This is a genomic window from Acinetobacter amyesii (genome assembly GCF_002018365.1).
Classification (GTDB): Bacteria; Pseudomonadota; Gammaproteobacteria; order Pseudomonadales; family Moraxellaceae; genus Acinetobacter; species Acinetobacter amyesii.
Genome location: NZ_MVKX01000003.1, coordinates 57672 through 173014, shown reverse-complemented (window position 1 = coordinate 173014; position 115343 = coordinate 57672). Strand labels below are relative to the sequence as shown.

At 41.0% G+C, this 115343-nt stretch carries 102 protein-coding genes (2 of these 102 cut by a window edge); 54 read left to right on the top strand and 48 right to left on the bottom strand.

Annotated features, from left to right (window positions below):
- Positions 1 to 578 carry the 5' portion of a S41 family peptidase gene (locus B1202_RS06150; protein WP_078189699.1) on the bottom strand. It extends 550 nt beyond the left edge of the window, so 578 of the gene's 1128 nt are visible here — the first part of the coding sequence; the start codon lies at positions 576 to 578; its stop codon lies off the left edge, out of view.
- Between the two features lie 284 nt (positions 579 to 862).
- On the opposite strand from B1202_RS06150, the gene B1202_RS06145 reads away from it, so the two are divergent.
- From B1202_RS06145 to B1202_RS06125, 5 genes are all read left to right on the top strand, one after another.
- Positions 863 to 2851, top strand: a complete 1989-nt coding sequence (locus B1202_RS06145; protein WP_078189698.1) for an ATP-dependent helicase — start codon at positions 863 to 865, stop codon at positions 2849 to 2851.
- A gap of 86 nt (positions 2852 to 2937) precedes the next feature.
- On the top strand, positions 2938 to 3189 hold the full coding sequence (locus B1202_RS06140) for an RNA recognition motif domain-containing protein (protein ID WP_078189697.1): 252 nt from the start codon (positions 2938 to 2940) through the stop codon (positions 3187 to 3189).
- 42 nt (positions 3190 to 3231) lie between these two features.
- The gene (locus B1202_RS06135) at positions 3232 to 3594 is read left to right on the top strand and encodes an ASCH domain-containing protein (RefSeq protein ID WP_078189696.1); all 363 of its coding nucleotides are present in this window, start codon (positions 3232 to 3234) and stop codon (positions 3592 to 3594) included.
- A gap of 75 nt (positions 3595 to 3669) precedes the next feature.
- The gene (locus tag B1202_RS06130) at positions 3670 to 4173 is read left to right on the top strand and encodes a DUF6586 family protein (protein ID WP_078189695.1); all 504 of its coding nucleotides are present in this window, start codon (positions 3670 to 3672) and stop codon (positions 4171 to 4173) included.
- A gap of 105 nt (positions 4174 to 4278) precedes the next feature.
- Positions 4279 to 4557: a hypothetical protein gene (locus B1202_RS06125; protein WP_078189694.1), complete on the top strand. Its 279-nt coding sequence runs from the start codon at positions 4279 to 4281 to the stop codon at positions 4555 to 4557.
- Between the two features lie 79 nt (positions 4558 to 4636).
- Here B1202_RS06125 and B1202_RS06120 read toward each other — a convergent pair whose 3' ends face one another.
- The 5 genes from B1202_RS06120 to B1202_RS06100 all read right to left on the bottom strand — a co-directional run bounded on the left by B1202_RS06120 (position 4637) and on the right by B1202_RS06100 (position 8940).
- Positions 4637 to 4879 carry a hypothetical protein gene (locus B1202_RS06120; RefSeq protein WP_078189693.1) on the bottom strand — a complete coding sequence of 81 codons (243 nt, stop codon included), beginning with the start codon at positions 4877 to 4879 and terminating at the stop codon, positions 4637 to 4639.
- A gap of 184 nt (positions 4880 to 5063) precedes the next feature.
- Entirely contained in the window at positions 5064 to 6782 is a 1719-nt protein-coding gene (locus tag B1202_RS06115) for a cation:proton antiporter (protein WP_078189692.1), read from the bottom strand.
- Between the two features lie 142 nt (positions 6783 to 6924).
- Complete coding sequence (rpmG, locus tag B1202_RS06110; protein ID WP_001205031.1) at positions 6925 to 7080, bottom strand: 50S ribosomal protein L33; 156 nt, start codon at positions 7078 to 7080, stop codon at positions 6925 to 6927.
- A gap of 12 nt (positions 7081 to 7092) precedes the next feature.
- Positions 7093 to 7329: a 50S ribosomal protein L28 gene (gene rpmB, locus B1202_RS06105; protein WP_000048256.1), complete on the bottom strand. Its 237-nt coding sequence runs from the start codon at positions 7327 to 7329 to the stop codon at positions 7093 to 7095.
- A gap of 162 nt (positions 7330 to 7491) precedes the next feature.
- Entirely contained in the window at positions 7492 to 8940 is a 1449-nt protein-coding gene (locus B1202_RS06100; protein ID WP_078189691.1) for a coniferyl aldehyde dehydrogenase, read from the bottom strand.
- Positions 8941 to 9056: 116 nt separating this feature from the next.
- Between B1202_RS06100 and B1202_RS06095 the strand changes: the two genes are divergently transcribed.
- The 5 genes from B1202_RS06095 (at position 9057) to B1202_RS06075 (ending at position 12737) form a co-directional block, all read left to right on the top strand.
- A complete protein-coding gene (locus B1202_RS06095; protein ID WP_078189690.1) occupies positions 9057 to 9758 on the top strand; it encodes a TetR/AcrR family transcriptional regulator in 702 nt (233 codons plus the stop codon).
- Between the two features lie 79 nt (positions 9759 to 9837).
- Positions 9838 to 10704, top strand: coding sequence for a formyltetrahydrofolate deformylase (gene purU, locus B1202_RS06090; protein WP_078189689.1), 867 nt, complete (start codon positions 9838 to 9840; stop codon positions 10702 to 10704).
- Between the two features lie 210 nt (positions 10705 to 10914).
- Positions 10915 to 11679: a TonB family protein gene (locus tag B1202_RS06085; protein ID WP_078189688.1), complete on the top strand. Its 765-nt coding sequence runs from the start codon at positions 10915 to 10917 to the stop codon at positions 11677 to 11679.
- A gap of 30 nt (positions 11680 to 11709) precedes the next feature.
- Complete coding sequence (locus B1202_RS06080; protein ID WP_078189687.1) at positions 11710 to 12333, top strand: MotA/TolQ/ExbB proton channel family protein; 624 nt, start codon at positions 11710 to 11712, stop codon at positions 12331 to 12333.
- Positions 12333 to 12737, top strand: coding sequence for an ExbD/TolR family protein (locus B1202_RS06075; protein ID WP_078189686.1), 405 nt, complete (start codon positions 12333 to 12335; stop codon positions 12735 to 12737). The genes B1202_RS06080 and B1202_RS06075 overlap by 1 nt, the downstream gene beginning before the upstream one ends.
- 88 nt (positions 12738 to 12825) lie before the next feature.
- Here the strand turns inward: B1202_RS06075 and msrA are convergent, their stop codons facing one another.
- The 5 genes from msrA to thyA form a co-directional block, all read right to left on the bottom strand.
- On the bottom strand, positions 12826 to 13350 hold the full coding sequence (gene msrA / locus B1202_RS06070) for a peptide-methionine (S)-S-oxide reductase MsrA (RefSeq protein WP_078189685.1): 525 nt from the start codon (positions 13348 to 13350) through the stop codon (positions 12826 to 12828).
- Positions 13351 to 13510: 160 nt separating this feature from the next.
- Positions 13511 to 13969: an META domain-containing protein gene (locus B1202_RS06065; protein ID WP_078189684.1), complete on the bottom strand. Its 459-nt coding sequence runs from the start codon at positions 13967 to 13969 to the stop codon at positions 13511 to 13513.
- Positions 13970 to 14053: 84 nt separating this feature from the next.
- Positions 14054 to 15124 carry a DUF4105 domain-containing protein gene (locus B1202_RS06060; protein WP_078189683.1) on the bottom strand — a complete coding sequence of 357 codons (1071 nt, stop codon included), beginning with the start codon at positions 15122 to 15124 and terminating at the stop codon, positions 14054 to 14056.
- Positions 15125 to 15151: 27 nt separating this feature from the next.
- Positions 15152 to 15664, bottom strand: coding sequence for a dihydrofolate reductase (locus tag B1202_RS06055; RefSeq protein ID WP_078189682.1), 513 nt, complete (start codon positions 15662 to 15664; stop codon positions 15152 to 15154).
- Between the two features lie 167 nt (positions 15665 to 15831).
- Positions 15832 to 16674 carry a thymidylate synthase gene (gene thyA / locus B1202_RS06050; RefSeq protein WP_078189681.1) on the bottom strand — a complete coding sequence of 281 codons (843 nt, stop codon included), beginning with the start codon at positions 16672 to 16674 and terminating at the stop codon, positions 15832 to 15834.
- Between the two features lie 560 nt (positions 16675 to 17234).
- On the opposite strand from thyA, the gene B1202_RS06045 reads away from it, so the two are divergent.
- Positions 17235 to 17747, top strand: coding sequence for a peptidoglycan amidohydrolase family protein (locus B1202_RS06045; RefSeq protein ID WP_078189680.1), 513 nt, complete (start codon positions 17235 to 17237; stop codon positions 17745 to 17747).
- A 22-nt stretch (positions 17748 to 17769) separates the two neighbouring features.
- Here the strand turns inward: B1202_RS06045 and B1202_RS06040 are convergent, their stop codons facing one another.
- The 3 genes from B1202_RS06040 to lgt all read right to left on the bottom strand — a co-directional run bounded on the left by B1202_RS06040 (position 17770) and on the right by lgt (position 19500).
- Positions 17770 to 18138, bottom strand: a complete 369-nt coding sequence (locus B1202_RS06040; RefSeq protein ID WP_078189679.1) for a hypothetical protein — start codon at positions 18136 to 18138, stop codon at positions 17770 to 17772.
- Complete coding sequence (locus tag B1202_RS06035; protein ID WP_078189678.1) at positions 18139 to 18531, bottom strand: hypothetical protein; 393 nt, start codon at positions 18529 to 18531, stop codon at positions 18139 to 18141.
- Between the two features lie 156 nt (positions 18532 to 18687).
- On the bottom strand, positions 18688 to 19500 hold the full coding sequence (gene lgt, locus B1202_RS06030) for a prolipoprotein diacylglyceryl transferase (protein ID WP_078189677.1): 813 nt from the start codon (positions 19498 to 19500) through the stop codon (positions 18688 to 18690).
- Between the two features lie 93 nt (positions 19501 to 19593).
- Between lgt and B1202_RS06025 the strand changes: the two genes are divergently transcribed.
- Positions 19594 to 20373, top strand: a complete 780-nt coding sequence (locus tag B1202_RS06025; protein WP_078189676.1) for an NRDE family protein — start codon at positions 19594 to 19596, stop codon at positions 20371 to 20373.
- 40 nt (positions 20374 to 20413) lie between these two features.
- On the opposite strand, the gene B1202_RS06020 is transcribed toward B1202_RS06025, so the two are convergent.
- The 4 genes from B1202_RS06020 to tatA all read right to left on the bottom strand — a co-directional run bounded on the left by B1202_RS06020 (position 20414) and on the right by tatA (position 24328).
- Positions 20414 to 22630, bottom strand: a complete 2217-nt coding sequence (locus B1202_RS06020) for a PhoX family protein (protein WP_078189839.1) — start codon at positions 22628 to 22630, stop codon at positions 20414 to 20416.
- A gap of 220 nt (positions 22631 to 22850) precedes the next feature.
- The gene (gene tatC / locus B1202_RS06015) at positions 22851 to 23621 is read right to left on the bottom strand and encodes a twin-arginine translocase subunit TatC (protein WP_078189675.1); all 771 of its coding nucleotides are present in this window, start codon (positions 23619 to 23621) and stop codon (positions 22851 to 22853) included.
- The gene (gene tatB / locus B1202_RS06010) at positions 23618 to 24094 is read right to left on the bottom strand and encodes a Sec-independent protein translocase protein TatB (RefSeq protein ID WP_078189674.1); all 477 of its coding nucleotides are present in this window, start codon (positions 24092 to 24094) and stop codon (positions 23618 to 23620) included. The genes tatC and tatB overlap by 4 nt, the downstream gene beginning before the upstream one ends.
- A 12-nt stretch (positions 24095 to 24106) precedes the next feature.
- Positions 24107 to 24328, bottom strand: coding sequence for a Sec-independent protein translocase subunit TatA (gene tatA, locus B1202_RS06005; protein ID WP_078189673.1), 222 nt, complete (start codon positions 24326 to 24328; stop codon positions 24107 to 24109).
- 141 nt (positions 24329 to 24469) lie between these two features.
- Here tatA and B1202_RS06000 point away from each other — a divergent pair, with 141 nt between their 5' ends.
- Positions 24470 to 25351: a permease gene (locus B1202_RS06000; RefSeq protein ID WP_143221585.1), complete on the top strand. Its 882-nt coding sequence runs from the start codon at positions 24470 to 24472 to the stop codon at positions 25349 to 25351.
- 35 nt (positions 25352 to 25386) lie between these two features.
- Here B1202_RS06000 and B1202_RS05995 read toward each other — a convergent pair whose 3' ends face one another.
- The 10 genes from B1202_RS05995 to B1202_RS05950 form a co-directional block, all read right to left on the bottom strand.
- Positions 25387 to 25680, bottom strand: a complete 294-nt coding sequence (locus B1202_RS05995; protein WP_078189671.1) for a hypothetical protein — start codon at positions 25678 to 25680, stop codon at positions 25387 to 25389.
- A 65-nt stretch (positions 25681 to 25745) separates the two neighbouring features.
- Entirely contained in the window at positions 25746 to 26369 is a 624-nt protein-coding gene (gene rdgB, locus B1202_RS05990) for an RdgB/HAM1 family non-canonical purine NTP pyrophosphatase (RefSeq protein ID WP_078189670.1), read from the bottom strand.
- A gap of 103 nt (positions 26370 to 26472) precedes the next feature.
- A complete protein-coding gene (locus tag B1202_RS05985; RefSeq protein ID WP_078189669.1) occupies positions 26473 to 27063 on the bottom strand; it encodes a tetratricopeptide repeat protein in 591 nt (196 codons plus the stop codon).
- Positions 27060 to 27653 carry a methionine biosynthesis protein MetW gene (gene metW, locus B1202_RS05980; protein WP_067763682.1) on the bottom strand — a complete coding sequence of 198 codons (594 nt, stop codon included), beginning with the start codon at positions 27651 to 27653 and terminating at the stop codon, positions 27060 to 27062. Before metW ends, B1202_RS05985 begins: the two co-directional genes overlap by 4 nt.
- The gene (metX, locus tag B1202_RS05975; protein WP_078189668.1) at positions 27653 to 28813 is read right to left on the bottom strand and encodes a homoserine O-succinyltransferase MetX; all 1161 of its coding nucleotides are present in this window, start codon (positions 28811 to 28813) and stop codon (positions 27653 to 27655) included. Before metX ends, metW begins: the two co-directional genes overlap by 1 nt.
- A gap of 104 nt (positions 28814 to 28917) precedes the next feature.
- Positions 28918 to 30615 (bottom strand): 2-isopropylmalate synthase, encoded by a 1698-nt coding sequence (gene leuA, locus B1202_RS05970; protein ID WP_078189667.1) that lies wholly within the window; start codon positions 30613 to 30615, stop codon positions 28918 to 28920.
- 263 nt (positions 30616 to 30878) lie between these two features.
- A complete protein-coding gene (locus B1202_RS05965) occupies positions 30879 to 31985 on the bottom strand; it encodes an alpha-hydroxy acid oxidase (protein WP_078189666.1) in 1107 nt (368 codons plus the stop codon).
- A gap of 33 nt (positions 31986 to 32018) precedes the next feature.
- Complete coding sequence (locus B1202_RS05960) at positions 32019 to 32702, bottom strand: Fe2+-dependent dioxygenase (protein WP_078189665.1); 684 nt, start codon at positions 32700 to 32702, stop codon at positions 32019 to 32021.
- Between the two features lie 110 nt (positions 32703 to 32812).
- On the bottom strand, positions 32813 to 35059 hold the full coding sequence (locus B1202_RS05955; protein ID WP_078189838.1) for a TonB-dependent receptor: 2247 nt from the start codon (positions 35057 to 35059) through the stop codon (positions 32813 to 32815).
- A gap of 297 nt (positions 35060 to 35356) precedes the next feature.
- Positions 35357 to 37678 carry a TonB-dependent receptor domain-containing protein gene (locus B1202_RS05950; RefSeq protein WP_078189664.1) on the bottom strand — a complete coding sequence of 774 codons (2322 nt, stop codon included), beginning with the start codon at positions 37676 to 37678 and terminating at the stop codon, positions 35357 to 35359.
- A 273-nt stretch (positions 37679 to 37951) separates the two neighbouring features.
- Here B1202_RS05950 and tig point away from each other — a divergent pair, with 273 nt between their 5' ends.
- The 4 genes from tig (at position 37952) to B1202_RS05930 (ending at position 42300) form a co-directional block, all read left to right on the top strand.
- Positions 37952 to 39283 (top strand): trigger factor, encoded by a 1332-nt coding sequence (gene tig, locus B1202_RS05945; protein ID WP_078189663.1) that lies wholly within the window; start codon positions 37952 to 37954, stop codon positions 39281 to 39283.
- A gap of 194 nt (positions 39284 to 39477) precedes the next feature.
- Complete coding sequence (gene clpP / locus B1202_RS05940) at positions 39478 to 40083, top strand: ATP-dependent Clp endopeptidase proteolytic subunit ClpP (protein WP_078189662.1); 606 nt, start codon at positions 39478 to 39480, stop codon at positions 40081 to 40083.
- 29 nt (positions 40084 to 40112) lie between these two features.
- Positions 40113 to 41423 (top strand): ATP-dependent protease ATP-binding subunit ClpX, encoded by a 1311-nt coding sequence (gene clpX / locus B1202_RS05935; protein ID WP_078189661.1) that lies wholly within the window; start codon positions 40113 to 40115, stop codon positions 41421 to 41423.
- 163 nt (positions 41424 to 41586) lie between these two features.
- A complete protein-coding gene (locus B1202_RS05930) occupies positions 41587 to 42300 on the top strand; it encodes a DUF2846 domain-containing protein (protein ID WP_078189660.1) in 714 nt (237 codons plus the stop codon).
- A 67-nt stretch (positions 42301 to 42367) separates the two neighbouring features.
- Here the strand turns inward: B1202_RS05930 and B1202_RS05925 are convergent, their stop codons facing one another.
- The gene (locus B1202_RS05925) at positions 42368 to 43894 is read right to left on the bottom strand and encodes a fumarate hydratase (RefSeq protein ID WP_078189659.1); all 1527 of its coding nucleotides are present in this window, start codon (positions 43892 to 43894) and stop codon (positions 42368 to 42370) included.
- A gap of 718 nt (positions 43895 to 44612) precedes the next feature.
- Between B1202_RS05925 and B1202_RS05920 the strand changes: the two genes are divergently transcribed.
- The 3 genes from B1202_RS05920 to B1202_RS05910 all read left to right on the top strand — a co-directional run bounded on the left by B1202_RS05920 (position 44613) and on the right by B1202_RS05910 (position 48253).
- The gene (locus tag B1202_RS05920) at positions 44613 to 45095 is read left to right on the top strand and encodes a GNAT family N-acetyltransferase (protein ID WP_078189658.1); all 483 of its coding nucleotides are present in this window, start codon (positions 44613 to 44615) and stop codon (positions 45093 to 45095) included.
- Positions 45096 to 45366: 271 nt separating this feature from the next.
- Positions 45367 to 46587 (top strand): OprD family outer membrane porin, encoded by a 1221-nt coding sequence (locus tag B1202_RS05915; protein ID WP_171262603.1) that lies wholly within the window; start codon positions 45367 to 45369, stop codon positions 46585 to 46587.
- 49 nt (positions 46588 to 46636) lie between these two features.
- On the top strand, positions 46637 to 48253 hold the full coding sequence (locus B1202_RS05910) for an alkaline phosphatase D family protein (RefSeq protein WP_078189656.1): 1617 nt from the start codon (positions 46637 to 46639) through the stop codon (positions 48251 to 48253).
- 149 nt (positions 48254 to 48402) lie between these two features.
- Here B1202_RS05910 and B1202_RS05905 read toward each other — a convergent pair whose 3' ends face one another.
- From B1202_RS05905 to B1202_RS05890, 4 genes are all read right to left on the bottom strand, one after another.
- Positions 48403 to 49065 carry an acid phosphatase gene (locus tag B1202_RS05905; protein WP_171262602.1) on the bottom strand — a complete coding sequence of 221 codons (663 nt, stop codon included), beginning with the start codon at positions 49063 to 49065 and terminating at the stop codon, positions 48403 to 48405.
- Between the two features lie 256 nt (positions 49066 to 49321).
- Positions 49322 to 51463 (bottom strand): phosphate acetyltransferase, encoded by a 2142-nt coding sequence (gene pta, locus B1202_RS05900; protein ID WP_078189654.1) that lies wholly within the window; start codon positions 51461 to 51463, stop codon positions 49322 to 49324.
- Positions 51464 to 51522: 59 nt separating this feature from the next.
- Complete coding sequence (locus B1202_RS05895) at positions 51523 to 52740, bottom strand: acetate/propionate family kinase (RefSeq protein ID WP_078189653.1); 1218 nt, start codon at positions 52738 to 52740, stop codon at positions 51523 to 51525.
- 493 nt (positions 52741 to 53233) lie between these two features.
- Positions 53234 to 54499, bottom strand: coding sequence for a glutamate-5-semialdehyde dehydrogenase (locus tag B1202_RS05890; protein WP_078189652.1), 1266 nt, complete (start codon positions 54497 to 54499; stop codon positions 53234 to 53236).
- A gap of 303 nt (positions 54500 to 54802) precedes the next feature.
- Between B1202_RS05890 and B1202_RS05885 the strand changes: the two genes are divergently transcribed.
- Entirely contained in the window at positions 54803 to 56131 is a 1329-nt protein-coding gene (locus B1202_RS05885; protein ID WP_078189651.1) for an alpha/beta fold hydrolase, read from the top strand.
- Positions 56132 to 56159: 28 nt separating this feature from the next.
- On the opposite strand, the gene B1202_RS05880 is transcribed toward B1202_RS05885, so the two are convergent.
- Positions 56160 to 57029, bottom strand: a complete 870-nt coding sequence (locus B1202_RS05880) for a class I SAM-dependent methyltransferase (RefSeq protein WP_078189650.1) — start codon at positions 57027 to 57029, stop codon at positions 56160 to 56162.
- A gap of 128 nt (positions 57030 to 57157) precedes the next feature.
- On the bottom strand, positions 57158 to 58180 hold the full coding sequence (nagZ, locus tag B1202_RS05875; protein WP_078189649.1) for a beta-N-acetylhexosaminidase: 1023 nt from the start codon (positions 58178 to 58180) through the stop codon (positions 57158 to 57160).
- Between the two features lie 200 nt (positions 58181 to 58380).
- Here nagZ and B1202_RS05870 point away from each other — a divergent pair, with 200 nt between their 5' ends.
- The 7 genes from B1202_RS05870 (at position 58381) to B1202_RS05840 (ending at position 68676) form a co-directional block, all read left to right on the top strand.
- Positions 58381 to 60591, top strand: coding sequence for a carboxy terminal-processing peptidase (locus B1202_RS05870; RefSeq protein ID WP_078189648.1), 2211 nt, complete (start codon positions 58381 to 58383; stop codon positions 60589 to 60591).
- A gap of 433 nt (positions 60592 to 61024) precedes the next feature.
- A complete protein-coding gene (locus B1202_RS05865; protein ID WP_078189647.1) occupies positions 61025 to 63091 on the top strand; it encodes an EAL domain-containing protein in 2067 nt (688 codons plus the stop codon).
- 239 nt (positions 63092 to 63330) lie between these two features.
- On the top strand, positions 63331 to 64923 hold the full coding sequence (locus tag B1202_RS05860) for a peptide chain release factor 3 (protein WP_078189646.1): 1593 nt from the start codon (positions 63331 to 63333) through the stop codon (positions 64921 to 64923).
- A 106-nt stretch (positions 64924 to 65029) separates the two neighbouring features.
- The gene (locus B1202_RS05855; RefSeq protein ID WP_078189645.1) at positions 65030 to 65857 is read left to right on the top strand and encodes a hypothetical protein; all 828 of its coding nucleotides are present in this window, start codon (positions 65030 to 65032) and stop codon (positions 65855 to 65857) included.
- Positions 65858 to 65931: 74 nt separating this feature from the next.
- Entirely contained in the window at positions 65932 to 66888 is a 957-nt protein-coding gene (locus B1202_RS05850) for an RsiV family protein (protein WP_078189644.1), read from the top strand.
- Positions 66889 to 66896: 8 nt separating this feature from the next.
- The gene (locus tag B1202_RS05845) at positions 66897 to 67718 is read left to right on the top strand and encodes a TatD family hydrolase (protein ID WP_078189643.1); all 822 of its coding nucleotides are present in this window, start codon (positions 66897 to 66899) and stop codon (positions 67716 to 67718) included.
- 151 nt (positions 67719 to 67869) lie between these two features.
- Positions 67870 to 68676, top strand: a complete 807-nt coding sequence (locus B1202_RS05840; RefSeq protein ID WP_078189642.1) for an enoyl-ACP reductase FabI — start codon at positions 67870 to 67872, stop codon at positions 68674 to 68676.
- A gap of 162 nt (positions 68677 to 68838) precedes the next feature.
- Here B1202_RS05840 and secB read toward each other — a convergent pair whose 3' ends face one another.
- From secB to rsgA, 4 genes are all read right to left on the bottom strand, one after another.
- The gene (gene secB, locus B1202_RS05835) at positions 68839 to 69294 is read right to left on the bottom strand and encodes a protein-export chaperone SecB (protein ID WP_078189641.1); all 456 of its coding nucleotides are present in this window, start codon (positions 69292 to 69294) and stop codon (positions 68839 to 68841) included.
- A 40-nt stretch (positions 69295 to 69334) separates the two neighbouring features.
- Positions 69335 to 69589 (bottom strand): glutaredoxin 3, encoded by a 255-nt coding sequence (gene grxC / locus B1202_RS05830; protein WP_078189640.1) that lies wholly within the window; start codon positions 69587 to 69589, stop codon positions 69335 to 69337.
- 20 nt (positions 69590 to 69609) lie between these two features.
- A complete protein-coding gene (locus B1202_RS05825) occupies positions 69610 to 70017 on the bottom strand; it encodes a rhodanese-like domain-containing protein (RefSeq protein ID WP_078189639.1) in 408 nt (135 codons plus the stop codon).
- A gap of 93 nt (positions 70018 to 70110) precedes the next feature.
- Entirely contained in the window at positions 70111 to 71169 is a 1059-nt protein-coding gene (gene rsgA, locus B1202_RS05820) for a ribosome small subunit-dependent GTPase A (protein ID WP_078189638.1), read from the bottom strand.
- Between the two features lie 125 nt (positions 71170 to 71294).
- On the opposite strand from rsgA, the gene orn reads away from it, so the two are divergent.
- On the top strand, positions 71295 to 71852 hold the full coding sequence (gene orn / locus B1202_RS05815) for an oligoribonuclease (RefSeq protein WP_067763591.1): 558 nt from the start codon (positions 71295 to 71297) through the stop codon (positions 71850 to 71852).
- Positions 71853 to 71907: 55 nt separating this feature from the next.
- Here the strand turns inward: orn and B1202_RS05810 are convergent, their stop codons facing one another.
- Positions 71908 to 72348 (bottom strand): GNAT family N-acetyltransferase, encoded by a 441-nt coding sequence (locus tag B1202_RS05810; protein WP_078189637.1) that lies wholly within the window; start codon positions 72346 to 72348, stop codon positions 71908 to 71910.
- A 198-nt stretch (positions 72349 to 72546) separates the two neighbouring features.
- On the opposite strand from B1202_RS05810, the gene B1202_RS05805 reads away from it, so the two are divergent.
- The 4 genes from B1202_RS05805 to B1202_RS05790 all read left to right on the top strand — a co-directional run bounded on the left by B1202_RS05805 (position 72547) and on the right by B1202_RS05790 (position 81193).
- Positions 72547 to 73317 carry a ThiF family adenylyltransferase gene (locus B1202_RS05805; RefSeq protein ID WP_078189636.1) on the top strand — a complete coding sequence of 257 codons (771 nt, stop codon included), beginning with the start codon at positions 72547 to 72549 and terminating at the stop codon, positions 73315 to 73317.
- A gap of 115 nt (positions 73318 to 73432) precedes the next feature.
- Positions 73433 to 75247 carry a tetratricopeptide repeat protein gene (locus tag B1202_RS05800; protein WP_078189635.1) on the top strand — a complete coding sequence of 605 codons (1815 nt, stop codon included), beginning with the start codon at positions 73433 to 73435 and terminating at the stop codon, positions 75245 to 75247.
- Positions 75248 to 75482: 235 nt separating this feature from the next.
- A complete protein-coding gene (locus B1202_RS05795) occupies positions 75483 to 78263 on the top strand; it encodes a type VI secretion system Vgr family protein (protein ID WP_078189634.1) in 2781 nt (926 codons plus the stop codon).
- Positions 78260 to 81193: an ATPase gene (locus B1202_RS05790; RefSeq protein WP_078189633.1), complete on the top strand. Its 2934-nt coding sequence runs from the start codon at positions 78260 to 78262 to the stop codon at positions 81191 to 81193. The genes B1202_RS05795 and B1202_RS05790 overlap by 4 nt, the downstream gene beginning before the upstream one ends.
- A 4-nt stretch (positions 81194 to 81197) precedes the next feature.
- On the opposite strand, the gene B1202_RS05785 is transcribed toward B1202_RS05790, so the two are convergent.
- From B1202_RS05785 to B1202_RS05750, 8 genes are all read right to left on the bottom strand, one after another.
- Positions 81198 to 82208, bottom strand: a complete 1011-nt coding sequence (locus tag B1202_RS05785) for a formylglycine-generating enzyme family protein (protein WP_078189632.1) — start codon at positions 82206 to 82208, stop codon at positions 81198 to 81200.
- Positions 82209 to 82341: 133 nt separating this feature from the next.
- The gene (locus B1202_RS05780; RefSeq protein ID WP_078189631.1) at positions 82342 to 83745 is read right to left on the bottom strand and encodes an efflux transporter outer membrane subunit; all 1404 of its coding nucleotides are present in this window, start codon (positions 83743 to 83745) and stop codon (positions 82342 to 82344) included.
- Between the two features lie 10 nt (positions 83746 to 83755).
- Positions 83756 to 85735, bottom strand: coding sequence for a MacB family efflux pump subunit (locus tag B1202_RS05775; RefSeq protein ID WP_078189837.1), 1980 nt, complete (start codon positions 85733 to 85735; stop codon positions 83756 to 83758).
- Between the two features lie 2 nt (positions 85736 to 85737).
- Complete coding sequence (locus B1202_RS05770; RefSeq protein ID WP_078189630.1) at positions 85738 to 87090, bottom strand: MacA family efflux pump subunit; 1353 nt, start codon at positions 87088 to 87090, stop codon at positions 85738 to 85740.
- 144 nt (positions 87091 to 87234) lie between these two features.
- Positions 87235 to 88221 (bottom strand): DNA polymerase III subunit delta, encoded by a 987-nt coding sequence (holA, locus tag B1202_RS05765; RefSeq protein WP_078189629.1) that lies wholly within the window; start codon positions 88219 to 88221, stop codon positions 87235 to 87237.
- A 9-nt stretch (positions 88222 to 88230) separates the two neighbouring features.
- Positions 88231 to 88764, bottom strand: a complete 534-nt coding sequence (gene lptE, locus B1202_RS05760; RefSeq protein WP_078189628.1) for an LPS assembly lipoprotein LptE — start codon at positions 88762 to 88764, stop codon at positions 88231 to 88233.
- Positions 88765 to 88983: 219 nt separating this feature from the next.
- Positions 88984 to 91605, bottom strand: coding sequence for a leucine--tRNA ligase (leuS, locus tag B1202_RS05755; RefSeq protein ID WP_078189627.1), 2622 nt, complete (start codon positions 91603 to 91605; stop codon positions 88984 to 88986).
- Positions 91606 to 91733: 128 nt separating this feature from the next.
- Complete coding sequence (locus B1202_RS05750) at positions 91734 to 92075, bottom strand: DUF4124 domain-containing protein (RefSeq protein WP_228145135.1); 342 nt, start codon at positions 92073 to 92075, stop codon at positions 91734 to 91736.
- Between the two features lie 699 nt (positions 92076 to 92774).
- Between B1202_RS05750 and B1202_RS05745 the strand changes: the two genes are divergently transcribed.
- The 21 genes from B1202_RS05745 to der all read left to right on the top strand — a co-directional run.
- Complete coding sequence (locus B1202_RS05745; RefSeq protein ID WP_078189626.1) at positions 92775 to 94502, top strand: acetolactate synthase 3 large subunit; 1728 nt, start codon at positions 92775 to 92777, stop codon at positions 94500 to 94502.
- On the top strand, positions 94499 to 94990 hold the full coding sequence (ilvN, locus tag B1202_RS05740; protein ID WP_078189625.1) for an acetolactate synthase small subunit: 492 nt from the start codon (positions 94499 to 94501) through the stop codon (positions 94988 to 94990). Before B1202_RS05745 ends, ilvN begins: the two co-directional genes overlap by 4 nt.
- 109 nt (positions 94991 to 95099) lie before the next feature.
- Positions 95100 to 96116 carry a ketol-acid reductoisomerase gene (ilvC, locus tag B1202_RS05735; protein ID WP_078189624.1) on the top strand — a complete coding sequence of 339 codons (1017 nt, stop codon included), beginning with the start codon at positions 95100 to 95102 and terminating at the stop codon, positions 96114 to 96116.
- A 561-nt stretch (positions 96117 to 96677) separates the two neighbouring features.
- On the top strand, positions 96678 to 97502 hold the full coding sequence (locus B1202_RS05730; protein ID WP_078189623.1) for an XAC2610-related protein: 825 nt from the start codon (positions 96678 to 96680) through the stop codon (positions 97500 to 97502).
- Positions 97503 to 98338: 836 nt separating this feature from the next.
- Positions 98339 to 98839 carry a hypothetical protein gene (locus B1202_RS05725; RefSeq protein WP_078189622.1) on the top strand — a complete coding sequence of 167 codons (501 nt, stop codon included), beginning with the start codon at positions 98339 to 98341 and terminating at the stop codon, positions 98837 to 98839.
- Positions 98840 to 98931: 92 nt separating this feature from the next.
- Positions 98932 to 99660, top strand: a complete 729-nt coding sequence (locus B1202_RS05720; protein WP_078189621.1) for a molecular chaperone — start codon at positions 98932 to 98934, stop codon at positions 99658 to 99660.
- A gap of 5 nt (positions 99661 to 99665) precedes the next feature.
- Complete coding sequence (locus B1202_RS05715; protein WP_078189620.1) at positions 99666 to 101975, top strand: fimbria/pilus outer membrane usher protein; 2310 nt, start codon at positions 99666 to 99668, stop codon at positions 101973 to 101975.
- Between the two features lie 13 nt (positions 101976 to 101988).
- Positions 101989 to 102399, top strand: coding sequence for a hypothetical protein (locus B1202_RS05710; protein ID WP_078189619.1), 411 nt, complete (start codon positions 101989 to 101991; stop codon positions 102397 to 102399).
- Between the two features lie 470 nt (positions 102400 to 102869).
- Positions 102870 to 104684, top strand: coding sequence for an ATP-binding protein (locus B1202_RS05705; RefSeq protein ID WP_171262601.1), 1815 nt, complete (start codon positions 102870 to 102872; stop codon positions 104682 to 104684).
- Positions 104685 to 104803: 119 nt separating this feature from the next.
- Positions 104804 to 106081 (top strand): glycosyltransferase family 4 protein, encoded by a 1278-nt coding sequence (locus B1202_RS05700; protein ID WP_416202511.1) that lies wholly within the window; start codon positions 104804 to 104806, stop codon positions 106079 to 106081.
- Between the two features lie 192 nt (positions 106082 to 106273).
- Positions 106274 to 106825: a phosphatase PAP2 family protein gene (locus B1202_RS05695; protein ID WP_078189616.1), complete on the top strand. Its 552-nt coding sequence runs from the start codon at positions 106274 to 106276 to the stop codon at positions 106823 to 106825.
- A gap of 121 nt (positions 106826 to 106946) precedes the next feature.
- Positions 106947 to 107147 carry a Fe-S cluster assembly protein IscX gene (gene iscX, locus B1202_RS05690; RefSeq protein WP_078189615.1) on the top strand — a complete coding sequence of 67 codons (201 nt, stop codon included), beginning with the start codon at positions 106947 to 106949 and terminating at the stop codon, positions 107145 to 107147.
- Between the two features lie 109 nt (positions 107148 to 107256).
- Positions 107257 to 107688, top strand: a complete 432-nt coding sequence (gene ndk / locus B1202_RS05685) for a nucleoside-diphosphate kinase (RefSeq protein WP_078189614.1) — start codon at positions 107257 to 107259, stop codon at positions 107686 to 107688.
- Positions 107689 to 107811: 123 nt separating this feature from the next.
- Positions 107812 to 109047, top strand: a complete 1236-nt coding sequence (gene rlmN / locus B1202_RS05680) for a 23S rRNA (adenine(2503)-C(2))-methyltransferase RlmN (RefSeq protein WP_078189613.1) — start codon at positions 107812 to 107814, stop codon at positions 109045 to 109047.
- A gap of 15 nt (positions 109048 to 109062) precedes the next feature.
- Positions 109063 to 109866: a type IV pilus biogenesis/stability protein PilW gene (gene pilW, locus B1202_RS05675; RefSeq protein WP_078189612.1), complete on the top strand. Its 804-nt coding sequence runs from the start codon at positions 109063 to 109065 to the stop codon at positions 109864 to 109866.
- Complete coding sequence (locus B1202_RS05670) at positions 109857 to 110651, top strand: helix-turn-helix domain-containing protein (RefSeq protein WP_078189611.1); 795 nt, start codon at positions 109857 to 109859, stop codon at positions 110649 to 110651. Before pilW ends, B1202_RS05670 begins: the two co-directional genes overlap by 10 nt.
- Positions 110652 to 110674: 23 nt before the next feature.
- Positions 110675 to 111796 (top strand): flavodoxin-dependent (E)-4-hydroxy-3-methylbut-2-enyl-diphosphate synthase, encoded by a 1122-nt coding sequence (ispG, locus tag B1202_RS05665; protein ID WP_078189610.1) that lies wholly within the window; start codon positions 110675 to 110677, stop codon positions 111794 to 111796.
- 3 nt (positions 111797 to 111799) lie between these two features.
- The gene (gene hisS, locus B1202_RS05660) at positions 111800 to 113095 is read left to right on the top strand and encodes a histidine--tRNA ligase (RefSeq protein ID WP_078189609.1); all 1296 of its coding nucleotides are present in this window, start codon (positions 111800 to 111802) and stop codon (positions 113093 to 113095) included.
- Positions 113096 to 113125: 30 nt separating this feature from the next.
- Positions 113126 to 113824, top strand: coding sequence for a YfgM family protein (locus B1202_RS05655; RefSeq protein WP_078189608.1), 699 nt, complete (start codon positions 113126 to 113128; stop codon positions 113822 to 113824).
- Entirely contained in the window at positions 113821 to 114966 is a 1146-nt protein-coding gene (gene bamB / locus B1202_RS05650; protein WP_078189607.1) for an outer membrane protein assembly factor BamB, read from the top strand. Before B1202_RS05655 ends, bamB begins: the two co-directional genes overlap by 4 nt.
- A gap of 174 nt (positions 114967 to 115140) precedes the next feature.
- Positions 115141 to 115343, top strand: the 5' portion of a protein-coding gene (gene der, locus B1202_RS05645; protein WP_078189606.1) for a ribosome biogenesis GTPase Der. The gene runs 1207 nt beyond the window's last position; only the first 203 of its 1410 coding nucleotides appear in the window; the start codon lies at positions 115141 to 115143; the stop codon falls past the right edge of the window.

The window sequence follows — 115343 nt, the reverse complement described above, 5'->3', positions numbered from 1 at the left end:
CCGAGTAATTTAAATAAAGGTTCTGCTGAGTGGTCAACACCACCTGCATTTTTACGTAAATCTAAAATCAAGTATTGCGCATTTAAAATACCATCTTGATTATTTTTGATGATTCTTTCGAGTTGATCTTTAATTGAAATCCCAAAAGATGGAATAAGGATATAACTTGTTAAATTCGATAATTTTTTTGTAATAACTAAATCATCTTTTTGTTGGGTAGAGATTTTTTGAACATAGTCAGACATGGATATGGCATTCAACTCAATATGACCTTTTCTAATTGCTTTTAGGAAAGGCTTGGTAATGTCAATACACTCTTTCACATTGGTTACTGAATTAGCTTTCAGTTTTTGTTCATCTAAAGTTTTTTGAATATTTTTAGGATAGTCCGTCCAATTCTTTGCACGAATCCCAGCATCATTCTCCAGTAAAAATTTGGCAGTAAAGTTGATGTCTTGTAAGCATTCTGTACTGGTCATTGGAGGTAATATTTTCTCTTCTTCTGCATGATTGATTTGGGTAAAGAATAGTGAACAGGATAGGAGTAAGAGTGTTTCTGGTTTTAAGCGAAATAGCATGAATCAATCCCTTTATTTTTGATGCTTTCGTTATGCAAAAAGTGTGCAGATTTTTTATTCAGTCTTTTTATTCAATATTTTTAATGAATGATCAAATGTACCTAGAAGAATACATGTTTACAAGTAGATTAAGAGTGAGTAAGTTATTAAATAAAAATGTTTTTTTTATTTATTTGATGGTGTTTAAAAATGTAACGTCAAACGTTGTCACTTTGTAGTCGTCTACGCTGTGAATTTAGGGTAGCTCTGTTAAACTACCAATTCACATAGCACGATGAGACACCATGAGTTTAGCCAACCTGATTGATGAATTAAATCCTCAACAAAAACAAGCCGCAACAACAGAAGCACAGCATAGCTTGGTTTTGGCAGGAGCAGGTTGTGGTAAAACCAAAACCATCGTAGCGCGTGCAGCTTATTTAATTGATCAAGGCGTGCCTGCCAATCAAATTCAAATTTTGACTTTTACTCGCCGTGCGGCCAGTGAAATTGTCGCTCGTGTGGAGCTGGCTCTAGGTGAGCAAGCCAAAGGGTTACGCGCATCAACCTTTCATACCTTTTGCATGTTCCTATTGCGGCGTATTCCAAAAGCGTTTGGTCTAGAACAGTTTTCGATTATTGATCGTGATGATCAACTCATGATGTTCCGCCTGATTCGTGGTCGTGATGATAAGAAAAACCCCAACCACTTGCCCAAGCCGAAAGAACTCTGTGATCTGTATTCCTTTGCGCGGAATACGCGTCAAAAACTCAGCATTGCCATGGAAAAGCAAATGCCTGAGTACTTTGCGTTGAAAGATCAAATCGCGGATATCATGAAAGAATACGAAGCTCGTAAACGTGCGCGTAGTTTTTTAGATTATGACGATATCTTGGCGATTGTGGCAAAAGCCTTAGCGGAATCAGATGGATTGGTCGATTATGTTGCTTCGATTTGTCGCCACATGTTGGTTGATGAAATGCAGGATACCAATCCGCTGCAATGGGCGTTACTTGAGCCACTAAAGGAACGTGTCAGCTTGTTCTGTGTCGGCGATGATGCACAGTCCATTTACGGTTTCCGTGGTGCAGACTTTGAAAATATTCATCATTTCAAAGAGCGGGTACCCGACGCACAAATTTTCAAACTCGAAAAAAATTATCGTTCAACCCAAGAAATTTTAGACCTGTCGAATTGGTTGTTGGATGAAAGCGAAATTAAATATGACAAACGCCTAGATGCCTATCGTGGGGAAGGGATTAAGCCGAAAATGCATATTTTCCCGAATGAGTTTGATGAAGCGAAATGGATTGCCATCGACATCAAAGAGCGTCATTACCTCGAAGGCAGCAAATGGTCGGATCATATGGTGCTTGTACGTTCAAGCTTTGCTGCTCGTCATATTGAAGCAGCCTGTATTGCCGCAAACGTGCCGTATCGCTTTATCGGCGGAATGAAATTACTTGAAACAGCCCATGTAAAAGACTTGCTCAGTGTGCTGCGTGTAGTGGCCAATCCTTTAGATGATATCGCGTGGATGCGCTTTTTAACCTTGTGGAATGGTGTGGGTGATGTCGGTGCGAGTAAGTTATCGCAGCAGATTTTACTTGAGCCAGAAATGCAAGCCATTGCAACCAAGTTGGAAAAATTTGGCAAAGTACCTGACCAAGCGATTCTGATGATGAAGCAAATGTCAGTGCTGAAAGATCAGGTCAAAGAATGTGTAAGTTTGGCTGTTCAAGCGATTTCTGAGCAGCTGGAAGAAAACTATAAAAAAGATTGGAACCGCCGTGTCGGTGATTTCGATCTGGTGAAACAACTGGCATCTAAACATACGCAGTTGAGTGAATTCTTAGAAGAATATGTCCTTGATCCAGTTTCCATTTCTGAAATTGAACGCCAATCTGACAGTGATGTCGTGACGTTAATTACCATTCATTCGGCAAAAGGAACGGAGCAAAAAGTCTGTTATGTGGCGAATGTCACACCAGGGCAATATCCACATGCACGTGCTCAGGGTAATTTCGATGAAGTGGAAGAAGAACGTCGCGTGTTATATGTGGCGCTGACACGTGCGCAAAATGAACTAATTTTGACTAAGCAAAACTTGAACCACTGGGCACGTGAAACTGTCGATGAGCAAGGGCGTAAAGTAGAAAGTTACTTTATGAATGATTTAACTCGAAATTTATGTAGTTTGGAAACACACTATAAAACCCGTCAGCAAACCGTAAAAAGTGCCTTAATCGAAAGAAAATCGATTAATTTAGATTTTGGTATCGATCTCGATTAAAATAGATTTTTGACGTGATTTACACGCAAGTTAAAAAGCAAAATAGACAAATGCTTTTTGATGATGCTGTCTATTTGGAAGATTGAATGAAAATTTTAGTACGTAACTTAGAGCGTTCAGTTACTGAAGCAGAATTGGTTGAACTGTTTAAACCATTTGGCGCAGTAGAGTCTGCTGTTGTTGTTATGGATGCAAGCACAGGTAAATCGAAAGGGTTTGGTTTTGTTGAAATGCCAAATGGTCGTGAAGCTGTAAAAGCGATTAAAGGCCTGAATACTTTGAAAGTCAAAGGTGCGGGTATTCGCGTAAAAGCGGCTGAAGATAAGCCTAAAGCATAAATTCAAAAAGGAGCGTAACGCTCCTTTTTTTATCGGTGATCTATGAAAAAACGCTACTCGGCTTTGTCGATTGTTGCGCCATCTGGTTCGAACATTGCGTGTGGGCTTAAAACGCTTGAAGTTCGCTCATGGCAGCCCGAACATTTGCCTTTAAAAGATTTAGTGATCGTGGAAAATCAACGCTACTTACATGAAAGCGGAGATGAAGATATTGGACGTGCAGTGGCGATGGTCGATGTATATGACGTTCATGCATGGACTGAAACAGAGGTAGAGCAAGCGCAGGCGACCTATTGGGCAGCAGGGTACTGGGCTTGGCGTCTGGAAAATATCAGGATGATCCATTGGGATATGCCTGTTCCCGCAAAGCGTGACATTTATTTAATTGAAATCGATCATCCATAATATTTATTGTGAATTTCCTAAAAATCCGTTTAAGCTTATTCATGTAGAAAAACGCCAAAATTTAGGGAATTGTTCATGTCTCGTGTTGCTCGCTTTCATGCTGATCGTACCAATCAAAAATTATATTTTACCCGTCTTGCATGTCAGCAAGCCGAGCAGACCGATCATGTTCAACAAGCTCAGGCTTATCGCGAAGCAGCGGTTTTTCATTTACATGGTGCAGTACTTGCGTTTTTACAAGAGTTGGTGCGTTACTATCGTTTAAATGATCCTGCACCCACGTTAAAGTCGATTGAAACACTGATGGCTGAAAAAGGTCAGGTATCACCTGAAGTGACTGTTATGCAGCAATTAGCCAAGCAGGGTTTTATTGCAGAGCTGAAACGCGCACATCGTATGTGTCAGTATGCACCTGAACCGTCTGCACCAGAGCCAGAAGATGAAACGTCTTCAAATTTAATTATTAAAGTCACTCAAACACCACAAGCATGGTTGCCTGATACCGCTATTTTGCGTGAATGGCATCGTGATCTAACTCAATTGATTGATGGATTTCGTAACGAGATGGTGGAGTTCTAATCGGACTATTGGTACTTGAAATAAATTCATTTAACCCGATATAAGATTATCTAAGTAATACAAAGTGCAGATGCCTTTGTCACCATGTTGCGCATGGAGGGATATATGTCTATAGAACAGTTGAAAGAACTCTTTGGGAACCAGGAAGCGATTTTAGAGCTGGTTCAATTGGAAGGTGGTGAGTTGGCATTGCGTAATGCAGGCTCAGAAAAAGAACCTTTGGTGACTATCCAATTCAATGAAGAATTGCGCAATATTTTGGGCGATCAAATGAATGTGATCGCTCAGCAAATGATTCAGGCTGCACTGTTTGGTTTGTTAGAAAAACAAGTGGATGAATGGCATGCTGAAGTGGTCGATGAAAAGCCTAAATATATGAGCTAATCATATAGCTGCTGACTTTGCGGATCATGATGAGGAAAACGCACCTTTCGGTGCGTTTTTTTTATACCCAAAATGGCACTTAGATTTTGCCCAGTTCAGCAGGTGAGATCAGCATCGAACCTAAAAATACAATGAACACCCCGATGAGCTGTAAGAAAAATGGATTTTTGGCATTTTGCCAATACAAAATCAGAAAGACGATGGAAATGGGATAAAACAATAGACAGCCTAGACCCCACAAAATACTGGTTTTAAATGCAGCGATGAGAAAGCCCAGACCGCCAATTAAAATAATGGCAAAGCCTAAATAGAGAATGAACATGTTTATCTCGTATCTTGTTTGAAGTTTTTAAAATGATGCTTTGTTTGGTGCTAATTTTAGCAATATATTTTTTAAATTCAATTATTTGTAATTTTAAAAATACTGAATTTTATTAGTTTAAAAAAAGGCTATGCTTAAATGCATCGCCTTTTTTGTATCGCCCATAATCGCTTAATTAGACATCTTAGTGTGTCGGTGTTTGGTGGTGGGCAATTTGAATTTGATTTAAAATATGATTGCTCATATTTTTCGCCATTTCCTCTTTGGCATAATAAACCTCACCGACATTGTCACGACGAATGACTTCAGCTTCTTCTTTGCTTTCTGCACAAACCAATACTTGGATAGACGGATTCAGCATTTTGGCAATGTCGACAATTTTATGAATATCTAAAATATCCATAGGTGAAATGACCAAAAGGCGTGCGTGTTGAATATGGGCTTGAATTAAAACGCCGGGTTCTGTTGCTACACCAGATACCGCAGCGATGCCTTTTTCCCGTAAGTTTTCCACGATTTCACGGTTTTCTTCAGCAATAACCACTTTAATGTTTTCATTCATTAATTCACGGGTAATGCGACGACCGACTTCACCATGACCAATCAGTACCACCTGATCACGTAGATAATCCTGTGAGACCTCATCCGGCAACATGGCCAATGGGTCACTACTACGTTCCAGTAAACGAGCCAAATTCGAGCGCTCACGGATGAGTCGCTGCATAGGCTCGATGGCTGAAAATACAAATGAGTTGAGCGTAATCGAGATTAAAGCACCTGCCAGTATCAGGTTTTGTCCTTCCATAGAAAGGAGGTTTAGAGATACACCTAAAGTCGCCAAAATAAATGAGAACTCACCAATTTGCGCCAAACTTGCCCCAACGGTTAATGCGGTATTGATGGGGTAGCGGAAGAACAACACCAATGCCATTGCAGCTATGGTCTTACCAATCATGATAATACCGACCACAGCTAAGACGTGAAGCGGTTGTTCAATCAAGATCCGTGGATCAAACAGCATGCCGACGGAGACGAAGAACAGGATCGAAAAAATTTCACGAAGCGGAAGCGTTTCTTCTTCTGCACGGTGGCTAAAGTCAGATTCTTTGACTACCATGCCGGCAAAAAATGCGCCCAGTGCCATGGATACACCAAATACCTTGTAGGCACCAAAGGCAATAGACACGGCTGCTGCAACCACAGTGAGCGTGAATAATTCACGTGAGCCTAAGCGTGCAACCACTTGCATAATCATTGGCACTAAGCGTTTACCAATGATCAGCATGAAGGCAATAAAGCCAGCAACTTTGAGTAAAGTTAGACCTAAGGTCAGCCAAATATTTTCATCGGCACTGCCTGCTGTGAGCGGTTGACCGCCAAGCAGTACAGCAGTAGCAGGCAGAAGGACGAGGACCAAAACCATCACCAAGTCTTCAACCAAGAGCCAACCCACGGCAATTTTACCATTGACGGAGTTGAGTAAGCCGCGATCACCTAAGGCTTTGAGTAGAACGACAGTACTTGCACACGACAAACTTAAGCCAAACACTAAGGCTGAGCCCATGCTCCAGCCCCAAAGCATGGAAATTCCCATACCGAGTAAGGTCGCCACTGCAATTTGTAAAATGGCACCGGGAAGGGCAATACGACGGACTTGCATCAAATCATTGAGTGAAAAGTGCATACCCACGCCAAACATCAGGAACATGACACCGAGTTCGGCCAATTGGTTAGCGAGATGAATGTCGCCAACTACCCCAGGTGTGTTTGGGCTAATAATGATACCGGCAATCAGATAGCCGATGAGGGGAGGAAGTCGCAGGCGTGCAGCAATATAGCCAAAAATTAAGGCAAAACCAAAGCCAACAGCAAGTAATATTATGAGTTCTACATCATGAGGCACTAAAAACTCCTTAAGCCTAAGTTAAGGGTAAAAAAGACAAGCACAAAAAGTGCCAAAAAGCATTTTGAAAGTTTAGCAATTCGAATAAAAAAAATGCAAAAAAAAACGACCTAAGCAGGTCGTTTTTTTCAAAAAACTAAAATTATTTGATTTTAGCTTCTTTGAAGATTACGTGTTGACGGATTTTTGGATCAAATTTTTTGATTTCCATTTTTTCCGGCATAGTACGTTTGTTCTTAGTGGTAGTGTAGAAATAACCTGTACCAGCAGAAGAAACTAGGCGAATTTTATCACGCATGTTCGTAGCTCCTTAGATCTTTTGACCTTGAGCACGTAGGTCAGCAACAACCTTTTCGATGCCCAATTTGTCGATAATACGCATACCTTTAGTAGTTAGACGAAGACGTACGAAACGTTTTTCGCTTTCTAACCAAAAACGGTGGTGATGCAGGTTCGGCTCGAACCGGCGTTTAGTTTTGTTGTTGGCGTGTGAGACGTTGTTACCAACGACTGGACGCTTGCCGGTAACTTGGCAAACCTTAGACATGGTGTAACTCCATTGATTTAGCCAACAGCAAATCTGTATGGCCAGTCAAAAAAAACATTGAATTCATTCAAGGGGCGTTTTATATCAAAAATGCGCTTAAAAGACAAGCGATTTTGCATAAAACGAACGATCACCTAGTGTGATCGTTCATGCCTTGATCGTTTATCGAAGAAGTGTCTTCGAAATCAGTTTGTGGATCGGCTTATTGAACGGTGGAAGAATGAATTTCAAACTATAGAGTTTTGGATTCGACATCACCGAGCGTTCATGCGACAAACTGAAGAAACCTTCTGGACCATGATATTTCCCCATACCCGAAGCCCCCACACCGCCAAACGGCAGGTCATCTTGAGCAACATGGGTTAATACCGTGTTTTGTCCGAAATGTCCTGAATGGGTACGTGTTGCGACATAGTCGGCACGTGCCTGATCAAAGTCGAAATAGTATAAAGCAAGTGGACGAGGACGGCTATTAATAAAAGCAATAACCTCGTCAATTTGATCATATTCCATGATCGGAAGGATCGGACCGAAGATTTCATGCTGCATAATTTGCATGTCTGGAGTGACACCCGTTAAAACAGTCGGTGCAATTTTACGTACAGCGTCCACATCTTCATTTTGTGGGTTAAAACTGATGATTTGTGCGCCTTGATCACGCGCATCTTCTAAATAACCTTGTAGGCGGTTGTACTGCTTGTCATTAATAATCGAGGTGTAGTCCTGATTATGGGCAATACTTGGGTACATGGCTTCAACGCACACTTTATAGTGATCTAAAAATTCAGCCGTTTTACCACGAGGCAAGAACACATAGTCAGGTGCAACACAAGTTTGACCTGCATTCCAAAGTTTACCAACAGCAAGACGCTGTGCGACATCTGCAAGGTCAATAGACGGATGAACCAATACAGGTGACTTTCCGCCTAATTCTAAAATCACAGGAACTAAGTTTTCAGACGCTGCCGCCATGACAGTTTTACCGACATTGGTCGAGCCAGTAAAAATCATTTTGTCGAAGGCAAGGTGACTAAACGCATCTGAAATTGGGCCACCACCGTTGACGACTGCGACCAATTCTTGAGGAAATGCTTCTGCGAGAGCTTTTTCTAGCACATCACCGAATGCCGCAGAGGCACTCGAAATTTTGATCATGGCATGGTTGCCCGCAGCCAAAGCACAAATCAGTGGGCCTATAGAAAGAAGCAGAGGGTAGTTCCATGGCGTAATAATGCCGACGACACCAAGCGGTTGATATTGCACCCATGCTTTTGCAGGTTGGTGAATAATTCCGACATGGCGTTTGGATGGTTTCATCCAGTCTGTCAAATGCTTGCTATAATATTTGATGTGTTCCAGACATGTAAGTAACTCACCAATCTTGGTTTCACCAATAGAACGGTTACCATAGTCTTGATTAATTGCATCAGCAAATTGATCTTGATACTTAACTAAGATACGCTTAAGCCGAGCCAAACGGTCAATACGTTCCTTCGCTGTAGGCAATGGGTAACGTAAATACGCTTGTTTCTGCTGTTCCAACATATTGTTGAGATGCTGGTGATCAAAAGAATGTGGTGTCATTGAAGTTGTTTTTGTCTGACTATTCATGTCGCACGACCATATCCAAATTAGCGATTAATTAATTTTTAGAGCAAATACTCTAAATAGTCAAGTTACTTTATGTGTTAGTGTTCTAATGCTTTGAAATAAATGGTTGTTTTAGGATGTCTCACACCAAAACCTTAAAAACGAAAGAACGTATTTTGCAGCTGAGTTTGCAGTTGTTTAATGAGCGTGGCGAGCGTTCAGTGACAACCAATCATATTGCTGCTGAACTGGGAATGAGCCCAGGTAACTTGTATTACCATTTCCGAAATAAAAGTGAAATTATTAAGGAGTTAATGGAGCAATATCAGCATGAAACGCTAGAAATGTTAGCGCTTCCTGATGATCGTCAGCTTGATGCCAATGATAAAATTCGCTATTTCCAAGTGCTAAGTAGTCAATTATGGGCTTATCGCTTTTTACATCGTGATGTTTATCACTTGGTCGAAAATAATGAAGATTTCCGCAAAATGTATCCACGTTTTGCTGGTCAAGTCATGCAACAAGGGCAGAAAATTTATCGTGCCTTTGTTGATGCAGGCTTAATGCAGATGACTGATTCTGAAATTGAGGCCTTAACCATTAACTTGTGGATCGTGCTGACCAACTGGACCAACTTCCTTTATATGTCGGGCCATATTACTGACTCCAACACTTTGGAAGAAAAGTGGGTGTGGCAAGCACTGCGACAAATGGTGTTCTTAGAAGGCGCATATCTACGTGGTGAAAGCCGTGAAACCTATGAGCGACTGCTCGAAACTTTAGGGCCGTCGGACTTATTTGCAAGTCTTTCAAACGCAAAGCATCAGGTTACTGAATAAGACTATTTAGTCTGGCTTTAAAAAGCGTTAGAATACTCGGCTCTTTTTTCAATTTAACTGATTAGTGATATAAACCAACATGAATATGTCGACCGCTAACACAGCACGCTTACTCATTACCTGTGAAGATAAACCAGGGATTGTGCAAGCTGTATCGAGCTTTTTGTATCATCAGGGAGCAAATATTACCGCACTTGATCAATACGCGACTGAAGCTCAAGGGGGGCGATACTTCATGCGTGTTGAGTTCGAATTGGACAATCTACAAAGCCGTAAAGAAAGTCTAACTCAAACATTTGCGAGCAATGTTGCTGAGCGTTACAACATGCACTGGCGTTTAGCTTTAGTCAGTGATGTGAAGAAAGTCGGTATCTTGGTGTCTAAAGTTGACCATGCTTTGCTTGAACTGTTATGGCGTCATGCACGTGGTGGTTTGCCATGTGAAATCACCAAAGTCGTGTCTAATCACGAGGCTTTACGTGAATCTGTAGAAAATTTCGGTATTCCGTTTGAAGTTGTTCCTGTGAACAAAGAAAACAAACGTGAAGCTTATGAGCAAATTGATCAATTGATGCAAGGCAATGATTTATTGGTTCTTGCTCGTTATATGCAAATTTTAGACGAAGAATTTGTTCAAAAATGGGAAATGAAAGTGATCAACATTCACCATTCATTCCTCCCAGCCTTTGTTGGTGCGAACCCATATAAACAAGCGCATGAAAAAGGTGTGAAGTTGATTGGTGCGACAGCGCACTATGTGACTGCTGATCTTGACCAAGGGCCGATTATTGAGCAAGACGTAGAGCGTGTAAGCCACGACTTTACTGTTGAACAATTGCGTGAGTTAGGTCAGGACGTAGAACGTAATGTGCTCGCACGTGCAGTCAAATGGCATCTTGAAGATCGTATTATTGTCGATGGTAATAAAACTGTTGTATTTCAATAAAACGAGATGAATTTTTGAATAAAAGGGCATACTTTAGGTATGCCTTTTTTATATTATGATTAAAAAAAGTCATTAAAACTGACGAATTAATAGTTGCAAATGAAAACACTTCTCATTTATTATTGCCGTACTTTAATTGTGCTAACCGATGAGCATGATTGTATTTTTGACAAAATAAATGCAATCGCTTCTTCAAGGTAACTGAGTTTAATGAGTCAATCTCCCGCTCCAATGATGCAATCACCTAACCCGATGAAAAAGAAAATCATTACTGCGCTTCTTGCTGTTGTGGTAGGGCATATGGGGGTATTGTGGGCGGTCAGCAATATGAAAGCACCAGAACTTAAACCGATCGAAAAAGATCCGATTAAAGTTCGTTTTGTGAAGATTGTTGAAGAGAAGAAACCTGAACCTCCGAAGCCAAAACCAGAACCGAAGAAAGAGCCACCAAAGCCAAAAGAAGTTAAAATTGTAGATAAGCCGTTACCACCACCACCGAAGAAAGTGGAAAAAGTGGAACAGGTGAAAAAGAAAGATGCGCCGAAACCAACTGTTGAAGCGGTCAAAAACGTACCACCAACACCTGTTGTTTCAACTGTGGTGTCTGAAACGAAAGTCGTTCGTGTTGAACCAACACCTCCGGCACCTGTTGCACCACCACCTGCGCCTCCAGCACCACCTGCGCCACCGACACCTAAAACAGTCAGCATTGGTAATGGTGTCAGTTGGATTAAGAAACCGAATGTTCAATTTGAAGATGGTGAATTAAAAGCGTCGTGTACAGTTGAAGTTGCGATTGCAGCAAGTGCTGAAGGTAAAATCGAATCAGCAACGATTAAAAACTCGACTTGTGGCGCTGCTGTGAACCGTAAAGTGACTGCAGCAGTGAAGCGTGCGCGTTTATCCAAATATATTGATAATGGTGTGGCAACTCCGACGCGAGTTGATCAACCATTTAACTTTAAACTTAATTAAGATTCCGGCTAACCCATTAGGAGTTCGAATATGAACTTTTCAGTTTATTGGCAACATGCAGATGCAGTCAGCAAAACACTGTATTTCGTGTTACTTGCAATGTCGATTGCGACTTGGACGATCTTCGTTCTTCGTATTATGGGCACACGTCAGCTCAAGCAAGTGGCGTATAACCACCTTGCAGATGCACTAAGCAAACTGAAAGCGAAATTTGCTCCTTTGGCTTTTGAACAACGTAAGGCTGTGGCTGAACAAGCATTACTACGTCAAATTTCGGTAGAAAAATCCAATGCTGAAAAAGGCGTATCTGTATTGGGTACGATTGCTTCAATTGCACCGTTCGTAGGTTTGTTCGGTACAGTATGGGGTATTTTCCATGCCCTTGTAGCAGTGGGTAAAAGCGGTCAAGCGGGTTTAGCGCAAGTGGCAACTCCAGTCGGTGAAGCTTTGATCATGACCGGTCTTGGTTTGGCTGTGGCGATTCCTGCGGTATTGGCTTATAACATCTGTGTTCGTTTTAACCGTACACTGTCGAATGAATTGCAAGATCAAGCACATGGTTTATTGATTGACACGATGTTGCAACAAGATTCTGCTGCGAAGAAAGAAGACGTGAAAACTGCACAGCAAAGTTTAGCTGGAGGTCAAGCTTAATGGCTTTTCAATTGGGTGAAGACAACGATGCTGGCATGAATGAGATGAACCTCATTCCGCTCATCGATATTATGTTGGTATTGATGATCATCTTCTTGGTGACTGCGACTGTTGCCAACCCATCAATTCCATTAACCTTGCCACAAACGACTGCAGAAGTGATTGATCTGCCGCCTGAAAGCGTAACCATCAGCATTAACTCAGCGGGTGATATCGCTTGGAATGGTGATATTGTCACGCTCGAAGATTTAGAAAGTCGTCTAAATACAGCTGGTCAGCAAGAGCGTAAACCTGCATTGGTATTAAAAGCCGATAAAGAATCACGTTATGACACAGTTGCGCAAGTGATGTCGCGTGCGAGTGGAGCCGGACTCAGCGATATCGCCTTTGCCAGTGATAACTAAGCACTGAGTAAAGATAGCTAAAAAAAAGCGACTGAAATGTCGCTTTTTTTTATGTCTCTATTTTGAAAATAGATGCTGTTTAATTAGATCACTCAGATTTGAGTAGCTCTTGAAATTTGCTACGTAATTTCATGAGTTTAGGTGGTATTGAAAAATTACAGTAGCCTTGGTTTGGGTTACGTGCAAAGAAGTTCTGATGATATTCTTCGGCAGGGTAGAAGGTCGGCATTGGACTGAGTTCAGTCACGATATTGATGCCTTCTGCTTTTAACTCTTCAATACGTTGTTCAGCGATTTGCTTTTGTGAGTCGTCCTGATAGAAAATCACTGAGCGATACTGTGTACCGACATCATTGCCTTGACGGTTCAGCGTAGTGGGATCGTGAGTTGCGAAAAATACATCTAGCAATTGGCTAAAACTGATTTGGCTGTCATCAAAATTGATCTGAATGACTTCTGCATGTTGGGTATTTCCCTCACAGATTTGCTCATAGCTTGGATGCTGAGTAATTCCCCCTGCATAACCACTGACAACTGTTTGCACGCCCTGAAGTTGTAGAAAAACTGCTTCTACACACCAAAAGCATCCACCACCAAATACCGCTTGTTGCATAGTGAAATCCTATCTTGTTCCCTGATGTTTAATATGGGGTTATAGCTAAAAACTGCAATGTACGTCTGTATACTAATCACAAGTTTATGTGCATTAAATGTCTCTGGCATGACTGAACAGTGAATAAAAAAGTCTGCCGAAGCAGACTTTTTAAAATGATTTAACGCGGTTGAACGGCGCTTTCATATTGAATTAATAAATTGCCATGATGGTCTAGCAATTTCAAGGTTTTTCCAAAAACTTGATAATGCGTTACTTTTTCGAGTGCTGCATGGTACTGTCGGTCTAGCCCATTGTTATTAAGACAAGCCATCTGTGTCGCTGCAATCGGGCCAAACGTTATGGTATCTTTGCCAGCATTATAGCCGCCCATGATACGATTACAGCCATCTGCACCTGAGACACGTTTTGAAGCCGCATCGAATTGAATGCTTGGAATATTATGCGCATTGGGTGCTGTTTTGATTGGGGTGTTGCCAATCTGAGTGGCAATCCAAGTACGGTTTTGTAATAGGTTTAAATTTTCAGTTATGGTGTTGTCTTGTGCAGGCATGCTTTCACAGCCTGTCACCACTAAAGTTGAAACCAAAGTTGCAGCAACAAATATTTGTTTTAGCATCGGAATTTCCCCGTGGAAGCATTTCAACTATCTAAGCAAATATCGCACAGATAAGCTAGCCATATTTGTATCAATATTTAAGAATTACAATTGATTGGCGCTTGGATTGGACTGTGAATGCGGCAAACCTTGTCGAATTAACTTCGAATATTGCTCACTGCTCAGTTGCTTAATTTGAGAGACACGGGGGTTAACATGGGCTTTTTGATACCATGTTTTCATATCCCAATTTTGGTCTATGGCATGAAGGTCATGCAAATAATTCGGCAAATAACCCGATGCGAATAAGCGGTAATCGGTTGGAAGCTGATGTTTGGAAACCGCTTGAATCATGTCAAACACCAGTGTTGTACAATTACTGGTGAGCGTGTTGTACCATTTAGGTTGAGTCTGCAGTTCATCGGCTTTATGTAAATATTCAATAAACAGCGCCTGCATTTCAGATTTTGGCATGTTTACGGGGAAGAAATAGACCTGTTCTCCGCGTGTATTGCTGCGGGTATAGATGATATCTTTTTCATCTGATGCAATGAGGCTCAGTTCATATTTACGGAAAAAACCACCAATCGCAGAGAATTCTTCATTTTTCTCTTTGCGAATTTCAATCGAAAACGTCAGCGGTGGTCGGTCAGCAAAATCAAAACTGACCAAGGTATGGGCGATTTGCGGCCCCATCCAATACGAGGTAATAATGTTGACGCCATTGATTTGACTCAAGTCATATTGGCGGGTTTCCCAACGCGGGGTATAGCTGCCATCGGCATGCCAGTCGAAATTACGCACATTGTGCAAGGTGACGAGATTGCCTTGCTTTTCATAATGTAGAATTTCTGCCACTTCAGGATTCCATTCACGATCTTGGCGCGCTTCCATGCCAAAATACCAAAATAGACCACAGATAAAGCCCACTATATAAATCAAGACATCTTTACGACGGCTAAAAAAGTGTTGGGTAATATAGATGCCTAAAATGCTCAGGGCAAAAGCAATCCAGATCCCAATGATAATGCGGCTGCCTAACCAGCCTGCCGGTTGCTGTATCCACAGGGCGGCACAAAGCCAAATCGAAGAACAGAGGACAAACACACTAAATAGGGCATGAAGAATACTTCGCCCTATTTTTTTGAACATTGCTCGTTGGTCACTCTGTTGCATATTTTTCTTTTAGCTTAAGATTTTTCTTTATTTTCGGTAAGTTGCGAACTCAAAAGCAATCCCAGTTTTGTCGTCGATATGTTGTTCTGACGCCACTTTTTGAAAGTCCGCAGGAATTTCAGGATAGAAAATGTCTCCATCAACATTTAAATCGATGTGTGTTAATTCTAGACGATCGGTGATACTAATGGTTTGTTGAAAAATTTCTCCACCGCCAATAATAAAAATAGTATTTGGCTTTTCTGAAGATTTAACATCGTCCATAGAGTTTTTTAAGGCTTCTTCAATTGAATGAGCTACTTTAACACCTTCAAAAGACCAATCGAGATTACGAGTTACAACCCAATTTACACGCTTAGGAAGTGGGCGACCAATTGAGTCAAAATTCTTACGACCTAATATAATCACTCCACCTTGAGTGATTTCTTTAAAGTGCTTTAAATCGGCAGAAATATGCCAAGGAAGATCGTTATCTTTCCCAATACAACGTTGGTTATCCATTGCAACAACATGCACAACCTCTAAATTTTGGAAAGTCATAACGTTAAAATCCAAACCATAAAAAAAGCAATATCCAAATTCGGCTTATTAAAAAGCTGAATTTGGATATTGTAACTATAAAATCTTAAATTAAATAGCTTCTGTCTTTTTTAAGGTAAAATCAATTGTTAATATTGATTTTAACTATTTGAAATTTAATATAAAAATTAAACCGCAACAGGGGCTTTAATCGCAGGATGTGATTCATAACCTACGATTTCAATATCTTCAAATTTAAAATCGAAAAGATCGGTAATTTCAGGATTGAGTTTTAATTGGCACAGACCCATTGGTTCACGTGTCAGTTGCAACTGCGCTTGTTCGAAATGGTTGGCATATAAATGTGTATCCCCACCGGTCCAAACGAAGTCGCCTACACCAAGACCACAAACTTGCGCAATCATGTGTGTTAACAGGGCATAGCTGGCAATGTTAAACGGCACACCAAGGAAAACGTCAGCACTGCGTTGATATAATTGGCAGGATAATTTTCCGTTTTGGACAAAAAATTGGAACAAGGTATGGCATGGTGGCAATGCAACATTACCTGCCTCATTTGGGTTCCAACCAGATACGATTAGACGACGAGAGTTAGGATTGGTTTTGATTTCATTGACCAACCATTTGATTTGGTCAAAACCATCTTGTTCATATAGGCCATCGGCTTTTTTGGTTGCACCGAAATTACGCCATTGATGACCGTAAACAGGACCTAATTCACCGGCAGGACGACCAAAACGCGCAGTTTGTTCTGCTGTAGACCATTCATCCCAAATGGAAACTTTATTGTCTTGCAAATATTGAACATTGGTATCGCCTTTAAGGAACCACAGTAGTTCAATCACGATAGAGCGGAAATGAACTTTTTTGGTGGTGAGTAAAGGGAAACCTTGAGAAAGATCGAAGCGCATTTGATGACCAAATACAGAACGTGTTCCCGTACCCGTACGGTCGCCCTTGTCGCCGCCGTTGTCGAGAATGTGTTGTAAAAGGTCTAAATACTGGCGCATGTCTCTCTCATAATTTGCTAAATTTCTTGTGGCACATATTAGCTTGTTTTGCGTGAGGAAGGAACTGCGATGGGTGCTTGAATATGGTCAGGTTTAAAAAATCAAAAACATACGGTGTTTATTGGGTGATGACCAAATTTTGCAGGCAACAAGCGCTGAATTGTCTGAGTTGAAGACGTCTATTAATAACAATTACATCAAGTGTTAACGAGACAATATGTCTGTTCAATCAAGCATGAGCTTAGAAGACATAAGCTCTATTGTTTATATGTTGAGCTATGTTACATTCGCAGCGTTGAAAAAAACACAGATAAGTTTGATTAAAAAATACACGTGATTTTTCTCATTATGAAGAGGTGATTTTGAACTACTATTTTTGATTAAGAGTTTGATATAAAAAATAAATCTATTTGAATTAAAAATAGACGGTCGTATTTAAATGTGAAGATTTGTTTAAGAAATCTTACATTTTTTACATGAAAAAACATGATTTACGCGGTACTATCACCCTCGTTAAAATTTTTGAATGCCTAAATACAGGCGGGAGTGTGGGTTAAAGAATGGCTTATGATCACAATGTAAACTTGAGTGAAGTGCATGCTCCAGTTCAGGCAAATATCATAATTCGTTCTCAGGCGAGTAAAAATACGGGCAAGTCCAATACCACTCAAAAAGCAGCGACTAAAAATGTGGTATCCCGAAATGGTCAGCGTATCGATATCGATCGTTTGACTGGATTTTTACAAGGCATTACCCGCCAAAGCAGTACTCAGAAATGTGCCCGCAGTGTTCGTCTAGCACTTGAGTCCGCTGGGGCACGTTTTAACGGTCACCCCGTTGCCGCAGCAGATTGGGGCAGCACATTACAAAAAATTGGTTATCAAAAAATTAATTTAGCGTTTGATCGACCTAAGAAAGGCGATATTTATATTATCGACCGCAATCAAAGTAGTCGTTATGGTCATATCGCAGCATATTCAGGTAAGGATTGGGTGTCTGATTATCGTCAAGCGGGTTATGCGGTCTATCGAACTCCAAATGTGAAGTATAGCTATTATCGCTTAGCAGATTAGCAGCCCGTGGCTGCAAAAAAGGTTAGTCTTCAAACCTTTTTGCACGTTGACTGTAGATCGAGACGATAAATAATCCAATTGCAGTAAAGCCCACACATTGCAGTGCTAAAATCCAGCGCTGCTCATTGGGTAGAAAATAAATTAAGCACACTAAACATAAAATTGGCAAAGTAGCCAAACCGCATTTTAATGACGGAGACAGTGTTTTTAGTTTGTCTTGTCTGAGCTTATAAAGCAGATCAATCATCATACCAATGGCTAAACTGAAGCCCGCAAAGCGGGGATCTAGTTGTTTTTGTTCAGCGCATAGAAAAATAAGCACACAGGTACTGATACAAATGATGAGCTTGATTTGTCGGTTACAGCGCTCAGAGTACCAAAAAGTCAGCATTTAAACTTTACCTTGGGGCGAAGTGTTCTCGTTTTTATTCAGCAGTGAAATCGGGGAGAGCAGGCAGATTGCCAAAGCCATAAAGCCAATGCCTTGAGCACCTGGAATCAGAATTTCACCCTTATTCATGTTGATAAAAACCAATGCCAACAGCAGTGCAATCGGAATCCACGTCAATAAACGATAGAGCAAACCTGTTGGGTTTTTTGCTGCAAAATGAATCTTGCAATAACGACAAATCAGGAAAATCACGCCTGTACCCATGAACATCAGAATGGCTTGAAGTGTTAGGGGTTCCATCCAATACAAAACACCCGTCAGTACGGCCATCGCAATAAAAAACAGGATTTTTTTAAGTACAGAAACGCTGGGGTTAAACCAAAATTCAAGCATGGATCGATAGTTTAAAAATAAGCTGAATAAACTTTAGCACAGATCAGTTGTCTAGTTCAGTCACTTCATGTGCAGTAAATGCGTATGAAGGAATAAATTTCAGCGCATAAAAAAGCGAGGCTTAAACCTCGCTTGCTTAAAGACATTTAGAAAAAATTAATGATTTTTTTGTGGACCCCAGTCATAGATTTTTTTCTGGTAGGCATACCACATCATCCATAGGCCAATCAGAATCATCGGAACTGTCAGGAACTGACCTTTACTCATCCATCCAATGAACAGTTGACCATTGTCCGGCTCACGGAAGAATTCAACAGTGAAGCGTGCGATACCATATCCGATGAGAAACAATGCTGAAACGGCATAACGTGGACGAGGTTTTGAACTAAACCACCACAGCACAATAAACAGAATCAAACCTTCACAGAGGGCTTGATAAAGCTGCGACGGATGGCGCACCAACTGAAGTGGATCGGTTGGGAAGATCATACCGAAAGCAAAATTAGGGTCAGTCACTGCACGGCCATACAGTTCGCCACCAATAAAGTTACCAATACGACCAAACATCAAGCCTGTCGGAACGCAGGGTGCAATAAAGTCGAGGGTTTGAAACCAGGTCATTTTATATTTTTTGCACCACAGTAACATGGCAATCATGACACCAAGGAAACCTCCATGGAAGCTCATGCCGCCTGTCCAAACTTGGAACAGCCACAGTGGGTTGGCAAGGAACTGATCGAAACCATAAAAGAAGACATAGCCAAAGCGTCCACCAATCACGACACCCAATGCACCGTAGAAAATCAGGTCAGAGACCATTTCTGCGTTCCAGCCGTCACGTTGTTTTGCACGGTAGGTTGCCAAGCCCCATGCAAATAAAAAGGCCAATAAATACATCAGACCATACCAGTGAACTTGTAGTGGCCCCAGTGATATCGCCACAGGGTCGATATTTGGATATGTCAGCATTGCTGTTCCTTGTCATTATGTTTTGCACAGATTTTAGCTGAATGTGCTGAAAAATGTTGTACATTCAATGTGTAAAGATATTGAGAGTTGAATATGTGCATTGTGGCTTTTGCTTGGCAGGTCTTGGATGACATGCCACTCTGCCTGATTTCGAATCGTGATGAGTTTTATCATCGACCGACGGCAGGCCTAAAACAATGGGTGGATAGTCCAATTATTGCAGGGCAGGACTTACAGTCTGGTGGAACATGGATGGGGATTACCGCTCAAGGGCGTTGGGCGATTGTGACCAATTTTCGTGATGGTCGTGATCAGACCACATATCCCACTTCACGTGGCGCTTTGATTCAGCAATTTTTAGAATCTGAGCAAACGCCCATTCGTTTTGCGCAAGTACTTGAACAAATCCAATGTAATTATGCCGGCTTTAATTTATTCGTTGGCGACGCTACTCAAGCCGTTTATATGAGTAATCGCGGCGAAGCACCACAAGTCTTAGCCAAAGGGGTGTATGTCACATCCAATGGTTTAATGTCTGAACATTGGGAAAAGACCCGACATTTACGCAAACGTTTCACGCAAGAATTTTTACCGATGCTACAAAGCCAGCAACCACAGGCGGACATAGAAGCTGCTGCGTGGGATATTTTGGAAGATGAACGTAAAATCATTCCAGCATTGTTACCCAATACTGGGATTCAGACAGAAATGGAACATTTGCTGTCTTCAACCTTTATTCAAAGTCCGGTGTATGGCACACGTTGTTCAAATTTATTGTGTATGCGGGATTCGCAGTGGCATTGGCAGGAAAAACAGCAGCAGGGTGAGCAACAAGGACAGATCACCCAGATTGAATTGCATTTAAAGCCATAAAAAAAGCCGACTCATCGTCGGCTTATTTTTGAGAGGTGTTTTATGCGGTTTTTTGTGTTGGCTGAGCTTGTTCTACCGCTTCGCCAGCAATCACACCACCATCTTTACGGGTGATGACAACGGTCGCTGAGCGAGGGCGAGAAGTCGCTGCTGCATTGGTTTGTGATGCAGGCCAGTGGCTAGTCGGCTCAGCATAGGATGCTGAATCTTCACCGGGATGTTGCACATTGATAAAAATCGCTTTGTAGTCAGGTGTCATCGTCACACCTGTGATTTCACATTCTTTAGGTCCAGTCAGGAAGCGACGTAAGTTTTCATCATTCAGTTTTGCACCCACAATGGTTTCTTGACCCGATGAAGTCGTGGCTTTTGTACCGTCACCGACTTGACCCGGAAGCGCAGCAAGCATCATACAGTTGGTGGTATCGGTATAAGCACCGTCATCGGTTTGAATCCATAACACACCACGTGGGTCGAACCACATCCCATCGGGTGAAGACAAGTCGTTGTTGTCATTTAAACCGGATAAATTAATGTTGCTCGCCATTTTTGCTTCAGCACCAAACAGGTAAATATCCCAAGTAAAGCTGAGCGCTGTGGTTGTATCACCGTCTTCACGGAAACGGATAATATGACCGTTGACGTTGCCTTTACCACCTTCAGGGTCGGTGTAGTTACGTGGGTTGGCTGCATCAAGTGCATGCGTCGTACCACGGTTCGAGTTATTGGTGAGGGTCACATAGACTTCACCATTGTCTGGATGCACAGCGACCCATTCAGGACGGTCCATTTTGGTAGCACCGACAGCATCTGCGGCAAGACGTGCGAAGGTCAGAACATCTGCTTGTGAACTAAACGGATACACGCTGTTGCTTTGGTTTAAACCATTGACGTTATAGCTCAATTCAATCCATTGACCTTTGCCGTCATTGTTAAATTTGGCAACGTATAACTTACCGTTGTTCATGTATTTGTCACCTGCAGCATAGCCACCGTTGACATCTTTTTTATTCCATTTTTGGTCGGATACAAATTTATAGATGTATTCGCCGCGTGAGTCATCACCCATGTAAAATGCGAGGTTGTCATCTTCACGTAAGCGACTTGCACGGCAGTCTTCATGTGCAAAGCGACCCAGTGCTGTACGTTTTACGGGGTTTTCACGACGGTCAAATGGATCGATTTCGACAATCCAACCAAAGGTGTTTGGACCATTACGATAATCTTCTGCTGCCTGAGTACCGGTAACATTCGCTGACCAACGGTCATATAAATCTTGTGACTCATTACTTCCAATCGCCGTTTCCCAACCATAGCGTGAGTTTGCACCCGCTTTTAGGCCATAACGGTTGAGTGCCACAATTTCAGCAGGACTACGTTTGGCATCATCTTCTTTTGCACGAGCGAAGTAACCGATGAAGTTTTCTTCTGTCGTCAGGTACGTGCCCCAAGGGGTATAGCCATTACCGCAGTTGTTGTGTGTACCACGGGTTTGTTGGCTATTGGCTGAAAACTTCGTGCTGACTAAGCTTGAGCCTGCAACAGGGCCTTTAAAGTCCATTACGGTCGATGCTGTGATACGACGGTTAAATGGAGAGTTTTGTACCAGTTTGACGGCTTGAGTCTTGCTGTCTTTTTCAATTTGAATGATAGAAACACCGTGTGCATTGACTTCACGGATGACTTCATCTTCAGGGCGACGGCCTTCTACTTTGGTTGGGCCTTGTGGGTGCAAGAAGGTTGGATTGATGTATTCATGGTTCATCACCAACAAACCTTGGTCTGACTGCTTGGCATCATAACGTCCAGAGGTGGTATTTAAACCAAAGAAGCTCATACCGTCATGGCAGTCACCAGAGCGGAATTGGAAGCTCGGGCCAGAAGGAACATTGTTATCATCCCACGCTGGGTATGCAGGGTTAATCGAGTCACCCATCGCATATAGTACATGCGCTTGATAGCCTTCAGGAACAGTCACAATATCGTCTAAATTCTTTTTCACTGGTGTGAAATTGAACTTGGTCGGTTTTTGATTTGGATCGGTAACTGGTGGTTTGGTATTGCTATTTGAATCTGAGTCATTGTCATCATTACACCCCGTTAATGAAGATGCCAATGCAAGTGCGACTGCACCACTCGCAGTCTTGGTAATCAAGCTACGACGGCTGATGCGCTGTTCTAAAATGTCACGAAAATGAAGGTTATCCGAAGTGTTGTTATCAAGTTCTTGATCTTCGTTATATGGCATGTTTGTCATGAATTTAAATCCTGGCAAAGGTGTGCTGGGTAAAAGTTGATCACATAAAACTATCGATAAAATATGACAATGCTTTGAAGCTAATGTTGCAAACTGATGAAATAGGCGTTTAGATTTCGCTGCATGAAAATTGCAAAACATTAAATGGACGCATAAAAAAAGAGGCTATCTCAGCCTCTTAGGTGTAAAACTCACCAAAATTGTCGAAACATCAGTCTATTTAAGTTGTAGATGCACGTCGTTTTTCAATCAGCTTGCCAAAGAATAAACCCAGCTCGAACAGCATCCACATAGGAATGGCCAACATGACCATCGAAAGTGCATCGGGTGGAGTGGCAAACATGGCGACAAAAAAACAGCCAACGATAATAAAACGACGCTTCTCCACCAAGGTTTGAGTAGACACCACCCCGATCAAAATCAAAATTAACGTGATGATTGGAATTTCAAAGGTCAGTCCAAACACCAAAAAAAGCTTTAAGCAGAAACTTAAATAACTATTGATGTCCGTCATTGGGGCGACCGTTTCAGGGGAAACACTCATAAAAAAATGCAGGATGGATGGCAGGGCAACCCAATAGGCAAAGGCAATTCCGGCATAGAAGAGGACGATACTGCCGAATAATAAGGGCATCGCCAAATGCCGCTCTTTTTCATACAGTGCAGGTTTGATGAAGGCCCAAAGTTGATAAATCACGAAGGGCATCGCGAGCATAAGCGCGACAAAGAAATTCAACTTGAACGGCGCCATAAAAGTGGCGGTCACATCCGTTGCGATCATGGATGAGGTCATCGGCAACTGCGCACGCAGTGGCTCTGACATCAGTTGATAGCTTTGATTGGCAAAGGGCAATAAACAAAAGAACAGAATCAAAATAAGTCCTGTAATTTTGATCAAATGCCGACGCAAAATCACCAAATGTTTGGTGATCGGCATTTCTTCCAAATCAGGCACAGTGTTCTGTGAATTATTTAATGAAAGATCTGTCATACGGCCACCTGATATTCTGCTAATGCATCGGTCGAACTTAATGTAGGAGCTTGGTCTGTTTTAATCTCGTGCTTTTTTTTCATTTGGGGTGTAGCCACGGCAAAGATCGTGCTCTGACCACGTTCGATGTACTGATAACGTGGGGATAAATTTTTATTGTCAGGTAGGACGGCTTCTTGTTGTTTTTGCGCGGTCTGTTCTATGGGGTGTTGCGTTTGTTGCAATTCATTCATCTGCGCCTGCATACGAGCTTCGAGCTGTTGAATACGTTGCATTTCTTTTTGCATTTCTTCACGAAGTTCGGACATGCGAAGCTCACGATCAATATCTGTTTGAACGTTACTGATCAGTCGTTTAACTTTCCCGTACCATTTACCTGCAAAGCGGATACCTTCAGGCAGTTTTTCTGGGCCGAGTACGATCAGCGCAATAATGCTGAACACCAGTAATTCGCTAATACCAATATTAAGCATTATGATAACTCCTTAGCTTTGAACTGAGGAATTGGTTTTATTTTGAGCTTCATGCTCTAGTGTGCGAGGCTCATTAAGCTGTGTGTTTGCTGCGTCTTCATCACGCATCGATTTTTTGAAATCTTTGACCGCGCCGCCGACATCTTTGCCCAAGTTTTTTAGTTTTGATGTACCAAAGAGTAAAATCACCACAATTGCAAAAATCAGTACATGCCAAATCGATAGTCCAGCCATCTTGTTATCCTCTTGTTGGTCTGCACAACATTTCAGCAGTTGTAGATGACAGTGAAGTGACCAAGATGTTGCAGTTTAAAGACAGCCGCGAAGCTTATGTTCAGTGTTACTATGCATGGATTGAGCTGTGAGGGTGGTGTAGTGGCGTTTCTTCTTCCGATATTGGGTTTTTTAAGTGGCCTCGGATTGGCATCATTATCAGGAACCGCATCGCTCAAATCGATTTTCTCTAGCTTACTTGCACGCTGTTTTATTCCAGCGGTGATCATCTACAACATGGTGTTCTATCAAACAGGCAGTTTAGCGCTCATGCTGTTTAGCTTTAGTGTTGCCGTGCTGATGTTTTATTTATTTCGCTGGCTGTTAAAAGATAGTTTACGCGCCTTGTGTGTCAGTTATTTGAACTTGGCTTGGCTGGGTTTTCCTTTTGCCTTAGCTCTGTTTGGCCCTGAAATTAGTGCAGCGATGGTGGCTCTGTATGTCGGTGGCTCTATCTTTGGCAATATGTGGGCCGTGACAGCCGTCAGTTCAGCCCAACTCCCATGGTCGAGCGTGATTCAAAAAGTAGCGATGTCACCGCCTGTATTTGCCTTGATGATTGCAGGTGTCTGTCGAATAGTTGGACTGCAGCATTTAGAAGAACATCAGATCTTAGATTGGCTCTATCAGGCTGCAAAAGTTGGAATGAGTTTTACAGGGATGTGTGTCTTAGGCATGTGGCTGCGCCAAACTAAGGTACAGTGGCGTGATTTGATTAATAGTAGTCGTATTTATGCGATGAAACTCACCGTCGGTGCGGTGATCTGTAGTTTGAGTTATGCCTTTCTACCGATTCCTCAGATCGAGAAATATATTGGGGTGATGTTCATGCTGTTCTGCTTACCCCCTGCAGCCAATATTGTGGCTTTAGAAACGCATTATCAAGGAACAGGCACTTCGGCGCGTTATATTGCTTCAGGCACGATTATGAGCTGCATCGTCGTCAGTTTTTATGGGTTAATTTTGCATCTTTTTTCGCTTTAAAATGAAAAGTTAATTATAAATGCCCAAAACAGTGATTACTTCAGCTGTTTGCGAATCTGCCAATCACGCACGAGGGCATATATCATCGCGATACCTATCAGGCCTGGAAATCCAATCTGACCTTGTGACAGATTAAGCATGATCGACAGTATGATCAACACTGCAAAAATAGCGTAAGTGGCACGAAAGCCCGAGGTAAGCGGGTAGGTCAGTTGCGCATGGCAATGAGGGCAGCTTATTTTTTGAAAACCAAGAAAAGAGCGTGTCGGGATTTCAGTTGAAGTGTGATGGCATGCGTTGCATATGATCTGTATCGGTTGAAGTGCCATAATTATTCTATTTTTATTCAGGGATTGGAGTTAATCTTTGGCATTAAGATTAACTCCAATTTAACTTATTTCAAACTTGCTTTAAATAATTTCATCGCTTGACCACGATGGCTGATTTTATTTTTTTCTTCTTTTGATAATTCAGCACTAGAAACGTTCAGTTCTGGTAGCCAAAACAGTGGGTCATAGCCAAAGCCATTTTCACCACGTGCTGCTTCCATCACTTCACCCCTCCAAACCCCTTGGAAAATTTGTGGGAGTGGGTCTTCTGCATGTTGGACCAAAGCCAAGACACATACAAACATCCCTTCAATGGCATCACCCTCTTTACGGAGCGGTTTGAGGTCAGCAAGCAACTTGGTATTGTTAGCGGCATCATTGCCATGTTCACCTGCATAGCGCGCAGAGTAAATCCCCGGTGCGCCACCAAGCACAGGTACGCAAATGCCAGAATCATCTGCAATGGCTGGCTTGCCTGAAATTTTCGACGCATGACGCGCTTTGATAATGGCATTTTCAACAAAGCTTAGGCCGTCTTCGATGGCATCTTCTATGTTCAATTGACCTTGAGGAATCACTTCAACAGGAAGATTAAGCTCGGCAAACATTTTTTCAAATTCTGCAATTTTGCCTTTGTTATTACTTGCAAGCACCAAAGTACCTTGAGATAACCAATCAGTTGAAGCCATGTGAATATTCACCATAAAACAAGATTTGAGGCTATTTTAACAAGATGCTGTGGCTGACAGGCAATAAAAAAGCACCCGAAGGTGCTTTTTAAGATTCAAAAACTTATTGTGCTTGAATCCATTTGTCTGCACGGTCACGTGCTTGACGAATTTGGTCTTGGCTTAAGTTGGCTGCCAATGCCGTTTTCTTACCTTCAGACAAGCTAATCACTTTGTTGTCGAGCATGCCATCACGGGTAGAAAGCTCATACCATTGGTATGCACCCATGTAGTTTTTCTTTTGCTCTTCCATCATGGCTAAGTTAAAGCTTGCGCGGTTATCACCACGGCTGGCTGCTTTTTCGAAATATTGACGAGCAAGCGCTTCATCTTTTTTAGTCCCAATGCCATCAGCGAGCATACGCCCCACATTGAGCTGAGCCGCAGATAAACCTTGATCGGCAGCAGCTTTGTACCATGCAAAAGCTTGACGTTCATCTTTGGCAACGTCTTTACCTTGTTGATATTTAGTGCCTAAGTAAAACTGAGCACCGGGCTGACCTGCTTTAGCAGCTTTACTTAAGCTGTGAATATCCATAATTGAATATTGTGCAGCTTGGCTAGAAACTGAAGATGATGGAGCAACATAATCCGCATGGGCTTGTATGCTAAAAAGTCCAATCAGTAGCGTCGTGCTTAATAATAATTTTTTCATAGAGCGCTCACTCGATAAATTGCGACTTCACCAAATAGATTTGGGAGACGTTTACTCAGTAAACTGTCTTGTTGATCCCCATTCACGGCAAGTCGGTTAATAATCCGGATGTTATTTTCAGCACACAGCGCTTCAAAATCACGGAAAGTACATAAATGAATATTGGGCGTGTTATACCACATATAGGGTAACGCGTCTGAAACAGGCATCATTCCTTTTAACGCAAGAAAAGAACGAGTCTTCCAATGTGCAAAGTTTGGAAAGGTGATAATGGCCTGTTTCCCCACACGCACCATGTCTCTTAAGAGAACGTCTGGTGCATCTACAGCTTGCAAGGCTTGTGCCATAACCACATAGTCAAAAGACTGGTCGGCAAAGCGACTTAAACCTAAGTTCAAGTCCTGTTGGATGATATTTAACCCGCGACTGACTGCAATTGCAATCTTTTCTTGATCAATTTCTAAGCCATATGCACGAATATTGTGCTTTTTGCTCATATGTGCAAGCAGTTCACCGTCACCACACCCTAAATCGAGGACGCTTGAATCTGGTTTAATCCAACGTTCAGCCAGTTGATGATCAATACGCATTAGTTGGTCTCCTTCGGTGTTTCTTGCAGGTGTTTTACACCGCCTAGGAATGCACGTAAGCTTTTCACATATAACGGAATCGGGAACAAGAAAGAGTCATGACCTTGTTCAGCATCAATATCCACATAGCTCACAGGCTTATGATTGCTAATTAATGCATCTACAATTTCTTGCGAACGAGCAGGGGTAAAACGCCAGTCCGTTGTAAATGAAACAACTAAAAATTGACACTTGGTTTTAGACATCGCGGTTTTTAATGATTGCTCATATTCACGTGATGGATCGAAATAATCTAAAGCCTTAGTCATGATCAAATAGGTATTGGCATCAAAGTTACGGCTGAATTGCTCACCTTGATAACGCAAATAACTTTCGACTTGGAATTCAACGTCAAAGCCATACATAAATTTACCAGACTTTAAGTCACGGCCAAATTTTTGTTTCATGGCTTCTTCAGAGAGGTAAGTGATATGACCGACCATACGGGCCAAGATCAAACCACGCTTAGGATAACTGTCATTTTCTAAATAACGACCATCATGGAAGTCTGGGTCAGACAAAATCGACTGACGCGCCACTTCGTTAAAGGCAATGTTTTGCGCAGACAGTTTTGGTGTGCTGGCAATAATCACGCATTTTTGCAAACGATCTGGATAGTCCACAGACCATTGTAGAGCTTGCATACCGCCTAAAGAGCCGCCAATCACCGCATACCACTGCTGAATCTCTAAACGGTCAGACAACATGGCTTGGGTTTTGACCCAGTCACGGACAGTCACTAATGGGAAATCAGGACCATAAGGGCGATTGTCATTTTCAGGATTTGGAGAGGTCGGTCCAGTAGAACCGCTACAGCCGCCAATATTATTTAGTGCTACGACAAAGAATTTTGACGTATCAATGGCTTTGCCTGGTCCAATACATGCGTCCCACCAACCCGGTTTACGGTCATCTTCATGATGATAACCTGCTGCATGGTGATGGCCTGACAGTGCATGACAAATCAAAATTGCATTGGATTTGTCTGCATTCAGTTCGCCATAAGTTTCAACGATGAGCTCAAAACGTGGGAGTATGCGATCGCATTCGAGCTCTAACGGCTCTTCAAAAATAAACTTTTGTGGGGTAACTAAGCCCACTGAGTCAGCTGGAAAAGACACAGGAATAATTCGCCTTAAATCTTTAGTATGAATAATAAAAGGATACCACTTGAGGGTATCCTTCTAAAGTCATTTTATTGCTATTTGATATTTATAGCATTGAATTAGACTGCAGCAGCAATCACTTGTTCAGTACTCAAAACACCTTGTTCAATTAAACGGTTAGTGCTGGCAATAATCGCTTCGATGGATGCAGTCACGATGTTGTCATGTACACCTGCACCGAATGCAGACTTACCTGTACCTTTCACTTGAAGCTCAATTAAAGCCAATGCTTTGGCATGCGCACCGGAACTGATGCTACGTTCTTCATAGTTCAAGACATCAATCGGCAACTGCAATGCATTTAAGATAGCTGAGATTGGACCGTTGCCTTCTCCGCGCAATTGCTGGATCTCACCGTTCACTTCGACATCAAGCTCAATGACTTGTTTGCCATTTTCATCATGTAAGCGGTAGTTTTTCGCCGCATAATGCGTATCTTTGGCAGATACATACGTGTCTTTAAACAATGACCAGATTGCTTGTGCAGAAATCTCGGTGCCGTCTTCATCTGTTTTTTGCTGTACGATTTGCGAGAACTCAATTTGAATACGACGAGGCAACACCACGTTGTAATTTGATTCTAACAAGTACGCAATACCGCCTTTACCAGACTGTGAGTTGACGCGAATCACGGCATCATAGTCGCGGCCCAAGTCTTTAGGGTCGATTGGCAAATAAGGCATATCCCACATTTCTTCGTTCTTTTGGAACTCGAAACCTTTTTTAATCGCATCTTGGTGTGAACCAGAGAACGCGGTGAAGACCAAATCACCAGCATACGGATGACGAGGGTGTACCGGTAAGCCTGTACATTCTTCAATGGTTGAAATGATTTCGTTAATGTTTGAGAAATCTAAGTTTGGTGCAACACCTTGGGTATACATGTTCAATGCAATGGCTGCAACGTCCACGTTACCTGTACGTTCACCGTTACCAAACACACAACCTTCGACGCGGTCAGCACCGGCCATAATCGCCAACTCTGAAGCGGCAATACCACAGCCACGGTCGTTATGACAGTGTACAGAAATGATCACACCGTCACGGCGCTGAATATTACGGTGCATCCATTCCACTTGGTCTGCATAGACGTTTGGACCAGAAACTTCAACCGTTGCAGGCAAGTTTAAAATCACTTTGTTCTCTGGAGATGCTTCCCAAATTTCAGTGACAGCATCACAGACATCTTTAGCGACTTCTAATTCTGTTGCAGTAAAACACTCTGGACTGTATTGGAATACAAATTCAGTTTCAGGCTGTTTTGCAGCGTATTCTTTGACTTTCGTTGCAGCATTAATCGCTAATTGTTTTGCACCAGCAACGTCAACATTCAACACTTTATTGCGGAAGGTTGGAGAATTTGAGTTGTAGATATGCACGATGGCACGTTTAGCACCTTGTAATGATTCAAATGTACGTTGAATCAAATGATCACGTGCTTGAACCAAAACTTCGATGTACACATCATCAGGAATATGACCGCCTTCGATCAACAAACGCGTGAAATCAAAGTCGATTTGTGATGCAGAAGGGAAGCCGATTTCAATGTGTTTGAAACCAATTTTCACAAGCATTTGGAACATTTTGAACTTTTGTTCAATGTTCATTGGCTCGAAGATCGCTTGGTTACCGTCACGAAGGTCGGTACTCATCCAGATCGGCGCTTTATTGATTTCGTTATTTGGCCATTGACGGTCTGGTAAGTCTACACGTTGGTACATGCGACGGTATTTTTTGCTTGGATCTGCCAACATCATGTGAAAACTCCTTATAGCACCGTGGATAAATGTCGTGGATAAACGGCAAGGTACTACTTATATAGATTGTGTCTATTCTAGCAATTTACAAGTTTAATTTCGGAGTCTTTAGTCGAAAGTCGAAATAAATCCGTAAAGATTCACATGACTTAGCTTTACCGTAAGCTCGTAAATGTATAACTAAATATTAGTCCATATATTCCGGAAATAATTTCCTATTTTTGCGTCAAGATGCCATTTCTGGAAAATATTTTTCTATAAAATTAGCTTTTTTGAAAAATATAATCTTTATTAATCTCATCGACGGTGGCTGTTCCCATCAATGCCATCGTAATCTCAAATTCTTCTTTCAGTATTTTGAGTACATGGGCAACGCCTAAAGCGCCCGCTGTCGCTAAACCATAAATGCAGGGACGTCCAACTAATACGGCAGACGCACCCAAGGCTATCGCTTTAAACACATCTGAACCACGACGAATACCACCATCATATAAAACTGGGAAATCCGTAGGCACAACGTTTTTAATCAGTTCTAAGGCGGTGAGAGGGGAAATGCAACCATCCAGTACGCGCCCTCCATGATTCGACACAATAATGCCTTGTACACCGTGTTGCAGGGCAAGTTCAGCATCATGTGGACTGACAATGCCCTTTAAAATAATCGGTAAAGATGTGTTTTGACTGAGCCAAAGGATATCCGCCCATGTCGGTGCGATTTTCATCAGACCGTTAAATACGGGATGATCGCTATCGTTGAGCTCAGGCAATGGGATATGTGCAGGGGTATGTGGATGCTGCATGCCTTCAGGCAAATGAAAAAACACTCGACGTTCACGGTCACGAATCCCTGTATGCGGGGAATCAATGGTTACTACAATTGCTGTATAAGCATGTTCTTCTGCCATCTTGACCAGCGATAAAGACTTTTCGCGCTCACCTTGCCAATACAATTGGAACCATTTGAATGGATTGTCCTGCTTTAACTCACGCATATCTGTATTGGTAAACGTGCTGAGGATCATATTGCTGCCAAGGACTTCGGCGGCGAGGGCTGTTGCAGCTTCGGCATCAGGATGAAATTGTTGTTGATGACCTATCGGGGCAACAAAGATAGGATGCGGGAAACGTTGCCCTAAGATTTCGATTTGCGTATGACCTTGAGTTAGATCTTTCAGCATACGTGGTAGCAGTTGTATCTGTTCAAACTGAGACAAATTGCCACGGACACTGTGTTCATCCATAGAACCACCTTGAAGGTATTGCCACACCATCTGAGAAAGGTGCAGTTCAGCCTGTTTTTCGTAATCTGCAATGGTTTGTAAATGAGCTGGAATCTGAGTGAGTGGCGCTAAAATGTTGTGATCAGTCATTGTCTATTTGTCCATGTTTAATGGCCTTGAGCTTTAAATTTCGGCCCATTTGCGGATGAGGTTGTGATACAGACTAGTCAACTTGACGACTTCACTATGTGCATCACCCAATTGCATACGCAAATTTTGAATGCTTTGATCGAGATTAAATAACATGTGACGCTCAGCATCTTCACGGATCATGCTTTGCAACCAAAAAAATGACGCAATACGACAGCCTGAAGTCACAGGAGTAACTTCATGCACACTGGTAGATGGATACAAAATCAAATCTCCGGCAGGGAGTTTCACTTCGTGGTAGCCATAGGTGTCTTCTACCACAAGTTCACCACCTTCATATTCTTCGGGTTCACTTAGAAAAATCGTGCAGGACAAATCGGTCCGAATTTTTTGATTGCTGTCGGGCATCCAGCGAATGGCATTGTCGACATGGAAACCAAACGTTTCACCATTTTCATAGCGGTTAAAATAGGGCGGCAAGATATTGAGGGGTAGGGCTGCCGATGTAAAAAGTGCGTGTTGTGACAATTCATGCAGAATAATGTCACCTAAATGCTGTGTTAATGGATGGTCTATATCTAGCTGTTGGTTATTTTTAACATTTTTAGACAGTGAGCCCGTAGTTTTTTGACCATTAATCCATTCTACTTTTTGCATTTCTGTGCGGAAGTAGTTGACCTGTTCTTTACTCAATACATTTGGAATATGGTGAATCACGGTCTGACCTTTTGAAATGTAATGTTTGTGTTTCGATCATATACAAAAATAGCCTCGAAGCGAGGCTATTTGAGTCAATACCATAAATTATTTATGGTATTTATTTTTTCTTAGTATTTGAAGTTTACAGACAGAACTGCGCTGCGGCCTTCTGCTTCAGTTGCATAGTGTGAAGCATACGCTTTAGTGAAATAACGTTCATCAGAAAGATTGTTTACGTTTAATTGTAAATCAACATTTTTGTTTACGTTATAACGTGCCATCGCGTCGTAGCGTACATAACCTGGAACAAATTTAGTATTTGCAGCATCGCCATAGACTTTATCCATAGCAATTGCACCAGCACCTAAAGTTAGCTGTGGTAAAACTTGGTAAGTCGTCCAAAGTGTTGCAGAGTTTTTAGCTACGTTTTGAACTTGATTACCATTATTTGCGCTTGGAGAATATGAACCATCAGTATTTTTGGTAAATCCTGCGTCAACAAGTTCGCTGTCTAAATAAGTGTAACCTAGAGATACAGCCCATTTATCAGTAATGTTACCGTTCGCACCAAGCTCGATACCATCTACACGAGTTTCACCAATGTTTTGAGTATTACCTGAACTGTCAGTTGCTCGAGTATTGGTTTTTTCTGTGCGGAAAACTGCAGCTGTTAAGTTGATTTTCTTATCCAATAGGTCCCATTTTGTACCTAATTCATAAGTCTTAACTTCTTCAGGATCTAAGTTGTTAAGTGTAGCGCTAATTGCTTCCGATCCATCACCTAAGTCAACGCCCACAGGGTTGGTTGATGTAGCATAGCTTGCGTAGATCGCGCCATTTTCAGTTGGTTTATACGTAACACCAGCTTGATAGTTAAAGAAGTCATTATCACCGTCATTTTTCACTTTCACGTTTGTCGCGTGAGTCAGCATTTCGGTTTCAAACTTGTCCCAACGAATACCTAAATCAATTAACCATTTTGGTGTAATTTCAATATTGTCTAAGAAATACACAGAAGTGTTTTCAGATTCAGTCGTTGTTGTCTTTTTATTTGCTGTGGTTGTACCAAGCCAAGGATCTTTGGAATTAGGATTAAACGCAGAAGTACACCAGTACTCACTTGAAACAGCTGTTTGGCCATTACAACCGCCACTTGAACCAACACCGCCACCTGTTTGACCTTTTGAGTTGGCTACAGTGTAATTGCCTTTATCTGACTCAGTTTTACTGTACTCTGCACCCGTGTTGAAACTATGAATTAGAGAACCAGTATTAAATTTACCAAACATAGATAACTGATTGGTAAATGTATCTGTATCCGAAATACGTGAGTTTACACGACGCCATACTTGGTCTGTTGCAAGGTTCTTTTTAGAGTCGTCTGGCTGAGTCCAAAGGTAGTCATTTTTAGAATTTGAATAAACCGCAGTATTACTAATAGTAATATTGTCAGTTAAATCATGTTCTAATTTCAGCGTACCGCTTTGGTTTTCTTGTTTTTGGAAGTCACGATCTAACCAACCGTAGTAAATGCCTTGTTTTGCATTTAATGGCTTGCCAGTAGCTGTTTTATCTGCTGCATTCCAGTATGGTACGCCTGAATCTGGAGTATCGTCAGATTTTAAGTAGTAATAGCTTAAAGTTGCACGAGTAGGGGTGTCTAAACCAAAAGTAATACTTGGTGCAATACCGACACGTGCATATTCAGCACCGTCAGATTGACCCGCTTTTTCATTATGGTGACCCATTACTGCAACACGTGCCGCAATGCCGTTACCAAAGTCTTTGTTACCGTCTAAAGTAATACGTTGGTAATTATCTGTTCCCGCAGCAACTGAACCTTCTAACGAGTCACCTTTTTTAGCGACTTTAGAAACCATGTTAATGCTACCACCAGAAGTACCTGCACCACCCATAGCTGAAGCAGAACCTTTAGTGACTTCAACTTGTTCGATAGCAAACATTTCGCGGTTTTGTGAAGATGAGTTACGCACACCATCTACATACATTGAACTTTCAGAGTTATAACCACGAATAAATGGACGGTCACCATTTGGGTTACCACCTTCACCAGCACCGAGGGTAATACCAGGTACTGTACGTAAAGCATCGCTTAAAGTTGTGACTTGCGTGTCTTCAATCAGTTGCTTAGAAATCACTGATACTGATTTTGGTGTATCAAGAAGGGGAGCAACAAATTTAGCATTCGCAGATTTATCAACTTTTAAGCTTGGTGCTTTTTCAGCAACAACTTCTTGGTTAATCGTTGGAAGTTGAGTAACTTGCTCTTGCGCGATTGCATTAACAGCAATAACAGAAAGAGAAGAAGCAATTGCTGAAGAAACAATTTTCTTACGTGTTTTAATGAAGGCCATTTCGAACCCGATTTGGAATAGTGAATTTGTATGCGAATAATAATGATTCTTATTTGTTCTTACATCTTTATGTAATTGTAAATCACGATAAATAATCATAATGTGATAGTCCTATTTAATGTAATGATATAACAAGTATTCATTAAGGCTATGTTTTTATTAAATATTGATAAAATATATTATTATTTTGTATTTGATTGGGAATATAAATATAGTCATAATTGTGAATGAAATAAGCACACATCGTAATTATTGATGTAAAAAACCTGCAGATGCAGGTTTTTTACTTAATGAAAATTAAAACTTCGTGTTAATACTTAACCAGTAGCTGCGTGATTTGTACTTATTATTGTAGTCATCACGATAGCTAGGGGTGTAATCACCATTGGCATCCGCAGTAAATGTAGTTTTATATGTGGTGAAGTCTTCATCGAATAAGTTGTTTACACGAGCATTTACAGTAAACATATCATTGATTTTATATGAACCGCCTAAATGGAAAACTGTAGAATCTTTGAAATATAAAGCTTCATTTGTGTCTGCATTTACTTGGTCAAAACGGTCTGCACGGTATTCAGAGGTTAAGAATAGATTGAATGAATCTGTTGCTTTCCAATCGAGTGTTGCATTAACCATATGCTTGGCAGTATTGCCAAGAGGTAGGCCTTTTTCAGCACCACTTTTCTGTTCGCTATCTGTATAAGTGTAGTTTGCACGTAAAGAAATTTGATCAAGCAGCTGTAATTTTCCAGCCAGCTCTAGTCCTTGAATAACAACCTCATCAATATTGACAGTACGCGTAGTAGATGAATAGCCAAGATCTTGATATTCACCTGTATTTGCGCAGATTAAACCTGTCGTGCCGCCGCATGCCTGAGAGTCAATTTTATCTTCAAATTTATTATGGAAGACAGTCGCATTAAAGTTATGGCCTGCAGGATGTTGCCAATATGCGGCTAGCTCAGAGCTAATGCTTGTTTCAGGCTCTAAATCAGGGTTACCAAATTGTGGAGAGGTTCCTTGACCGCCAAAACCGACAATGCCGTCATAAAGTTGAGTCGTTTTAGGTGTTTTATAACCTGTACTTACACCGCCTTTAACAGTAAATGCATCGTTAAAGTTATATACGCCGTATAAACGAGGACTGAATTGGTCACCAAAAATTTCATGATTGTCATAACGTAAACCAGTTGTTAGAGCAAAAGGCTGTATGATTTGCCAGGTGTCTTCAGCAAATAATGACCACATATTATGATCTTGGACTTGTGCTGGCGTACCAGACTCCATACCAAAAACACCATCGGTTAATTCACCACGGATAATTTGAGTACCAACAATCACATTATGTTCACCAGCTAGTTCAAATGGCATAGCTAAATTTGCATCTAATGTATATTGGGCACTTTCTAAAGTACGTGATGGACGGGGTAAGAAAGTTTCTTCTGCAATCTTTTTACGTTCCGCTTCTGATAGCCCTGCATAATTGCCTGTGCCATTCAGCATTTCAAGCAGCTGTTTTCGCTCTGAAACTGTAAATGGCAATGTACGACCTTTGTTATTGGTTTCTACGTGTGCCAAAGAAACAAAGCTTTTACCGAAATTCCATTCGCCTTCATGGGTTAAAGACCAAGTGTCACGCGTAAACTTTTGCTCTTTATCATAGCCTGCTCGAGGGTCAGCACGGGTGCAAGGCTTGGCTATTGTACAATTTTGACGCCAAATAGAATCAATACTATCGACAGTACCTAACTGGCCTTCTGAGTTATCATATTCTTGACGTGAGGTATCAATATCAGCCCAGATTGTTTGATTGTCTGAAATATTCCAAGATAATCGGGCACCTAATGACATATTTTCATTATTTACAGTACGTCCACCACCGCCAAAACCTAATGTACGGTCATGCACGACACCGTTTGGATCTGTAGCAGGTGCATAAGTAGGATTAGATTCGTCCCGCTCATATAAGCTGCCACGTACAGTTAATCCTAATTTATCTTTAATCAGTGGTCCCATAAGATTGAAATCAATGGTGCTGTCTGAACCAAAATCATCATTTTCTTCAAAAGTACGGCTATGAGTAACAGACCCTGACCAACTATCTGATACTTTTTTTGTAATGATATTGATGACACCGCCCATTGCATCTGCACCGTAAAGAGTAGAGGCAGGCCCACGAATAACTTCAATACGTTCAATTGAATCTAAAGGTGGGATATGGTTGAACTGGTTGCCACCAAAACTGTTTGGATAAATGTCGCCATGGTTATTTTGGCGCTTACCATCAATGAGAATAAGTGTGTAATCACCACCCATACCACGCATAGAAATAGAGCCTTGCCCTGTTTTATCGTTGGTCTCGCCAATATCTACACCTTCAAGCTCGCGTACGGCATCCAGTAATGTCATGTATGGTTTTTTTTCTAATTCAGCTTTGGATATGACAGAAATACTGGCAGGTGCATCCTTGATTTTTTGTTCGAAGCCGGCAGCGGTGACAACAATGGTCTCCATCTGTTGAGCTTGAGATTCAGCTGTTTCAGCATGTGTGAAACTCGAAGTGGTTACAATTGCCCCAATTAAAGCAGCGGAAAGTGGGTTGAGATTAAAGTTACTCATAAAAGAATTCCAAATATGGACGAGATAAATATATGAAAATAAATTAAAAAATGTAGCATTAAGAATAATAGTGAGAAAGTTTCTCATTTGCAATGATGAATTAAAAAATAATCAATATTTATGCAAGAAAAGCTGAAAAATTCTAAAAATAAGAAGGGCATCCATGCCTGAATTTATAGTGTTATAATCCATTTTTGTATATCTTTAATTGTTGTCATATAATGTGGCACTTTTTTTTAAAACTGTTTTAACTAACAAATTATCGAGGAAGCCATGCAAGTAACTTCTGAAGCGGTTTCGGGCGTTGCCCGTCGTTTAAATGTATCTGTACCGACGAGCCGTATTAACGAGCAGTTTGAAGCTCGCTTGAAACGCACTGCCAAAACTGTGAAGATCAACGGCTTCCGTCCAGGTAAAGTACCTGTAAACGTTGTTCGTCGTGAATACGGTGCTGGTATCTATCAAGAAGTTGTAAACGACATCATTCGTGACACAGTATTCGAAGCGATCCAACAAGAAAAAATCAATGCTGTTGGTATGCCAAACATTGAAAAAACTGAAATGAAAGATGATGCTTTAGTTTATGAAGCAACTGTAGAAGTTTATCCAGAAGTTGAAGTTAAGTTCGAAGGCCTAGAAGTTGAACGTAAAGCAACTTCAGTTGACGAAAAAGACGTTGAGAAGATGATTGAAAATCTTCAAAAACAACGTGCTTCATGGGCTGAAACTAAAGGCATGGCTAAAAAAGACATGCAAGTAACTTTCGACTTTGAAGGTACTGTTGATGGCGAGAAGTTTGAAGGCGGCGCTGCTGAAGACTTTAAACTAGTTCTTGGTTCTGGTCGTATGATCCCTGGCTTCGAAGACGGCATCGTTGGTATGAAGAAAGGCGAAGAGAAAGTTATCGATGTAACTTTCCCTGAAGACTACCAAGCTGAAAACCTTGCTGGTAAAGCTGCTCAGTTCAAAATCACTGTTAAGCTTGTTGAAAAACAAAAACTTCCAGAAGTTGATGCTGAATTCTTAAAAATCTTCGGTCTAACTGAAGAAGAAGGCGTTGAAAAACTGAAAGCTGACGTTCGTAAAAACATGGAACGTGAAGTGAAAAACGGTCTTCGTAACCAAGTGAAAGGTGCAACTTTTGATGCGCTTGTAGCTGCAAACGAAGTAGAACTTCCAGAAGCAATGGTTGCTCAAGAAATTGACCGTCAACGTCAACAAATGATCCAACAATTCACTCAACAGTTTGGTGCTCAAGGTGCTAAAGCGTTTGATTCAAGCATGCTTCCAGATGACCTATTCAAAGAGCAAGCTGAAAAATCAGTTAAACTTGGCGTATTGGTAAGCAAAGTATTGGCTGAAGCTAAACTTGAAGTTGATGCTGCACGTGTTGATGCTTACATCGAAGACATGGCTTCTTCTTACGAAGATCCTAAAGAAGTAATTGAATACTTCAACAACGATAAACAGCAACGTGCTCAAATCGAAGCTGTTATTCTTGAAGACCAAGTTGTAGATCACATCTTAGCTTCTGCTAAAGTAACTGATACAACTGTGAGCTATGAAGACTTATTGAAAGAGCAACAAGCTCGTCAACAAGGCTAATTTCTAGCTTTCAAAAAAAGGCGCGTTAAGCGCCTTTTTTTATCGAATTTTGCCCCCAAATAAGTTGTCCTGATTTCACAATGCTTATGAAAAAAATATCTGTTATTTAATTGGGAATCTTTTGCAATTTCGACAAATATCCCTCATATTGTGAATTATGGGTTGAGTCAGAAAAATTTAGGAATAAATAACGTATGTATGTTCCAACAATTGAAAACGCACTAGTGCCAATGGTGGTAGAACAGTCATCTCGTGGCGAGCGTTCTTTTGATATTTACTCACGCCTTTTGCGTGAACGTGTGATTTTTTTAACCGGTGAAGTTGAAGACAACATGGCAAATTTGATCGTTGCCCAAATGTTGTTCTTAGAAGCAGAAAACCCAGATAAAGATATTCATTTATATATCAACTCACCAGGTGGTTCGGTTACTGCAGGTATGGCGATTTACGATACCATGCAATTCATTAAACCTGATGTTGTGACTTACTGTATGGGGCAAGCAGCATCGATGGGTGCATTCCTGCTCAATGCTGGCGCTAAAGGCAAACGTTACTGTCTTGAGAATGCCCGTGTCATGATTCACCAACCCCTTGGTGGTTTCCGTGGTCAGGCATCTGACATTGAAATTCATGCACGTGAAATTCTATTCATTAAAGAACGTTTAAACCGTTTGATGGCAGAGCATAGTGGTCAAGACTACGATACTGTTGCTCGAGATACTGACCGTGACAACTTTATGACAGCGCAAGCTGCAAAAGAATACGGTCTTGTGGACGAAGTTTTATCTAAACGTCCATAAGTTTTAAAGAATTAATTATTGGAGTGAATATGTCCGAACATCCTCAAGGACAAAAGCATTGTTCATTTTGCGGTAAAACGCAGTCTGAAGTCGGGAAACTGATTGCAGGTGAGGACGCGTACATCTGTAATGAGTGTGTGGACGTATGTCTTGACCTAGTTCAGACCAGTCAGCAAGTTGAATCAAATGACTGGGCAACTCGTCCTTTACCAAAACCGCATGAAATCCGTGCTGCGCTTGACCAATATGTGATTGGGCAAGATGTTGCGAAAAAGACCCTCTCTGTTGCGGTATACAACCACTATAAACGTCTAAAAGTTGGCACCAGTGGTAAAAAACCAGAAGACGGTGTAGAGATTTCGAAAAGTAACATCATGTTGGTTGGACCAACAGGTTCAGGTAAAACACTGCTTGCTCAGACACTTGCGCGTCTTTTAGATGTGCCATTTGCGATGGCAGATGCAACGACTTTAACTGAAGCCGGTTATGTGGGTGAAGACGTTGAGAACATTGTTCAAAAACTCCTTCAAAAAGCCGATTACGATGTAGAAAAAGCCCAAAAAGGCATTATCTATATCGATGAAATCGACAAAATTACCCGTAAGTCTGAAAACCCATCTATTACTCGTGATGTATCGGGTGAAGGTGTTCAGCAAGCGTTATTGAAAATGATCGAAGGTACGGTTGCGTCGATTCCGCCTCAAGGTGGCCGTAAGCATCCGCAGCAAGAATTTATCCAAATTGATACTTCAAACATCCTGTTTATCTGTGGTGGTGCATTCTCTGGCCTAGAGAAAATCGTACAGCAGCGTCAGGAAAAAGGTGGTATTGGCTTTACGGCTGAAGTGCGTAAGAAAGATGAAACTAAAAAATTATCTGACTTATTCCGCCAAGTTGAAGCGACAGATTTGGTCAAATTCGGTCTGATTCCTGAATTTATTGGTCGTTTACCTGTGATTGCTACCTTGGAGGAACTGGACGAAGAAGCATTGATGCAGATTCTGACAGAACCGAAAAATGCATTGACACGTCAGTACCAATATTTATTTGAAATGGAAAATGTTGACCTCGTATTTGAAGACTCAGCATTACGTGCCGTGGCTAAAAAAGCCCTTGACCGTAATACGGGTGCGCGTGGTCTACGTTCGATTTTAGAAAATTCATTGCTTGAAACGATGTATGACCTACCAAGTCGTTCAGATGTGGGTACGGTTGTCGTCAATGAAGCTGTGATTAATGGTGAAGCAGAGCCTGAATTTAAATCAGAACGTCAACCAAAGAAAACTGAAGAAGCTGCACCGAAGTCAGATTTAAAAGTTGTAAACTCTAAATCTGCTTAAGCGCTATTCGTCTGAAACGTGTGTAAATCCAAGATTTGCACACGTTTTTTATTTCCAAAAATAAAAGCAGAATGTTAATCTCAGCAGGATGGCGTGGATGCCTGAATGTAAAAAACTGAAAACAAAAGTGTAAAAATAAAAAAAGACGCAGTGAGGGATAATCATGCGTGGAGTTGCAATTCTACTTTTAAGCAGTGTAGCGCTGCTGGGTTGTCATGGAAAATCAGCCGTTGAGCAAACGTCATTGGCTTCAACATTAAAGCCCGTGGATCCTGAAAGTACACCGGGTCATATTGAACAATATCGCTTAGGTATGTTCACCATTGGTGGTTGGGTCAATCAGAAACAAGGCCGACATTTTCAAGAAGTGAAAGCTCAGCATGATCAAGCAGCGATCGTGTATTTATATCGTCCAGACAGTAAATGGAACCGTCAAGAAATTGTGGCCAGCAGCTTATTTCTCAACAGTGAGCGTATTCCAAGTTTATTGAATAATCATTATTACTGGGTGGAGTTACCGGCAGGGAATTACCGCTTATCATCGAGTCGCCCTTTGGGTGTGAATCATTTTCAAAAGCCTAAATATTTAGACTTTGATGTTGAAGCAGGTCAAACTTACTTCATTAAATATGATGAAGAAAATTTATCCAGTAAAAGAACGGTTTCAGGTCCATTGCTGCTCATGCCTGAAAAAATTGGTCGAAATGAAATCGCATTTACAGAGTTGAAGTCCAACAGTTTTAACTTTGTAGCAGAAGATCAGAATTCTGGAAAAGTACGGAAAAGTGCGCAGAAGTTGAAGGCACCTCATTATGATCCTGCGGAAGATGTACAGTTGACCAAGCCTTTTAAACTGTGGAATCCATTAACTTGGTAGAGACTGAACATTGACAATAAAAAAGCACCCGATGGGGTGCTTTTTTTAGATCTGGAATCTGGCGAAATTAGTTCGCAGCAGCATCAACTACTGGGATTTTACCAATTTTTGCTTGCCAGATTTTTGGTGCAGTTGCGTGAACAGAAGTACCATTTACGTCAACAGCTACCGATACAGGCATGTCTTTTACAACAAATTTGTAGATCGCTTCCATACCTAAGTCAGCAAATGCTACAACTTCAGCTTCACGAATCGCTTTCGATACTAAGTAAGCAGCACCACCGACAGCCATGAGGTAAGTCGCTTTGTTGTCTTTGATTGCTTCAACAGCAGCAGGACCACGATCCGCTTTACCAATCATACCGAACATGCCAGTTGCTTCAAGCACTTGACGTGTGAACTTATCCATACGTGTTGCAGTTGTTGGGCCAGCAGGACCAACCACTTCGTCACCGACTGGATCAACAGGGCCAACGTAGTAAATAAATTTACCTTTTAGGTCAACTGGAAGTTCTTCACCTTTGTTTAACATGTCAACCATACGTTTGTGTGCAGCGTCACGACCTGTATAGATTGTACCGTTAAGAAGCAGTGTGTCACCTGGTTGCCAAGAGTTCATTTCTTCTTGAGTAATGTTGTCTAAGTCAACACGTTTAGACGTTGATGAATCCCAAGTCACTGCAGGGTAGTCTTCAAGGCTAGGAGCTTGAATATGCGCTACACCTGAACCGTCTAATTGGAAATGCGCATGACGAGTTGCAGCACAGTTAGGAATCATACCTACTGGTTTACCCGCAGCGTGACATGGATAGTCTTTGATTTTGATATCAAGAACAGTCGTTAAACCGCCAAGACCTTGAGCACCAATACCTAAAGCATTTACTTTTTCGAAGATTTCGATACGAAGTTCTTCGATTTGGTTTTGTGGGCCACGACGAAGTAATTCGTCCATATTGATTTCTTCCATTAATGCTTCTTTTGCAAGCATCATGGCTTTTTCAGCAGTACCACCAATACCGATACCGAGCATACCAGGAGGACACCAACCAGCACCCATTGTTGGAACAGTTTTAAGTACCCAATCTACGATAGAGTCAGAAGGGTTAAGCATCGCAAGTTTAGATTTGTTTTCTGAACCGCCACCCTTAGCAGCGACAGTAATATCAACTTTATTACCTGGAACGAGTTTGTAGTGAATTACAGCAGGAGTGTTGTCTTTAGTATTTTTACGACCAAAAGCAGGATCAGCTAATACTGATGCACGAAGAATGTTTGAGTTTTCCAGATAACCTTGACGTACACCTTCATTGATTGCATCGTCTAGGCTCATGGTTAAATCAAATTTAACGTCTAAGCCCACTTCAAGAAATACGTTCACAATACCCGTATCTTGACAGATAGGACGATGGCCTTCTGCACACATACGAGAGTTAATTAAAATTTGTGCAATCGCGTCTTTTGCGGCTTTGTTTTCTTCACGGTCATACGCACGGCTCATCGCTTGGATGAAGTCCTGTGGGTGATAGTAAGAAATGAACTGAAGCGCATCTTTTACCGATGTGATCAAGTCATCTTGCTTGATAATAGTTGTCATACAAATATCTCTTGAGCGGGCTGATAGCTAGCGGGCTAAATTATAAGACAAAAACACAGTTGTGTGGGTATTTCGCTTAATCTTTGGCCGAAAGTTTAATAGGCTTAAACAGTGCCATGTTTCGCTGTCATAAATGGCCTGAAAATGACGTTTTAACTGTTATATTTTATGAAATATTTGTCACATAACTAGAGGAGAATATTTGTTTTAGTTTCTAAGATTTTGAAATTAAATAATATTTATTATTTTTGAATATTTCATATTTGTCATATAACTGTCATAAAACTTTTACATAATGACGTCATCAAAGTTAGAGTGTGAAATATATGGTTACTCCAGTGTTGTCAGTTATTGGTTTTTCTCTGTTTATCGCAGCAACTTGGTTCTACGGTCAACAAGAAGATCAAGCCTAAAGCTTTATCTTCTTTTTTTTCTGCTTTAAATTTTATAAAAAATAATATTCTTCTTCAAATCTTCAAATCTTCAAATCTTCAAATCTTCAAATCTTCAAATCTTCAAATCTTCAAATCTTCAAATCTTCAAATCTTCAAATCCTCAAATCTTCAAATCTAATCATGAGTAATAGCTAATTTTTAGTCTTTGCATCAGTTTGCGTCAGAGTGATAATCATCGTCGATCGCTAGCGCTTTCAATTTTTTACAAGACTTTAATTATAAACGCTAAATTTTGAAGGAATTATTTGAGGGATAAAATAAAAATGAGCTCTGTTACTGTACGTCCAACTTTAGAGTCAGATTGGAAGACATTGAAAAATTTACGGCTCAAGGCATTACAGGACAGTCCTGATGCATTTAAAGTAACATATGAAAAAACTAAAACTCATAGTGATTCAGAATGGCAAGATAGAGCGGCACAGAGAACACCATGTCACTATCTACTAGCATTTGATGTTGAAGACGCTATTGGCATGGTTGGTGGTATTGTGGATGAACAGAATGAATTTAATGTAGTGGCAATGTGGGTAAGAGCAAAATTTTATTCCCGAAGTATTGCTGAGCAGATGATTACTAAAATTAAGCAATATGCCATTTCTCAAGGGTTTGAAAAAATTGTGCTACGAGTTTCATGGGGTCATTTACGCGCTTTTCAATTTTATACTAAGCTTGGTTTCGTAAGGGTAACTGAGAAGGATTTAGATAATTCAAACTTCGGATTAAATAGCCAAAAGATGGAATGTTAAGAATTATTTAAATAGGATTAACTTATTGATATTTTGCATCGTTAAAACTGTTTTTTTAAAAATTATGTGGTGCATTTAAAGTTTTATTAGAATTAATTTATAAATAATCAAATATTTAAATTTAACAAAAATTATATTTTTCATGTAATTGTCATGTGATTGCAAGTGTATTGTCATACAGAGTCTTTAGGTTATTGCAGTATTTCTCAAGGACCAAAGAGGTTAGACATTGAATTACAAAGCACTCATTTGCTGTATGGCTTTCACCCCAATGCTTACAATGCAAGAAGCACAAGCAGAATTTATTAAAGATAGTAAAGCAGAAATAGACTTTAAAAATTATTATTTTGATCAAGATCAAGAGCCTAACGATAAAGATTCGACAGTCTGGGGGCAAGGTATTGAATTGAGTTATCAGTCTGGCTTTACGGAAGGTCAAGTCGGTTTTGGCTTAGATGCGACTGTGGCAGCAGGTATACGTTTAGACGGAAGCAAAGATAAAGCCAAAAATTCATTGATGTTTCCTCTAGAGGGTGATGGTAGTCCAACAAATTATTGGACACGTGCATATCCCACTTTAAAAGCGCGCTATCAGAAAACTGATGTAAAAGTCGGGGAGTTACGCCCTAATTTACCCATTTTGAGTCGAAGCTTTGCTCGCTTGCTCGAATCTGCCTATTTAGGTGGTCAAGTCACTTCTAAAGATGTGAAAGGGCTGACTTTAACTGGAGGTTATGTCACCAAAGCAATTCCACGTGCATCACGAGATGCTTCAAAGCTTTCTATAAAAGGCGCAACAGAAACCAGTGACGGTTTTATATTTGGCGGTGCGGACTGGAAGCCCAATAAAAATTTAACGCTGCAGTATTATGCAGGTGAGCTGGATGATTTTTATGTACAACAATTTGTCGGTGTGAAACACAAATTTCCATTCAGTGAAAATCAAAGTTTTAATACAGACTTACGTTTATTTGATACTCAAGCGACTGGAGCTAATGAGCGTGGTGAAAAAGGCTACGGCACGAAAGTAGATAACCAGACAGCCAGTGTGGACTTCAAATACAAATTTAAAAATCATCAGCTGCAATTCGGCGCGCAAAAAATTGGTGATGATGGCGATTTTCTGCATATGAATCAGGGCAGTTTAGATAATGGTGCGGATGGTACGTTCATTTATTTGCCAACTAATCGTTTGCTGCAGAACTTTACTAATGCAGGTGAAAAGTCCACATGGTATGGCTATCGATATGACTTTAATGATCAATACTTGAAAGGCCTAAATGTTTCGTTCCTGAAAGTACAAGGACGTGATTTTGGTAAGTGTGGCTGTGCAACTGAGTCTGAAATTGATTATACCTTGCGTTATAAAGTGCCAGAAGGGAAATTCAAAAATTTAGGTTTTACCGCTCAATACGGAAAATTCAAAAAAAGTACAGGAACAAAGCAGGAACAAAGCCGTATCTACTTGACCTACACCATGCCAATTTTCTAATCCAAAACTGATCAGATTAATTTATTAAAAAGTTTATAGAGAAATAAAAATGAATCATTTTAATTCGAATCGTCGTCAATTCTTAAAGGGGTTGATGGGGGTTGGGTCTTTAGCGTTATTTTCTGGACTTAGTCCAGTAAGCAGCTGGGCAAATGTCAAATTTCCGATTAGCCCGTTTCAATTAGGCGTTGCTTCAGGTGAACCTTGGCCAGATGGTTTTGTGATTTGGACACGTATTGCACCTTATCCACTGTCTGTAGATGGCGGCATGCCCAATGAAGCAGTTGAAGTAGATTGGGATATTGCTACAGATATTGAATTTAAAAAAATTGTGCAAACTGGGAAGGCGCAGGCACATCCTGACTTACATCACACAGTGCATGTGGAGGTAACCAGTTTAGCACCGATGACACGTTATTATTATCGATTTAGATTGGCTGGTTATGAAAGTTCTGTTGGTACAGCAAAATCCGCGCCAGCAGCACATCAAATGCCAGAACGAGTTCGAGTTGCTGTAGTAGGTTGTCAGCATTATGAAACAGGCTATTACACGGCTTATGATTACTTGAGCAAAGAGAACGAGATAGATTTAGTTTTCCATTATGGTGACTATATTTATGAAGGACCAGAGGGTAAAGGCGGGGGACGTGCAATTGGAGATCTAAGAGTTTCAATTCCTGCACGTCAACATATTGGTCCTGAAATTCAAACTTTACTGCAATATCGTATTCGTTATGCACAGTATCGTGCGGATCCTGATTTACAAGCTGCACATGCCTCTGCACCTTTTGCAATGACCTTTGATGATCATGAAGTTGATAACAACTGGGCAGCAGATATTGAAGAAAAAGGCGAGAAGAAAGACATATTTTTACTGCGCCGCGCAGCGGCGTTTCAAGCGTGGTACGAGTATATGCCTGTGCGCTTAAAACAGAAGCCGAATGGCCCAGATATCCTTGCTTACCGCACTTTAGATTATGGGAAAATGTTGCGTATGAATATTTTGGATACACGCCAGTACCGTTCTCCAATTTTATGCACCAAAGCTCAGTTAGAAGATGGGTTTGATAAAATGGATTATTGCCGTACGGAGAATAGCCGAAATGAGCAGGTTCTTGGTAAAGCGCAAGAGCAATGGTTGGTGAAGCAAATGCGCCACGATAAGCGTTGGAATGTATTGGCGCAGCAAATTCAGGTGATGCCTTGGGTGCGCTATAACAAATCAGGTAAGGCTTATTTTGGCAAAGATACGTGGAATGGTTATCCTTATGCACGTGAGCGATTGATTGAATCTATCAAAGAAAATGCACCTCATGGCAATACGGTAATTTTATCAGGAGATTTGCATCAATATTTTGCAGCGAATATCCCAAGTGATTTGAATGATTATAAGAGCCCATCGATTGCAACCGAATTTTTAACCACATCGATAACTTCTACCGGCAATGGTCAGCCAACCCGTCCAGGGCAGGAAGATGTGCTGAAGTTGAATCCACACATTAAATTTATCAACGATCAACGCGGTTACCAGACCTTAGACTTTTTTAAAGACTATATGCGTACAGACTTAAAGGTTCTGGATTTTGTTGAAAAACCAGGTGGAAAAATGACAACCGTAGCAAGTTTTGAAGTCGCATATGGTAAACCTGAGTTAAAGCGGATATAAAATGATTTTGATTACTGTTATTACAGAAGATATAGCAATTAATCTCCCTATATTTAAAAAACTTAACCTCGGATTATTTTTATAATTAGATAAAAATCCCACCTTATTGTTTGGTGGGATTTTTTATAGAACAATTTTACTCTATGAGTCTAATTTGCGTTTTGAAGTAACCTATGTAATTCGAGTTTTGCTTTTTGCATATCAGCATTAAATGCAGGGTCCGCTTGAAGTTGAGCATATTGTGCTGCACCCATTATGCGACCTGCATCGACATCGCTTTGCCAGTGCATATTACATACGACACGGCTTTGACCAAATTCAATACCACGTTTAAGAATTTGACTTTGACGCTCAGGACGTAACTCTGCTAAGACTAATGCATATGTCCAACCGATAGTTGTATGTCCAGAAGGATAAGAAACATATTGATTTTTTTCATTTTCTTCTTCAGGGGTACAAGTGCTGACATTAAAATAGCCATATGGACGTTCACGGCTATATTTCTTTTTTGCAGTTTGAGTAGAGTATCTACTATCAAGTTTAATCTTTCTTAAAATTTCAAATAAAATAGGTGTATTTTTCTCATTAATTTCTACGCCAAATGCAGATGAAAAAGGTCGCCCTAAATGTGCATTTGAAACATCAGCATCAATTTGTGCTTGCTGCCAGCGAGCCGTATTTTTCAAATATTGAGATTGTTTAAAAATACTTTGATCACGAATGAAATCTCCAGTATAGGCTTGTGGAGGAGTAGATAATATCTCAAGACTATTTGGAGCTGAGTCAGGTGTTAGATATGAATCTGCGGCCATAGAGTGTGCGCTTAAGCAAACCAATATTAATGTTGAGATGGCACATTGAGTATAAAATTTTAAGTTTGTCATGATATAGCTAAGTTTTTGAATAATTAAAAAAGCGCTCATACCATAAGCAATAATATTGACTCTAAGATGACAAGAGTTAATAAGATGAAAATTATCGTAATATTAAAAAGAATGAAATGCGGCGAAATGGGACTAAAAAACCACCCAATCTTTCGAAAGGGTGGTTTAGAACTCGAAACTAAAATTAAGCTTCTTGCTGTTCGGATTGGATTGCCGTTAATGCAATGGTAAATACGATGTCATCGACCAATGCGCCACGAGACAAGTCATTTACAGGCTTGTTTAAACCTTGCAGCATTGGGCCAACACTGACTACATTTGCAGAACGTTGAACTGCTTTATAGGTTGTATTACCTGTATTTAAGTCAGGGAAAATAAACACATTGGCACGACCAGCCACTTTAGAGTCAGGTGCTTTAGAGCGTCCTACACTTTCTACCGATGCAGCATCGTATTGAAGCGGGCCATCAATCAGTAAATCTGGACGGCGTTCTTTGGCAATGCGAGTTGCTTCAGCCACTTTCTCGACATCTGCACCTGCACCAGAAGTACCTGTTGAATACGAAATCATCGCAATGCGTGGATCAATACCAAAAGCTTTCGCTGAATCTGCAGATTGAATCGCAATCTCTGCAAGCTGTTCTGCATTTGGATCTGGATTAATGGCACAATCACCATATACATAGACTTCATCTGGTAACAGCATAAAGAATACTGAAGAAACCAATGAATAATCAGGTGCAGTCTTAATCAATTGAAAAGCAGGACGTACGGTATTCGCCGTAGTATGTACTGCGCCTGAGACTAAGCCATCCACTTGATCGAGTGCAAGCATCATGGTACCTAAAACCACAGTGTCTTGTAGCTGTTCACGTGCTTGTAGATCATTGAGTTTGCCTTTACGCAGCTCAACCATTTTCGGCACATAGTTTTCACGAATCAGATCAGGATCAATGATTTCCAAATCATGTGGAAGTTCGATGTTACGAGCTTTTGCAACTTCAATCACGGCTTCAGGTTTTGCCAATAAAATACAGTGTGCAATGCCACGTGATTGACAAATGGCAGCCGCTTGGATGGTCCGTGGTTCGTCACCTTCAGGTAGAACAATTCGTTTTTTCGCAGCAATAGACTTTTGTACCAATTCATGACGGAATGCAGAAGGGGACAAACGTGGTTGATACGAACCATTTAATACTTCAGTAATCCATTCAGCATTGATGTGGCTTGAAACAAAGCGGGTCACTTGTTCTGCACGTTCTACGTCATCGACAGGAATTTCATTGCCTAAGTTTGAAAGTTGTTGTGCCGTTTCAAAAGTGCTTAAAGGCGTATGTAAAATCGGTAAGCCTTGCTTAATCGCGGTTTGGCAGAAATCTAAAACTTGTGGGTTCGGTTGATGATGTTCAGTCAAAACTAAACCGGCAAGTGGAATACCATTGCTACTTGCAAGGCTAGAAGCCAACAACACATCAATACGGTCAGAGGCGCTGATAATCAGTTCGCCTGCCACAAATTTGTGAAGTTCATGTTCAATATTAGATGCAACTAAGCTGCTATGTAGTACACGGCGATGAGCAGCATCGCCTTGGTTGATCCATTCTGCTTGAATATGCGTCGCCAAGTCAGACATGCGCGGTACACTGAGCGTATTACTAAATGGAACGAGACCAATAACAGGTAGCTGTGCAGAACCAATTTGCGGATTACTTTGTTGTAATTCAAGCACAAATTTATTGGTATCACTGATTAAACGTAGATTTGGATCAAGCGTGACAGGAATTTGCGCAGACTCTTCTGGCAAGCCACGTGTGCGCATAAACAAAACGCCCGCAGTACGTTCAGATGCAGCACCACCGAATTGGCGTAGAGAGCTGTCAATTTTCTCAGCCGTTTTCGTGGCATTTAGAATATCTGCTGTACTGACAATAATTACTTTGGCATCGAGTGCTTTTGCTAAAGTTGCATTCAGTTCTGAGGCAAAGTTATCTCGGCTGTTTGGAACCAAGCCTTCAACAATAATTAGGTCATGCTTTTTTGCAATTTCACGGTGCAAACGAACCGCTTCTTCGAGCAGTTCATCACTTTCATCATGACTGATTTGTTTCACGATGGTGGCATGGTGAATGGGTTCTACCGTTTCATTATTAAATAAATGACGATAAAGAGCCGTTGTGCGGTCTACAGTATCTGCGACATTTTCTTGTGAAAATGGTTTCAGAAAACCTGCTTTGACCCCTTGGCATTCCAAAGCATAAATTAAACCTAAGCATGCAGATGTTAAACCTACACCTTCCCCAGTTGGCACGAGTAAAATTGTTTTCATACGGTGTCTAAATTAAAGCTAAAAATTAATATTGAAGGCGAAGGGGCTGATGCGATTGCTTATGCAATCGCAGCTTCAGCATCAGGCTTTTTTGTAGCAGACGCTGTCACCTCGTCTACAACATGCTCAGTTTCTTTGGCAATACGGCCTTCTTCATCGGTTGGAACAACCCAAATTTGTGGGCCAGTACCGTGGTCAATACGACCTTCAGTACCGCGTTTTAAGTTGTCATTTAATTCTTTACTAAGGTTGAAACCAAAGTGCGGTAAGTATGAAACCGTTTTTTCACGAATGTAGGCAGAATTTTCACCAATACCACCCGTAAAGAATAAACCGTCAATACGTGGTAGACCACAGCTGAGACCCGCCAAAGATTTTGCTAAACGGTAGCAGAATACTTCAATGGCAAGTGCGGCATCTTCGTTGCCTTGTTCTGATGCTTCGATCAATGTGCGCATGTCATTTGATAGATCAGACAAACCGAGTAGGCCTGATTGGCTGTTCAGCATTTTGTCGATTTTGTAGATATCCCAACCTAAGTTGCTTGCAAGGAAGCTGTGAATACTTGGGTCGACATCACCACTACGTGTGCCCATGACCACACCTTCAAGTGGTGTTAGACCCATTGACGTATCTACAGATTGACCATTCCAAATCGCACAAGTCGAGCTACCATTGCCTAAATGAGCAGTTAACCAGCCACCTTGTTTAAAGCTGCCTGCCAACATTGAGCCACGCTCAGATACGTAGGCATGGCTAGTACCGTGGAAGCCATAACGACGTACGTTATGCTGTGTGTACAAGAATTTTGGTAATGCATAGCGGTATGCATGAGACGGCATCGTTTGGTGGAATGCTGTATCAAATACGGCTACTTGCGGAAGTTCAGGGAACAAACGCATGGTTGCTTCGATCCCCACCAAGTGAGCCGGGTTATGCAATGGAGCAAGCGGAGTTGCTTCACGAATACGTTCAATAATTTCTGGTGTTAATAGCTCAGCTTTGGTTAATGTACCGCCGTGAACAACGCGGTGACCAATCGCTTGAGGATTATGGTGAGCCAAACGCTCTAAAATAGTTTCGAGGGCTTTTTCATGGTCAGCATGTGGAATAGACAGCTCAAGCGCAGCACCACCCGTAGTGACCCCTTTAATACGTGCATCAGCAGAACCTAGATTCTCGGCCAGACCAAAAATACGATCTTCACGGCGCTCAGAAACTAACGCATATTTGATAGAAGAAGATCCGCAGTTAATTACTAATACTGATGTAGACACGTTTAAATACCCGAATTCTAATTGAAATACTTATCCATAATGTTGATCTGATTGCAGTTGTATTGATTGATGCAATTTAGATCTGTGATGATGTTTTATCATGGGTTTTTTTATCGTCCTAGATAGACTTTAGGAGATTAGACTTAAGCACTATCGACCCTGAGCACAATAATAATTAAAATTTATCAGTTCATAGTTTTCATTTATTAATAAAATAATCCTCAAAATTTATACGATTTAAGAGATATACATAGAACATAACATGCGGTTGCTGCGCTGTAATCCTCAAATTGTTGCAAAAAAGCAGGTAAATTGAACTTTTCTTATTCTTCTTAAGCATTTAATTGTCAAAAAATCTGTTTTCGATTCTATATCCTGTGTGTTTGCAGGCTTATATTTCAATATGTGAACCCTGGGTCTAGTTTTTTAAATCGCCATAAAAAAAGCTGTGCCTTTAATCAGAAAAGCACAGCTTTCATTGTCTTATTGGGTGTTATTGGCGAATTTGACCATCACCAAATACAATCCATTTTTGAGAAGTCAGACCTTCTAGGCCGACTGGTCCGCGTGCATGGATTTTATCGGTTGAAATACCGATCTCAGCACCAAGACCATATTCAAAACCATCCGCAAAACGCGTTGAGGCATTAATCATCACTGAACTCGAATCTACACGCGCCAAGAACTGACGAGCCAAACTAAAGTTTTCGGTAATGATTGAGTCGGTATGGTGTGAGCCATATTTGTTGATGTGCTCAATCGCTTCATCTAAGCCTGTAACGACTTTCACTGCCAAAATCGGGCCTAAATATTCGGTGTACCAATCTTCCTCAGTTGCAGGAACAATCGACTCACCCAAAATGCGCTGCGTTTCAGCGCAGCCACGCAGTTCAACTTTTTTCTCAGCATAAAGTTCAGCAATGCGTGGTAAAAACTCTTCAGCGACATTTTCATCGACAAGCAAGGTTTCCATGGCATTACATACGCCATAACGGTGTGTTTTGGCATTAAGCGCAATAGGTAATGCTTTTTGCAAATCAGCCTGAGCTTCCACAAAAACATGGCAGTTACCATCAAGATGTTTGATAACAGGCACACGTGCTTCATTGGTGATACGTTCAATTAGGCCTTTGCCACCACGAGGTACGATCACATCGACATATTCAGGCATGGTAATTAATTGGCCAACCGCAGCACGGTCTGGGGTATTAAGCACTTGAACGGCATGCTCAGGCACGCCAGCGGCAGTTAAGCCATGTTGAATCGCTGCCGCAATTGCTTGGTTAGATTCCAAAGCTTCAGAACCACCACGTAAAATAATCGCATTACCTGATTTAAGCGCTAAAGATGCGGCTTCAAGGGTGACATTTGGGCGAGATTCGTAAATCATGCCGACAACACCTAGCGGCACGCGCATTTTGCCCAGCTGAATACCTGTCGGACGAAAGGCCATATCGGTAATTTCGCCAATTGGGTCAGTCAGTGCGATTACATCTTTTAGACCTTGAAGCATGCCTTTAAAGCGTGTGGGGGTAAGTTCTAAGCGATCAAGTAGAGCACTATCCAAGTTGTTGTTATGCGCTTTGGTCATATCCACTTGGTTAGCTGCCAAAATTGCAGTTTCACTGTTTTGTAAAGCAGTATAAATTGCTGATAAGGCATTATTTTTAGTCTGGGTAGAAGCCCCTGCGAGCACACGTGATGCTGTGCGTGCTTGCTGTCCTACCGTTTGCATGTATTGTTCAATAGACTCTTGCATAGCGGTTTGATCACTTAGAAATTTCAACTCGATATTAACAGCCTGTGACTGAACAATGAAGCACTTAAGTGCACATTCGACTGCAGATGCTGACCAGAATTAACATTTTGAAATTGTTTTTAGAACAAAAGTAGATAAGCGGCGGGGATATCAGTTGCTTGTAAAATGAACCTCTGTATAGAATGAAACAATAGCGACATTGAAGTCGTACAAATAACGATTAAAGAGCAGGACGCTAAGTCGAGCAGAGTCTCTAAATGAATTCCTGACAATAAAAATAAGGCAGGAATGGAGGAAAGGAATATGAATTCCATTATCCAAATGGATCCCACCGTACAGGAAAGTACGCATTACAGTTTTTTCGATCTGTATGACAAGCAAAGCTTTAAACAGCCTGCCAGAACGACATGGATTGATGGCTGGAAGGTCGAATATATGGCCATTGCACAACCTGAAACGATTCATCGCACCCCGATTGTTATTATTGGTGGGGCATTTCAAAACTTTAATTCCTACAAATATTGTGTCGAACAATTATTTGCGGCAGGCCCTATTATTTTAATCGATTTACCATCCATGGGCTCAAACCAGCAAATTACCAATGTCGATACTGCTGTGTCAGCAGGGACTTTAGAGTTGGGTGATTTGGCGCAGATGTTAGGCGTTTGGTTGGATATTGTGGGACTAGAAAAAGTATCCGTGATGGGGATGTCACTAGGTTCAGTGGTGGCAGCAGGTCTGGCCGATCAACGTCCTGAATTGATTGATCGCATGATTTTAATGGGCGTGATGCAAAAAACGCGCAAGAGCTGGCGCATGTTGCTTGAAGAATCCTTGCACTTGATGAAAGAACAGCGCATGGATGAATTTGGCCAAGCGGTGATTTTATATTTGGTCAATCATGCCAAACTTGATGTGACGCGGATGTCACCGACAGCAAAGCGTTTGTTCTTTAGACAAATGGCTGAATTCACCAATACCGAACAAGAGCGTTATGACATTAACTGTAATCGTTTGCTGCGTTTGCAAGACGTGCCGATTCCACAGTGTGATGTATTGGTGTCTTGCGGGCAGTACGACAGTTTTACTTTACCGCATGAAAATGCAGGTTTTGCCTTGCAATGTCCGAATATGCAATTTGCCATGATTGCCAATGCGGATCATTTACCGCAGTTGCAACGCCGTAAGGAAACCATGAATTTGTTTGCAACTTATCTACGCGGTGAGTCTATTCAGCAGTTGGACGGGATCATTCCAATGAGCCGAGAGCAAATGCAAAATATCGAACGCCGTGGCGAGGCGCGGGTGAGTGTACAACAGCCATTCACGCATTTATCTCATCGCCATTCAGACCTCGTGGTTGATACTCAAATTATGGATTTAAATTATTTCGGCGTGTTATTGAATGTACAGGCTGACATGTTGGACTACATGCACGCATATCCACGGGATTTGGCATTACATCTAGAAGATGACGAAGGTGAGTTTAAAATTGAATGTCTCATCTTTGACGTTGTAGATACGCAGGTTCGTGCTTTGTTTAAGCATGGTAGTTTTGAGTTGGCGGAGCGTTTATTGCGCTTTGTACAACGCCAAAAAGAAGATGTGTTGATATTAGAAGCTGTAAGTTAAAACATGAACATATAAAAAAAACAGCGCTTTAGCGCTGTTTTTTCGTTTTGGCATGGACCATCCAAACCAAATCTCCACAGTGCTGCTCTGCATCGTGAAATGGAATCACTTGATCTAGATGCTGTTGTGGAAAGTATAAGGCCGGCTGAACGACGTCTACTTCTTCAAATCCTGTATGACTGAAAAACTGCTGTAATTCAGCAGGGGATTGAAAATGGAAAGTAAAAGCGCTGCGAGACATGACTTTGAGTAATTTACTACTGGCCCAAATAAAACGTGCTAAACGGTTCTTGACGGGTTCTGGATAGATGTCGGTCAGATAATGCAATTCCTGAAACGAGGCGCCATATTCGGTGATCCCTTGCAATAATTTATTGAGTAGGGTTTGATCAAAATAATTAATCAGCCCTTCGCTAATCACCACCAAAGGACGTTTAGGGTCAAAACTCTGAAAAATACGTTCAAAATCTTGAGTGAAAATGTCGCCAGTTAAGACCTCAGGAGCATGCGGGTCAATCTGTTTGAGTGCTTGTGTTTTGATTTTTGCCATATCCGGCAAGTCGAGTTCACGATAGTCAATTTCAGGATGCTTGGTGCGAAAATTCCAACCGCGCGGGGAGAGGCCACAAGCAATTTCAAGGACTTGTAACTGTGGATGTTGAGTAATGAGTTGATCTAAATGTTGATCGATCATGGCATGACGCTGTTTGAGTGTCGAGCGCATGCTACCGCCCACATTCTTTTCTGCCCAGCTTTCTAAGGGGTGGACTAAACGTGCTAAAAATTTGCCTTTACGTGTGGCAAAAACGGGATGCGAAATCCCCATGCTGTACCAAATATAGCCGGTGTAATGTGCAGTAAAGGAAATGTGTCGATGTTCCGATAAACTTTGTGTCATGTCGTCCTGACCTAATGTTGTTTTTATTGGCAATTTTTGTATAGCGCCGAAGCACTTATTTTGACTTCATCATAAATCAAAAAGGAGCACCTTGTCGTGCTCCTTTTTATGATTTTAAAGGTTGTGGATTAGCAATATTGATTTTTAAAATCCACAATACGGTTACGCACGTTTTGCCAGTCCGCCCCGAGTTCAATGCTTTGCCCAATTTCAATTTGTGGGATATTTCCGCGCATACGTTCTAGGCGTTCTTGATTTGGGAGAGCCAAGTTTTGAATGCCATCAAGCGCAATGCATGCAGATTCACGGTTATTACACACAAGGCCCATATCACAACCTGCATTTAATGCTGCTTGGATACGAGCATCTGCGCCGCCAGCGACACAAGCGGCTTGCATGCTTAAATCATCGGAGAATAAAACGCCATCAAATTGGAGCTCTTGACGTAAGACTTTCTGAATCCAATACGGTGAAAATCCAGCAGGGTTAGGATCGATATTTTCATAAATCACATGCGCAGGCATTAAGGCATCAAGCTGTGGTTGCAGTTGAATAAAACTTTGCATGTCTTTTTGGTAGATTTCTTCATAACTACGATGGTCAATGGCAGCAGCAACATGTGAGTCTGCTTTCACCGAGCCATGGCCTGGGAAATGCTTACCTGTAGATGCCATCCCCGCACGTTTCATGCCTTTTAGGAAGGCACTTGCTAATGGAATGATGTCTTGCATATTTTTGGCAAAACCACGGTCACCAATCACATCACTAACATCATTTAAATCAAGCACTGGTGCAAAACTGAAATCGATCCCGACCGCAAGGACTTCAGCCGCCATCAACCAGCCACATTGTTCAGCCAGTTCAACTGCTTTTTCAGGTTCAGTTAAGTAAAGTTCTCCAAACTTACCCATAGCCGGCAGCAGTGTGAAGCCTTGCTTTAAGCGTTGTACACGACCACCTTCCTGATCGACGGCAATTAAAATATCAGGACGGATTTGACGCATATGGTCGGTCAGGGCACGAACTTGTTCAGGAGATTCAATGTTGCGACCAAATAAAATCATGCCGCCAACTTGTGGTGCCTGTAATAGTTCAATATCTTCTTGGGTAAGTTCTGTGCCAGCAATGTCGAGCATTAATGCGCCAATCATATTCGGTGTCCGTGTTGGAATTTTTAAGGAAAAACAATACCTGAATTCTGCAATGATTTGCTACACTTTGTCAGCAGAGAATATGATAAAACTACACGACATAAACATATTAAGTTGTTTAAGATTTTGAATCTATTCAATTCAGGTCGAAAACCAACACGGTAATATTGGTCTTAATACCAAGGAAGTACAAATTATTTATGAAACTTCAAACATTAGCTTGTGCCGTTGCGATTGCGACAGGTGGATTCTTTTTCACTCATGTGGTGAATGACGCAATTGCTGCCAATAATACAGAAGCAGTGAGCGCGGGTACCATTCAGCCCACACAAGAGCAAGCCTTGGTCTCACGTCAGCTTGCAACATTGGTAGACCGTCAACACTATTTAAATCAGCGTTTAGATGCCAATACATCTAACCGTATTTTAGATTTTTATATTGATAGTTTAGACGCTGAACATACGTTGTTCTTGGCATCGGATATTGAAAATTATAAAAAACGTTATGGTTCAACTTTTGGTGCAAACCTCAAAGCAGGCAATTTAACAGGGCCGTATGCCATTCATGCGCAATATCGTGAGCGCCTAAAACAGTTCTACACCTATATGTTGGAAGAGCTGAAAAAGCCACAGAATTTAAATCAACCGAATAGCTACATCGAAACCGATCGTGAAAAAGCGCCATTCTTTAAATCGACAGAAGAACAGCGTGCGCATTGGAATAAAATGTTGGTCTCTCAGCTGATCAATTTAACCATCAGCAAAGAAGAAGAGAAAGCCAAACAGAAAGCGTTGAAAGATGATCCTGCGCTGGCAAATGGTCAAGATTTAACTGGTCCTGAAGATTTAACTCCTGAACAGACCTTAACTAAGCGTTATACACGTCAGTTAGAGCGGATTAGTCGTTTAAAAAGTGATGATGTGCTTGATAAAACTCTGAATGCTATGATGCTGACGTATGATCCGCACAGTAATTATTTCCCACCTGTAGATGCGATGGAATTGAACCGTCAAACCACGCTGCAATTGGAAGGGATTGGGGTGTCGATTCGTCCTGAACGTGGCAACGAAGACTACACTAAAATTGAAACGATTGTAGAAGGTGGGCCAGCCAGCAAATCAGGACAAGTCAAGTCAGGTGATCGTATCGTTGGTGTTGCTCAAGATGGCGACAAAATGGTGGATGTGATCGGTTGGCCGAGCAATGAAATTGTCGGACTGATTCGTGGTAAACGTGGCACCAAAGTGACTCTACGTTTATTGGGTGCTGGTGCGTCCATGAATCAAGCGCGAAATGTCACTATTGTGCGTGATGTAATTCAAGAAGAAGATGCGGGCGTGCGTTCACGTACCGTTGAAATTGAACGTGATGGCAAAAAACATAAGTTTGGTGTGATTGAAATTCCATCGTTTTACTTGAACTATCGTGCCCGTCGTGCAGGTACAGACTACCGCTCTGTGTCAGAAGATACCAATAAAGCCTTAAAAACATTAGATGCGCAAAATGTTGAAGGCATCATCATTGATTTGCGTAACAACCCAGGTGGCTCACTTGAAGAAGTGGCGCGTATGCTTGGACAAGTGATTAAATCAGGTCCAGTGGTGCAAATCCGTGATGGTAATGGCAATGTCAGCGTGTTTGAAGATGATGATGGTGGTGCGCAAACTTATGCAGGCCCATTGGCAGTATTGATTAACTTGGCTTCGGCATCTGCGAGTGAAATTTATTCTGCTGCGATTCAAGACTATGAGCGTGGTGTGGTGATTGGTAGTACCACAACGGGTAAAGGCACTGCACAGGTACAACTTGACTCTTTAGCCTATGGTCAAGCAACCTTAACGCAACGTAAATTCTACCGCGTGACTGGCGGTAGTACCCAGAATAAAGGGGTCGTGCCTGATATTAAGTTGGTTGATATTTACAATGAAGAGTTTGGTGAGCGTAAAGCAAAAAATGCTTTACAGTGGGACACCATTCCGACCGCACCGTTTAAACGTGAAGGCTCAATTCAAGGCTATGTTCCCGATTTGATTAAGTCATCTCAGCAACGTGTCACGATTGATCCTCAATTTAAATATTTAGAGCAACGTACTGCGATTGCGAAAAAAACGGAAGAGCAAAAGCGTGTGGTGCTTGACTTAGCGAAGCGTAAAGCCGAGCTATTGGCGCTAGAACAAAAGTCTTTGGATGCTGAAAATCAACGTCGTAAAGTGGTGGGTCAAAAACCTTATGCCAATTGGGAAAGCTACCAAGCGTCTATGGATGCATTGGTGGAGGCACGTGCAAAAATGAAGGCGAACCAGCGTCCAGCACTGCCTGAAGAAGAAGTCTTTGTGACGGAAGCAGCAAACGTTCTGATGGACTATGCCAAATTACAAGGTGCAACGCCTGCAACAGCAGCCAAAAAGTAAGCCACTCATCCATAAAACATTGAGCTGATTGCTTGAGTTTTTGACAGAAAAGATGAATTTACCCATTGAAAAATAGCGAGCTACGGCTCGCTATTTTTTGTGCGTAGAGTAGAGTTAACTTTAAATCGAGAAAGCAATCTAGAAATAATTCTAACTTATTCATTTTATTATAATTAGAAACTGTTCTAAAATAAAAAAGACCTGATGCAATTTTTATCAAAAGTTTAAGTTTTAGTGAACTTCATCAAGCTTTCTTTTTTTAAAATAATCAGTTGCTTAAAATCTTGAAAGAAAGACTTGACCATTATCGTAGACTAATAGATTCTAAGGGAAAATAAGTAAGTAATTGAAAACGTAACAAGTTAAAGGGAAGAGATAGATTGGGTAGTTCGGTTAAAGAAAGTGCCACGATAACCTAAGCGGAACGCTTGATATGACCCATATTCATTATGATTACAATCTGGTCGTTGGTTCAATCGTAGTTGCATTATTAAGTTGTTACTTAGCTGTTTCACTCGAACAAATGTTGTTTCGTGGAACGCGACCAAGATATGAAAATGTCATTTTATTATTCAGCGGCGCAATTTTAGGTGCTGCGATCTGGTGCATGCATTTTGTAGGCATGATGGCCAGCCATTTGCCTTCAAATCATAGTTTTGATACCAGTCTGACCCTAACTTCATATTTTATCGCCTTTGTTGCGTCCACTTTTGCAGTGTGGCTGACCACTCGTCCGACCTTGCCTTTTCCGCGTTTAATTTTAGGCTCCGTGTTAATGGGCCTTGGCATTTCCGGCATGCATTATACCGGCATGCTGAGTTTAGCCGTTCAGGGCTATGAACAACGATACGAACCTTTAATTGTTATCTGTTCAATTTTGGTCGCGATCTGTGGTTCAGGTTTAGCATTTTGGCTGACATTTAAAAATAAGTATTCGTCTAAACGTAACATCATGAATGCCTTTGTTGCAGTCATGCTGACTTTTAGCATTGTGGCTATGCATTATATTGGTATGGCGGCTGTTGATTTTGTACCGCTAAACTCGATGGATGTATTGGTTGCGGCTCAAATTAACCACAATTTATTGCTGTTTATTGTCTTATTTGTCACCAGTTTATTGTTGATGGCAGCCTTTAGCGTTGCAGTACTTGAGCAACGTTTAGAGCATCGCAGTTTGCAGTTGATGCGCGCAAATCGAGAACTGGCCAATCAAGCAGTACAGGACAATTTGACCCGTTTACCTAATCGATTATTTTTGGCTGAATATGCACATTTCCTATTTACAGAGCATCGTTTAAGACAAGATAAAATTGCTTTTATTTATATTGATATTGACCGTTTTAAAGCGGTCAATGATGTGTTTGGACACCATGTTGGTGATCAACTACTGATTCAAATTGCTACGCGCATTCATCGTTTAATTGATGATCAAGCCAAATTGCTACGAATCGGTGGCGATGAATTTCTGATTGTGCTCGAGTCGGCAAGCAATGACTCTGCCACAGCAATGTCTGAAAAAATATTGGAATTGATGCAAGAAAGCTTCTTGATTGCAGGCAAGGAAATCAATATTTCAGGCAGTATTGGTATTGCGATGTACCCTGAACATGGTGCGAACTTGCAAGATCTGCTGATTAATGCAGACACTGCAATGCTGAGTTCGAAGTATCAGGGGCGTAATACCTATTCGTTTTTTAATTATACCGCCGACCAATTTGAAGAAAAAAGTCAGACGAAACTGATCAATGATTTGTATAAAGCAGTAGAAGAGCAACAGTTTATCTTATTTTATCAGCCAAAATTTAATGCCGCTGATCGTGAAATTTGTGGGGTAGAGGCCTTAATTCGTTGGAATCATCCAACTCTAGGTATGTTGACGCCAAATAAGTTCATTAATGGCGCTGAAAAAACTGGACTGATTATTGCCATGGGCTATTGGGCACTTGAAGAAGCCTGTAAGCAAATTCAGCACTGGGAAAAGCTGAATATGCCGCTGTATCCAATTGCGGTCAATTTATCAGCCATTCAGTTTGAGCATAAACATTTATTTAGTACCTTAGAGTCGCTTTTTGCACGTTATGAAATTAACCCGTCAAACTTAATTATTGAAATTACCGAGTCAACAGCGATGCATCATATCGATGCCAGTATCGTGACTTTTGAACATTTGAGACAGATGGGGATTAAAGTTGCGATTGATGACTTTGGAACGGGACATTCAAGTTTCTTGTATTTAAAAGAACTACCTGTAGATGAACTGAAAATTGACCGTGAATTTATCCGTAATTTGAGCGTCGGTTCTAAAGAAGAAATTATTTTAGAAAGTATTATTCACTTGGCAATTCGACTGGGTTTAACGGTCACTGCAGAAGGTGTAGAGACAGAACAACAAGCAGAAATTTTAAAACGTTTAGGTTGCCAACAGTTGCAAGGATATTTGTTGGGCATGCCGATGCCAGTGGCACAGCTTGAAGAAAGCATGAAAATGAAAGTTGAATAAAGTCATTTGTGGTCTATCTGATTGCCAATGAGTGAGAAAAAAGAAAATGAAATGTGCTATATCGTCGATAAAAACAGGTCGTCATCCAATGTAAAACATCAAGACACGCCACGCTAAGATTTTGACTCAACCCAATGTGGTTGATTATTTTTAATGGTCAATCTGATACAATATCGCCAATTTTCCATATTGATCAGATCTGATCTTTTGCACTGCGAGTTTTGCAGTAGGTGTCTTTCATGAGTTTTAAAGAAGAATTAGCGACACAGGTCGCTCAGCGACGTACTTTCGCTATTATTTCCCACCCCGATGCCGGTAAAACCACAATGACAGAAAAACTGTTGTTATGGGGACAGGCGATTCAGGTTGCAGGTATGGTAAAAAGCCGTAAATCTGATCGTGCGGCAACGTCTGACTGGATGGAAATGGAAAAAGAACGTGGGATTTCGATCACCACCTCGGTTATGCAGTTCCCGTTTAAAGACAAGATGATTAACTTGCTCGACACCCCAGGGCATGAAGACTTTTCTGAAGATACTTACCGTACATTAACCGCTGTTGACTCTGCGCTTATGGTGATTGATGGTGCAAAAGGTGTCGAAGATCGTACGATCAAATTGATGGAAGTGTGTCGTATGCGCGACACGCCGATTATTTCATTCGTCAACAAAATGGACCGTGAAATTCGTGAGCCATTAGAACTGCTTGATGAAATCGAAAACGTTTTAAAAATTAAATGTGTTCCGATTACTTGGCCACTAGGTACAGGTCGTGACTTTGCCGGTGTATTTAACCTACTCGAAGAAAAATTCTACGTTTATAAGGCAGGTTTCGGTTCAACCATTACGGATATTGAAGTCCGTGATGGTTATGACTATGCAGATTTGCGTGAAAAAGTTGGCGATCTAGCTTGGGCTGCATTTGAAGAGTCGTTGGAACTGGTTCAAATGGCCAATGAACCTTTAGACCGTGATGAATTTTTGGCAGGCCGTCAAACGCCAGTCTTGTTTGGTACGGCACTCGGTAACTTTGGTGTGGACCATGTTCTGGATGCATTTAGTCAATATGCGCCTGAACCTAAAGCACATCCGACTCAGGACCGTAAAGTTGAAGCGACTGAAGAAGGCTTCACAGGTTTCGTCTTTAAAATTCAAGCCAATATGGATCCAAAACACCGTGACCGTATTGCATTCATGCGTATCTGTTCAGGTAAGTATGAAAAAGGCTTAAAAATGAAACATGTGCGTCTAGGTAAAGATGTGCGTATTAGTGATGCTTTAACGTTCCTTGCCGGTGACCGTCAACATCTTGAAGAAGCATGGCCGGGTGACATTATCGGTTTGCATAACCATGGTACGATTCAGATCGGTGATACCTTCACTTCGGGTGAAGATTTACACTTTACCGGTATTCCGCACTTCGCCCCTGAAATGTTCCGTCGCGTGCGTTTAAAAGATCCATTGAAGTCAAAACAGCTACAAAAAGGCTTAAAAGAGCTTTCAGAAGAAGGTGCAACTCAGGTCTTTATGCCGCAAAACAGTAACGACTTAATCGTGGGTGCTGTGGGTGTACTTCAGTTTGAAGTCGTGGCTTATCGTCTGAAAGAAGAATACAAAGTTGATTGTATTTACGAGCCTGTAAGTATCAATACCGTACGTTGGGTATCTTGTGATGACGAGAAAAAATTCAACGAATTTAAGAAAAAAGCACATGACCAATTGTCTGTCGATGGCGGTGGTCATTTAACTTATCTTGCACCAAGTCGTGTGAATTTACAGTTAATGCAAGAACGTTATCCGGATATCGTGTTCCGTAATACACGTGAACACTAAGTTGTTCTTTTACAGAAATAAAACAGCTTCTTCGTGAAGCTGTTTTATTTTGTGGTAGAGTTTTTAAATCCATACATTACGCAATCATTTGGTCGTTTAGGACATCATGAAAATATTCAAGGATGCTACAGTTTTTGCACTTTTGGGGAGTGTTTTGCTGCTCAGTGCATGTGATTCAGGAAAAGAAAACAAAGCGACAAAGCCGGCCGATGATGGCGCTTCTGAAGCGACCGTAATCAATCCAGATGTTTTGCCCTATTTAAATATCCAAGAGCAAGCGGCAAAAATTGCCAAACCGTTTTGTGAAAATAAAAGTTGTATTGATTTAGAGATACAAACCATTCAGACCGTAGATACATGGTTGAATGGCTGGATTGAAAAGAATCAAGCCAGCGTCGTACAAGATCAAATTGCATTAAAGCAAAATATGAATCTCCAACAAGCCGTCGATGCGTATGTGAAAAAATCAGATGCTTGGCAGGCAGAGTTTAAAACCAATAAAGCCTATGAATTGGCCATGTACACACGGGTTCCATATCAACGGAATCAATATGTGTTGCTGCAAATCGGTGTCGATACCAAACAGGAAAATATCACGGTCAAAGAGCGTTATTATTTTTTTGTGGCAGACCGCCGTGCGAAAAAGAATCTTAAACCCTTAGATATTATTGATGCAAAGCAACAGCAAAATATGGATGCTATTGTGCAGCAAGCCTATAGCAAATGGTTAGATGAACAAGAGGTAGATGTCAAAAAATCGGCACCGAAAAAACTCTATTGGGGCCAAGCAGATTGGTTCTTTGATCAAGAAGGTGTCGGTTTGCATTACCGTACAGATGAAATTGTCAAAGAGAGTAAACAACTGGATATTTATCTCAGCAAAGCGCAAACACAACAAGTATTGAAAGCTGATGTGTATCAGCATATGTTCTAAACAATGAAAGTATTTAATTTGATGAGATATTTATTGAGATAAATATCAATCATTCGAAATGAAAGGTTGAAGCAATGGTGCAAAAAAATAAAATTTGGGCAAGCTCAATATTGGCAGTTTCTGTTGCATTCACGGCGTGTCAGCCACAACAAGCTGAACCTGAAAAAAAGCCGGATCAAGCCAAAACTGAACAGCCAGATTTGAGTGCAAAACTGATTGGTGATGCGGAAAAATTACAACTGAATTTACCAGAATGTGATGGCGGGGTCTGTCCTGAAATTTCAGTTGAACGCTTAAACAGTAATCAAGCCTTTATTGATGAATTTATTGATGCGGAAATTCTAAAACAGTTAGGCGAAATTCTATCTGTTTCGCCTTTAGAGGATAAAACGCTGAGCAAAGACGCTCCCGCTGCAAGTGAAGTTCCTGCAGCATCTGAAGCAAAATCTGCTTTGGCCAAGGTTGAAACGCCCAAATTAAAATTGGAAAAAGCCACGCAGCCTTATATGCAAGCGTTCTTAAATTTAGATAAAGAGTTGAAATCTTTAAGTGCCAATCAGCAAATCAGTCTGATGATTAAACCTAAAATATTGAATGCAGAAAAACCCTTAGCAACGGTGGTTTTAAATACCAGTTCATATTTAGGTGGAGCGCATGGTTCTTCTGCACAGCAATATTATAACTTCGATTTAAGCACTCAAAAATTGGTACAGCTCAATGACATATTATTGCCTAATCAACGTGCAGAGCTTGAAAAGCGGGGCTACGAAGTCTTTAAAATTTGGGTGAAAGATGCCAAGTTGGCAGACAATATTCAAGAATACGAACAGATTTGGAAATTTAAACTGTCTGATAATTTTTATCTGAGTCAGCAAGGTTTAATTTTGCAATATGCCGAATATGAAATTGGGCCGTATGTGGTGGGTTTACCACGTTTGACAATTCCTTATGATCAATTGCAAAGTGTATTGAAAAAGCAATATCTACCTCCCGTTGAAACTGCTGAAGCCTCAGCCGCAAAAGCAAATTAATCAGTGCAATGACTTACTCACTGTTTGATACGCATACGCATTTTGATGTTCCTGATTTTGACGCTGATCGGGAACAGTTGGCGTATGCTGCCAAACAGGCGGGTGTCGATGCGTTGGTATTGATTGGTTTTGTACAGTCACGTTTTCAAGATTTGCTGCAAACTCAAGAGTTTTTAGCTCGTTTATCCAATGCTCCAACTAGCTATTTAGCTCCCGGCTTACATCCATTTTATATTGAGCAACATCGTACAGAACATTTGCTCGATGTGGAGCAGATGCTAAAGCATCATGATTGTGTTGCTGTGGGTGAAATAGGTTTAGATACCTTTTTGAAACAGCATAAACAGCCTGAACTTTTTCAAAAGCAGCAGCAGTATTTTTCCGCACAACTTGAGTTAGCACAGCAGTTTGATAAACCCATTTTGCTGCATATTCGCAAATCTCATGCGGAGGTGCTTTCGATGCTGAAGCAGCATCGATTTAAGCTTGGTGGTATCGCACATGCATTTAGTGGTGGTGTTGAAGAAGCGAAGGCATTTACCAAACTAGGTTTTAAAATCGGTGTAACAGGGCAAATCACCAATCCTAATGCAAAAAAATTACATCAAGTGGTTCAGACTTTGGGTGTAGATCATTTGGTCTTAGAAACTGACTGTCCAGATATGACACCCTTATGTTGTCAGCATTCAAAGGAAGGGCGTACTCGCAATACGCCGGTCAATTTGCCCTATGTCTTGCAGGGGCTAGCTCAGAGCTTAAACCGTACTGAATCTGAGATTGCACAGATCTTATGGACTAATTCATTACAAGCATTGCATCTGGACGCTTAAGGGCCAATAAATATTGACGCTGCTTGATTGAATATAGTTTCATTTGCATCGTGCATGCAATGATGGTTTTCTAAAAAAAGGTGCATTATGCAATTTCTAAAATGCTTTAGACTTGGCATTATGCTGTTAAATTATTTTGAGTGAGTTTCACATGGCACAAGGACTATTGGCTGGCAAACGCTTTTTAATCGCGGGTATTGCAAGTAAGTTATCAATCGCATTTGGTATTGCGCAAGCTTTACATCGCGAAGGTGCAGAACTGGCTTTTACTTATCCAAACGAAAAATTAAAAAAACGTGTAGATGATTTTGCTGAACAATTTGGTTCAACTTTAGTTTTCCCATGTGATGTCGCAGTGGACGCTGAAATTGATACCGCTTTTGCTGAACTTGCTAAACATTGGGATGGTCTAGACGGTGTTGTGCATTCAATTGGTTTTGCGCCGGCGCATACTTTAGATGGCGATTTCACTGATATTACAGACCGTGAAGGTTTTAAAATTGCTCACGACATCAGCGCATATAGCTTTATTGCAATGGCTCGTGCGGCAAAACCTTTATTGGCTGCGCGTCAAGGTTGCTTATTGACGCTGACTTACCAAGGTTCTGAACGTGTAATGCCAAACTATAACGTTATGGGCATGGCAAAAGCGTCACTAGAAGCAGGCGTACGTTATTTGGCTACAAGTCTTGGCGCTGAAGGTATTCGTGTAAATGCGATTTCAGCAGGTCCGATTCGTACTTTAGCGGCTTCAGGGATTAAATCTTTCCGTAAAATGTTAGATCTAAATGAAAAAGTTGCACCGCTTAAACGCAATGTCACCATTGAAGATGTCGGTAATGCAGCATTGTTCCTTTGCTCACCGTGGGCAAATGGTATTACAGGTGAAATTTTGTATGTTGATGCTGGCTTTAATACTGTAGGTATGAGCGCTGATCTGATGGCAGATGCTGAGTAATTCTCTTTAAGTTGCCTCTCCCTTTGGGAGAGGGCTCGGGTGAGGGAATAAAAACCTCTCCCCTTGCGAAACAGTGTTTCTCATCTCCTAGAAGGAGAGGGGATAAATAAAGTAATAAAAAAGACCGCAAAAGCGGTCTTTTTTAGATTTGAAGATAAGCGATTAAGCTTGGCCTTCAGCAGCAGTTTGCGCACGTTGCAAATTCGCTTCGAATTCAGCATCGAAGTTAATTGGTGTAAGCAATAATTGTGGGAAGCTGCCTTTAGTAACCATATCGTTCACTGCTTCACGTAGGAATGGGAACAAGATATTTGGGCAATAAGCACCAAGAATGTACGGAAGACGTTCTTCTTCAACGCTATCGATCAGGAAGATACCTGCTTGAGTAACGTCAACGATAAATGCCGTGTCACCCGCATTGTTTGCTTGAACGACAACTTTGAGTGAAACTTCGAAGTGTGTTGGATCAACTTTTTCTGCAGAAGAAGAAAGATTGATATTTAGTTCAGGCTGCCATTCTTTAGTAAATACTTGAGCCCCAGGTACTTCGAAAGAAATATCTTTAGTATAAATACGCTCTAATGCCAATTGTGGTTGAGCTTGTTGTTCTTCACTCATTGTTTATTCCTTAATATGAGGTGACGATTTATGTTTAGAATTAAGATAGCATGCCGTCGAGTTTGCCTTCACGCTCTAAAGCATAAAGTTGGTCAAAACCGCCAATAAACTGATCATTAATAAAAATTTGAGGAACGGTACGGTGGTTGGTGCGTTGCATCAATTCAACACGTACTTCAGGCGCTTCATTGGATAAATTAATTTCTTTATAAGCCACGCCTTTACGCTCTAGGAGCTGTTTTGCACGAATGCAGTAAGGACATACAGTTGTTGAATAAATCGTAACTTCAGCCATGTTAATCTCCTAAGAAGCGCTTATTTGCTTTTAACTAGAGGTAAGCCTTGAGCTTTCCAGTTGCTAATGCCGCCGTCTAAACGGTATGCATCTGCATGACCGACTTGTTGTAATGCAGAACCTGCCACTTGACCAAGGTTACATACAAAAACCAACGGGCGATCAGAAGTTTTTAACTCTTCAATGTGTTTTGTAATTTGGCTATATGGAATATTACGGCTACCGCTAATATGACCTTCGCGGAAGTCTTTCGCATCACGTAAGTCAATCAATTGAGCATTTTTAGCTTTTACTAAAATCCCTAAAGATTGAGGTGAAATTTTGCGACCATTACGCTGGCCTTCAAGAATAAAGAACAGCACGACCAATACAGCCAGCGTTCCAAATAAGAAGGGGTGATTCCCCATAAATTCGAACCAACGTTCCACAATTCACCTAACTACAATTTTAAATTGCCAAGAGTATAGCCCATAAATATGGTGATCAAAATCACCCCTTCAAGGGCATGAACAGAATAAAAATTAATTTTTTTGCTGCGCTTCCGTGATTTCGTCGATCAGACGTAAATAACTGTCTAATCGGCGCGGCAAAATTTCGCCATTTTGAGCAGCCATTCTAAGCGCACATTGCTTTTCATGTTTATGCGTACAGTTACGGAACTGACAATAACCCAAATGTGACTCGATCTCAGGGAAACCTTGTTGAACTTTTTCCAGTTCTAAGTGCCATAAACCAAATTCACGAATTCCCGGTGAATCAATCAATGCAGAACCTTCACCAAACGCAATTAAGCGCGTAGACGTGGTAGTGTGCTGACCAAGCGCGGAGTTTTCCGAAATAATATTGGTTTTTTGCGCAGCATCCGGAACAATGGCATTAATTAAAGTACTTTTACCAACCCCAGACTGACCTACAAATGCGACAGTTTCACCAGAAAGTCGAGCAGAAAGTGCGCTTAAGTCACCATCAGATTGGGTTTGCATGACCTCATAGCCCAAGTCACGATATTCTTGTAATAGCGTTAAGATCGGATCATTGTCTTTAAGCAAATCGGATTTATTTAAGACCAATAAAGCTGGAATATCGGCATCTGCGCAGGCCACCAAATAGCGGTCAATCAGGCCTGGTGCTGGCTCAGGAAGCGGTGCAAATACAATCACAATCAGGCTGACATTGGCTGCGACAGGTTTCACTTTGTGATAACGGTCAGGGCGTGTCAGTAAAGATTGGCGTGGATGAATCGCGGTAATAATCCCTAACCCTGTGATCGGGTCAGCTTGCCATTTGACACGGTCACCCGTCACTAATAATTCGAGATTGGTACGGGTATGGCAGCGCCAAACACTGCCTAATTCGATGGGTTTCCAATGTGGTTCAGGTTCACCTGCTTGCACAACGGGTTTTTCAGGATGCTGGTCGGGTGTAGACAGCGCTTGAACTTCAAGTTGACGACCATAATGTTGGACGACCAAGCCTTCCAAATCTGCAGAAGTATCGATTTCTTCCTGACGAGATTTATGTTGCTTCTGAATGCGACGTTGCTGCTGTTCAGTCAGTCGGCGCTTACGAATTAAAGCCATTCATATCCTAAAAAACCATGAAAACTAGATGGCAAAAATAGCATGAAAGCAGGGTCTATTTACAGCGCAAGCCCAATAAATTTGCTACTATGTTCATTTTTACAGCCTAATAAGATTGCACATTTATGAGCAGCACACCTGATACACGCCTGATTTGGATTGACCTTGAAATGACAGGTCTAGATACAGATAACGACCAGATTATTGAAGTTGCAACAATTGTGACGGATGATAATTTAAATATTCTGGCGGAAGGGCCTGTGCTTGCGGTACATCAGTCTGACCGTGTGCTCAATGCGATGGATGAATGGAACACTCGCCAACATGGTCAATCAGGTCTGATCGAACGTGTACGTCGTAGTAAATTGACAGCACAAGATGCTGAACAGCAAACTTTAGAATTCTTGAAAAAATGGGTGAATCCAAAATCATCACCGATGTGCGGTAACTCAATTTGCCAAGATCGTCGTTTCTTGCATCGTTTAATGCCTGAAATGGAACAATACTTCCACTACCGTAATCTCGATGTATCATCAGTGAAAGAATTGGCGAAACGCTGGCGCCCAGAGATCATGGGTGGCTTAAAGAAAAATGCGTCGCATTTGGCGATGGATGATATCCGTGACTCGATTGCAGAGCTCAAATACTACCGTGAATATTTCTTTATTATGAATAAAGACTAAGGTTGTAAGATCGAAAATGAGGCGAAAGCCTCTTTTTTTATCCGAGATATTTTCTTTATCGTTGATAGATGTTGGCTTGATGAATCTCGAGGAAATTTGCAGGTTGAGCTAAATCGGTAAAGCCAAATTGACGATATAAACCATGTGCATCCGCCGTTGCAAGTAACATGCGTCTTAGATCTGAGGAGCCACATTTTTCAAATAAAGTACTCACTATCAATTTTGAATAGCCTTTGCCTCGATGCGCATCGGCGACATAAATATCGGCTAAATAGGCAAAAGTTGCATAATCCGTAATGGCACGACCAAAACCGATGAGTTCATCATCGAGAAGTAAGGCCACGGCCAAAGAGTTTTCAATCGCTTTTTTCACCACATGTTTTGGAATATCTTTTGACCAATAGGTATGGCTTAAAAAACGATGCACGGTGTCTAAATCTATTTCATTTTGGTCATCGGTGATTTTTAAATTATTTGGCAGAGGATGGATGTCCATGGCAATACACACTTGAGCTTTTGATCTATGGTTATATTTTTAAAGCAGATCTCCGTTCGCTGTAAATGTTTATTTTGATGGATTTAGACCTGATGCGAATGCCGCTCTGTTGCGATGTACCCTGAATTGCGTTTTATCAAAGAAAAAAAGCAGTGAATTTGCTAAAATGGCGGCTGATTTAACACTGCCTCCAAATCTATGACTGAACTGCTCCAAGATGATGAATATGACCGCCGTTTTGCTGGCGTAGCCAAAATATATAGTGATGAAAGTTTTCATCATTATGAAAAAAGTCATGTCATGGTGATTGGGATCGGCGGTGTAGGCTCATGGGCGGTCGAAGCTTTAGCGCGTACAGGTATTGGTGAGCTAACATTGGTCGATATGGATGTGGTTGCTGCATCGAATATTAATCGACAATTGCCAGCCATGAGCACGACACTGGGACAAGAAAAAATTGAAGTGATGGCAGAGCGCTGCCGTGCGATTAATCCCCGAATAAAAATAAATTTGATTGATGATTATCTCACACCTGAAAATGTCAAAGAAATTTTGGCAGGTGCTCCTGACCTAATTTTAGATTGTATTGATGATGTGAAGGCCAAATTTGCCTTAATGCTACATTGCCGTTTTAATAAAATTCCGTTGATCGTTTCCGGTGGAGCAGGGGGTAAACTTGATCCGCTGAAAATCCGAGTCGCAGATTTATCAAGAACAGAGCAAGACCCGATGTTAGCCAAATTGCGGACACAATTACGCGGCAAAGGCATTTGTAAAAAGCCGAAAGAAAAGTTTGGCATTACCTGTGTTTATTCGATTGATAATCCATTTTCCAGTGCTGATGTTTGTCCAAGTGCAGGCTTACGTTGTGGTGGATATGGTTCAGCAGTAGTGGTGACGTCCAGCTTTGCGATGGTGGCTGTGTCAGAGGTGCTCAAAAAACTTGATGCAAAACGAGCAAAAGCATGACAGCTATCTCATTTTGAAAAAAATAAAGCACCGAATTCGGTGCTTTTTTTGTATATAGAATTAAAATCAGACACAATGTTGGAATAATTAAAATATTGATTTTTTTGGGGCGAGTATGTGGTTTTTACTGATACTAATTTTGGGGATGGGAGCACTTGCGTTTTGGATGTGGAAAAGACCCGATCCAGTGAAACGCGATCAGGCTAAAGCGGTTGGGCATGACTTGTGGATAGACCAATTAGATGCGCAGCTGAAATTCGCAGAACGTTTAATGCTTGATGCGCCGACTGACTATACGCGTGCCTATGAGTTGTATCAAAATTTGGCCAAACAGCATGAAATTCCGCAAGCTTATGTCGCTATGGGACAGATGCATTTACAAGGCTTAGGCCGAGAAGTCAGTGTGGAAAATGCGCTGGCTTTATTGGAAAAAGCCAATACTTTGGGCAGTGATGATGCTGCATATGTGTTGGGGCAAGTTGAAGAAGGTATCTATGGCGGTGTGCCCAATCTTGAAAAAGCGCAATATTGGTATCGACATGCGATTTCACGCGGTCATTTGGATGCACAATATCGACTCGCTGAACTAAACCCAGAAGATCAGACACATGCTGAGCAGCAACATTTAGATTTGTTGCAAAAAAATGCGGACAATGGACATGCCAATTCACAGTATCAATTGGCACAGTTCTATTTAAACCAAGCCACGCCAAATATTACTTTGGGAGTGGAATATTTACTGAAAGCTGCTCAACAAGATCATATGGCGGCTATGCAGCAATTGCAGCAATTCTATGCACAAGGAAAGTATCTTGCGCAAAATGATGAAAAGTCATTGCAATATTTAAAGCGAGGATTGCTACTCGGGCACCAGCAGCAGTTGTATGAATATTATCAAGCAGTATTGATGGGTAAGATCGATGTCGATCAGCGTCAGCGGGTGTATCATGATCTTTTGCAGCAGGCCAAAGAGCACAAAGTTGCAGCAGCCAGCCGATTATTAGGCATTGCACATTTTCATGGTTGGTATTTGGAGAAGCAGGAAACTTTAGGTTTTCGCTTTCTGACCGAAGCTGCTCAACTTAAAGATGCTGATGCAATTAGTCTTATTGCAGCGCTGTATTTTGAAAAGTATTTGGTTAGTGATGATCCACAAAAAGCATTTGAGTTATATCAAACAGCGTATCAATTCAAACCATTATTCATTAACCAAGTCGGTTTGGCACTATGCTACCTACATGGGGTCGGTGTTGAGCGAAATATCAAGCAAGCGCAGCAACTTTTAATTGAAGCTGCTAGGCATTTAAATGATATGTCCATTACTTGTGTCGCCGATCAAAACTATGTGATTGGACGTTTTTATGCATTGCCAGAATATCCTTTAGCACATCGTGATCAGTGTCTGAGTTATCTGGAAAAAGCCGCAGAACAAGGTTCGCAGGATGCTGCTTGGTATCTCTACCGTTTAGCCGTGGACAATATCTTGCCTGATCTACAATTTGATGAAGCTCAAACCCAGCGAGCATTGTTGAAGGCGGCAAAATTAGGCCACCCTGATGCACTCACGCAACTGGGTCTGGTTAATTTAAAAGGACAATGGGGAACACAAGATTTCCAACAAGCGTTGCAGTATTTTTCGCAAGCGGCCGCATTGGGAAATGTGACTGCCTTGTACCAGCTTGGTGAAATGTCAGAACATGGTTTAGGTGTACAGCAAGATTTAACGCAAGCGCATAGCTATTATGCACAAGCGGCTCAGGGGATGAATGCTGCGGCATTAACGCGATTGGGTTATTTCTATATTCATGGCATGGGCGTAGAGCGTGATCTTAAAATTGCACAGCAATATTTGGAAAAAACAGCCTTGCAAGGCTATGTTGAAGCACAAGAACAATTGGAGAATATTCACGCATTTTTAAATGCCAATTAATATTGATGCAAGGCAGTAAGGTGGTATGAAGAGACCTGAGGTTTAGTTTGATGGTCTCTTCTATTTTTTTATACTGAAAAAATAGGGTAAAAATAACATAAAGAATTGATGTAGAAATTTGAATTTTTACTTACATAAAACCCAAAAAAGCAGGCAGATTATGCCTAGAAAAATATGAGTTTTTTTGATTAAATACCCCGCATATTTTATAAAAATCTGATTTTAGATAATAACGATGCTGAACAATATATATTCTGCAATTGAAAAATTGGGCATTAGTCCACAAAAACGTGCTTTGCACATTCAATTTTCAAATTCGACACTAAATCAGGCGGTATTTTTACAACGCATTGATGGGGAACATGCGCTTAGTACGGGTTTAAATGTACAACTGATTTGTCTATCGACTTCTGCCACCTTAGAACTCAAACAATTTATTGGTACGCAAGTCGCAATCGATCAGGTAACCGATGCGGGTCAGCTTTTTCGTATTACTGGGATCATTACAGAAGCATTTCAAGGCCAATGTGATGGTGCATTAACGCTATATAAGTTGACCTTAGAAGATGCAACGGCATTGTGGCATAAGCGTCGTAATAGCCGCGTGTTTATGAATAAATCGGTCAAAGATGTGGTCGAGATTATTTTTAAAGAATGGCAAAAAAAGAGCCCACTTTTTGCAGCGAGCTTAAGTTTGGACTTAAGTGGCTTAAAAAAAGAGTATGACGTCCGACCATTCATGATGCAAAGTAATGAAACCGACTATGATTTTATTACCCGCTTACTACGCAGTGAAGGCATTCATTGGTTGGTTGATGAAGCTCAACGCTTTGTAACATCGTCTGCGACACCCATTGCAGCTCAAAAGCTACGTTTGATTGATGAAAATAGCCAATATCAAGCTTTGGAGCGACGTAATATCCGTTTTCATCGCAGTAGTGCGACTGAAAAAAATGACAGTATGACCAGTTTTATCGGTCAGCGTAGTCTGCAACCGACGTCTGTGCATGTGCAACGATGGCAGGCAGATGTGCTTGAACAGGACGAGGGTGGTGGTGCAGTACAAAGCAAGCACCTACATAGTCAAAATCAAGATAATGCGAGCTTAAGCTTAGAGCAGGCATGGCATGTGAGCCCTGCATGGATGCAAGATCTGAATGGTGAAGATGCTGCAACTGCCTCTAATAGTGCTCAAGTTGAACGTCTCAATCAAAATTTTAGTGATTATTATGCGGCTCAAGCCAAACAATTTATTGCCAAAAGTACCGTACGTGATACGCAAGTTGGTTATTGGTTCAAATTAGATGAGCATCCTGAAATTGATCAGCATAACGGTGCAGATCAAGAATTTTTGATTTTATCCAAGTCTTTTTATAATCAAAATAATTTACCCAAAGACTTAACCGATCAAGTTACACAACTGATCCATCAAAGTCAGTGGCAAGTCAAACAAAGCGATGCGGATGAACGCCAAGCCAATACCTTGGCTTTGCAACGTCGAAATATTACGACCGTCCCTGAATTTAATCCGCTTACACATCGACCAGTAACACATCCACAACGTGCTAAAGTTGTGGGTCCTGCCGGTGAAGAAATCCATGTTGATGAATGGGGGCGGATAAAAGTCCGTTTTCTGTTTACCCGTTCAGATGATCATGGTCATGATGGCGGTGCAGGTGCGAACAATAATGACACAGACTCGGCTTGGGTTGATGTGTTGACCCCTTGGGCCGGCGAAGGTTATGGCGCACGCTTCTTACCTCGAATTGGTGAAATAGTCGTCGTTGATTTCTTTGATGGCAACATTGACCGACCTTTTGTCGTGGGGCGTATTCATGAAGCGCAGCGTAGTCCCACTAAATTTGACAATAAAGGACAATTACCCGATACCAAAAAACTCGCGGGAATTCGTTCTAAAGAAGTGGCGGGAGAGGGATTTGGTCAATTACGCTTTGATGACACCACAGGACAAATTAGTACGCAGTTGCAAAATAGCCATGGTGCAACACAACTGAACTTAGGTCATTTAAGTCATCCTAAAGAAAAGGCTGAGAGTGAAAGTCGGGGTGAGGGTTTTGAGCTGCGGACCGATCAATGGGGGGCAGTACGGGCTGGGCAAGGCTTATTGGTGTCGACACATCAGCAAGCACAAGCAGGTGCGGTGCATTTAGCGAGCCATGAAGCCCATACACAAATCGAAAGCGCATTGAATAATGCTAAAGGGCTGAGTGATGTAGCAAAAAACCAGCAGACAGACCCGCTTGAAGTTCTAGAGAGTCTTCAAGCCTTTATTGAGGTATTAAGTCAGGATGATCAGCAAAAAGCTGCTGAGTTTAAATCAGCTGTCATGCTACTAGCTGCACCAAATTCAATAGCGATAAGTACGAATGAAAATGTACACATTTCAGCGGATGGGCAATTAAGTCATAGTGCTGGGGATAGCATTAACATCTCGACGCAAAAATCGTTGATTGCGCATGCGAGTAAAAAGATCAGTTTTTTTGCAGCACAAGAGGGTGCACGGCTGTATGCAGGGAAGGGTAAGATTGAGATTCAGGCGCAAGGTGATGGACTAGATCTGATTGCACGTAAGGGCATTCAGATTATTTCAACCGAAGATACGGTATATATTACCAGTCCGAAAGAGATTAATTTAACTGCGGGTGGTTCGCAGGTAAAACTGAATGGCTCGGGAATATTTCCAACTACAGGTGGGAAGTTTGAGGCAAAAGCGGGGCAGCATAAGTTTGTTGGGGGTGAGAAAGTCAATACACGACAGCCTGAATTGGCGCTGTTGCCTGATTATTATTTAACTTATGTAGCAAAAGATATGTTCGGGAATCATATTAAGAATACTGAATATTTGATGATTTTACCGAATGGAGAAATGATTGAGGGTGTAACTGATAATATGGGTAAAACTCAAACAGTGATGACAAAAGGCCCGCAAAAAATTCAGATTACTTTGAATACTGATCAGGAAACTAGTTTTACTAAATTTGAAGAAGACTTATGAATAAAATAAAAATTAGACTATATATAAAAGTGTTACCTGATAATGATTTGATTCCATGTCATGGGATGGAATATTCAATTGTTCCAAAAGGGAAGAAACACGAAGAATATTTATGGGATATGAAAGTTCCTACTATAGAAGAAGTAAATCAAAAAATTCCGAAAAAACTTGAGCCTTTATCATTTCCTAATAGTTCAAATAACATTAACTGGGAAAAACAAGCACAAAATATTGCTAACATGCAGAAAAACAATGAACTAATTGTTTTAAAGAGTAACAGGCGGGGAAAAACAGATACACAAGGCTTTACGAAAGAAATGTATTTACCAAATGGTGAATATGATGTGTGGATAAAGCGGAGTGATTCTGATTGGGAGTTAGCCTATTTTCTAAATGGTTCTAAAGGATTTAAAGTAAATGAAAATATAAAATTAGTGAATTATCAAATAAGAAATTATTACCGCTATAGAGTTTTGAATTTTAATAATAAGCCATTTGATTTTTTAGTGGATTTTGAAACCTACACATTTGATAAATCAGGTAAAGAAAAAAAAATCCAAATAAAAGGATTAAAAACAAAGAAAACTGATAAACATGGTTTTACTCCTGTTCTATATTCGCCTGATGGGCATCTCGTATTTGTAAAATTTAAATTTGCCAATCAAGAAGTAAAACCAGAAAAGAAAGAAATAGATCACTATGCAACATTAAGTAAAAATAATTTTATTGTAGTTAAATTAAAGTCTGTAGCGAGTATTTCAAAAGATAAGATTAGTACCACGGTAAACTTACAAGGAACAGGAAAACCGCCTGTTATTTTAAATACATTAAGGGAAGAGATGGTAGTTTTATCATCTGAAGATTATGCGGTGTTTGAAAAGGAAAGTTCGAAACTAGACATTATTTTTGCAAATGCCAAGGAAGCAAAAGTTACATTATCAGAAGCGATTAAATCTGGAAATATTACTAGCGTCAAAGCAGCTGAAGACGAAATTAAAAAGGCAGAAAAAGCGATAGAAGATGAATTAAATAAAAATTTTAAAAATAAAGCAGATTTGACAGAAGTTATTACTTTTGAAGCAAGACAGAAAAAAAATCCCAATGGCAATACCCAAGAGTTTGATTTGAGACGTAGATATTTACGTACAGACCGTTATATGCAATTACAGCAAAAAAAGAAAAATAAAGAAAGTTTTAAAGTAACAGCCTTAGGAAAAGAATTAAAGAGTTTAAAAGATCCTATAAAGGTTAATAAATCTATAATTGAAGAAGAATTTAAGAAGGTCAATTTAGAGTTAGCCGCTTATTCAAAATCCACTGGTACGAAAGTATGGGATTTTACGTCATTTAGTGGGGCATTTGTTGAGCAGGTAAAACTTTCGGATAATCTTACACTTGACACTCAATCACAATGGTTGAGGTGCGTTGCGAGTGCAGGAGCTTCATCAAGTCTAAATTGGAAACCTGGGAGTAATGAATTTAGTGCTAAAGTAGGGGCAAATGCTCAAGGTAAATTGGTGCTTTTTGAAGGCAAAACTAAATTAACTTATTGTATCCCTTCTGAAAAAGGGTGGATGCTTAATTATCAAGATATTGATTTAGGTGCTTTTCGCCTTATTTACACTACTGAGTTATATGGTTTTGCTGGAGCAAAAATTGCAGCAGGTATAGGAATTGAAATCAGTAAAAGTGCAGAAGGACAAAAATTAGCTGCGACAGGTCGACGAAACAAAAATCCTTCACTTGCAAATAATTTAAGTTCGGGGCGTCCAAAATTTGTCCCTATGGACAAAGATGATTCAATAATTCCAGGAAGTGGAGCTGGTAGCGAAGGGCAAATTGATGTTTTTGCGGGTGCAGAAGCTGGTTTGAAAATGTCTGCGGATTTTCAGTGGTTGTCACCAGAAGCAGAAGATTTTGTATCATTGGCTTCATTGGCTCCAGATTTTGCTGTAAGTGCAGGAATAGGTGCTGGGGTAAACTTTAAACTTTTTTATTGGGAAGGGCAATTTAGAATAAGAGCCAAAGCTGCTTTATGTTTTGGTGTAGGTGCTAAAGGTGCTATTGATCTATCTATAGACTTCAAAAAAATCTTTGAAATGGTGAAGTGGGTTTATTATCAACTTATGCGTGCAGGTTTTAGAACTTTAAGTTTTATTGTACAGGATGCATTTGAAAGATTTAGTAATGTTGCTGTATTAGCTTTAGGAGAAGATAGTGTTACGACAACAACACTGTTAAATATTTCTACTGAAATTAATAAGTTTAACATGAAATATGCATTAGCTGAAAAAGGTAAAGATTTAGCAATAACAATTATAAAAAAACCTGAATGGCTAAAATATGGACCACCAAATGCAAAAGGTATATTGATTTACCAGATGACTCGACATAATAAAGTAACTCATTGGGTTGATAAACCAGATTATGGAATTACGCCTTTTTTGCCTACATTTAAAAAAGCTGTCATTGCTATATTTGAGACTGTAAGTACTGAAGGTGAATGGTTGAATATTCTTCAACGTATAGATCCATTGGGAGCGAAAACAAATAAAAGAATTGATTATATCGAAAAACAATTGTTAGGTTTTTTGCATGATGGTCTATGGTCTCGGGGTACTGATTTTATTAAAGAGCATGTGCTAAATAATGAAACTGGAAGTGGAAGTGAGTTTGTTGAACAATATGAAAAGTTAAGGTCAAAAGTAGTAAAAACAGTTCCTTTGCATGAAAAAGTACCGATGAATAATCCACGGGAATTAAAAAAACTCAGAGAAAAAATGATCGAACAACCGAATATTATTAATGAAGATAGTTTAAGTGCTGTGAATTTTGAACCTGTTCAACCTTTAGAGATAAATAATCGAGATGCTGAGATATTTTTAGCCAATGCGAATCAAGCTAACTCTGATGGTTCAGAGTTAGCTTAATATCTCACTTGATTGGCTTTATTGTATTTGCAACGCACCGTACAGAAGTTTCAAGATAACTAAATTCATCTTCAGGATTTTTTTTAGGGAGCGCTTTTGTACGTATCACTGTCATTCCTCCCATCATGGCAAGATTATCAGCCCCCATTGGTGGAGAACTGCGTAATACCTTCTCTACGCCTGATTGTGGGCCTTGAGGATTTTTAACAGGTGTAGTCATATATTCTTCAGTATACCAGTCATTCATCCACTCATAGTTACTTGTGATTAAATCATAAAAGCCTAGTGGTGTTGGTGGGTTTTTTCCTAAAATTGGTAAAATCAAAGCGGTATCAGGAACATATTTTTGCCTGTATTGATGAAATTTATCTAAACTCCAAACGTTTGAATTTTGTATTATTTTACCATTATTAGTTGCAAATAGAATATATTGACCTTTATTACGTGCAGCATATTCCCATTGAGCCTCTGTTGGTAAATCCATAGGTACCCCAACTTGCTCACCAAGCCAGTTGCAATATTCCTTACCTTGATACCAAGATACGCCAGCAGCAATTTCATCTAGTATTTCAGGCTTGTAAAGAATTGTCTGGATTAAAGGATAGCCTTTAGTCTGAGCAAACAGGTTGTAATCGTTGATCGTGGTTTTATAAGCATTCATGCTGAAATTATCAAGAATGACTTTATGTAAGTTATATCCTTTAGTGGTCGGAATAAACGGGAGGTTTTCTATTTTTTGAGTATTGCCTTTTGGATTTTTAACAGCAGCACTATTTGGAACGGTCTTTTCAAGTTCAGAGGTAACTCGACCAAAATCGCCCATCAGATATTCGCCACCTTCCACAAAAATCATATTTCTTTTAGTTTTTTCAACCAGTTTTTGAATTTTGGATTGTAGCTCAGGAGAAGCACTTTTTTGATTATTAGAAGGAGTTTGTGGCTCATTCGCACTTTTTGCACAAGCACTTAAAGCAAAAGTAGATAGTAAAATAATGGCTAAATTTCGATTGATCATATTCTTTAAAATTATAGAGTTGTTAAAATATTGTCAAAGAATAAAGCAAATTTAATATCTCAAAAAGAGAGTTTTTGTTATTTAAACCCTTTAGATGTAAAAAAAGCCCCTCAGGGCTTTTTTAATATCGAACTTAAGGCAACTGCTGAATCGGACTGCCACCCAACGCCTGCATTAAAGTCACATAAGCATTATATTGACTCTGCTTGGTTTGAACCAAAGACAGTCGCGCATTACGTGTGGTCTCCTGTGCATCCAGCAAGTTTTTCAACGCAATTGCACCATTACGATAACGAACCTCAGTCAAACGCTCAGTCTTTTCTGCAAGCTGCACATTACGCTCTTGCAAAGCAACTTGTTGACTTAACTCAGTACGATTGGATAGCGCATTTTCCACATCGGCAAAAGCCTGATACAAGGTCTGACGATATTGAATAATAGATTTTTCATAATCCAAATCACTAATCGCAAGGTCTTTCTTCATATCGTTATATTGCAAGAAAGGTAAACTTAAACTTGCACCCAAAGCCAAAGCGGGGTTTTGCAATAAGTTACTCAAAGAGGTACTGCTCGAACCTAAACTGCCAGTTAAACTAATCGAAGGATAGTAACTCGCTTTCGTTGCATCTTTATTTGCCAAAGCTTTACGTAATCTTAATTCGCTCGCTTGTAAATCTGGACGGCGAGACAATAACTCGGCAGGTAAACCTGCTGCAATCGTCGGTAATGCAATTCGAGGTAAACGTTGCGGCTCTGAAATATTCAGTTGTTGCACAGGTTGATGCAATAACACAGCCAATGCAGTACGTGTTTCCACTTTTTGTTGGGCAATTTGGCTTAAGGTCGCTTTTTGACTTTGGACCGACTGTTCCGCTTGCGTTAGATCTAAACCTGACACAGCACCAGCTTTATATTGCACCTTGACCAAGTCATAGGTTTTTTGCGTACTGGCTAAGTTTTGCTGCGCAATACTGTAGCGCTCATTTAAATAGCCAAGTTGCCAATATAGGTTTGCTGTTGTTGCAATCAAGCTTTGGGCAGTGGCTTGCAGGTCTTGTTCAGTTGCTAAAGCTTCCCATTTTGCGGCCTCAGTCTGGCTAGCCAAACGACCAAATAAATCTACTTCATAACTGACGCCACCACTGAGTGATACACCTTTTGAGGAATCATCACCTGAGTTAAGGTCAAAGTTATGTCCAGTCGAAACACCTGAACTAACGCGTGGCTCTTGCTGATTCTCAGCCAAACCAGCTTTTAGTCGAGCTTGCTGTAAATTAATACCTGCAACAGCAAGGTCTGTATTGGCAGCTAAAACTTGATTCACCAACTGGTTCAATTGAGCATCATTAAACAATGTCCACCATTGGTCAGCATAAGTATCGGCATGAACTTGCTGACTCATGGCTTTCGCATTTTGAAATTGCGTCGGGATTTGTGTTACAGGGGCTTCATACGGCGTCTTAACCACAGCGGCACAGCCGACTAAGCTACTTCCGAGAATGAAGGCACTTGCAAGTTTAGTTAACGTCATTTGCATCATTATTTCCTTATTCGCGAGAAAGCGCATCGACAGGGTTTAGCTGTGCGGCATTACGTGCAGGTATAAAGCCAAACACAATACCAATCATACTTGAGCAGACAAATGCAGCAACGATAGATGTCGTTGAGTAGGCCATTTGGAATGTTCCACCGGCAAAATGACTAATCAATTGTCCAATACCTAAAGATAATAAAACCCCAAGCACACCGCCTAAGATACACACCAACACCGCCTCAATCAGGAACTGCTGTAAAATGTCACTTTGACGGGCACCCACGGCCATACGTACACCAATTTCTTGGGTACGCTCAGTCACAGAAACCAACATAATGTTCATGACCCCAATACCACCGACGATCAATGAAATCACCGCAATCGCTGAAACCAGTAAAGTCATTGTTGCAGTTGTTTGTTGAATGGTTTCCCGGATACTATCGGAGTTCTGTGTAAAGACATCTTGCGCGCCATGACGTTGCACCAACAAGTTTAATATGGCGTTTTCAGCAGCGGCACTTGGGTATTCATCTTTCACTCGGACAATGATGCTACGTACGTTCGACTGACCTAGCATACGACTCATGACCGTTGAATAGGGCAAATACACATTCAGGCTATCTGAGTTACCCATCATGCTTTTTTGTTCTTCGATCACGCCAATGATACGGCTCGGCACACTGCCTAATAAAATGACTTGACCCACAGGGTTGGTGCCATCTGCAAAGAAGGTATTTTTAGTATTACTATCAATCACCACATCTTGTGCTTGCTCAGTCACACTTTCTTTATCAAAAGGCTGACCCGAAGCGAAGTTCATTCCTTTGACATAGAAGAAATCTTCACTCACGCCATTCACTGTGGTCGACGCTTCTGTGTCTTTAAAACGTGCTGTGACAGATGAATTGACTGAAGGACTAACACCATCGACATAAGGCTGCTCAGCAAGGGCCGTTGCATCGGCAGGAATCAATGTTTTGGCTTGGGATGATCTGGAATTATCACCAAAGCCGCGACCTTGATAAACCGTAATGGTATTGGTTCCCAAGCTGCTGATATTTTCTAAAATCTGCTTTTGCGAACCATTACCCAAGGCCACCACGGATACCACAGACGCAATACCGATAATAATCCCGAGCATGGTGAGAAAGGTCCGCATCCGGTGTGCATTCATGGCAAGGATCGCCATACGGAATGCTTCACCTAGACGGTCAACGGCTGAGCGCCAGCTCGAGGTTTTTTTCTGGGTATTTGGAACGAGTTGTTGCTTTTCTAAAGGTTCATCATCTGTATCAGGCACATTGGGTTGATCTGAAATGATGTTACCGTCTGAAATTTCAATAATTCGAGTCGCATTTTTTGCAACATTATGGTCGTGCGTGACCAAAATAATGGTATGACCTTTGGCATTGAGTTCGCGCAAAATCCGCATTACTTCAATACCACTATTCTTATCTAATGCACCGGTGGGTTCATCGGCAAGAATAACATCGCCACCATTCATGAGGGCACGTGCAATCGACACACGTTGTTGCTGACCACCCGAAAGTTGACTCGGACGGTTTTGGGTTTTTTCACCCAGTCCTAGGTCGGTCAGCAGTTGCTTGGCACGTGCATTGCGTTCGGTTGCATCTGCACCGGCATAGATCGCGGGAACTTCAACGTTACCAGCAGCATTTAAATCACCGAGTAAGTGATAACGCTGGAAAATAAAGCCAAAATATTCACGGCGTAACTGTGCCAGTTCATCAGGTTCAAGTTCACGGGTTTCACGCCCCTTGACCTTGTAACTGCCATTGGTTGGCTTATCTAAACACCCCAAAATGTTCATGAGGGTGGATTTACCAGAACCGGACTGACCTACAATCGCCACCAGTTCACCTGGGTAAATCTCAAGATTAACCCCTTTTAGAATCTGGACTGTGCTTTCACCGGCAGGGAATTCACGAGTCAGATTCTTGACCTCGAGTAGAGGCGTCTGATTTTGACTCATCATTACATTCTCATTGGGCCGCCAGCACCACCACGGTTGCTGCGTTTCGCTGAATCATTAGAGGTATCTGAACCGTCGGCAATCACGACTTTGTCACCTTGTTTTAAGCCACGGATCACTTGTGCGGTCACACGGTTATTTAAACCAAGTAATACAGGTTGAGGATGCGCAGAACCATCCGCTTGCAATACACGCACCATGGCAACGCTCGCTTTACCTTGTTTGACCAATGCTTTTTCAGCTTCAGTCAGTTCTAAACGTTTAGGGCGATTTGGATTGTTTTTGTTCGATTTTGCTTCTGCGTTGGCATTTTTATCAGCAGATTGACCATCGGTAGACGTATTATTTCGGCTACGTTGTGGACGGTTCGAGGTTTGTACGGCTGCAGCAGGGACAGTCAAGACATTCTTGGCTTCGTCTAAAATGATATACACCTGAGCGGTCATATCGATACGCAATTTGCCGTCTGCATTCGGGACATCAAATAGCGCGTTGTAGTAAACCGCAGTACTTGAAGACGAAGAGGTATTGCTGTTGCTTTCGGTGTTAATTGAGTTTGGCGCAGGTTCAACTTGGCGCAGGGTAGCATAGTGTTTTGTTTCACTGTCGCCCAACGTCGTAAAGTAAACATTTTGGCCTTCTTGAACTTTCATGACATCGGCTTCAGAAATTTCAGCTTTAATGGTCATGGTGTCGAGTTTTGCCAATTTCACAATGGTTGGCGCACTTTGGTTGGCGTTTACGGTTTGACCTTCTTCAGTCACAATCGCCACGATGGTTCCATCCATAGGTGCAACAATCTGTGTATAGCCTAAGTCTTCTTTTGCAGTCGCTAAAGTTAAACGTGATTGTTCGATTTGTGCATTAATGGCTGCAATATCAGCTTGCGCAGTTTTATAACTTGCTAGCGCAGATTCTAGTTCTGCACGACTAGTCGCATCTTGAGCGTACATCGCTTGCTGACGCTTATATTCAGCATCGACTTTGGCTAAATTTGCATTTTTTACTGCCAATTGCGCTTGTTGATTTTTAATACTGGCTTCGGCTGTTTTAAGGTCATTTTCCTGACGTACCGAATCGATTTGTGCAATCAATTGACCTTGTTTCACTTCATCGCCAAGTTGCACATACATTTTTTTAACCTGACCTGAAACCTGCGCACCAACGCTGACCATTTTGGTTGCTTCAAGCACACCAGTTGCAAGCACTGAGTTTTCGATATCCCCACGACTGACTTCAGCCGTAATGTACTGCGGTTGCTCTTGTTTCGGTTTTAAAAAATGCCATGCTGTGACAGCGATCGCCAGAGCAGCGATGATGGCTACGATCAATTTTGCTGGTTTTATTTTTGGCATGATTGGCAGTAAAGAGTTAAGAAAGTTATTTGAATTATAAGAGTTAAATACGGATAAATTGTGAATATTTTGAACAAATGTAAATGAGAATTATTCGTTTAGCTATTTTTTATCATCGAGCGCTGAAAATACCGAAGATAAATCTTAATAAAATAATTTTCGACCACATAAGCTGGCAATCGCTTGCTGCACTAAATGTTCTGGGTTTTCATGTCCCAAACCTTTAATCGAGGCATCTAAACGTAATAGTAGGGCAGGCCAAGTCAAAAACTCATTGGCATTTAAACGACGTAAAGCTTGTTGATACAGCCCGACTTTGGTCTTCCAAATACCAATTTGCAAGGCATTTTGTGGTTGCTCAAACAGTTGCATCAGCAAGCGCATTTCCTTGCTGATACTCCATAAAATGAGTGACATTGGCTCACCAGAGGCAATCAAATATTGAAAAATTTTTATTGATTGCGCCAAATTGCCTTGCAGCATTGCATCGTTTAAATCGTAGGTGGTGTAGCGTGACTGATCTTGTAAGCAAGAGTACAGATGATCAATCTGAATCATCTCTGCTTCAGGAAAAGTATCTGCGACACGCATTAAACTATTTTTTGCAGCCAGTAGGTTGTGCTCATGATGCTGTTCTAGCCATTGCCAAGCATCATTGGCGAGTTGAATGCCGAGCTTTTGCGCCTCGGTAGCTAAGATTTGCTGACGATCTTTAGGATAGTTTGCAGTCAGTGCAACATTGACCCCATTGGCATCAATGGTTTGGAAGAAACTGGTCTTTAAACTCGCACTGTCTTGCTTCGGCATTACCACGAGCAGCAAGTTGCTTTCATTTTGCTGCAAATAGCTTTTTAACAGTTTTAGCCCATTGGCATCGGGTTTAATGCTGCCATGTACCTCAATTGCCAGTTGACTGGAAAATAATGACAAGCTGTTTAACGCATTAAAGACATTTTTCCAATCGGACGCAGAGCTAATGTCATAACGTTGACGCTCGATTTCTCGAGCGTTCCAACTCTTACGAAATGCATCGAGGAGATTTTGTTCAAGTAATGGCTCTTGACCATGTAGCACCCAGGCACCTTGCGCTTCATCTACACGTTTTAATGCCTGAAGATAGTCAAGTTTCATAAATCAAAATTACTCAGCGTTGGTCGGTGCAGTCAGTGGGTTTGCTTTTGGTAAGCGGTTTGATGAAATTTGGCGCACGATCTGTTGTGCAATATCATCAATAATCACTTGTTTTAAATATTTTTCTTCTTGGTCATCGGTGTTCACGGTTGCAACGTCGTATTGGTAGCTACGTGTTGCCATCAATGTACGTGGTTCTGTCACAGGATTGCCTTGAGCATCTTCAATTTGGAACGTCACATTCAAACGCAATAAAGTTTCAACCAATTTACCATTGAGTTCTAAACGACGCGGAGTGTAATCCAACACATGTAAGACATAGGCATTTTGATTATTGCTCAATTGCACGCCTGCAGAACCTAAATAAATCGCTAACTTTTCATGTAAGTCATCCGTATCTTCAGGAAGTGCCAATCGCATATTGGAATAGGCTACAGGTACAGCAGCAGGGTTGGTGCCTTTTAAATGAAAACCACAACCGACCATGCCTGCGCTCAGGCCCATAGTTAATACAATTGCAGCAACACGTTGAACCAAGTGCATAAAGTGTCCTCTGTTTCCCGAAGGGATAATGTTGAAATCCTGTGTGGATTGTAAAGTCAAAGCCCGTTGACTGGCAACGGGCTTTGTTTGGGAATTGTGAAATCCTTATATTCCCTCTCCTGTTAGGAGAGGGTTAGGGAGAGGTGAGTTTTATTAATAACCCTCATCCCAACCTTCTCCCTGAGCCATATATGGCGCAAGAGAAGGAGCTTAAGGTTCTTAAACCACCAAATTCACTAATTTATTCGGCACCACAATTTCTTTCTTGGTTGGGCCAGTCAAGAATTGTTGAACTTCAGGTAATGCTTTTGCTTGCGCAAGAATGTCATCTTTAGAGGCATCGACAGATACTTCTAATTTGCCACGAAGTTTACCGTTTACTTGCACCACAATCGTTTGTGTATTGCGAGTCAGCGCAGATTCATCTACAGCAGGGAAGTGTGCTGATGTTAATTCGATACCAAATTCTGCCAATAAGGTTTGGCTCAAATGTGGTGCAAACGGAGCAAGTAAAGTTAGAAGGGTTGTGATTGATTCACGTGCAACGGCAACGTCATTGTCATCTTTCGCTTCAAACTTATTGTTTGCATTCAAAAGTTCCATCATCGCAGCAATGGCGGTGTTGAAGGCATGACGACGTGCAATGTCATCACCCACTTTTTGAATGGTTTCGTGTGTTTTACGACGCAAGTCTTGTGCAGCGGTAGATAGTGTCGCTTTGTCGATGTTTGCAGCAGAGTTGCCTTGTTCAAGGAAACCTGTTGCTAAGCGCCATACACGTTTTAAGAAGCGGTTTGCACCTTCAACACCAGCGTCAGACCATTCTAGTGATTGATCTGGTGGTGCAGCGAACATCATAAATACACGTGCAGTATCTGCGCCGTATTGATCAATAATCGCTTGCGGGTCGATACCGTTGTTTTTCGATTTCGACATTTTTTCTTGACCGCCAACCACGACGTCTTGACCATCACCTTGATATTTCGCAGAGATGATACGGCCTTTTTCATCACGCTCTAAGTCGATGTCAGCAGGATTAAACCATGTTTTCTTACCTGACTCAGATTCACGGTAGTAAGTATCCGCAAGCACCATACCTTGAGTAAGCAAGTTAGTGAATGGTTCGTTACCTTGTACCACACCTTCATCACGCATCAATTTGTGGAAGAAACGTGCATAAAGTAAATGTAGAATCGCGTGTTCAACACCACCGATGTATTGGTTCACAGGTAACCAAGTTTGACCCGCTTCAGGTTTCACCATACCGTCAGTGAAATCTGGAGATGCATAGCGTGCATAGTACCAAGAAGATTCTACGAAAGTATCTAAAGTATCTGTTTCACGACGAGCATCGCCACCACAGCATGGGCAAGTGGTTTCATAGAATTCAGGCATTTTGTTTAGTGGGTTGCCTGAACCATCTGGAACTACGTCCGTTGGCAATACAACTGGAAGTTGTTCTTCAGGTACTGGAACCTGACCACATTTTTCACAGTTGATCATTGGAATTGGACAACCCCAATAACGCTGACGAGAAACACCCCAGTCACGTAAACGGAATTGAACTTTCGAGTTGGCAAGTTCAGTCGGTTCTAATTTAGCAAGGAATGCATCATACGCACCTTGTAAGTCTAAACCGTCAAATTCGCCTGAATTCACCAGTTTGCCTTCTTTAGAACCGTACCATTCTTGCCAAGTTGTTGCGTCAAAGTCTGCATCGTCTGCGCCTTTGGCATCAATTACTTGCTTGATGGTTAAGCCATATTTGTTGGCAAATTCGAAGTCACGTTCATCGTGTGAAGGCACTGCCATCACCGCGCCTGAACCGTAAGACATTAAGACGTAGTTTGCGATCCAAACAGGAACTTCTTCACCTGTAACGGGGTGCTTCACAGAAAGACCAGTTGCCATGCCTTTCTTTTCAGCAGTCGCAAGATCGGCTTCTGCAACAGAACCCATACGGCATTCTTCGATAAATGCAGCAAGCTCAGGATTGCTTTCCGCAGCTTTAAGTGCCATTGGATGCTCTGCTGCAACTGCAACATAAGTCACACCCATGAGTGTGTCAGCACGAGTGGTAAATACAGTTAAACCATCTGCATAAACGTTTGGATTCGCTGAAGGGAAGGTAATTTCCATACCCTGTGAGCGACCAATCCAGTTACGTTGCATGGTTAAAACTTGCTGTGGCCAGCCGTCTTTTAATGTTTCTAAATCGTCAAGTAATTCTTGCGCATAGTCAGTGATGCGGAAGTAGTACATTGGAATATCACGTTTTTCGACCAATGCACCAGAACGCCAGCCACGACCATTTTCAACTTGTTCGTTTGCTAAAACAGTTTGGTCTACAGGGTCCCAATTCACTGTTGAAAGCTTACGGTAAATTAAACCTTTTTTATAAAGCTGAACGAATAACCATTGTTCCCAGCGGTAGTATTCAGGTGTGCAAGTTGCAAATTCACGATCCCAATCTACAGAAAGACCTAACTTTTTAAGCTGATTACGCATGTAATCAATGTTTTCAAAAGTCCATTTTGCAGGTGCGACTTGATGGGCAATTGCAGCATTTTCAGCAGGTAGACCGAATGCATCCCAACCCATTGGTTGTAGCACAGTTTCACCTTGTAAGCGGTGGAAACGGCTGATCACGTCACCAATTGTATAGTTACGCACATGACCCATATGCAGTTTGCCACTTGGATAAGGGAACATAGAGAGGATATAACGACGTGGTCCTTCTACTTGGTCGGCAACTTTGAAGGCTTTGCGATTTTCCCAGTCTTGTTGGACTGTAGGTTCAATCGCACTGGCTTGATATTCAGGGTCAATGTGAGTAGTCATAAACGTAAATAGAAATAACGGTTAAAAAGTTTGTGCTACAGCATAGCGCAAAATACGCCTAGAGTGAATTTTGCGATGCTGCCTAGATGTAAATAATTTAAGTTGATATAGCAGGACTTTGGCGTGAATTATTGTGCTGCGGCAGCTACCGCTTGAGCTTGGCGGAGTGCTGCATTGGCTTCGCGTTGTTGTTCTGCTTGTTGCTCATTTTGTTCATTCGACTGTTCGGCTTCACGTGAAACCTCTTCTTGGTTTTTTACTGGAGTTGATTGCGTAGTCGTTGTTGCACCATAGGTATTCACTTTACCTTTACGCTGCGCATTTTTTGGGGGAGGGGTAGTGGTGTAATGCGTTGAGCCTTTAGCATCCACCCATTTGTAATATTCTTTCGCTGAAAGGTCCAAACTGGTCAGGCAAAACGCCATGCTAGATAAAATACATGCAGTTCGTGCAATCGTCGTCTTCATCATAAATTCAGTCCCAAAGTTATAGTGATCATACAAAATTATGCTGAAAATTTTGCGCTTTTTTGACAGCAGAATCTATGCATTTTTTAGCACAAAGGATAAAAGGGGCATCGGGTGGGATGAATAACTTCTCGAATGATGAATTGTAGAATTTATAAGCAATCAAAATATTGGGTTCTTATCATTTAATCCATGCCTTAAGTTGAAAGTGAGGTAATTGAATTAAAAACCCACGGCCATTCATTTAATTTATTTATTAGATTTATAAAAGTATTTTATTAAATACATGCTAACTGGTTATAAATAAACAAACTACAAAGAATGCAAAGAACGGCAGTGTGCTTAAAAAACAAACGGTCTGTAAGTAATCAGAAAAAAGCCGATTTTTAAACTTGACTTTAATGGTTGAAACTACAAAAATGCTGTCTTTAGTTTTATATGCCTTAGATCGATCACCCTTCGAATGAGTGCATTTTAGCAATGGACTTCTTCTCTAGCCGAGAAGTTGAACAAAGCCAACAAAATATGTTTATCCCAACATGTTTTAGACCCCATATTGCTCAAACAGCAAGCAGGTCAGATTTTTTTCTTATTGCTATGAAAACTATGAAATTTGTGTGCTATAACAGAGCACACAGTTAATGAATTAACCACGACAAATGCCCTCCATTTGTGCGTGAAAAAAGATTAGGGTGAATCACGTTGGAACTTTTATCTGGTGGTGAAATGCTCGTACGCGCTTTAGCGGACGAAGGCGTTGAACATGTTTTTGGATACCCAGGCGGCGCAGTACTGCATATTTATGATGCGCTATTTCAACAAGAAAAAATCAATCATTACCTAGTGCGCCACGAGCAAGCTGCTGGTCATATGGCTGATGCTTACTCACGTGTCACAGGTAAAACAGGTGTCGTATTGGTGACATCTGGTCCGGGTGCAACAAATACCGTAACTCCAATTGCAACTGCCTATATGGACTCAATCCCAATGGTGATTTTGTCAGGTCAGGTTGCAAGCCATCTTATCGGTGAGGATGCGTTCCAAGAAACTGATATGGTCGGTATTTCGCGTCCAATCGTAAAACACAGCTTCCAAGTACGTCATGCAAGCGAAATCCCTTCTATTATTAAGAAGGCATTTTATATCGCTTCAAGTGGCCGTCCGGGTCCTGTTGTCGTTGATATTCCAAAAGATGCAACGAATCCTGCAGAGAAATTTGCTTACGAATATCCTGAAAAAGTGAAAATGCGTTCGTATCAACCGCCGCATCGTGGTCACTCAGGTCAGATTCGTAAAGCAATTGATGAATTGATTCATGCCAAACGCCCAATTATTTATTCAGGCGGTGGTGTGGTTCAAGGCAATGCTTCTGCACAGTTGACAGAACTTGCACATTTACTGGGTTATCCAGTAACCAGCACCTTAATGGGTCTTGGTGCGTATCCGGGCAATGACGAACAATTCATCGGTATGTTGGGTATGCATGGTACGTACGAAGCCAATATGACCATGCACAATGCAGATGTGATTCTGTGTGTGGGCGCGCGCTTCGATGACCGTGTAACCAATAATCCAGCGAAATTCTGTCCAAATGCAAAAGTCATTCATATTGATATTGACCCAGCAACGATTTCAAAAACAATTATGGCGCACATCCCAATTGTGGGTGCAGTAGAGCCTGTATTGACTGAAATGTTGGTGCAATTAAAGCAATTGAATGTGTCTAAACCAAATCCAGAAGATATCGCGGCTTGGTGGAAACAAATCAATGAATGGCGTCAAGTTCATGGTTTGAACTATGACAAACCAACTGATGGTTCAATGAAGCCACAGCAAGTTGTTGAAGCGTTGGATAAAATTACCAATAGCCAAGCCATCATTACTTCAGATGTTGGTCAACACCAAATGTTTGGTGCGCTTTACTACAAATACACACGTCCACGTCAATGGATCAACTCAGGTGGTCTAGGAACCATGGGTGTAGGTTTGCCATATGCTATGGCAGCAAAACTTGCCTTCCCAGATCAACAGGTAGTGTGTATTACTGGCGAAGCATCGATTCAGATGTGTATCCAAGAACTTTCCACATGTAAGCAATATGGCTTGAATGTAAAAATTCTATGCTTGAATAACCGTGCATTAGGTATGGTTAAGCAATGGCAAGACATGAACTACGAAGGTCGTCACTCAAGCTCGTATGTTGAGTCACTTCCAGACTTCCCTAAATTAATGGAAGCGTATGGTCATGTGGGTATTCAAATTGACCATGCAGATGAACTCGAGTCGAAGCTTGCTGAAGCGATGGCGATCAATGACAAGTGCGTGTTTATTAACGTAATGGTTGACCGTTCAGAGCATGTATATCCAATGTTGGTTGCTGGCCAGTCAATGAAAGATATGTGGTTAGGCAAAGGAGAGCGCACACAATGAGACATATTATCTCTGTACTTGTAGAAAACGAAGCAGGTGCGCTTTCACGTTTGGTGGGTTTATTCTCTCAGCGTGGTTATAACATTGAGACATTAAACGTAGCGCCAACAGAAGATCCGACGCTTTCGCGTTTGACTTTAACGACGTATGGTGATGAGCACAAAATTGAACAAATCACTAAGCAACTCAACAAGCTTGTAGAAGTTGTAAAAGTTGTTGATTTGTCTGAAGGTGCTCACATTGAGCGTGAATTGATGTTAATTAAAGTCAAAGCACTCGGTTCAGCACGCGCAGAAATTAAACGTACTGCGGATATTTTCCGTGGACAAATCGTAGACGTAACGCCAACGACATATACCATTCAAATCGCAGGTACAACTGAAAAGATTGATGGTTTTATTGATGCCTTAGCTGAAAATACAATTCTAGAAGTTGTACGTTCAGGTGTTTCAGGTATCGCACGTGGCGAAAAAGTTTTAACTATCTAATTTTATATATTCACCTCACTCCTATGGGTGAGGTACTTGAAACGTGAATAATCAAACGGAATCACGGTATCAAGTTAAAGGAAACAAAAGCATTTTAGCGGAGACAGCAATGCAAATTTTTTACGATAAAGACACAGACTTATCTATCATCCAAGGCAAAAAAGTAGCAATCATTGGTTATGGTTCACAAGGCCATGCTCATGCGCTTAACCTTAAAGATTCAGGCGTTGACGTAACTGTAGGTTTACGCGCTGGTTCTACTTCTTGGAAAAAAGCTGAAAATGCTGGTCTTAAAGTTTCAGAAGTTCCTGCTGCTGTAGCTCAAGCTGACTTAGTTATGATTTTGACTCCAGATGAGTTTCAATCACAACTTTACCGTGACGTAATTGAGCCAAACATCAAGCAAGGTGCAACGCTAGCATTTGCTCATGGTTTCTCTGTTCTTTATAACCAAGTTGTTCCACGTGCTGACCTTGACGTAATCATGGTTGCTCCAAAAGCGCCTGGTCATACTGTACGTTCAGAATTCCAACGTGGTTCAGGTGTACCTGATCTTATCGCTGTTCACCAAGATGCTTCTGGTAATGCACGTAACGTTGCGCTTTCTTATGCTTCAGGTGTTGGTGGCGGCCGTACTGGTATTATCGAAACTTCATTCCGTGAAGAAACTGAAACTGACCTTTTCGGTGAGCAAGCAGTTCTTTGTGGTGGTGCTGTTGAGTTGGTTAAAATGGGCTTCGAAACTCTTGTTGAAGCTGGTTATGCACCAGAAATGGCTTACTTCGAATGTCTACACGAACTTAAATTGATCGTTGACTTAATGTTCGAAGGCGGTATCGCGGACATGAACTACTCAGTATCAAACAATGCTGAATATGGCGAATACGTAACTGGCGTTGAAGTAATCAACGAACAATCTCGTGAAGCGATGCGTAATGCACTTAAACGTATTCAATCTGGCGAATACGCGAAAATGTTCATCAATGAAGGTGCTTTAAACTACCCTTCAATGACTGCACGTCGTCGTCAAAATGCTGCTCACGGTATTGAAGTAACTGGCGGTAAGTTACGCGCGATGATGCCTTGGATCCAGGCGAACAAAATTGTAGACAAAGAAAAGAACTAAGTTCTGATATCTAAGTCAAAAAGCCCTTGTTTTTAACAGGGGCTTTTTTATGCCTTACAAAAGACGGTATCAAGGCTGCGTGCCTCAAATGATGTAAGCGATGCTTACATCATTTTCGTACCTTGGATCCAAGCGAACAAAATCGTTGATAAAGAGAAAAACTAATTTCTTGAATCAATTGATTTGAATGTGAAAGCCCACTCATTTGAGTGGTATTTAAATTTGCTTTGTACCTAGCAAGGATAAAAGGCAGTACGTGGCCTCTTTGCGTCCACAACAGTGATTTGCTTTTCGGGCTTCATCCAGAGCAATACTTTTTTCCTTGTATTCAAGTAAAAAAGTCGTAGATCAATAATAGAACAAAATTTTATTTCCAAATCAAAAAAAGATGTTTTTAATGGTTGTCAAAGGTTGGAAACATGGGCTTTAAAAGCAACTCCAATTTAATCTGATGGTTTGAGTCGTAGGTGGTTTCAAAACTCCTATATTTGTGTCATCTGTGTTGAATTTAGGTTGTGATAGAGTAGGCATTATTCATGCTGCATGGAGTGTGTAATTGCAATGAAAATATCAAAAATCTCTCTCTTACTCGCTCTTAGTCTACCCGTGGTGAGTTTTGCACAAGATCCAGATATAACACTGCCTGAGTTAAAGCCTTTACCTGATGTCCGGATATCCATGCAGCGGATGCTTCGCTCAACTGAAGGGCGCTATTTCTTAGATTTGTATGCTGGCATTTGGAATCCGCACGGGACTTTAACTGATCTGCAAGAGCCCAAACAAATTAACTTTAAAGGGACTCAAATAGCTGATTTTATTGACTTGAACTCAGTCAATGTTGGGGCTGAACAAAGTGCTGCAACAGCTTATCGTTTGGCAGGAACATTGAATGCAAATACAGGCTACTTTAAAGCTGAACTGACGGAACAAACGGCACCACCATCTACAAGTTATCTACAGTTTGAACCTGCGTTTAAAGCTGCAGATAAACCTATCCTGCTGTTTAAGTTTTATGGGATGCAATCCGCAGACCAACCTTATGGGAAGTCTCTAAAACGCGTAGATGTGATTAATAAATCAAATGGCAAAGTACTACAGTCATTACAAGGCTTTAATGCCTTTGGTAATAGTATGGGATTCTTAGATGTAAACTTTGATGGATACTATGATGTTGTACTATCAGATACCTCTGATGGTCGAAAAATAGAAGATAAGCGATTTATTTATTGGATGTACAATCCTAAAACGAAGAATTTTCAACGCTCACCACAATTGGAGAAAATTGCTGGCTTCCCAAAATTAAAAGGAGAGTTGCAGCAGATTGACTTTGGATCAGGTCAAATCTTTCGAGTCGATCAAGGGTTGCTTTATCCAGTCAGTGAGTAAGTTAGATTTTTTAAAAAGCCCCATAACTTGGGGCTTTCTTTTATTTATAGAATTTTCTAAAGAAGAATGTAGATACTTTAAATGAGGTAGTCAGTATTTGGAATAAAAAATCAAAGTAAAAAGAGCGTTGAAAGAGAGGGACTGAATTTCAATATACGTGATAATTCATGTAATAAATGAGATTCTAAAAATTTGAAAAACGAAAATTTGAAATTTAAAAAAAGAAAATATGATTTACAAAAGCTTAACATTGGAAACTAAGACGTGTTTCAAAACCTGTAATCTAATACAAAGGCTCAGTATTTGGTGACGTAATTCTTGTATTGCGTTTCAAAAGACATACCTGAAAGTGGTGATTATACATTTGAGATTCTATTTAAAATTTAAATTTAATCGGTCTTTACTATTAATATAGTTGAATATTCACGTAGTATTGTTTTGTTTGAAAATTATTTTGAACTATTTCACAAATATTTGGTGAAATATGTAACAGCCTATATTATTTTTTTTGTTATAAAGTTTAATAAAAATAATAAGATAGATTATACCAAAAAATAGGGATATGAAAAAAATCCCCAAAATTTGGGATAAAGAGAAAAATTAAATAAAAATATAAAAATTAAAAATATTTAATATATTACAGTCACATAATTTAAATATTCGTAAAAAATAATATTACATGAATATTCGTGTGAATGTTCCATATTAGGTTCTTTTTTTCTCCACATGATTAAGAATGAATCAGCACCTAGGGAAAGTAAGATTAATTAGTTTTTCTTAATAAATATCCTTTGATGCACATACTAATAAATCTCATATGAGAATGGAGAAGTGAAATGTCTACATCTAAAATTTTAACCGCAGTACTATCTGCAACATTGTTCGTAGCACTTCCAGCAACATCTGCAATCGCTGGTGGTAAAAAAGAATCTAAACAATGTGGCGGTGCGCCGTGTGAAGGCGAAATCGACATCGAGTTACAGATTCTAAAAGCATGTGAGCTTTTGGTAGGTAAAGACATCAAACTCGTTGAAGACAGTTATACAGGTGCTAGTAGCTTTCAAGTTACAACAAACACTCCATATACACTGAATTTATCTACAATGAATGCAGGCACAAGTGCAGATACTTTTGTAAAACATGAAACGACTACTGATAAAGTAGCTACAAAAATCACGACTTCAAAAGGTGGTGTGAATTATCCGATCGGCTCTACACCTGTAGCTGGTATGAGTGTTGATAACTTCACAGTATCTGTTGCTCCAAAATCTGCAATTTCAGGTACTCAACGTGCTGGTACATACAAAGATACTTTATATATCAAAGTAGCTTACTAATCCAAATTTAGGGAGTTGATTCTACACAGTTAGGGTCAACTTCTTTTTATTTTTGAATTGATAATAATATTTAAATGTACTGGGGTGGGTATATGAAAAGTTTATTCAAAGTCGTTTCATTTAGTTTAATGACTTGCTTATTGAGTCCTCAAATATTTGCAGGTATTTCAATTAGCCCTGTGCAGTTATATTTAACCGATAAATCTAAACAACGCAGTGCGACATTTACTTTGGAGTCGAAAGGGGATGATGAGACACCACGTATTTTTGAGGCTCAAGCATTTAAATGGACTCAAAATGCCGCAGGGGAAGATGTTCTTTCACCTGAATCCAATATTATTATCAATCCGAAAAACTTTATTTTAAAACCAAATTCAAAACAAATGGTTCGTGTGGGTTTTACTCAATCTGTAGAAAGTATGAACCTACAACAAGAAGAAGCATGGCGTATTCTTTATACTGAGTTACCTCAAGTGACGAACTCTGAATCGAAAATTGCACTGTTATTAAGTATTAATGTGCCATTTTTTGTCGGCAAACAAGAACCCGCTTATTTGAAATTTATTGCCAAAAAATCGAATGGTCGCACCATTATTCAGGTTGAAAATTTAGCAAAATCACACATTCAAATCCAAAAACTTTATGTCATCGATAAAAGCAAGAAAACAGTCGCTGAATCTTCCGATATGAAATATTTATTGGCATTAGGTAAAAACCAATACGACATCGGGAATGTTTCTTTACAAGGCGCTAGTAATTATAAAGTCGTTGTGGAAACAGATAAAGGTGACACTCCTTTGGAGTTTAATTTAGTTGAGTAGTGGCTATGAATAGAATTACATTGCTTCTATATTGTATTTTATGTGCTAATTCTGCTCATGCAGAAGCCGTTGATATGCCTGATGATTTGTTTCCAACCAGTATTTGGGTAAACGAAGTAGACCGCAAGAGCGAAGTATTATTACTGACTGAAAATAACAAGTTTTATATAGAGTGCGCAGATCTTGATAAGCTGCAAATCAAAGTAGAAATTCTGAAACGACATGCAACTAAAAATTCATTTTGTTTGGTAACGGATCAAGATATTCAATCTGGATTTGATCCTCAATTGCAAGCCATCAAAATTAATCTTCCATCAAAATATTTCTTTGGGCTAGAAACGGATGCCTTAATCAGTCAGCCGATGCCTGCAAATTTTGGTGCATTTCTCAATTATGAAATGCACTTTGAAAATAACACCCAACATAATAATTTTGGTGTACTACCTGAACTTGGGGTGTTTAAAGACAATTGGATTTTAAGAAATAATGCCTTTTATCGAAATAATAAAGGGGATGATTATCGTGAAGAAAAATTCGTAAGGTTAAATAGTAGTCTTGAGTTTGATTTCTCTAAAAGTGCGACCAAGCTGATTATTGGTGATACGACCTCTGCATATAGCGCATTAATTCATGGTGTGCGATTTGGTGGTTTGAGTTTTGGTACAGACTATACATCACGTCCAGATTTTGTGTATTGGAATATTCCAAGTCTAAAAGGTAGTGCGGTTTTACCTTCGACTGTTGATTTATATATTGATGGCGTAAATATTTATCAGAAAAAGATTTCACCTGGAGATTATAACTTACAAACAGGTGCCAATATTGAAAGTGCGGGTACAGCGCAAATGGTTGTACAAGATGTATTGGGGAATACCACTGTTCGAAGTTTTCCGGTGTTAATTAGTAGTAAATTGCTCAAAGAAGACTTAAATGATTACAACATATCGTTAGGTAAACTACGCTTCAGTTATGACGAAGAAAATAGTGATTATCGCGATTTTTTCAGTTCAGCCTATTGGCGTAGAGGTGTCACCAGTCGTACCACTTTGGGTGCAAGTGCTACCTATAGTGACAAAGTAAAAAATGCAGGACTTCTATGGACGCAAGCGGTCAATCGATGGTTTGTTTTAGACAGTATTTTTTTAGGCAGTAAAACCGATAATGACGATGGCTATTCTGCAGGTTTGGCTATCAGTCGTAATTTCGGGAAACTCAATTTTGGTGTGAGTTCACGCTACGCTACAAATGATTATCGGGCGTTAGGTTATGAAGATAATCATATTTTTCCAAAATTTGAAAATATGGCGTATTTGAGTTTTGCTAATTTCCCATTCTTTCAAAATTTAAACCTGAACTATATCGAACAAACCCAGTATGAATCTAATGATCCTTTATTTGAGTTAGAGGATCGCAAAATGCTCACTGTGGGGGTGAGTCGCGAAATTACACCGAATTTAATGTATACAGCCAACTATTTCCAAGAATTTGGTGATAGCGATGACTCAGGTGCCTTTATTACATTTTCTTATAATTTTGGTGGTGGTAAACGTATTCAGGCTGATGCAGGTACCAATAAATCCGGCGGTGTCCGTTTCATTCAAAATGCATTCGGTGAATATGGTGCAAATTATGCGCTTGGTGTGGATTATCGTAATGATGAAACGGTATTGAATGCCTATGGTGGTTTGTCCACGGATGTTGGGGATTTAACCTTAAGTCATCTCTATAGTGAAAATGATTCAACAACACAGGTTGGCTACCGTGGCGCTATGGTGTGGTTGGGCGGTCAATACGCATTGACCAGTTTTGTCGATAATGCCTTTGCTTTAGTGAATGTTGGTGGTCGTGAAGATATTGATGTCATGCGTTCAATGTCTCCAGTCGCGAAAACCAATAAAAAGGGCTATGCCTTTGTACACGATATCGTTCCTTATATTAATTACGATATTTCATTTGATGAAAATCAATTGCCGATCGAAAGCAAAGTTCCAAATGCTGCACATCGTTTAGTCGCATTAAGACAGCGTGGTTATAACATTAATTTTTCAGTATTTGATACACAACAAATATTGGTCAAAATATTGGATGAACAAGGTCATCAATTTGTGGCAGGAAGTGAAGTTGCAATTGATACCCCAGAAGCTGATGTTTATCCAGTGGGTTCAGATGGCACGGTAATGTTATATGGTTTGGTTGAAGGCTACTACAAGTTGACGGTGAGGACCAGTGGTGGTCGATCTTGCCAAACAGCATTAACAGTGCCGAAAAAGGTAGAAAACCAAACTCCTGAATTAATTACATTGCAGTGTAAATAAAGGAGTATTTCCAATGAAAAGTATTTTACTCATCTCAGCAGCGTTATTTAGTTCAATAACATTTGCAGCACCGAGTCGTTGTGAAATGGGACGAATCAGTGAAACCAATATGCGCTTGGCGAATTACTATAATAGTCAAGCGGCGAGTTCATTTAGTGTCGATTGTTCAGGTAAATACCGCATACGCTTTAATAGCCGAAATTTGCAGGATACTTCGGGCAGTAGTTTTGTGACGAATGGCCCGATTAAGCTCAAAACACGAATGACTGTTTCAGGTGCGATGGAAAATCTGTGGAATGTTTCTACCGAGCAAGGCGCTGGCAAAAATAACTATGTGATTGCTGTGCGTTTGGTAGAGCGAGTGAATGCAACGACACCTGCAGGAATCTACCGCGATACAGTCTTTGTAAATATGGTGTTTTGAGATGCTTGGCGACTGATTTTCTTCATGGCTAAGGTGACTATATGCAGAGTGCTAAGTTCATGTCGCTAGATTGAAGCTTGAGTATAGATATTAATGTGAGTCTCTAGCTTCAATCTAAGTAGCTCCATTCTCTGTTGCAAATATAAAGTTGGATGTGAATGCCTTGAGTATTTGAGATGTTAAAATATCGATATAGCGTTAAGAATAAATAATTCAGAAAAAGTTTTTCTTATTAGAGTTCATAGGTTTAATATGTGATCTTGTTTTTATTTTAGCCATTTTATTTCGGCTAACGGGGAAGGTCAGTGTTGAATCGCTATCATTCAAATGCACCAAGTTGCGCATGTCGGAAAAAAGGTTCGATGTGCTTGGCGTATTGCGTTCAAACACGCCTGACATTTTTCAATTTCCTCATTTCTCTAATCAAACCTTTAAAGCTGAAGTTTACCGTTGTTTGTCTTGTGTTCGGTGTGATTGGGTTAAGTCCACAAGCTATTGCTCAAACATGTCAGTCAAAATTAGTCAGTCAAGAAGTCGCTCAGGCGCTGACGCCAAGCGGAGAATTAACCGGGCATGAGCATTGGCAAACGATAGAAAAGTTGCCAGATCGTTGGAAAGATCGATGGGATAATTATTCTGGCACGGCTTGGTATCGTCTGAAATGGCAATACACGTGTCAGGATGCAGGCTCAGATCCGCATTCTTTGATGGTGAGTTACATCAATATGGCAGGGCAAGTGTATTTGAATGGTCAGCTGTTTTGGCAGGATGATTCATTACAAGAGCCTTTGTCACGAAGTTGGAATATGCCTCGGCAATGGGTCATTCCACCCAACAGCTTAAAGCAAGGTCAGAATGAAGTGCTGATACGAGTGGTGGGCGTCAATGCACTGAATCCTGGGCTTGGTGAGGTCAGTTTAAATCGCTATCACGATAATACCAAAGTGTATGAAAAACATTGGTTGGCTATGCGGGGCTTGCACAGCTACACCACTATTTTTGAGTTTATCTTGGGGATCATTGCGGGGCTGGTTTGGCTGTTTCGACGCGAAGAGAAAGCTTTTGGTTGGTATGCCATAACCAGTTTTCTTTGGGTGCTATACGTTGGGCAACTTTTAGCTACCGAAACGCTTTGGGGGCTATCAACGCTAGATTTCTATCGTTTGCATATCTTTATCTTTCTTTGTTTTACGACAGCGACTTGTCTCTATCCTTGGCGTTTTGCGGGACGAAAATTTCCACGTCTTGAAAAAGTCATGGGGATGACTGTTTTTGTATTGGGTTGCTTGATTTTTTTTACACCACAGTCTTTGGTACAACCTGTCTTAGATTTGAGTTTTATGGTGGGCTATGCTTGCTATATGCTGAATTGCCTGACATTTTCGTGGATTGCTTATAAATCAGGACAAGTTGAAGCCAAGTTGCTAGCAGGGATTATGCTGTTAATTTATGTTCCAATTGGTGTGCATGACGGTTGGCGCTTAATGATGAATGAAGGGGATTTGATTTCAGCATATGCTTCCCCAATTACAACTTTGGGTGTGGCGATTATTTTTGCACTACGCTTGACTAAAAGTGTGAGACGAATTGAAAAGTTTAATCAAACGTTGGCAACTACGGTCACTCAAGTAAAGGAAGAGTTAACGCATACCTTACAAAATCATTATCAGTTGGAAATGGAAAATACCCGCTTGCAAGAGCGTATCCAAATTGCACATGACCTACATGATGGCTTAGGTGGTTCATTGGTTCGTTCAATGGCATCGGTTGAGCAGAGCTCCAAAGATCTGACCAATCCGCAATTTTTATCGATGTTGAAAATTTTAAGAGATGATTTACGACATATCATTGATAGCGGTTCAAGTTTAGGCACCAAACTGCCTGAAACCCCATTGTTATGGATGGCACCCTTTAGGCACCGTTTTAATCAGTTATTTGATGAGCTTGATATACACGCTAAATGGTCAGTTCCTGCAAAATGGGAAGTGGATGTTACTCCATTGGAATGTTTAACCTTACAGCGTGTAGCCGAAGAAGCATTAACCAATATTGTGAAGCATAGTCATGCGACCGTGGTGCAGATTCGGATTTATTATGAAAACTCGGCATTGATAATGGAAGTAGAAGACAATGGTGTGGGGTTTGATGTGGATCTGGTTAATCAAGCCGGTTTGAGTGTGGGGCTTCGTAGTATGAGTGGGCGCTTAGAGCGGATGAACGCAGATATGCAAATCACTTCTCGTGCGGGTCAGACGATTTTAAAAGTGATTAAAAATTACGGATAAATCATGATTTTGTAGAAGAAATTAGTCAATGTTTTTCAATAAACTGTCATCAAATAATCATCAAAATGCAAAAAACTGCTGCTTAAACTGTGACTATACATTTATAAGAAGCATGTAAGATCATGACAGAATCGGCTATCAATTTAGGGCGTATGCAGGATGAGCCTACGCGATTTCAGTTCCAGTTTAAGCATATGCAATCACGAATGGATGTGCAAACGGTCTCAACCTTAATCCGTCCAGGTCTAAAAATTGCCATTGTTACAGATACGTGGGCGCCAGAAATTAATGGTGTTGCACATTCTTTATTGCAACTGTGTAAGGGCTTGCAGCAACAAGGCAACTCCATTTTTTTAATACGCCCAGAACAGTCCGAAAGTTGTCAGGATTTTCGACCTGATCAAGAGTGTTTGGTTCGAGCGCAGTCGATTCCTAAATATTCTGGTTTACAATTTGGGTGGCCGCAATTGATCAAGCTGAGTAAAGCTTTAAAAAAAGCCCAAGTCGACATTGTGCATATAGTCACTGAAGGGCCTTTGGGTTTTGCTATGCTTCAACTGGCGCGTTCTTTACAGATTCCTGTGTCCAGTGGTTTTCATTCGGCCTTTCATGATTTTAGTCGCTTCTTTGATTTAGCGTTTTTAATGAAGCCTGTACAACATTATTTACGATGGTTTCATAACAATACTCAACTCACCTGTGTCCCGAGCCAAGATACTGCAGATGCCTTGCATCGATTGGGTTTTAGTTGTCCATTGGTGGTGGTGGGGCGAGGTGTGGACCATAGTCGATTTTCTCCCTCACACTATCGAGCAGAACTGAGACAACAATGGCAAGCAGATGAACATACCCGTGTGATGCTCTATGTCGGTCGGCTATCTCCTGAAAAAGAGGTAGATGTTTTAATTTCAGCCTATCGTTCGATGTTGGCTATAGATGCACGAACGAAATTGGTCATTGTGGGTGATGGGCCAGATCGTGAACGATTAATGCAATTGGCAAAATCACTAGATGTTATTTTTATGGGAAGTTTAAGTGGTCAGGCTTTATCGGAAGCCTATGCCAGTGCGGATGTTTTTGTATTCGCAAGTCAGGTTGAGACCTTTGGTAATGTGGTTTTGGAGGCAATGGCCAGCGGATTGCCTGTGATTGCATATAATGCCGCATGTGCCCAACTGCACGTGAGAAATCAGCAAACGGGATGGTTATGTCACTTATCTCGAACCGATGAATTTATTCGGCTTATGCAGCAATTGCCGCAACGCGCTAAATTAAAAACCATGGGCATCGAGGCGGCAAAAGACGCTGCTAAAATCGGATGGCAATATCCTGTACAGCAATTTGAGCAAGCGCTATATCGCGTGGTGGATCAAGCCATGATGAGCCAATGGAGCTAGCGTTATTGGTCATATAGTGAAGTTGAGCATCCTCATAACCAATATTCATTGAACTGTCATCAAAGCATCATTGCACTGTCAAAAAGAGAACCTAAGCTGAGTCAAACATAGATCTAAACTTGTAAAAATAACAACACAAATCTAGCTCAACCCCAACATAGTCAGGCTTTGACTGTAGATAGGAGATTAGCGATGAATTTTAAAAATGCAAAAACAAGAATGCTGCATCTCGATTTAAAAGGTTGTATTTATCTCAATCACTTTTCACATCAACAAGTTGTGGCTGACATATTTAAAATGGTGAGTCGACTTGGTGATGGTGTGTTTTGGTATGTCATGTTGGCGACGGTTTGGATCGTGCAGGGCATGTCTTACAGTGTACAAATTGTTTATGTATTACTGGGTGGTTCAGTCGGTACCACGATCTATAAACTCCTCAAAAAGAAAACTGTGCGCCCAAGACCGTATCAAGTGCATCAAGTGATTCGCTTAGGTGAACGCCCACTAGATCATTTTAGTTTTCCATCGGGGCATACTCTACATGCAGTGATGGCAACAACAGTGCTGGGCTATATTCAACCCATGCTGTTGGTCCTAATGTTGCCTTTTACTTTATTGGTGGCATTATCTCGCATGATCTTAGGATTGCATTACCCGAGTGATGTTGCAGTCGGTGCTGCAATAGGTGCTGCAGTGGGTGCCGTTATTATTCTCTGTGCACCTCTTTTGGGTTTGATTTTATAGTTTGATGTGGAAAACTTAATTGCAAAATCTGGTAATAAAAAAATTAAAAGGGTTTATCACGTCGAATTGCTGAAATTTGTTAAAGTAAGCCATCATTCTATAGACGATGTTAGGAAGACCCATGGGTTTACGCTGGACAGATACCATTGATATCGCAATTGAGCTGTATGAAGCTCACCCTGATGTTGATCCGCAATGGATTCGCTTTACTGACCTACATGCATGGGTATGTGCATTGCCAAATTTCACTGATGACCCAGAAAAGTCGACTGAAGGTCTGCTTGAGGGAATTCAGATGGCCTGGATTGATGAGGCAAGTTAATCCCTACATCGAAAAAAGCAATTTTTTTGTATAGCAAAAGCAGAAAATAGCGCATTATTCGGTATAATGCGGCAAATTTTTCACGTCAAATTGACTTAAGGAGCCTCTCATGGCTATTGAACGTACTTTATCTATCGTTAAACCAGACGCAGTTGCTAAAAACCACATCGGCGACATCTTTGCTCGTTTCGAAAAAGCGGGTCTTCAAATCGTTGCAACTAAAATGAAACACTTGACTCAAGCTGAAGCTGAAGGCTTCTACGCTGAGCACAAAGAACGTGGTTTCTTTGGTGACCTAGTTGCATTCATGACTTCTGGTCCAGTTGTAGTTTCAGTTCTTGAAGGCGAAAACGCAGTTCTTGCTCACCGTGAAATCCTTGGCGCAACTAACCCTAAAGAAGCTGCTCCTGGTACTATCCGTGCAGACTTCGCTGTAAGCATCGACGAAAACGCTGCTCACGGTTCTGACTCTGTAGCATCTGCTGATCGTGAAGTTAACTACTTCTTCGCTCAAACTGAGATCGCTCCACGTACTCGTTAATTCGAAGTATTCAAACCAGATAAGTGGTATACTGCTTGTCTGGTTTTTTTATTCTCTGAATAATTCTTTGCTCAATAACTGAGCTTCTCCTTTGATCTTTAGACATGGTTTAGGTAATTACACATGAGTACTGAAGTAGTCGCTACATCAGCTGTTTCTGATGCACAGCAACAATCTCCATCCGCTCCGACGCAGCAAAATACTGTGGAGAAAGTGAATTTACTGGGCATGTCACGTCCGCAAATGGAAAAATTCTTCGAAGAAATGGGGGAGAAAAAGTTCCGTGCTGGGCAGGTGATGAAATGGATTCATCAGTTCTTCGTGACTGATTTTGCTGAAATGACCAATATTTCTGGCAAATTGCGTGAAAAACTAGAAAAGATTTGTGAAATTAAAGCGCCTGAAGTGGTGCATAAAAATTATTCAAAAGACGGTACTCGTAAATGGGTGTTCCGTGTAGGCGATGGTGCAGGTTCATTGGTTGAAACCGTACTCATTCCAGCAGAAGATAAAACCGGCGCACGTAAGACCTTGTGTATTTCGTCACAAGTGGGCTGTGCTCTGGACTGTTCATTCTGTTCAACTGGGAAACAAGGTTTCCAACGTGACTTGAGCCAAGCTGAAATTATTGGACAGCTTTGGATGGCGAACTTCTCTTATATGGAAGATGTGCCAGTTGCTGATCGTGAGCGTTCAGTGACCAACGTGGTGATGATGGGTATGGGTGAGCCACTGTTGAACTATGATGCCGTATTGAATTCAATGCGTATCATGCTGGATGACTTTGCGTATGGTATGTCGAAGCGTCGTGTGACTTTATCAACCTCAGGTGTGGTGCCGAAAATTGACCAATTGGCACAAGACATTGATGTAGCCTTGGCCATTTCACTCCATGCGCCAAATGATGAACTACGTAATGAACTTGTTCCGATCAATAAAAAGTATCCGTTGGAACAGTTGATTGCAGCGTGTCAGCGTTATATCGCCAAAGATGGTAATGAAAGCTCACGTAAACACGTGACTATCGAATACGTGATGTTAGATGGTGTAAATGACCATCCTGAACATGCACAGCAAATGTTAAAGCTGTTGAAAAACTTACCAAGCAAAATTAATTTAATTCCGTTTAACCCGTTCCCGCATGCGCCATACGGTCGTTCAAGCCGTAACCGTATTATTTCTTTCCAAAAAACTTTGTCTGATGCCGGTTTTGTGTGTACGATTCGTCAGACACGTGGTGATGATATCGACGCTGCGTGTGGACAACTCGTGGGGCAAGTTGCTGACCGTACTCGTCGTGCGGAGCAATGGAAAAAGAAAGTTGCGCAGCAAAATGAGATACTGCGCTCACAAGGATAATAAAGAGGCAGCCAATTGAAAAAGTTAACGTATAAGTTCACTTTCGTTTCAGCTTTATGTGCATCGGTTTTGGCATTAACAGCATGTCAAACGCCTGAGATTGGGAAAAAAGACCCAGAGAAAGCCGTAAAAATCAGAACGCAATTGGCTGTTGAACACCTGAAAGCAGGGGATTTGGACTCTGCTAAACGTGCATTAGATCAGGCTTTAGAGGTGGATTCTCGCGATTCCCAAGCTAATATGATGATGGGCGTCTTACTGCAAAGAGAAGGCAGCCCAGCCAACTTAGAAAAAGCAGATAGTTATTTTAAGCGTGCAATTTCAGCAGACTCAAAAAATTCTCAAGCACGTAACAACTACGGTACGTATTTATATCAAGTTGAGCGCTATAATGATGCGATTGAACAGTTCAGCATTGCAGGTTCAACTTTAGGTTATGATCAACGTTTCAAAGCATTGGAAAATTTAGGTCGAATTTACCTGAAAGTGGGTGATGTGGCGAATGCTGAAAAATCATTCAAACAAGCTTTGCAGGCTAATCGTGATTCTTATGTTTCAATGTTAGAGTTGTCTGAAATCTTTTATTTGAATCAGCAGTTCCCTGCTGCTACACAAATGTATGAACAATTTGTACGTGCAGTAGGACAAAAAAATCAGGGTGCGCGTGCACTCTGGATTGGCATTCGAACAGCGCGTGCCAATGGCGACAATTTGGGTATGCAAGTACTGGTCAACCAGTTACGTGCTTTGTTCCCAGAAAGTCCTGAATACCAACGCTATTTGCAATTACAGTACAGTACTGAGGCCGTATGGAAGTAAATCCTAATTCACCGCAATCGAATGGTTCGAGCGTAGCTCCAAATGCATTAGGAAATGTACAACGCCCAGGTGAGTATTTACGTCAAGTACGTATTACGCAAAAACTGGAACTTGAAGCTGTCGCATCAGAACTCAATATTCCATTAAAAACACTGACTGCACTTGAGCAAGATGATTATAAGTCATTGCCTGAAGCGACCTTTATTAAAGGTTACTACCGCACTTATGCCAAATATTTAAAAGTTGATGCCACCAATATCATTCAACGTTTTGATGATATTTATGCCAACGATACGGGATTGTTGCCAAATCACGCGTTAAACAATTCACCGATTAAAATTATGGGTAAATTACCCGGTTCTAACCGTGACCGTAATCGTAAATGGATCAAACGTGGTCTGATTGCATTGGCGGTGTTGTTGGTCATTGGTGCGATCGTGGCGGCGATTCAGGGCATGACCTCGGGCAGCGATAATGAAGACGCTGTGACCAGTGATGTCGCTTCAGAAGTTCAAGTCCTCGACATGAATGGCGGAAATGCAGCGGTCAGCGGTGATCAATTGACATTGACCTTCAGTAGCCCAACTTCAGTACATATTGTTGATTCGACGGGTAAGGTGTTGGCGACAGGTCGTCAAGCATCGACACTCAACTTAAACGGTGAAACACCATTCCAAATTCGTTTGGATGATGCAACAGCAGTGTCATTAAGCTTAAATAATGAAAATATTTCATTGTCACCATATACCGTAAACGGCAAAGCAGATTTCCGTTTATCACGTTAAGGGACAACAGAGCAGACTGAACAATGATTGAAAATCCAATTAAGCGCCGTCCAACGCGTAAAATTAAAGTAGGTTCGGTGTATGTCGGTGGTGATGCGCCGATCAGCATCCAAAGTATGACCAATACTGAAACCTGTGATGTCGAAGCGACCGTGGCACAGATTCAGCGCTGCGTAGATGTCGGCGCAGACATCATGCGTGTTTCTGTACCGAGTATGGAAGCCGCTGAAGCTTTTGGTGAAATTCGCAAACGTGTGCAAGTGCCACTGGTTGCCGATATTCACTTTGATTATAAAATCGCTTTGGCGGTTGCGGACTTGGGCGCGGACTGCCTGCGCATCAATCCGGGCAATATCGGTTCGGAAGCTAAAATCCGCGAAGTGGTTGCGGCAGCGCGCCATAACGATATTTCAATGCGTATCGGGGTGAATGCAGGTTCGCTCGAAAAAGATATTCAAAAGAAATATGGTGAGCCTACAGGTCAGGCCTTGCTTGAATCTGCAATGCGCCATATTGATATTTTAGATCGCTTAAATTTCCATGAATTTAAAGTGTCAGTTAAAGCATCGAATGTCTTTCTGACGATGGATGCATACCGTTTGCTTTCTGCACAAATTGATAACCCATTACACCTAGGTGTGACCGAAGCAGGTGTATACCGTACGGGTTCAGTCAAGTCTGCTATCGCTTTAGGCGGTTTGTTAATGGAAGGCATTGGTGACACCATGCGTATTTCATTGGCAGCAGAGCCTGAAGAAGAAATCAAAATTGGCTTTGATATTTTAAAATCATTGGGCTTACGTTCAAACGGCATTAACTTTATTGCGTGCCCAAGTTGTTCACGCCAAGAGTTTAATGTCATCAAAGTCATGCAAACATTGGAAGAGCGTTTAGAAGATATTCGTACCCCAATGGATGTATCGGTGATTGGTTGTAAAGTAAATGGTCCGGGCGAAGCCAAAGAAGCCGATATTGGTGTAGTAGGTGCAAGTCCGCGTTCACTGGTGTATCGTAATGGCGAAAAGAGCCATTTAATTGACACAAATCAGTTGGTTGACGAAATCGAAGCGATGGTTCGTCAACGTGTTAGCGATCTTGAAGACGCTAAAGCTAAAGAGATTATTCGCACAAGTTTTTCTGAGTAGATCATGAGTTCAATCGTCGCAATCAAAGGTTTTAATGACATTCTCCCTACGCAAAGTCCTGCATGGAGACGTCTAGAACAGCATCTATCTAGCCTGATGGATGCTTATGGTTATCAGCAAATTCGCTTGCCGATTGTGGAGCAGACTCATCTGTTCAAACGTTCTATTGGTGATGCAACGGATATCGTTGAAAAAGAAATGTACACATTCTTAGACAAAGGTAATCCGCCTGAGTCTTTGACTTTGCGTCCTGAAGGTACCGCAGGGTGTGTGCGTGCAATGCTTGAACATAACTTACTTCGTGGTGCTACACCGCGTGTATGGTATGTCGGCCCAATGTTCCGCTATGAAAAACCACAAAAAGGTCGCTACCGTCAGTTCCATCAATTTGGTGTAGAAACCTTTGGTGTTGCAACACCTGATCAAGATGCAGAATTGATTTTAATGACTGCGCGTTTGTGGAAACGCATGGGCGTTGCAGATAAAGTTCAATTAGAGCTCAATACATTAGGTGAGTCTGATGAACGTGCTGCCTATCGTGCGGCATTAGTTGAATTCTTAGAGTCACATAAAAATGACTTAGATGAAGATTCACAGCGTCGTCTAACCACGAATCCACTGCGTATTTTGGATTCTAAAGATGCGAAAACACAAAGCATTTTGGAAAATGCGCCAAAACTTCACGACTTTATGGGTGAAGAAACGTTGGCTCACTTTGCTCAATTGCAGCAGTATTTGACTGACGCTGGTATTGGTTTTGTGATCAATCAAAAATTGGTTCGTGGTCTCGACTACTACAATAAAACGGTCTTTGAATGGACAACTACGCATTTAGGTTCTCAAGGAACAGTATGTGCTGGTGGTCGTTATGACGGTTTAGTCGGTCAGCTTAAAGGTAAAGCAGACCAGTCGGTGCCTGCTGTTGGTTTTGCAATGGGTATGGAGCGTTTGCTTCTTCTACTTGAACAAGTGGAAGACAATACTCCTGTACGTGACTGTGAGCTATTCTTGGTTTCAGATCCTGCAACTCAAGGTAAGGCATTGGTACTTGCTGAACAAATACGTGATCAACTTGAAGCAGCGGGTAGCAACATTCGCTTAAAAGTTGGTTCACAAGGTTCAATGAAATCACAAATGAAAAAAGCCGACCAATCGGGTGCTTTATTTGCTGTGATTTACGGTGAACGTGAGCAAGCAGCAGGGCAAGTGCTGGTGAAAGAGCTAGCCATTGCAGAACAACACGAAGTGAATGTGGCAGACTTTGTTGCCTTCATTATCGAAAAAATTTCTTCAAAATAATCCCTATAACATAAGGAAAAAGGTAATTTCATGAGCGCATTGAGTGAAGAAGAACAACTTGATAATTTAAAATCGTTTGCTAAAAAATATGGCTCTGCCATTGTTAGCGGCATTTTAATTGCGTTGATTGCCTTTTTCGGATGGGAATACTGGCAGAAGAAAACTTTGGCTGAATCGCAAATGCAAACAGCTAAAGTACAGCAGTTAATGGATGATGCTCAGTCGGCGACTGGCGATGCTTTTACACAGCTTTCTGCGACTGCAGATAAAATTGTAAAAGAAGCGCCAGATTCGCCACAAGCCATCCAAACTCAGTTGCTTATGGCAAAATTGGCGTATGATAAAGCGGATTATGCCAACGCTGAAAAAGCTTTGAAAAAAGTTGAAAATTCAAAAGTTGATGATGCAGGCTTAGTTCAATTGGTGAAATTACGTTTGGCGTATGCACAATTGGCACAAAAGAAATTTGATGAAGCATTAAAAACTTTAGAAGCGGTTAAAGAACCTGCTTTTCAAGCAACTGCAGATGAAGCCCGTGGCGATGTCTATGTTGCAAAAAATGATATCGAAAATGCAAAGAAAGTTTATCAAAGTGCATGGGATGCTTTGGTTGAACGACAAGAAGAACGTCAAATTTTACAAATTAAACTCGAAAGTGTAGGCGTTTTAGTTGATGATCCTGAAATTGAACGTCCGATTATAGATACACAAGTGGAAGCAACTGAATGAATAGAAAATACAAAATTACCTGTGCGCTGACAGTTTTAACACTTGCTTTGGCTGGTTGTGCAAATAAAGGAAAAGTAGAAAAAGTAAAACCAAATCCTTTACCAAAATTGGAACAGGCAAAAACTTTAGCACCTGTATTTTCAAACAGTGTGGCTTCAACTGAAGAAGCAGATCCACTGCGTTTACGTATGGATGCAGATAACGGCGTTGTTTTTAGCGTAAATCCTAATGGTGAAGTTCAAGCCTACAAAGGCAAAGAACGTTTATGGCAGAAGAAAATCTCTAAGCAAGGTTTGACTGCAGGTGTAGAAGCTGCTGACGGTATCGTGGTTGTGGGTAATGCAAAAGGTCAATTATTTGCATTAGATCAGGCAACAGGTGAGCAAAAGTGGACTGCACAATTAACAGGCGCGTTACTTTCACCGTCGTTGATTCAAGCAGGTCGCGTTATTTCAGTCACCAATGATGGTACGGTATACGCAAACGATGTGGCAACGGGTCAACAAACTTGGACCTATAACTTGCCAAATGTGCAGTTTAGTTTACGTGGTATGGCAGCACCGGTATCACTTGATGCACGTCATGTTCTCATCGCATCGTCAAATGCGTATATCTATGTGATTGATGCATTGAGCGGTATTCCTAAAATGCAGCGTCGTGTTGCAGTGTCAGATGGTCGTTCAGATGTACAACGTCTCATTGATATTGACGGTGAACCGACTGTAGCAGGTCAATTTTTAATTACCACCAGTTACCAAGGCCAAGTGACAGCTCTTGATCTTGCATCACAACAAGTGATCTGGAGTAATGATGCGAGCAGCATTCAGCGCCCTGAAGTTGCAGGCAATGGTGTCTTTGTGACACAAACTGATGGTAAAATTGTGGCTTACGAAATTACCACTGGTCAAACATTGTGGGAAAATGACCAATTGCTTAATCGTAATTTGAGTAACCCAGTGATGTTAGGTCAAGACCTTGTAGTTGGTGATCTGGATGGTGTACTTCACTTAATCAACCCAGCGACAGGTGAGTTGGTTGGTCGTTCTAAAACCAGTGGTGAAGTCCGTTCACTACGTGTGATTGACAACCAATTATATGTGTCGACACGTAAGGGTGCATTAAGCATTTGGCAGAACCGTTAATTTTTCTGCGGCTTATGTTAAAATAAGCCAAACCGTATTTTTGAACGCGGGGGATTGAATCATCAATGCCCCGTGTTTTTATTTATTTTAGGCATTTATCCTATTTCCATTCTTCCTAAGCTTTCTGATGTTCAGACCAGACCAAACTGGCTGATCTGGAATAAAGGTTAATCTATGAAACCCGTAATTGCGCTCATTGGTCGTCCGAACGTCGGAAAATCAACGTTGTTTAACCAGATAACCAAGAGCCGTGATGCTCTCGTTGCTGACTTTGCCGGTCTGACTCGTGACCGTAAATATGGTGACGCGACTTATCAAAATAAATCTTTCATTGTCGTTGATACTGGGGGTATTGGCGAAACTGAAGGTGGTATCGA

Coding starts and splice junctions, on each gene's coding strand:
- B1202_RS05810 (WP_078189637.1), bottom strand. CDS start 72,348: ATGGACATCCATCCTCTGCCAAATAATTTAAAAATCACCGATGACCAA.
- purU (WP_078189689.1), top strand. CDS start 9,838: ATGAATATGTCGACCGCTAACACAGCACGCTTACTCATTACCTGTGAA.
- ilvC (WP_078189624.1), top strand. CDS start 95,100: ATGCAAATTTTTTACGATAAAGACACAGACTTATCTATCATCCAAGGC.
- B1202_RS05885 (WP_078189651.1), top strand. CDS start 54,803: ATGAATTCCATTATCCAAATGGATCCCACCGTACAGGAAAGTACGCAT.
- B1202_RS05655 (WP_078189608.1), top strand. CDS start 113,126: ATGAGCGCATTGAGTGAAGAAGAACAACTTGATAATTTAAAATCGTTT.
- msrA (WP_078189685.1), bottom strand. CDS start 13,350: ATGCAACAAGCGGTATTTGGTGGTGGATGCTTTTGGTGTGTAGAAGCA.
- B1202_RS06100 (WP_078189691.1), bottom strand. CDS start 8,940: ATGAATAGTCAGACAAAAACAACTTCAATGACACCACATTCTTTTGAT.
- B1202_RS06040 (WP_078189679.1), bottom strand. CDS start 18,138: ATGCTGACTTTTTGGTACTCTGAGCGCTGTAACCGACAAATCAAGCTC.
- B1202_RS05780 (WP_078189631.1), bottom strand. CDS start 83,745: ATGCAAATGACGTTAACTAAACTTGCAAGTGCCTTCATTCTCGGAAGT.
- tatC (WP_078189675.1), bottom strand. CDS start 23,621: ATGACAGATCTTTCATTAAATAATTCACAGAACACTGTGCCTGATTTG.
- B1202_RS05800 (WP_078189635.1), top strand. CDS start 73,433: ATGTGGTTTTTACTGATACTAATTTTGGGGATGGGAGCACTTGCGTTT.
- B1202_RS06145 (WP_078189698.1), top strand. CDS start 863: ATGAGTTTAGCCAACCTGATTGATGAATTAAATCCTCAACAAAAACAA.
- B1202_RS05715 (WP_078189620.1), top strand. CDS start 99,666: ATGAATAGAATTACATTGCTTCTATATTGTATTTTATGTGCTAATTCT.
- B1202_RS06080 (WP_078189687.1), top strand. CDS start 11,710: ATGAACTTTTCAGTTTATTGGCAACATGCAGATGCAGTCAGCAAAACA.
- B1202_RS06130 (WP_078189695.1), top strand. CDS start 3,670: ATGTCTCGTGTTGCTCGCTTTCATGCTGATCGTACCAATCAAAAATTA.
- B1202_RS05965 (WP_078189666.1), bottom strand. CDS start 31,985: ATGACTGATCACAACATTTTAGCGCCACTCACTCAGATTCCAGCTCAT.
- B1202_RS06020 (WP_078189839.1), bottom strand. CDS start 22,630: ATGACAAACATGCCATATAACGAAGATCAAGAACTTGATAACAACACT.
- grxC (WP_078189640.1), bottom strand. CDS start 69,589: ATGGCTGAAGTTACGATTTATTCAACAACTGTATGTCCTTACTGCATT.
- B1202_RS05950 (WP_078189664.1), bottom strand. CDS start 37,678: ATGAGTAACTTTAATCTCAACCCACTTTCCGCTGCTTTAATTGGGGCA.
- B1202_RS05905 (WP_171262602.1), bottom strand. CDS start 49,065: ATGGCCGCAGATTCATATCTAACACCTGACTCAGCTCCAAATAGTCTT.
- B1202_RS05750 (WP_228145135.1), bottom strand. CDS start 92,075: ATGATGAAGACGACGATTGCACGAACTGCATGTATTTTATCTAGCATG.
- thyA (WP_078189681.1), bottom strand. CDS start 16,674: ATGCGCCAGTATTTAGACCTTTTACAACACATTCTCGACAACGGCGGC.
- ndk (WP_078189614.1), top strand. CDS start 107,257: ATGGCTATTGAACGTACTTTATCTATCGTTAAACCAGACGCAGTTGCT.
- orn (WP_067763591.1), top strand. CDS start 71,295: ATGAGCAGCACACCTGATACACGCCTGATTTGGATTGACCTTGAAATG.
- tig (WP_078189663.1), top strand. CDS start 37,952: ATGCAAGTAACTTCTGAAGCGGTTTCGGGCGTTGCCCGTCGTTTAAAT.
- B1202_RS06120 (WP_078189693.1), bottom strand. CDS start 4,879: ATGTTCATTCTCTATTTAGGCTTTGCCATTATTTTAATTGGCGGTCTG.
- B1202_RS05955 (WP_078189838.1), bottom strand. CDS start 35,059: ATGGCCTTCATTAAAACACGTAAGAAAATTGTTTCTTCAGCAATTGCT.
- B1202_RS05840 (WP_078189642.1), top strand. CDS start 67,870: ATGGCACAAGGACTATTGGCTGGCAAACGCTTTTTAATCGCGGGTATT.
- hisS (WP_078189609.1), top strand. CDS start 111,800: ATGAGTTCAATCGTCGCAATCAAAGGTTTTAATGACATTCTCCCTACG.
- B1202_RS05910 (WP_078189656.1), top strand. CDS start 46,637: ATGAATCATTTTAATTCGAATCGTCGTCAATTCTTAAAGGGGTTGATG.
- ilvN (WP_078189625.1), top strand. CDS start 94,499: ATGAGACATATTATCTCTGTACTTGTAGAAAACGAAGCAGGTGCGCTT.
- B1202_RS05790 (WP_078189633.1), top strand. CDS start 78,260: ATGAATAAAATAAAAATTAGACTATATATAAAAGTGTTACCTGATAAT.
- B1202_RS05720 (WP_078189621.1), top strand. CDS start 98,932: ATGAAAAGTTTATTCAAAGTCGTTTCATTTAGTTTAATGACTTGCTTA.
- iscX (WP_078189615.1), top strand. CDS start 106,947: ATGGGTTTACGCTGGACAGATACCATTGATATCGCAATTGAGCTGTAT.
- rpmG (WP_001205031.1), bottom strand. CDS start 7,080: ATGCGTGATAAAATTCGCCTAGTTTCTTCTGCTGGTACAGGTTATTTC.
- pta (WP_078189654.1), bottom strand. CDS start 51,463: ATGAAAACAATTTTACTCGTGCCAACTGGGGAAGGTGTAGGTTTAACA.
- tatB (WP_078189674.1), bottom strand. CDS start 24,094: ATGCTTAATATTGGTATTAGCGAATTACTGGTGTTCAGCATTATTGCG.
- leuS (WP_078189627.1), bottom strand. CDS start 91,605: ATGACTACTCACATTGACCCTGAATATCAAGCCAGTGCGATTGAACCT.
- B1202_RS06060 (WP_078189683.1), bottom strand. CDS start 15,124: ATGCAACAGAGTGACCAACGAGCAATGTTCAAAAAAATAGGGCGAAGT.
- B1202_RS05770 (WP_078189630.1), bottom strand. CDS start 87,090: ATGCCAAAAATAAAACCAGCAAAATTGATCGTAGCCATCATCGCTGCT.
- B1202_RS05805 (WP_078189636.1), top strand. CDS start 72,547: ATGACTGAACTGCTCCAAGATGATGAATATGACCGCCGTTTTGCTGGC.
- B1202_RS05855 (WP_078189645.1), top strand. CDS start 65,030: ATGAAAATATTCAAGGATGCTACAGTTTTTGCACTTTTGGGGAGTGTT.
- rlmN (WP_078189613.1), top strand. CDS start 107,812: ATGAGTACTGAAGTAGTCGCTACATCAGCTGTTTCTGATGCACAGCAA.
- holA (WP_078189629.1), bottom strand. CDS start 88,221: ATGAAACTTGACTATCTTCAGGCATTAAAACGTGTAGATGAAGCGCAA.
- B1202_RS05925 (WP_078189659.1), bottom strand. CDS start 43,894: ATGACAACTATTATCAAGCAAGATGACTTGATCACATCGGTAAAAGAT.
- B1202_RS05785 (WP_078189632.1), bottom strand. CDS start 82,208: ATGATCAATCGAAATTTAGCCATTATTTTACTATCTACTTTTGCTTTA.
- B1202_RS05865 (WP_078189647.1), top strand. CDS start 61,025: ATGACCCATATTCATTATGATTACAATCTGGTCGTTGGTTCAATCGTA.
- B1202_RS05710 (WP_078189619.1), top strand. CDS start 101,989: ATGAAAAGTATTTTACTCATCTCAGCAGCGTTATTTAGTTCAATAACA.
- B1202_RS06085 (WP_078189688.1), top strand. CDS start 10,915: ATGAGTCAATCTCCCGCTCCAATGATGCAATCACCTAACCCGATGAAA.
- B1202_RS05860 (WP_078189646.1), top strand. CDS start 63,331: ATGAGTTTTAAAGAAGAATTAGCGACACAGGTCGCTCAGCGACGTACT.
- B1202_RS06140 (WP_078189697.1), top strand. CDS start 2,938: ATGAAAATTTTAGTACGTAACTTAGAGCGTTCAGTTACTGAAGCAGAA.
- B1202_RS06035 (WP_078189678.1), bottom strand. CDS start 18,531: ATGCTTGAATTTTGGTTTAACCCCAGCGTTTCTGTACTTAAAAAAATC.
- B1202_RS05920 (WP_078189658.1), top strand. CDS start 44,613: ATGAGCTCTGTTACTGTACGTCCAACTTTAGAGTCAGATTGGAAGACA.
- B1202_RS06025 (WP_078189676.1), top strand. CDS start 19,594: ATGTGCATTGTGGCTTTTGCTTGGCAGGTCTTGGATGACATGCCACTC.
- B1202_RS06095 (WP_078189690.1), top strand. CDS start 9,057: ATGTCTCACACCAAAACCTTAAAAACGAAAGAACGTATTTTGCAGCTG.
- B1202_RS06135 (WP_078189696.1), top strand. CDS start 3,232: ATGAAAAAACGCTACTCGGCTTTGTCGATTGTTGCGCCATCTGGTTCG.
- B1202_RS05995 (WP_078189671.1), bottom strand. CDS start 25,680: ATGGCACTTCAACCGATACAGATCATATGCAACGCATGCCATCACACT.
- B1202_RS06065 (WP_078189684.1), bottom strand. CDS start 13,969: ATGCTAAAACAAATATTTGTTGCTGCAACTTTGGTTTCAACTTTAGTG.
- B1202_RS05915 (WP_171262603.1), top strand. CDS start 45,367: ATGCTTACAATGCAAGAAGCACAAGCAGAATTTATTAAAGATAGTAAA.
- B1202_RS05725 (WP_078189622.1), top strand. CDS start 98,339: ATGTCTACATCTAAAATTTTAACCGCAGTACTATCTGCAACATTGTTC.
- nagZ (WP_078189649.1), bottom strand. CDS start 58,180: ATGATTGGCGCATTAATGCTCGACATTGCTGGCACAGAACTTACCCAA.
- B1202_RS05850 (WP_078189644.1), top strand. CDS start 65,932: ATGGTGCAAAAAAATAAAATTTGGGCAAGCTCAATATTGGCAGTTTCT.
- B1202_RS05775 (WP_078189837.1), bottom strand. CDS start 85,735: ATGAGTCAAAATCAGACGCCTCTACTCGAGGTCAAGAATCTGACTCGT.
- B1202_RS06055 (WP_078189682.1), bottom strand. CDS start 15,664: ATGACTTTCCAAAATTTAGAGGTTGTGCATGTTGTTGCAATGGATAAC.
- secB (WP_078189641.1), bottom strand. CDS start 69,294: ATGAGTGAAGAACAACAAGCTCAACCACAATTGGCATTAGAGCGTATT.
- rpmB (WP_000048256.1), bottom strand. CDS start 7,329: ATGTCTAAGGTTTGCCAAGTTACCGGCAAGCGTCCAGTCGTTGGTAAC.
- B1202_RS06075 (WP_078189686.1), top strand. CDS start 12,333: ATGGCTTTTCAATTGGGTGAAGACAACGATGCTGGCATGAATGAGATG.
- lptE (WP_078189628.1), bottom strand. CDS start 88,764: ATGCACTTGGTTCAACGTGTTGCTGCAATTGTATTAACTATGGGCCTG.
- B1202_RS06125 (WP_078189694.1), top strand. CDS start 4,279: ATGTCTATAGAACAGTTGAAAGAACTCTTTGGGAACCAGGAAGCGATT.
- metW (WP_067763682.1), bottom strand. CDS start 27,653: ATGCGTATTGATCATCAACTGGCTGAACGTTGGATTAAACCAGATTCA.
- rdgB (WP_078189670.1), bottom strand. CDS start 26,369: ATGGCTTCAACTGATTGGTTATCTCAAGGTACTTTGGTGCTTGCAAGT.
- leuA (WP_078189667.1), bottom strand. CDS start 30,615: ATGATGTTGGCAGATCCAAGCAAAAAATACCGTCGCATGTACCAACGT.
- B1202_RS05845 (WP_078189643.1), top strand. CDS start 66,897: ATGACTTACTCACTGTTTGATACGCATACGCATTTTGATGTTCCTGAT.
- bamB (WP_078189607.1), top strand. CDS start 113,821: ATGAATAGAAAATACAAAATTACCTGTGCGCTGACAGTTTTAACACTT.
- lgt (WP_078189677.1), bottom strand. CDS start 19,500: ATGCTGACATATCCAAATATCGACCCTGTGGCGATATCACTGGGGCCA.
- B1202_RS05880 (WP_078189650.1), bottom strand. CDS start 57,029: ATGACACAAAGTTTATCGGAACATCGACACATTTCCTTTACTGCACAT.
- clpX (WP_078189661.1), top strand. CDS start 40,113: ATGTCCGAACATCCTCAAGGACAAAAGCATTGTTCATTTTGCGGTAAA.
- ispG (WP_078189610.1), top strand. CDS start 110,675: ATGATTGAAAATCCAATTAAGCGCCGTCCAACGCGTAAAATTAAAGTA.
- B1202_RS05695 (WP_078189616.1), top strand. CDS start 106,274: ATGAATTTTAAAAATGCAAAAACAAGAATGCTGCATCTCGATTTAAAA.
- B1202_RS06045 (WP_078189680.1), top strand. CDS start 17,235: ATGGCTTATGATCACAATGTAAACTTGAGTGAAGTGCATGCTCCAGTT.
- rsgA (WP_078189638.1), bottom strand. CDS start 71,169: ATGGCTTTAATTCGTAAGCGCCGACTGACTGAACAGCAGCAACGTCGC.
- B1202_RS05870 (WP_078189648.1), top strand. CDS start 58,381: ATGAAACTTCAAACATTAGCTTGTGCCGTTGCGATTGCGACAGGTGGA.
- B1202_RS05730 (WP_078189623.1), top strand. CDS start 96,678: ATGAAAATATCAAAAATCTCTCTCTTACTCGCTCTTAGTCTACCCGTG.
- B1202_RS05670 (WP_078189611.1), top strand. CDS start 109,857: ATGGAAGTAAATCCTAATTCACCGCAATCGAATGGTTCGAGCGTAGCT.
- B1202_RS05985 (WP_078189669.1), bottom strand. CDS start 27,063: ATGAAAAAATTATTATTAAGCACGACGCTACTGATTGGACTTTTTAGC.
- B1202_RS05930 (WP_078189660.1), top strand. CDS start 41,587: ATGCGTGGAGTTGCAATTCTACTTTTAAGCAGTGTAGCGCTGCTGGGT.
- tatA (WP_078189673.1), bottom strand. CDS start 24,328: ATGGCTGGACTATCGATTTGGCATGTACTGATTTTTGCAATTGTGGTG.
- B1202_RS05795 (WP_078189634.1), top strand. CDS start 75,483: ATGCTGAACAATATATATTCTGCAATTGAAAAATTGGGCATTAGTCCA.
- clpP (WP_078189662.1), top strand. CDS start 39,478: ATGTATGTTCCAACAATTGAAAACGCACTAGTGCCAATGGTGGTAGAA.
- B1202_RS05890 (WP_078189652.1), bottom strand. CDS start 54,499: ATGCAAGAGTCTATTGAACAATACATGCAAACGGTAGGACAGCAAGCA.